The organism is Kitasatospora sp. NPDC001119 (genome assembly GCF_053598475.1).
The window spans coordinates 1-114,499 of record NZ_JBSFKI010000028.1 but is presented as its reverse complement, the minus strand read 5'-3'; the positions used below and the strand labels follow the sequence as shown (position 1 = coordinate 114,499).

Annotated in this window: 93 protein-coding genes and 4 tRNA genes (1 of these 97 cut by a window edge); 63 read left to right on the top strand and 34 right to left on the bottom strand. The window is 73.8% G+C overall.

The genetic code is table 11. The features are described 5' to 3' along the window. A protein-coding gene (locus ACWDD9_RS30455) for a tetratricopeptide repeat protein (protein ID WP_449813323.1) crosses the window boundary here: on the bottom strand, positions 1-865 show its 5' portion. It extends 482 nt beyond the left edge of the window; the window shows 865 of its 1,347 coding nt (coding positions 1-865); its start codon is at positions 863-865; its stop codon lies off the left edge, out of view. A 50-nt stretch (positions 866-915) separates the two neighbouring features. Between ACWDD9_RS30455 and ACWDD9_RS30450 the strand changes: the two genes are divergently transcribed. Next, complete coding sequence (locus ACWDD9_RS30450; RefSeq protein ID WP_449813322.1) at positions 916-1,788, top strand: hypothetical protein; 873 nt, start codon at positions 916-918, stop codon at positions 1,786-1,788. Positions 1,789-1,810: 22 nt separating this feature from the next. On the opposite strand, the gene ACWDD9_RS30445 is transcribed toward ACWDD9_RS30450, so the two are convergent. Continuing rightward, complete coding sequence (locus ACWDD9_RS30445; protein ID WP_449813321.1) at positions 1,811-2,569, bottom strand: DUF6215 domain-containing protein; 759 nt, start codon at positions 2,567-2,569, stop codon at positions 1,811-1,813. Positions 2,570-2,661: 92 nt separating this feature from the next. Beyond that, entirely contained in the window at positions 2,662-3,084 is a 423-nt protein-coding gene (locus ACWDD9_RS30440; RefSeq protein WP_117489226.1) for a MerR family transcriptional regulator, read from the bottom strand. A gap of 73 nt (positions 3,085-3,157) precedes the next feature. Between ACWDD9_RS30440 and ACWDD9_RS30435 the strand changes: the two genes are divergently transcribed. Further along, entirely contained in the window at positions 3,158-4,141 is a 984-nt protein-coding gene (locus ACWDD9_RS30435) for an oxidoreductase (RefSeq protein WP_449813320.1), read from the top strand. 64 nt (positions 4,142-4,205) lie between these two features. Here ACWDD9_RS30435 and ACWDD9_RS30430 read toward each other — a convergent pair whose 3' ends face one another. Together ACWDD9_RS30430 and ACWDD9_RS30425 are read right to left on the bottom strand one after the other, a co-directional pair. After that, positions 4,206-4,607 (bottom strand): hypothetical protein, encoded by a 402-nt coding sequence (locus ACWDD9_RS30430; RefSeq protein ID WP_049658920.1) that lies wholly within the window; start codon positions 4,605-4,607, stop codon positions 4,206-4,208. 152 nt (positions 4,608-4,759) lie between these two features. Continuing rightward, positions 4,760-5,476, bottom strand: coding sequence for a chitinase (locus ACWDD9_RS30425; protein WP_049658918.1), 717 nt, complete (start codon positions 5,474-5,476; stop codon positions 4,760-4,762). 358 nt (positions 5,477-5,834) lie between these two features. Between ACWDD9_RS30425 and ACWDD9_RS30420 the strand changes: the two genes are divergently transcribed. Next, positions 5,835-7,787 carry a hypothetical protein gene (locus ACWDD9_RS30420; RefSeq protein WP_449813319.1) on the top strand — a complete coding sequence of 651 codons (1,953 nt, stop codon included), beginning with the start codon at positions 5,835-5,837 and terminating at the stop codon, positions 7,785-7,787. A gap of 17 nt (positions 7,788-7,804) precedes the next feature. Here ACWDD9_RS30420 and ACWDD9_RS30415 read toward each other — a convergent pair whose 3' ends face one another. After that, complete coding sequence (locus ACWDD9_RS30415; RefSeq protein WP_049659733.1) at positions 7,805-8,044, bottom strand: DUF6011 domain-containing protein; 240 nt, start codon at positions 8,042-8,044, stop codon at positions 7,805-7,807. 61 nt (positions 8,045-8,105) lie between these two features. On the opposite strand from ACWDD9_RS30415, the gene ACWDD9_RS30410 reads away from it, so the two are divergent. After that, positions 8,106-8,873, top strand: coding sequence for a TetR/AcrR family transcriptional regulator (locus ACWDD9_RS30410; RefSeq protein WP_049659734.1), 768 nt, complete (start codon positions 8,106-8,108; stop codon positions 8,871-8,873). 41 nt (positions 8,874-8,914) lie between these two features. Here the strand turns inward: ACWDD9_RS30410 and ACWDD9_RS30405 are convergent, their stop codons facing one another. Further along, on the bottom strand, positions 8,915-9,316 hold the full coding sequence (locus ACWDD9_RS30405) for a winged helix-turn-helix transcriptional regulator (protein WP_074001251.1): 402 nt from the start codon (positions 9,314-9,316) through the stop codon (positions 8,915-8,917). Between the two features lie 103 nt (positions 9,317-9,419). On the opposite strand from ACWDD9_RS30405, the gene ACWDD9_RS30400 reads away from it, so the two are divergent. Both ACWDD9_RS30400 and rarD read left to right on the top strand, forming a co-directional pair. Beyond that, positions 9,420-10,268, top strand: a complete 849-nt coding sequence (locus ACWDD9_RS30400) for an SDR family oxidoreductase (protein WP_049659738.1) — start codon at positions 9,420-9,422, stop codon at positions 10,266-10,268. A gap of 166 nt (positions 10,269-10,434) precedes the next feature. Beyond that, complete coding sequence (rarD, locus tag ACWDD9_RS30395; protein ID WP_449813318.1) at positions 10,435-11,442, top strand: EamA family transporter RarD; 1,008 nt, start codon at positions 10,435-10,437, stop codon at positions 11,440-11,442. On the opposite strand, the gene ACWDD9_RS30390 is transcribed toward rarD, so the two are convergent. The 3 genes from ACWDD9_RS30390 to ACWDD9_RS30380 are packed head-to-tail and all read right to left on the bottom strand — an operon-like array spanning position 11,432 to position 14,666. Next, the gene (locus ACWDD9_RS30390) at positions 11,432-12,325 is read right to left on the bottom strand and encodes an ABC transporter permease (protein ID WP_449813317.1); all 894 of its coding nucleotides are present in this window, start codon (positions 12,323-12,325) and stop codon (positions 11,432-11,434) included. The two genes, rarD and ACWDD9_RS30390, sit on opposite strands and share 11 nt — an antisense overlap. After that, complete coding sequence (locus ACWDD9_RS30385; RefSeq protein WP_387829818.1) at positions 12,312-13,403, bottom strand: ABC transporter ATP-binding protein; 1,092 nt, start codon at positions 13,401-13,403, stop codon at positions 12,312-12,314. Before ACWDD9_RS30385 ends, ACWDD9_RS30390 begins: the two co-directional genes overlap by 14 nt. A 3-nt stretch (positions 13,404-13,406) precedes the next feature. Beyond that, positions 13,407-14,666, bottom strand: a complete 1,260-nt coding sequence (locus ACWDD9_RS30380) for a LolA family protein (RefSeq protein WP_380740068.1) — start codon at positions 14,664-14,666, stop codon at positions 13,407-13,409. A 182-nt stretch (positions 14,667-14,848) separates the two neighbouring features. Here ACWDD9_RS30380 and ACWDD9_RS30375 point away from each other — a divergent pair, with 182 nt between their 5' ends. Both ACWDD9_RS30375 and ACWDD9_RS30370 read left to right on the top strand, forming a co-directional pair. Next, a complete protein-coding gene (locus ACWDD9_RS30375; RefSeq protein ID WP_449813316.1) occupies positions 14,849-17,437 on the top strand; it encodes a bifunctional FO biosynthesis protein CofGH in 2,589 nt (862 codons plus the stop codon). 211 nt (positions 17,438-17,648) lie between these two features. Then, positions 17,649-18,764: an ADP-ribosylglycohydrolase family protein gene (locus ACWDD9_RS30370; protein WP_049656224.1), complete on the top strand. Its 1,116-nt coding sequence runs from the start codon at positions 17,649-17,651 to the stop codon at positions 18,762-18,764. A gap of 188 nt (positions 18,765-18,952) precedes the next feature. On the opposite strand, the gene ACWDD9_RS30365 is transcribed toward ACWDD9_RS30370, so the two are convergent. The 3 genes from ACWDD9_RS30365 to ACWDD9_RS30355 form a co-directional block, all read right to left on the bottom strand. Further along, on the bottom strand, positions 18,953-19,168 hold the full coding sequence (locus ACWDD9_RS30365) for a DUF397 domain-containing protein (RefSeq protein WP_049656225.1): 216 nt from the start codon (positions 19,166-19,168) through the stop codon (positions 18,953-18,955). Next, the gene (locus ACWDD9_RS30360; RefSeq protein ID WP_049656226.1) at positions 19,165-20,028 is read right to left on the bottom strand and encodes a helix-turn-helix domain-containing protein; all 864 of its coding nucleotides are present in this window, start codon (positions 20,026-20,028) and stop codon (positions 19,165-19,167) included. The genes ACWDD9_RS30365 and ACWDD9_RS30360 overlap by 4 nt, the downstream gene beginning before the upstream one ends. A 634-nt stretch (positions 20,029-20,662) precedes the next feature. Further along, the gene (locus ACWDD9_RS30355) at positions 20,663-21,403 is read right to left on the bottom strand and encodes a GOLPH3/VPS74 family protein (RefSeq protein ID WP_049656970.1); all 741 of its coding nucleotides are present in this window, start codon (positions 21,401-21,403) and stop codon (positions 20,663-20,665) included. A 298-nt stretch (positions 21,404-21,701) separates the two neighbouring features. On the opposite strand from ACWDD9_RS30355, the gene ACWDD9_RS30350 reads away from it, so the two are divergent. Beyond that, positions 21,702-24,176, top strand: coding sequence for a hypothetical protein (locus tag ACWDD9_RS30350; RefSeq protein ID WP_449813315.1), 2,475 nt, complete (start codon positions 21,702-21,704; stop codon positions 24,174-24,176). Between the two features lie 95 nt (positions 24,177-24,271). Here ACWDD9_RS30350 and ACWDD9_RS30345 read toward each other — a convergent pair whose 3' ends face one another. Further along, positions 24,272-25,810, bottom strand: a complete 1,539-nt coding sequence (locus ACWDD9_RS30345; protein ID WP_449813314.1) for a glycosyltransferase family 39 protein — start codon at positions 25,808-25,810, stop codon at positions 24,272-24,274. Between the two features lie 240 nt (positions 25,811-26,050). On the opposite strand from ACWDD9_RS30345, the gene ACWDD9_RS30340 reads away from it, so the two are divergent. From ACWDD9_RS30340 to ACWDD9_RS30325, 4 genes are all read left to right on the top strand, one after another. Beyond that, positions 26,051-26,123 (top strand) — tRNA-Arg (locus ACWDD9_RS30340). A 264-nt stretch (positions 26,124-26,387) separates the two neighbouring features. Beyond that, positions 26,388-28,070: a PKD domain-containing protein gene (locus ACWDD9_RS30335; protein ID WP_449813313.1), complete on the top strand. Its 1,683-nt coding sequence runs from the start codon at positions 26,388-26,390 to the stop codon at positions 28,068-28,070. A gap of 151 nt (positions 28,071-28,221) precedes the next feature. Further along, a complete protein-coding gene (locus ACWDD9_RS30330) occupies positions 28,222-29,880 on the top strand; it encodes a PKD domain-containing protein (protein ID WP_449813312.1) in 1,659 nt (552 codons plus the stop codon). 317 nt (positions 29,881-30,197) lie between these two features. Beyond that, complete coding sequence (locus ACWDD9_RS30325; RefSeq protein WP_449813311.1) at positions 30,198-32,666, top strand: FtsX-like permease family protein; 2,469 nt, start codon at positions 30,198-30,200, stop codon at positions 32,664-32,666. Between the two features lie 59 nt (positions 32,667-32,725). On the opposite strand, the gene ACWDD9_RS30320 is transcribed toward ACWDD9_RS30325, so the two are convergent. Together ACWDD9_RS30320 and ACWDD9_RS30315 are read right to left on the bottom strand one after the other, a co-directional pair. Next, positions 32,726-33,625, bottom strand: coding sequence for a carbon-nitrogen hydrolase family protein (locus tag ACWDD9_RS30320; RefSeq protein ID WP_449813310.1), 900 nt, complete (start codon positions 33,623-33,625; stop codon positions 32,726-32,728). 81 nt (positions 33,626-33,706) lie between these two features. Beyond that, on the bottom strand, positions 33,707-34,582 hold the full coding sequence (locus ACWDD9_RS30315; RefSeq protein ID WP_449813309.1) for a phosphatase PAP2 family protein: 876 nt from the start codon (positions 34,580-34,582) through the stop codon (positions 33,707-33,709). Positions 34,583-35,007: 425 nt separating this feature from the next. On the opposite strand from ACWDD9_RS30315, the gene ACWDD9_RS30310 reads away from it, so the two are divergent. After that, positions 35,008-35,979, top strand: a complete 972-nt coding sequence (locus tag ACWDD9_RS30310) for a sigma-70 family RNA polymerase sigma factor (RefSeq protein ID WP_049654530.1) — start codon at positions 35,008-35,010, stop codon at positions 35,977-35,979. 179 nt (positions 35,980-36,158) lie between these two features. Continuing rightward, complete coding sequence (locus tag ACWDD9_RS30305) at positions 36,159-36,386, top strand: hypothetical protein (RefSeq protein ID WP_049654534.1); 228 nt, start codon at positions 36,159-36,161, stop codon at positions 36,384-36,386. Positions 36,387-36,434: 48 nt separating this feature from the next. Here ACWDD9_RS30305 and mscL read toward each other — a convergent pair whose 3' ends face one another. The 5 genes from mscL to ACWDD9_RS30280 all read right to left on the bottom strand — a co-directional run bounded on the left by mscL (position 36,435) and on the right by ACWDD9_RS30280 (position 41,130). After that, positions 36,435-36,854 carry a large conductance mechanosensitive channel protein MscL gene (mscL, locus tag ACWDD9_RS30300; RefSeq protein ID WP_049654529.1) on the bottom strand — a complete coding sequence of 140 codons (420 nt, stop codon included), beginning with the start codon at positions 36,852-36,854 and terminating at the stop codon, positions 36,435-36,437. Between the two features lie 30 nt (positions 36,855-36,884). Continuing rightward, the gene (locus ACWDD9_RS30295) at positions 36,885-37,169 is read right to left on the bottom strand and encodes a hypothetical protein (RefSeq protein WP_147409151.1); all 285 of its coding nucleotides are present in this window, start codon (positions 37,167-37,169) and stop codon (positions 36,885-36,887) included. Positions 37,170-37,451: 282 nt separating this feature from the next. Beyond that, positions 37,452-37,763, bottom strand: a complete 312-nt coding sequence (locus tag ACWDD9_RS30290) for an FmdB family zinc ribbon protein (protein WP_049654525.1) — start codon at positions 37,761-37,763, stop codon at positions 37,452-37,454. Positions 37,764-37,978: 215 nt separating this feature from the next. Beyond that, positions 37,979-39,325 carry an MFS transporter gene (locus tag ACWDD9_RS30285; RefSeq protein ID WP_380718803.1) on the bottom strand — a complete coding sequence of 449 codons (1,347 nt, stop codon included), beginning with the start codon at positions 39,323-39,325 and terminating at the stop codon, positions 37,979-37,981. A 320-nt stretch (positions 39,326-39,645) separates the two neighbouring features. After that, complete coding sequence (locus ACWDD9_RS30280; protein WP_049654523.1) at positions 39,646-41,130, bottom strand: potassium/proton antiporter; 1,485 nt, start codon at positions 41,128-41,130, stop codon at positions 39,646-39,648. Between the two features lie 239 nt (positions 41,131-41,369). On the opposite strand from ACWDD9_RS30280, the gene ACWDD9_RS30275 reads away from it, so the two are divergent. Continuing rightward, on the top strand, positions 41,370-44,090 hold the full coding sequence (locus ACWDD9_RS30275; RefSeq protein ID WP_049654521.1) for a penicillin acylase family protein: 2,721 nt from the start codon (positions 41,370-41,372) through the stop codon (positions 44,088-44,090). Positions 44,091-44,152: 62 nt separating this feature from the next. On the opposite strand, the gene ACWDD9_RS30270 is transcribed toward ACWDD9_RS30275, so the two are convergent. Beyond that, the gene (locus ACWDD9_RS30270; protein WP_449813308.1) at positions 44,153-44,743 is read right to left on the bottom strand and encodes a 5-formyltetrahydrofolate cyclo-ligase; all 591 of its coding nucleotides are present in this window, start codon (positions 44,741-44,743) and stop codon (positions 44,153-44,155) included. A gap of 63 nt (positions 44,744-44,806) precedes the next feature. On the opposite strand from ACWDD9_RS30270, the gene ACWDD9_RS30265 reads away from it, so the two are divergent. The 10 genes from ACWDD9_RS30265 (at position 44,807) to ACWDD9_RS30220 (ending at position 54,398) form a co-directional block, all read left to right on the top strand. Continuing rightward, the gene (locus ACWDD9_RS30265) at positions 44,807-45,727 is read left to right on the top strand and encodes a GGDEF domain-containing protein (RefSeq protein WP_074001263.1); all 921 of its coding nucleotides are present in this window, start codon (positions 44,807-44,809) and stop codon (positions 45,725-45,727) included. Positions 45,728-45,778: 51 nt separating this feature from the next. Next, positions 45,779-46,699 (top strand): UTP--glucose-1-phosphate uridylyltransferase GalU, encoded by a 921-nt coding sequence (galU, locus tag ACWDD9_RS30260; RefSeq protein ID WP_049660927.1) that lies wholly within the window; start codon positions 45,779-45,781, stop codon positions 46,697-46,699. A gap of 59 nt (positions 46,700-46,758) precedes the next feature. After that, the gene (gene glp, locus ACWDD9_RS30255; RefSeq protein WP_449813334.1) at positions 46,759-48,069 is read left to right on the top strand and encodes a molybdotransferase-like divisome protein Glp; all 1,311 of its coding nucleotides are present in this window, start codon (positions 46,759-46,761) and stop codon (positions 48,067-48,069) included. A gap of 127 nt (positions 48,070-48,196) precedes the next feature. Beyond that, on the top strand, positions 48,197-48,637 hold the full coding sequence (gene moaC / locus ACWDD9_RS30250) for a cyclic pyranopterin monophosphate synthase MoaC (RefSeq protein WP_380745086.1): 441 nt from the start codon (positions 48,197-48,199) through the stop codon (positions 48,635-48,637). Next, a complete protein-coding gene (locus ACWDD9_RS30245; protein WP_049660037.1) occupies positions 48,634-49,152 on the top strand; it encodes a MogA/MoaB family molybdenum cofactor biosynthesis protein in 519 nt (172 codons plus the stop codon). The genes moaC and ACWDD9_RS30245 overlap by 4 nt, the downstream gene beginning before the upstream one ends. A 38-nt stretch (positions 49,153-49,190) precedes the next feature. Continuing rightward, the gene (locus ACWDD9_RS30240; protein ID WP_369808369.1) at positions 49,191-49,775 is read left to right on the top strand and encodes a GNAT family N-acetyltransferase; all 585 of its coding nucleotides are present in this window, start codon (positions 49,191-49,193) and stop codon (positions 49,773-49,775) included. Positions 49,776-49,925: 150 nt separating this feature from the next. Next, a complete protein-coding gene (gene sepX / locus ACWDD9_RS30235; RefSeq protein WP_449813307.1) occupies positions 49,926-50,921 on the top strand; it encodes a divisome protein SepX/GlpR in 996 nt (331 codons plus the stop codon). 185 nt (positions 50,922-51,106) lie between these two features. Further along, positions 51,107-51,180: transfer RNA gene (locus ACWDD9_RS30230), tRNA-Ala, on the top strand. Between the two features lie 351 nt (positions 51,181-51,531). Then, positions 51,532-52,734: a glycosyltransferase 87 family protein gene (locus ACWDD9_RS30225; RefSeq protein ID WP_259316713.1), complete on the top strand. Its 1,203-nt coding sequence runs from the start codon at positions 51,532-51,534 to the stop codon at positions 52,732-52,734. Between the two features lie 44 nt (positions 52,735-52,778). Then, positions 52,779-54,398, top strand: a complete 1,620-nt coding sequence (locus tag ACWDD9_RS30220) for a DUF2079 domain-containing protein (RefSeq protein WP_449813306.1) — start codon at positions 52,779-52,781, stop codon at positions 54,396-54,398. A 64-nt stretch (positions 54,399-54,462) separates the two neighbouring features. Here the strand turns inward: ACWDD9_RS30220 and ACWDD9_RS30215 are convergent, their stop codons facing one another. Both ACWDD9_RS30215 and ACWDD9_RS30210 read right to left on the bottom strand, forming a co-directional pair. Then, a complete protein-coding gene (locus tag ACWDD9_RS30215; protein WP_375876010.1) occupies positions 54,463-55,344 on the bottom strand; it encodes a peptidase in 882 nt (293 codons plus the stop codon). A gap of 2 nt (positions 55,345-55,346) precedes the next feature. Next, positions 55,347-56,675, bottom strand: a complete 1,329-nt coding sequence (locus ACWDD9_RS30210; RefSeq protein WP_449813305.1) for a VWA domain-containing protein — start codon at positions 56,673-56,675, stop codon at positions 55,347-55,349. Positions 56,676-56,843: 168 nt separating this feature from the next. Between ACWDD9_RS30210 and ACWDD9_RS30205 the strand changes: the two genes are divergently transcribed. The 6 genes from ACWDD9_RS30205 to ACWDD9_RS30180 all read left to right on the top strand — a co-directional run bounded on the left by ACWDD9_RS30205 (position 56,844) and on the right by ACWDD9_RS30180 (position 64,707). Continuing rightward, on the top strand, positions 56,844-57,695 hold the full coding sequence (locus ACWDD9_RS30205) for an ATP-binding cassette domain-containing protein (protein WP_117489266.1): 852 nt from the start codon (positions 56,844-56,846) through the stop codon (positions 57,693-57,695). Next, the gene (locus tag ACWDD9_RS30200) at positions 57,692-58,378 is read left to right on the top strand and encodes an ABC transporter (protein ID WP_375876012.1); all 687 of its coding nucleotides are present in this window, start codon (positions 57,692-57,694) and stop codon (positions 58,376-58,378) included. The genes ACWDD9_RS30205 and ACWDD9_RS30200 overlap by 4 nt, the downstream gene beginning before the upstream one ends. Positions 58,379-58,564: 186 nt before the next feature. Further along, positions 58,565-59,896: an FtsW/RodA/SpoVE family cell cycle protein gene (locus ACWDD9_RS30195; protein WP_380775264.1), complete on the top strand. Its 1,332-nt coding sequence runs from the start codon at positions 58,565-58,567 to the stop codon at positions 59,894-59,896. Beyond that, positions 59,896-61,404 (top strand): penicillin-binding transpeptidase domain-containing protein, encoded by a 1,509-nt coding sequence (locus tag ACWDD9_RS30190; RefSeq protein ID WP_449813304.1) that lies wholly within the window; start codon positions 59,896-59,898, stop codon positions 61,402-61,404. The genes ACWDD9_RS30195 and ACWDD9_RS30190 overlap by 1 nt, the downstream gene beginning before the upstream one ends. 178 nt (positions 61,405-61,582) lie before the next feature. Continuing rightward, entirely contained in the window at positions 61,583-63,142 is a 1,560-nt protein-coding gene (locus tag ACWDD9_RS30185) for an amino acid permease (protein WP_449813303.1), read from the top strand. A gap of 128 nt (positions 63,143-63,270) precedes the next feature. Further along, positions 63,271-64,707 (top strand): glycosyltransferase 87 family protein, encoded by a 1,437-nt coding sequence (locus ACWDD9_RS30180; protein WP_449813302.1) that lies wholly within the window; start codon positions 63,271-63,273, stop codon positions 64,705-64,707. Between the two features lie 52 nt (positions 64,708-64,759). Here the strand turns inward: ACWDD9_RS30180 and ACWDD9_RS30175 are convergent, their stop codons facing one another. Continuing rightward, positions 64,760-66,529, bottom strand: coding sequence for a penicillin-binding transpeptidase domain-containing protein (locus ACWDD9_RS30175; protein WP_074001273.1), 1,770 nt, complete (start codon positions 66,527-66,529; stop codon positions 64,760-64,762). 186 nt (positions 66,530-66,715) lie between these two features. Next, on the bottom strand, positions 66,716-68,497 hold the full coding sequence (locus ACWDD9_RS30170; protein WP_375876015.1) for a dolichyl-phosphate-mannose--protein mannosyltransferase: 1,782 nt from the start codon (positions 68,495-68,497) through the stop codon (positions 66,716-66,718). Positions 68,498-68,603: 106 nt separating this feature from the next. On the opposite strand from ACWDD9_RS30170, the gene rsmI reads away from it, so the two are divergent. From rsmI to ACWDD9_RS30135, 7 genes are all read left to right on the top strand, one after another. Further along, positions 68,604-69,473 carry a 16S rRNA (cytidine(1402)-2'-O)-methyltransferase gene (gene rsmI, locus ACWDD9_RS30165; RefSeq protein WP_117489273.1) on the top strand — a complete coding sequence of 290 codons (870 nt, stop codon included), beginning with the start codon at positions 68,604-68,606 and terminating at the stop codon, positions 69,471-69,473. 235 nt (positions 69,474-69,708) lie between these two features. After that, positions 69,709-70,134, top strand: coding sequence for a hypothetical protein (locus ACWDD9_RS30160; RefSeq protein WP_181970659.1), 426 nt, complete (start codon positions 69,709-69,711; stop codon positions 70,132-70,134). Between the two features lie 85 nt (positions 70,135-70,219). Then, on the top strand, positions 70,220-71,842 hold the full coding sequence (gene metG / locus ACWDD9_RS30155) for a methionine--tRNA ligase (RefSeq protein ID WP_049655605.1): 1,623 nt from the start codon (positions 70,220-70,222) through the stop codon (positions 71,840-71,842). A 1-nt stretch (position 71,843) separates the two neighbouring features. Further along, positions 71,844-72,722 (top strand): TatD family hydrolase, encoded by an 879-nt coding sequence (locus tag ACWDD9_RS30150; RefSeq protein WP_416875252.1) that lies wholly within the window; start codon positions 71,844-71,846, stop codon positions 72,720-72,722. A gap of 117 nt (positions 72,723-72,839) precedes the next feature. Then, entirely contained in the window at positions 72,840-73,922 is a 1,083-nt protein-coding gene (gene rsmA, locus ACWDD9_RS30145; RefSeq protein ID WP_449813301.1) for a 16S rRNA (adenine(1518)-N(6)/adenine(1519)-N(6))-dimethyltransferase RsmA, read from the top strand. Next, entirely contained in the window at positions 73,919-74,836 is a 918-nt protein-coding gene (locus tag ACWDD9_RS30140; protein ID WP_449813300.1) for a 4-(cytidine 5'-diphospho)-2-C-methyl-D-erythritol kinase, read from the top strand. The genes rsmA and ACWDD9_RS30140 overlap by 4 nt, the downstream gene beginning before the upstream one ends. Positions 74,837-74,956: 120 nt before the next feature. Next, complete coding sequence (locus tag ACWDD9_RS30135) at positions 74,957-76,795, top strand: ABC-F family ATP-binding cassette domain-containing protein (protein WP_449813299.1); 1,839 nt, start codon at positions 74,957-74,959, stop codon at positions 76,793-76,795. A 1-nt stretch (position 76,796) separates the two neighbouring features. Here the strand turns inward: ACWDD9_RS30135 and ACWDD9_RS30130 are convergent, their stop codons facing one another. Then, positions 76,797-78,824, bottom strand: a complete 2,028-nt coding sequence (locus tag ACWDD9_RS30130; RefSeq protein WP_449813298.1) for an FUSC family protein — start codon at positions 78,822-78,824, stop codon at positions 76,797-76,799. Positions 78,825-79,366: 542 nt separating this feature from the next. Here ACWDD9_RS30130 and ACWDD9_RS30125 point away from each other — a divergent pair. The 6 genes from ACWDD9_RS30125 to ACWDD9_RS30100 all read left to right on the top strand — a co-directional run bounded on the left by ACWDD9_RS30125 (position 79,367) and on the right by ACWDD9_RS30100 (position 87,317). After that, the gene (locus ACWDD9_RS30125; protein WP_449813297.1) at positions 79,367-79,849 is read left to right on the top strand and encodes a hypothetical protein; all 483 of its coding nucleotides are present in this window, start codon (positions 79,367-79,369) and stop codon (positions 79,847-79,849) included. 70 nt (positions 79,850-79,919) lie between these two features. Further along, positions 79,920-81,551: a WXG100 family type VII secretion target gene (locus ACWDD9_RS30120; protein WP_449813296.1), complete on the top strand. Its 1,632-nt coding sequence runs from the start codon at positions 79,920-79,922 to the stop codon at positions 81,549-81,551. Positions 81,552-81,650: 99 nt separating this feature from the next. Next, on the top strand, positions 81,651-83,045 hold the full coding sequence (locus tag ACWDD9_RS30115) for a S8 family serine peptidase (RefSeq protein ID WP_053112150.1): 1,395 nt from the start codon (positions 81,651-81,653) through the stop codon (positions 83,043-83,045). Positions 83,046-83,102: 57 nt separating this feature from the next. After that, positions 83,103-84,374 (top strand): S8 family serine peptidase, encoded by a 1,272-nt coding sequence (locus ACWDD9_RS30110; protein ID WP_449813295.1) that lies wholly within the window; start codon positions 83,103-83,105, stop codon positions 84,372-84,374. An 84-nt stretch (positions 84,375-84,458) separates the two neighbouring features. Beyond that, the gene (locus tag ACWDD9_RS30105) at positions 84,459-85,739 is read left to right on the top strand and encodes a S8 family serine peptidase (RefSeq protein WP_449813294.1); all 1,281 of its coding nucleotides are present in this window, start codon (positions 84,459-84,461) and stop codon (positions 85,737-85,739) included. Between the two features lie 171 nt (positions 85,740-85,910). Beyond that, positions 85,911-87,317, top strand: coding sequence for an MFS transporter (locus ACWDD9_RS30100; RefSeq protein WP_449813293.1), 1,407 nt, complete (start codon positions 85,911-85,913; stop codon positions 87,315-87,317). A gap of 12 nt (positions 87,318-87,329) precedes the next feature. Here ACWDD9_RS30100 and ACWDD9_RS30095 read toward each other — a convergent pair whose 3' ends face one another. After that, complete coding sequence (locus ACWDD9_RS30095) at positions 87,330-87,926, bottom strand: flavodoxin family protein (RefSeq protein WP_049653702.1); 597 nt, start codon at positions 87,924-87,926, stop codon at positions 87,330-87,332. A 177-nt stretch (positions 87,927-88,103) separates the two neighbouring features. On the opposite strand from ACWDD9_RS30095, the gene ACWDD9_RS30090 reads away from it, so the two are divergent. The 5 genes from ACWDD9_RS30090 (at position 88,104) to ACWDD9_RS30070 (ending at position 92,042) form a co-directional block, all read left to right on the top strand. Then, entirely contained in the window at positions 88,104-88,610 is a 507-nt protein-coding gene (locus tag ACWDD9_RS30090; protein WP_449813292.1) for a winged helix-turn-helix transcriptional regulator, read from the top strand. Positions 88,611-88,753: 143 nt separating this feature from the next. Beyond that, a tRNA-Thr gene (locus ACWDD9_RS30085) sits at positions 88,754-88,829 on the top strand. 169 nt (positions 88,830-88,998) lie between these two features. Then, positions 88,999-89,667, top strand: coding sequence for a response regulator transcription factor (locus ACWDD9_RS30080; RefSeq protein ID WP_049653699.1), 669 nt, complete (start codon positions 88,999-89,001; stop codon positions 89,665-89,667). A gap of 141 nt (positions 89,668-89,808) precedes the next feature. After that, positions 89,809-90,771: a UDP-glucose 4-epimerase GalE gene (gene galE, locus ACWDD9_RS30075; RefSeq protein WP_449813291.1), complete on the top strand. Its 963-nt coding sequence runs from the start codon at positions 89,809-89,811 to the stop codon at positions 90,769-90,771. A 269-nt stretch (positions 90,772-91,040) separates the two neighbouring features. Next, complete coding sequence (locus ACWDD9_RS30070; RefSeq protein WP_449813290.1) at positions 91,041-92,042, top strand: LuxR C-terminal-related transcriptional regulator; 1,002 nt, start codon at positions 91,041-91,043, stop codon at positions 92,040-92,042. 24 nt (positions 92,043-92,066) lie between these two features. Here ACWDD9_RS30070 and ACWDD9_RS30065 read toward each other — a convergent pair whose 3' ends face one another. Further along, complete coding sequence (locus ACWDD9_RS30065; protein WP_049660288.1) at positions 92,067-92,564, bottom strand: MarR family winged helix-turn-helix transcriptional regulator; 498 nt, start codon at positions 92,562-92,564, stop codon at positions 92,067-92,069. Between the two features lie 111 nt (positions 92,565-92,675). Here ACWDD9_RS30065 and ACWDD9_RS30060 point away from each other — a divergent pair, with 111 nt between their 5' ends. Further along, on the top strand, positions 92,676-93,476 hold the full coding sequence (locus tag ACWDD9_RS30060; RefSeq protein ID WP_449813289.1) for a methyltransferase domain-containing protein: 801 nt from the start codon (positions 92,676-92,678) through the stop codon (positions 93,474-93,476). Between the two features lie 60 nt (positions 93,477-93,536). Here ACWDD9_RS30060 and ACWDD9_RS30055 read toward each other — a convergent pair whose 3' ends face one another. Together ACWDD9_RS30055 and ACWDD9_RS30050 are read right to left on the bottom strand one after the other, a co-directional pair. Further along, positions 93,537-94,139, bottom strand: a complete 603-nt coding sequence (locus tag ACWDD9_RS30055) for a TetR/AcrR family transcriptional regulator (RefSeq protein ID WP_063780418.1) — start codon at positions 94,137-94,139, stop codon at positions 93,537-93,539. Positions 94,140-94,351: 212 nt separating this feature from the next. Beyond that, complete coding sequence (locus tag ACWDD9_RS30050) at positions 94,352-95,431, bottom strand: fatty acid desaturase (RefSeq protein WP_079271852.1); 1,080 nt, start codon at positions 95,429-95,431, stop codon at positions 94,352-94,354. A 248-nt stretch (positions 95,432-95,679) separates the two neighbouring features. Between ACWDD9_RS30050 and ACWDD9_RS30045 the strand changes: the two genes are divergently transcribed. From ACWDD9_RS30045 to ACWDD9_RS30020, 6 genes are all read left to right on the top strand, one after another. Further along, positions 95,680-95,750: transfer RNA gene (locus tag ACWDD9_RS30045), tRNA-Gln, on the top strand. 143 nt (positions 95,751-95,893) lie between these two features. Beyond that, on the top strand, positions 95,894-97,348 hold the full coding sequence (glmU, locus tag ACWDD9_RS30040) for a bifunctional UDP-N-acetylglucosamine diphosphorylase/glucosamine-1-phosphate N-acetyltransferase GlmU (RefSeq protein ID WP_375876031.1): 1,455 nt from the start codon (positions 95,894-95,896) through the stop codon (positions 97,346-97,348). 201 nt (positions 97,349-97,549) lie between these two features. Then, positions 97,550-98,527 carry a ribose-phosphate diphosphokinase gene (locus ACWDD9_RS30035; RefSeq protein ID WP_049653615.1) on the top strand — a complete coding sequence of 326 codons (978 nt, stop codon included), beginning with the start codon at positions 97,550-97,552 and terminating at the stop codon, positions 98,525-98,527. Positions 98,528-98,805: 278 nt separating this feature from the next. After that, positions 98,806-99,393 (top strand): 50S ribosomal protein L25/general stress protein Ctc, encoded by a 588-nt coding sequence (locus ACWDD9_RS30030; protein WP_049653621.1) that lies wholly within the window; start codon positions 98,806-98,808, stop codon positions 99,391-99,393. 108 nt (positions 99,394-99,501) lie between these two features. Next, positions 99,502-100,080 (top strand): aminoacyl-tRNA hydrolase, encoded by a 579-nt coding sequence (gene pth, locus ACWDD9_RS30025; protein WP_074001289.1) that lies wholly within the window; start codon positions 99,502-99,504, stop codon positions 100,078-100,080. Between the two features lie 145 nt (positions 100,081-100,225). Continuing rightward, on the top strand, positions 100,226-100,549 hold the full coding sequence (locus tag ACWDD9_RS30020) for a hypothetical protein (protein ID WP_143204483.1): 324 nt from the start codon (positions 100,226-100,228) through the stop codon (positions 100,547-100,549). A gap of 67 nt (positions 100,550-100,616) precedes the next feature. Here ACWDD9_RS30020 and ppc read toward each other — a convergent pair whose 3' ends face one another. Further along, on the bottom strand, positions 100,617-103,421 hold the full coding sequence (gene ppc, locus ACWDD9_RS30015) for a phosphoenolpyruvate carboxylase (protein ID WP_049653627.1): 2,805 nt from the start codon (positions 103,419-103,421) through the stop codon (positions 100,617-100,619). Between the two features lie 259 nt (positions 103,422-103,680). Here ppc and ACWDD9_RS30010 point away from each other — a divergent pair, with 259 nt between their 5' ends. Further along, positions 103,681-104,949 carry a sensor histidine kinase gene (locus ACWDD9_RS30010; protein WP_049653628.1) on the top strand — a complete coding sequence of 423 codons (1,269 nt, stop codon included), beginning with the start codon at positions 103,681-103,683 and terminating at the stop codon, positions 104,947-104,949. A 67-nt stretch (positions 104,950-105,016) separates the two neighbouring features. On the opposite strand, the gene ACWDD9_RS30005 is transcribed toward ACWDD9_RS30010, so the two are convergent. Together ACWDD9_RS30005 and ACWDD9_RS30000 are read right to left on the bottom strand one after the other, a co-directional pair. Then, positions 105,017-105,544, bottom strand: a complete 528-nt coding sequence (locus ACWDD9_RS30005; protein ID WP_049653631.1) for an SUKH-3 domain-containing protein — start codon at positions 105,542-105,544, stop codon at positions 105,017-105,019. A 76-nt stretch (positions 105,545-105,620) separates the two neighbouring features. Then, positions 105,621-106,082, bottom strand: a complete 462-nt coding sequence (locus ACWDD9_RS30000) for a YwqJ-related putative deaminase (RefSeq protein WP_380780396.1) — start codon at positions 106,080-106,082, stop codon at positions 105,621-105,623. A 387-nt stretch (positions 106,083-106,469) separates the two neighbouring features. Here ACWDD9_RS30000 and ACWDD9_RS29995 point away from each other — a divergent pair, with 387 nt between their 5' ends. The 5 genes from ACWDD9_RS29995 to ACWDD9_RS29975 all read left to right on the top strand — a co-directional run bounded on the left by ACWDD9_RS29995 (position 106,470) and on the right by ACWDD9_RS29975 (position 114,360). Next, the gene (locus ACWDD9_RS29995; RefSeq protein ID WP_079271916.1) at positions 106,470-107,630 is read left to right on the top strand and encodes a Gfo/Idh/MocA family protein; all 1,161 of its coding nucleotides are present in this window, start codon (positions 106,470-106,472) and stop codon (positions 107,628-107,630) included. Then, the gene (locus tag ACWDD9_RS29990) at positions 107,627-108,787 is read left to right on the top strand and encodes a DegT/DnrJ/EryC1/StrS family aminotransferase (RefSeq protein ID WP_449813288.1); all 1,161 of its coding nucleotides are present in this window, start codon (positions 107,627-107,629) and stop codon (positions 108,785-108,787) included. The genes ACWDD9_RS29995 and ACWDD9_RS29990 overlap by 4 nt, the downstream gene beginning before the upstream one ends. Before the next feature lie 138 nt (positions 108,788-108,925). Then, complete coding sequence (locus tag ACWDD9_RS29985) at positions 108,926-109,927, top strand: SMI1/KNR4 family protein (protein ID WP_049660184.1); 1,002 nt, start codon at positions 108,926-108,928, stop codon at positions 109,925-109,927. Between the two features lie 112 nt (positions 109,928-110,039). Next, complete coding sequence (locus tag ACWDD9_RS29980) at positions 110,040-112,730, top strand: SUKH-4 family immunity protein (RefSeq protein ID WP_449813287.1); 2,691 nt, start codon at positions 110,040-110,042, stop codon at positions 112,728-112,730. Between the two features lie 265 nt (positions 112,731-112,995). Next, a complete protein-coding gene (locus tag ACWDD9_RS29975) occupies positions 112,996-114,360 on the top strand; it encodes a coiled-coil domain-containing protein (RefSeq protein WP_380741124.1) in 1,365 nt (454 codons plus the stop codon). Positions 114,361-114,499: the final 139 nt, after the last annotated feature.

Genomic DNA, 114,499 nt, shown 5'->3' with positions numbered 1-114,499 from the left:
GGCGTCGGCGAGTGTACTCGGCGTCTGTTGCCAGGGCCTCGTGCAGGACGGCTTCGGCCTCCCGGAGCTCGCCCTGCTCCTCCAGCGCCTTCGCGTACTGGTTCAGGGCGAGCCCCACGTGCTCGCCGGTGGCCAGCTCGCGCAGCTGCTCGAACCGGCCCTGGTCGGCGAGGAGTTCCGCGTACCGCCAGGCGACGCCCGGGACGGCGGGCAGGACCGGGCCCAGCCGCCGGATCGCCTCGTCCGCCCGGCCCATGCGCTCCAGGACGCGGCTGTACTTCACCAGCACCTCCGACGGCTGGTGCCGGCACTCGCGCCGACCCCCGGCCGCGGAGCACCGGCAGTCCGCCGTGCCGCCCAGGGCCCGTTCGGCGCACGGGGCGAGCAGTTCCAGGACGCGGGCGTCACGGTTCTCCCCCCTGGTCAGATCGACCAGGGACTCCAGGATCCAGGGCTCCCCGAGGTGGGGCGTGAGCACCTCGATGGCCTCGTCCACCCGCCCGGCCTCCACCAGCGCCCCGGCGAACCAGCGGCAGTCGAACGCCGACTCCAGGCCGGCCGCGTCCGGACGCACCAGCGCCAGCCCCTCCTCGATCCGGCCCTGCCGGACCAGGATCGTGGCGGACTCCCGTACGGCGAACGGCCAGCCGACCGCGACGAACGGCTCCAGGACCGTCAGGGCCCGTTCGAACTCCCCCACCGCGCACAGCTCACCGACCGCCACCTCGGCGCAGAACCACTCACCGCGGTCCCGTGCGGTCTCGATCAGCAGCTCCAACTGCCCCTGTCGGGCCAGGTATTCCGCCATGGCGGGCTCTATCCCGCCGTCGAACTGCCGCTGCCACGCGAGATCGTCAAGATTCACCGGGCCAGGCTAGGCGACGGGGCGACGTCCTGCCCGGAGATAATCGACGGATGCCCGAAACCTTCGTTGACCTGGGATTCGTCACCGCGCCCTCCGGGGTGGTGGTGCTCGGCATGGCCACCTGGATCGACTACTGGCGGGAGCTGGGGGATCCGTTGCCGGTGCGGGCCGCGGCGGCGGCGAAGACGGGAGGCGGTCACCTGCGGGACGAGGAGTGCGAGGCGGTCGCCGTCCCGGCCGCCGCCGACCGGCCGCTGGCGGTGCGGGCCACCACCGAGCCCTCGGCCTTCGACGAGGAGCCGACGATCGCGACGCTGGAGATCGCCCTCGGCCTGCCCTGGCCGGAGGGTGCGGAGGGCCCGGTACTGCTCGGGGACCTGCCGGTCGACCGGAGCGGCATGGTGGTCGGCGACGCCGTCGGGCTGGACGCGTGGACGAGCCTGGACGACGAACCGGCCGACGGGCTCGCCGACCTCTCCTACTGGGGCCGGTACGAGCAGGAGGCGCACGAGCGGTTCGGCGGCGAGCGGATGCCCTCGTACGAGGGTGACGGGGGCCCGTACGGGTGGCTCGACCTCCCGGTGGCGGAGGCGGTCGCGCTGGAGGCCGAGATCGGCGCTTGGCGGGGCGGCCTGCCCGGCAGGGGAGTGGCCACCTCGGTGGAGAAGCACGTCGACTACTTCACCTTCCGGCGGGCCGGCCTGCACCACCCGCTGCGCGTGGGCGCGATCGAGGTCGGCGGCTGCCAGGTGCTCGGGATCGACTGGTGCCAGGGCGACCACGCGGTCCGGCACCACGGCGGGCGGGACTGGGGCCAGGCCTTCCCGGTCACCCTCGAAGCCGACGGGGCGGGCGGGACGGTCCTGCGCTGGACCATCCCGCCCTACGGCGAGGACGAGGACGAGGACGAGGGAGACGCCTGAGGGGGAGGCCCGCCGTGTCCGGCTACGGGGCCGGGACCCAGCCCGGGACGGTGGGCAGCACCGTCTCGGCGAGCCGGGTCAGGGTCGCCTCGTTGGGCGTCAGGCCGTCGTCGCGGAAGACGACGACCTCGAAGGCCCGTCCGCCGGGCGCCGCCGGGTCCTGGGCGACGACGATGTTCCGCGTGGCGGGGCCGAGCTTCCCGCCGGGGATGACCGATGTCGCGTTGGACCAGTAGGTCGCGGCGGGGTGGCCGAGGACGGTGGCCGGCCAGGTGTAGACCCGCCGCATGTCGCGCGTGTCCTCGAGCGAGGTGCTGCTGTCCAGCAGGCTCACGACGGTGTGGGTGAGCCGCACCTCCGCCATGACGTCCGTGCCGAAGGTGATCGGCGCCGGCTGTGCGACGGTGACGCGGTCCTCGGGCGTGCCCAGCAGGGCCGGGAGGTCGGGGCGGTTGAGCGCCGCGCAGAGCGCCGGGTAGCCCGGCTTGTCGGTGGGGCGGGGCGCGGCGCACTCGGCCGGCTTTCCGGGGCCGCCCGGCTCGTGCCCCGGCTTCGGGAGGTGGAGGAACCCCAGCCCCCACAGGCCGCCCAGGAGGGCGACGGCCAGGGCCGCCGCGGCCGCCGTCCGGAGGCCCGGTCGGCCGCCGCGCTTCCGGGCGCCGGCGCCGGTGCCGGTGCCGTCGGCGGTGCCGGTCGTCGCGTCGCCGTCGGTCGTTCCGGCGATGTCGGCGATGTCGGCTGTGGTTGCGGCGTCGGTGGTGTCGGCCGCGTCGGACGCCATTCCTGGATCCCCCCGTTCGAGTGGCCCGCCCCGGGCACCCGAGGGCCCCATGAGCCGGGCCGATGGTAGCGCCGGCCGTGGTGCCGGGCGGATCAGGCCCGGGCCGACCGGTTCTCCGCCGTCGGGTCCCAGAGCCCGGCGGCCTCGCCGCGCTCCAGGTGGTCGGCGTAGACGGCGGTCTTCCAGGCGATCAGCGAGCGGCACTCCTCCAGCTCCCGGATCCGCTCGTCGACCCGCTGCCGGTGGGCGTCGAGCAGCCGCAGCCGTTCGGCCTCGTTGCCCGGGCCCTGCCGGACCAGTTCGGCGAAGCGGCGCAGGTCGGCGAGCGGCATGCCGGACTCGCGGAGCCTGACGCAGATCTCCAGCCACCGCACGTCCAGCACGGCGTACCGCCGCCGCCCGCCCGCCGTGCGCCGCACCGGGCCGACCAGCAGCCCCTCGCGCTCGTAGAAGCGCAGGGCGTGCACGCTGAGCCCGGTGCGTTCGGCCACCTCGCCGATGCTGAGTTCCGTCATGGCGTCAGAGCATAGGAAGAACGCGGGAGTCGGGCTTGATCTAGACCGCGCTCCACTTCCTACGGTCATCGCCATGACCACCACTCAGCTCCAGTACCAGCAGCAGCCGATCGGCTCGCCCTTCTCCGCCGCCACCACCGCCGAGGAGGTCCTGGCGGGCCTCGACCTCTCCGGCCGCACCGCCGTCGTCACCGGCGGCTACTCCGGCCTCGGCCTGGAGACCACCCGGGCACTGGCCGCCGCCGGGGCCGAGGTGATCGTCCCGGCCCGCCGCCCGGACACCGCCCGCGCCGCGCTCGCCGGAACCGGGAGCCGGATCGTCCCGATGGACCTCGCCGACCCCGCGAGCGTCCGCGCCGCCGCCGGGCTGGTCCGCGAGACCACGGACCGCCTCGACCTGCTGTTCGCCGTGGCCGGCGTCATGGCCACCCCCGAGCGGCGCGTCGGGCCGGGCTGGGAGGGGCAGTTCGCCGTCAACCACCTCGGGCACTTCCTGCTCGCCTGCGAGCTGTACCCGCTGCTGGCCGCCGCCCCGGACGGCGCCCGCGTCGTCGTCAACAGCTCGGCCGGGCACTTCCTGACGGACATCCGGCGGCACGACCCGCACTTCCGCACCGGCTACGACAAGTGGCTGGCGTACGGCCAGTCCAAGACCGCCAACGCCCTGTTCGCGGTGCACCTCGACGCGCTCGGACGGGCGGACGGCGTCCGGGCGTTCGCGCTCCACCCCGGGAAGATCATCACCGGGCTCCAGCGGGAGATGACCCGGCAGGAGCAGGTCGAGCGCGGCTGGGTGGACGAGCGGGGCACCGTGATCGGCGCGGACTTCAAGTCCCCTTCCCAGGGCGCCGCCACCGGCCTGTGGGCGGCCACCTCGCCGCTGCTCGACGGCCTGGGCGGGCTCTACCTGGAGGACTGCGAGGTCGCGCGCCCCGCCGGCCCGGACACCCCGATGGACGACGGCGGCGTCCGCCCGTACGCCGTCGACCCGGACGGGGCGGCCCGCCTCTGGGAGCTCTCGCTGGCCGCGACCGGCGCCACCCCGGTGCCCCGCTGAGCCGCCGAACACGGAGCGGGAAGTCGGCCCGGCCGACTTCCCGCTCCGCGACGGCCCGGAGGCGTCAGGCGGTCAGCTCGGGGCTCCACGTGACGCCCACGTTCCCGGCGCCCCAGTTGACGATGAGCTGGGTCTGGTAGACGTGGCCCGGGGTGGGGTTGGGGACCTGCGTGCCGACGTAGTGGGACCAGCCGAGCCCGCAGCCCGCCATCGTGTCCCACCGGTAGCCGGTGCTCCGGTCGTACAGGACCAGATCGACCGTGCAGTTGGAGTTCGCGAAGTTGGTGTACGCGTCGGCGACCAGGGTGCTCCCGTTGACGCTGACGCACGCCTGCTGGGTGCTGCCGTTGCAGCCGCCGCCCGACGCCGCGAACGCGTTGCCCGCGCCGCCGACGGTGAACGTGCCGGCCAGTGCGGCGGTTGCCAGGGCCAGTGTCGACGCCCGTGCGATCCGCTTCGTGATCATTTTCAGCTCCTCGGAGGGGGCCGGCCCCGGTGGCCGGCAGGTGATCACGGTCGGGGTGGGGCGTGGACAAGCGGTCGACGGGCGGTCGACGTTCGATGAACGGGCTGATCGGCCGCACCGGGACCCCGGGCACCGGGCGGCCGAGGCGCCCGTCAGCAGGAGAGGTTGCCGCCGCCCACGTCGGTGCCCAGGACGCCGACGAACTGCTTGAAGAGGTTGATCCGGTCGTTGCGCTGGTCCGGGTTCTTGCCGTCGCACTCCAGCGCGCCGTTGATGGTGCGGATGGTCTCGCCGAAGCCCTTGTTGTTGACGATGGCGTCGTGCGCCGTCATCCGGCCGGCGCCGTTCTGGGTGTTCCAGAACCAGAGCGCGGTCTTCCAGGACGTCGCCGGGTTCTTCTCGACCTGGTACGGGTCGTGCAGCAGGTCGATGCCCAGGGCGTCGCCGGCCGCCTTGTAGTTGAAGTTCCAGCTCAGCTGGAGCGGCCCGCGCCCGTAGTACGCGGACTGCCCGGCCGGACAGCCGTACGGCTGCGAAGTGTCGCAGTAGTGCGGGTAGTTGGCGGTGTTCTGCTCGACGATGTACTTCAGCCCGCCGGTCTCGTGGCTGACGTTGGCCAGGATGGCCGCCGCCTCGCGCTTGCGGGTCGCGGTGTCGCCGGTGGTGGTGAACTTCGGGTAGGCGCCCAGGGCGTCGGTCAGGCCCTTGTACGTGTAGAAGGCGTTCCGGTTCGGGAACATCTTGTTGAACTGGGCCTCGCTCACCACGAAGGAGCCGGCGGCGGAGGCCGGGGCGGTCTGGCCGGCGACGGCGAGGGTGCTGAGCACGGCGGCGGAGGCCGCCAGCGACAGGGTGCGGGAAAGCTTCATCGGTTTCCTCGTTCCTCGGGTTTCCTTGGCGGGGGCGGCACTTCGCTCGCGAGGGCTCGCGACGGCTCGGGACGGCTCGGGACGGTTTGCAGGGACGCGCAGATTCGCGCAAAAGGTCACAAAGATCCGCGAAGAGTCGCGAAGGGTCTCGACAGCTCGCGAAGGTTCGCGAAGGGCCTCCGCCATCCTGGCGGGCGGAAAGCGTCAAATATGTCCAACGGAGGTCTAAACCACTCGTACGGGTCGTATCCGATCCGGTCGTTGGACGCCGGCCGCCCTCGGGGTGATCGCCGGGCTGTCGGTCGTACCGGATAGCCTCCTTCCGAGTGGGACGGCACAACCGGGGGAGCAGGGGCGCATGAGCGGTCACACCGACGACGAGGGCGCCGAGCGCCTGGCCGCCGAGGGGGAGGTCGCGGTCGCCCGGCTGGCGATCGACTCCGGGGACCTGACGCACGCCGCCGAGCACCTCGGCGACGCGATCCTCGCCGCCCCCCAACTGCCCGAACTGCACGAGGCGCTGGCCGAGTTGTGCGCCGCGGCGGGCGGACCGGCGGCGGCCCGCGAGCTGTTCCCGCTGGACGGCCGGGTGTACCTCGGCACGGCGGTCTGCCGGGCCCACGTGGAGGCCGCGGCGGGGGACTGGAACGCCGCCGTCGGACTGCTCGCCTCCGCCATCCAGGCCGAGCCGGCCCGCCCCTGGGCGCACGCCGCCTGGCTCGCCCGCGAGGACCTGCCCGGCCTGGTCGACCCGGACGCCGTCGCCCAGGCGGTGGCCCGCGCGACCGGCGCGCTGCCCGACCCGCTCCCGGCCGAACCGGCCGAAGCCGTACGGCCGTTCCACGACTTCGTGCAGGCCGTGCTGGACCGCCACGGTGACCACGTCCTGCTGCTGGCGATGGCCTCCGGCCTGACCCGCCGGCTCGGCGACACCGCCCGCGCCGTCGAACTCGCCGACCGGGCGCACCGGTCGGCCCCCGGCTACCTGCCCGCCGTGATGCTCGGCAACGCCCTGCGCTCGGCCGGCCGCCCGGAGCAGGCGCTCGCCGTCTGGGAGGCCGAACTGGAGCGGGTCGCCCCGGACCTCGACGACTCCAACAGCTACCTCGCCGTCGACGTCGCCGAGTTGTACGGCGCGCTCGGCCGCCCCGCCGAGGGCCTGCCCTGGCTGGACCGGGTGCTCGCCGCCGTGCCCGACCACCCCAAGGCCGGCCCGGCCCGGTACGGGCTGCGCCACGCCCTCGACGGCGACCCGGCGCACCTGCTCGCCCTGGCCGACCACCACCGCGCCCACCCCGAACACGGGTACGCCCAGGAGCTGTTGGAGCGGCTGAGCCACCGGGAGCCCTGGCTCGGCCTGGTCTCCGGCGCCACCGAGGCCACCGTCAACGTGCTGCACCAGGTGCTCGCCGCCGCCGACACCAGCCGCGACACCGAGATCGAGTGCACGGCCTCCACCGTGGAGCCGCCCAGCTCGGTGCTGGCCGTCCGGCTCGCGCTGCCGCGCTCCACCGTCCGCTACCAGGCCGTCGGCGAGCCCGACCCCCGGCTGCCGCTGACCGAGCCCACCACCCGGATCTGGGCCTGGGACGGCACCGACCCGCGCCCGGCCGTCGACCCGCCCGCGCCGCAGAGCGCCGAACTCGTCCGGGCCACCGCCGAGATCTTCTGGCCGACCGTCCCCGCCGCCTACGACCACGCCGTCCGGCTGGCCGGACTGCCGCTGGACGACCTGCTCGGCGTCCTGGTCCACCCGCCGGTGCCGCGCGAGGACGACCTCGGCCGCGCCCTGCTCGCCCACCAGCCCGAACTCTGGGTGCGGGCCGTCCAGGTCTTCGCCTGCCTCGGCATCGCCCACCACCGGGCCGACCAGCCCTGGGAGGGCTCCGAGCGCCGCCGGGTGCTGCGCGACCTGCTGCTCGGGCCGGAGGACTGGGTGGTCGAGGCGGCCGGCTTCGCGCTGGTCGCGATCGGCTGGACGCAGCCGCGGACCAGGGCCGACATCGCCGAGCTGCTCCGGCAGCGGCTGCACCACGGCGCCCGGGCCCGCCGCACCCGGGCGGTGACGATCCTGCGCTCGCTGTCCGCGCTGGTGCTCGCCGCGCCCTGGACGTCCGCCGAGGACCGCGCGCTCGCCCGCCACCTGACGGCCCGGGAGGACGCCGCCGACGCGGGGGCGGAGCCGGAGCCGCAGGAGTCGGAGCCACAGGCCGCGGAGCCACAGGCCGCGGAGCCGCAGGCCCCGGCAGCGGCGGCCGCGGAGGAGGAGCCCCGGCGCGGCCGGTTGCGCCGCCTCTTCGGCCGGGGCTGAGGCTCAGTGGGGCGCGGCTAACCCACCCCGGGCAGCGGCTCCTGGTCGACGTCGTACCGGGCGACCCGCTCCGCCGGGTCCCGGCACTCCGGGCCCAGCCGCAGCATCCGCGACTCCGGGTCGTGCAGCGGCCGGTGGCAGCGGCGGCAGGTCACCCGCGGGCGGAGGGTCTGCGCGGTGTCCGTCCCGGGGAGCGTCTCGGGCTCGGCCGGTCCGGAAGGGCCGGGACGGCCGGGAGGGGTGGTCGGGCTGGTCATGGTGAGACGGTAGCCGTCCGCGCCGTCAGGGCCCCCGGCCGGTGCGTGAAACGATGGCCCCATGGCCACCGACCGCAGCAGCGCAGGAGACCCGGCCCGCACCCTGGCCCTGCTCTGGGGGCTCACCGCCGAGGAGAAGCCCGGCCGGCGCGGGCCCCGGCAGGCGCGCTCGACCGGCGAGATCGCCGCCGTCGCGATCGCCCTCGCCGACGCCGAGGGCGTGGACGCCGTCACCATGCGCCGGGTCGCGCAGGAGCTGGGCCTCTCCCCGATGGCGCTCTACACCTACGTGCCGGGCAAGGCCGAGCTGCTCGACCTGATGCTGGACACCGTCTACGCCACGATGCCCCGCAGCACCCCGGCCGGGGAGGGCTGGCGCGCCCGGGTCACCGCCGTCGCGGACGACAACCGGGAGCTGCACCGCGCCCACCCGTGGGTCGCCGCCGTCTCCACCAGCCGCCCGCCGCTCGGGCCCGGCCTGATGGCCAAGTACGAGTACGAGCTGCGCGCCTTCGAGGGCACCGGTCTGCCCGACGTCGACCTGGACGCCGCGCTGACCCACCTGCTCGGCTTCGTCCAGACCTGTGCCCGGATGGCCGCCGACGAGCGCGCCGCCCGGCAGGACAGCGCGATGACCGACGAGCAGTGGTGGGCCGCCAACGCCGACCTGCTCGCCCGGGTCTTCGACGCCGAGCGCTACCCGGTCGCCGCCCGGGTCGGGGCCGCGGCCGGCGAGGCGCACGGCGGCGCGTACAGCCCGGACCACGCCTACGCCTTCGGCCTGGCCCGGGTCCTGGACGGGCTCGCCGCCCTTGTCGCGGAGCGGTAGCCGAGGCCGGCGGCCCGCCCGATCACCGCGGGGAGGCGGCCTCACCGCAGGGCGGCGGCCCGTCCGTCGTACCCCTGGCGCGCCGCCTCGACCTCCGGCACCCGCCGCTCCGACCAGTGCGCCAGCGCCGCGACCAGCTCCGCCGCCTCGCGCCCCAGCGGGGTGAGGCTGTAGTCGACCCGCGGCGGGATCACCGGGTGCGCCTCGCGCAGCACGAAGCCGTCCCGCTCCAGCGTCTGGAGGGTCTGGGCGAGCATCTTCTCGCTGACCCCGGTGACCTTGCGGCGCAGCTCGCTGAACCGGTAGCCGCGCTCGTTCAGCGCGCCCAGGACCAGCACGCCCCAGCGGCTGGTGACGTGCTCCAGCACGCCCCGGGACGGACACATCCGGTCGAAGACGTCGGCGGGTGGCAGCCCGCCGGCCTTCATCTCGCTTACCTTCATGTCAGTACCCTACTTTGAAGTGCGTACTTTCGAAAGGTTAGTGCCACCCCTAGGGTGAGTTCCGAGGCCAGAACCGCAAAACGTAACCCCGAGGAGCTTCACCATGTACGTCGTCACCGGTGCCACCGGCCAGCTCGGTCGTCTCGTCGTCGAGGGCCTGCTGGCCCAGGTCCCCGCGAGCGAGGTGGCCGTCGCCGTCCGCTCCGCCGAGAAGGCCGCCGACCTGGCCGCGCGCGGCGTCGCCGTCCGCGTGGTCGACTACGACAAGCCGGAGACCCTGGCCGGCGCCTTCGCCGAGGGCGACCGGGTGCTGCTGATCTCGGGCAGCGAGGTCGGCCGCCGGATCCCGCAGCACCGGGCCGTCGTGGAGGCCGCCAAGGCCGCCGGGGTCGCGCTGCTCGCCTACACCAGCATTCCCGGCGCGGCCACCTTCCGGCTGGCCGACGAGCACAAGGCGACCGAGGAGCTGATCCTGGCCTCCGGGCTGCCGCACGCGTTCCTGCGCAACGGCTGGTACACCGAGAACTACCTGGGCGACGCGGCCGGCACGGTGGCGCGCGGCGTGGTGCTCGGCAGCGCCGGGGACGGGCGGGTCGCCACCGCCCCGCGCCGGGACTACGCGGACGCGGCGGTCGCCGTCCTGGTCGGCGAGGGCCACGAGGGCCGGGTGTACGAGCTGAGCGGCGACGCCGCGTGGAGCCTGCCCGAGCTGGCCGCCGAGCTGGCGAAGGCCTCCGGCAAGCCGGTCGGGCACCGGGACGTCACCCCGGCCGAGCACCTGGACGCGCTGGTCGGCGCGGGCCTGCCGCAGGGCTTCGCCGAGGCCCTGGTGGACGTGGACGCGGGCATCGCGCGCGGCGAGCTGGCCGGCACCCCGGGCGACCTGGCCCGGCTGATCGGCCGCCCGACCGTCCCGCTGGCCGAGTCCGTCCGCACGGCCCTCGACGCCTGAGACGACGGCTCCCGGCCCCCGGGGCACCCGCCCTGAGCTCCCGGAACTCCGGACGGGTCCAGCATGCAGGCAATGTCATGACCAAAATCCGGAAACGGAGATGACAGTCGCCCCTCCCGCCCGCTACCGTCGCCATCGACACACGCGCGCGGGAGGGCACTCGGCCATGGCGGGAACAGACCAGCAGGACAACGGCCGGGGCCTCTGGTACGGCGTCGCCGCGTACGGCATCTGGGGCCTCTTCCCCCTGTTCTGGCCGCTGCTGGAGCCGGGAGCCGCGGACGACATCCTGGCCAACCGGATGGTCTGGTCCCTGGTCGCGGTCGTCCTGCTGCTGGTCGCCCAGCGGCACTGGGGCTGGATACGCCCGCTGCTGCGCCAGCCCCGCCGGCTCGCCATGCTGGCCGGCGCGGCCACCGTGATCTCGGTCAACTGGGGCGTCTACATCTGGGCCGTCAACGCCGGCCACGTGGTCGAGACCAGCCTCGGCTACTTCATCAACCCCCTGGTCACCATCGGCTTCGGCGTCCTGGTGCTCAAGGAGCGGCTGCGCGGCGCCCAGTGGACGGCGGTGGGCATCGGCGCCGCCGCCGTCGCGGTGCTGTCCGTCGCGTACGGGCAGCTGCCCTGGATCGCGCTCACCCTGGCGCTCTCCTTCGCCACCTACGGCCTGCTGAAGAAGCAGGTCGGGCTGAGCGGCCTGGAGAGCCTGGCGGCCGAGAGCGCCTTCATGTTCCCGTTCGCCCTCGGCTACCTGGTCTACCTGGAGGTCAGCGGGCGCGGCACCTTCGGGCACACGGTGGCCGGCTCGTACGGCTGGGGGCACTCCGGGCTGCTGATGCTCAGCGGGGTGATCACCGCGATCCCGCTGCTGTTCTTCGGCGCGGCCGCCGTCCGGGTGCCGCTGACGGTGCTCGGCCTGCTGCAGTACCTGGCGCCGGTGTTCCAGTTCCTGATCGGCGTCGCGGTGTTCCACGAGTCCATGCCGCCCGCCCGCTGGGCCGGCTTCGGCCTGGTCTGGGTCGCGCTCGCGCTGCTCACCTGGGACGCGCTGCGCCAGGTGCGGGCCGACCGCGCGGTGCGGGCCGCCGCGGCGGTGCCGCAGCCCGCCCCCGTGGCGGCGGCCACCCCCGCGGCCACCCCCGCGGCCGCCCCGGAGGCCGTCACGCGCTGATGTCCCGGCTGGTGAAGCGGGACCAGGCCGCCGAGCCGAACACGGCGACGTAGGCGGCCTGGAGGCCGAGGTCCTTCAGCACCCCGTCCCAGTACATCGGCGCCCGCAGCAGGTCCGCGAAGCTCAGCCAGTAGTGGGAGAACAGGAACGGGCTGACGGCGTGCAGCTGCGGGAAGACGTCCAGGATCTGGACGGTGACCACCAGCCCGACGGTCGCGGCCATCGCCGCGATGCCGCTGCCGGTGAGCGTGGAGACGAACAGCCCGATCGCCACCAGCCCGGCCAGTGAGGCCGCGACCACCAGCGCCACCAGCAGCGCGCGCAGCAGCGCGTCGCCGAGGCCGATGGTGTCCCCGGAGATCAGCGTGACCCGGCCGAGCGGGAAGAGCAGGGCGCCCGCGGCCAGTGCCGTCACCGCGACCGCCGCCGTGGCCGCCAGGCAGAACACCAGCCCGGCGGTGAACTTGGCGGCCAGCAGCCTGGTCCGCCCGGCCGGGGCGACCAGCAGGTAGCGCAGCGTCCCGGCGGCCGCCTCGCCCGCCACCGAGTCCCCGGCGACCACGCCGACCGTCATCGGCAGGAAGACCGGCAGCGCGACCGCGAGCGCCGTGAAGACCAGGAACAGCCCGTTCTGCGTGGTCTGCGCGATGAAGCTCGGACCGCCGCCGCCCTGGTGCGGACTGTCCGTGTTGAGCTTGACCACCACCCCGATCAGGATCGGCAGCGCCGCCAGGATTCCCAGCAGCACCTTGGTGCGCATCCGGCGGAAGGTCAGGTGCAGCTCGCTGCGGAACAGCGCCAGGAACCCGGCCGCCGTCTGCGGCCGCCGGCCGGTCGTCAACGGCAGCGTCCCGCCCACGGCCGGTGCCTCAGCCCGCGACATCGAAGCCCTCCCCGGTCAGCGCCACGAAGGCGTCCTCCAACGTGCCCCGCTCCAGCCCGAAGCCGTGCACCCGCACCCCGGCCCCGACCAGCGCCGCGCACAGCCTGGGCAGCGCCTCCTCGTCCAGGACGCCCGGCTCGCCGTCCACCCGGTCCTCGCCGGGCACCAGGGCGGTGACCCGGTGGGCCGCCAGCACCTCCGCGGCCCGCGCCACGTCCGGGGTGCGGACCACCAGCCGGCCCTGCGCCCGGGCGGCCAGCTCGGCGACGGTGCCCTGCACCACCAGCCGGCCCCGGGACATCACCGCGGCATGGGTGCAGACCTGTTCGATCTCGTCCAGCAGGTGCGAGGAGAGGAACACCGTGGTGCCCTCCGCCGCGACCTCCCGGACCAGCGTCCGGATCTCCCGCATGCCCTGCGGGTCCAGCCCGTTGGTCGGCTCGTCCAGCACCAGCAGCTCGCGCGGCTGGAGCAGCGCGGAGGCCAGGCCCAGGCGCTGCTTCATGCCCAGCGAGTACGCGCGGGCCTTCTTGCCCGCCGCGGCGCTCAGACCGACCCGGTCCAGGGCCGTGTCGACGCGCCGGCGGCGGGTGCGCGGGTCGGCGGTCGGGTCGGCGGCGTCGAAGCGCACCAGGTTGTCCCGTCCGGTGAGGAAGCCGTACAGGGCCGGGCCCTCGATCAGCGCGCCCACCCGGGGCAGCACGGTGGCGACGGACTGCGGCATCGACTCGCCGAGGACGGTGGCCGCGCCCGAGGTGGGGGCGATCAGGCCCATCAGCATCCGGATGGTGGTGGTCTTGCCGGAGCCGTTGGGGCCCAGGAAGCCGAAGACGGAGCCGCGCGGCACGGCGAGGTCCAGGCCGTCCACGGCGAGCTGGCCGCCGCGGAAGCGCTTGGTCAGGCCGCGGGTCCGGATGACGTCGTCGGAAGCCGGAGCAGAAGCGGAAGCCGAAGGAGTGGGAGTCGAAAGAGCGGTAGGAGCGGTAGGAGCGGGCACGGGCGCGGGGGCCGGGCGCGACGCGGCGCCCGGACCCCCGGCCGGCTCCGTAACGTCCCCCGTTACGGGAGCCTGGGTCATCCGTCAGTTCACCCCGGCGGCGTGCTGGAGGACCGGCAGGGTCACCGCGCCGGCCAGGACCCGGCCGTCGTCGGTGAGCAGGACGTTGAGCACCTTGGTGCTCACCAGGGTGCCGCCGGCGACCGGCTTGCCGAGCGACTTCACCATCGACTGCGGGTTCAGCGACTGACCGGCCCCCGCCCCGTGGCCGCCGTGCTTGCCGCCCTTGGCGTCGCCCTTCGGCGCGCCGTCCGCGGCCCCGTCCACCGCGGCGGGCAGCCGGGTGGCGAGGACCGTCGTCCAGCCCTCGCCGATCACGTCGAGGCCCTCGGGCGCCCCGGTGCCCACGTGCTCCCGGGCGTCGCCCGGCGCGCCCTTGGCCGCGTCCTGCGCCTTCTGCTCCGTCACCTTGGCGCCCTTGGGGGCGGTGAAGTCGAAGGTCTTGGCGTCCGGCCGGGCGAAGGACACCTGGGTGAAGCGGACGTTCAGCACGGTGCTGCCGTCGATGGACTTCACCGCCACCGACAGCGGCACCCCGTTGTCGGCGGCCACCGCGATCCGCACCTCGGCGAGGGTCGAACCGGACTGGGTGGGCTTCACGCTCAGCTGGTAGGCGTTCTGCCCGGCCACCTTGGCCGTCCCGGCGACGGTCACCGAGGTGGTGCCGGCGCTCGCGGCCAGGAACTGCTTGGCGGCCTCCTGCGGGGTGGTCGGCAGCTCGGACAGCGGCGTCTTGGCGTGCTCCTGGCCGGCGGCCCGACCGGTCATGTGCACCGCGGAGTTGGACGAGCTGTCCCAGGCCCAGGCCTGGTCGCCGTTGCGGACCATGGAGTAGCCGGCCATCTTCTCCAGCACGTCCACCCGCTGGCGGTCCGGGCCGTCCACCGCGATCCGCAGCGTCTGGTCCCCGCCGAGCAGGCCGAGCAGCTTGGACTGCGGGTCCGCGGTGGAGCCCCCGCCGTCACCGCCGTGCCCGCCGACCGCCCCACCGAGGCCGGCGGCGCCGCTCAGCAGCTGGCCGGGCACGCCGAGGTCGGTCGAGATGGCGACCGACCCGGACAGCGCCTGGGTCTCGGAGCCGAGCACCTTGGCGACCAGCTGCTCCGCGCTCACCGCCGGCAGGTCGGGCGCGCTGTCGGCGGCCAGTGCCGGGACCAGTCCCACCCCCGCGGCGATCGCGGCGACCACCGCCACCGGCACCCCGGCGCGCATCAGTACGCGCCGTCGGGAGCGGTACGGCGTACCGGCGTCCAGATCGTCCCCCGCCGCCTTCTCATTGGTCATGGCGTCCTCAACTCCTCCGCGAACACGTGTGGTTGGCCTTGCCCTTCCATTAGAGGCCGCCGCGCCGCCGCCGTCATCGCCCTGTGGGGCCAGATCGGGTTGACCTTCGTGGGTACGCCGACCCTGATGCCGCCTCAGGGTTGCATCCACCCGCGGTACCACCCCTGGCGTAGGGTCGCGCCATGGACGGAACCGCCACGGACTCCAGCACCCCGCCGACCGCGAACGCGATGCGCCGCGCCCTGCGCCGCGCCCGGGACGGCGTCGCCCTCGACGTGACCGAGGCCGCCGTGCTGTTGCAGGCCAGAGGCGAGGACCTGCTGGACCTCTGCGCGAGCGCCGCGAGGGTCCGCGACGCCGGACTCGAAGCGGCCGGCCGCCCCGGCGTCATCACCTACTCCAAGAGCGTCTTCATCCCGCTCACCCGGCTCTGCCGCGACAAGTGCCACTACTGCACCTTCGCCACCGTCCCCGGGAAGCTGCGCCGGGACGGGCACGGGATGTTCATGTCCCCGGACGAGGTGCTGGAGGTGGCCCGCCGCGGCGCCGAACTCGGCTGCAAGGAAGCCCTGATCACGCTCGGCGACAAGCCCGAGGACCGCTGGCCCGAGGCCCGCGAGTGGCTGGACGCGCACGGCTACGACGACACCATCGCCTACGTGCGCGCCATGTCGATCCGCATCCTGGAGGAGACCGGCCTGCTGCCGCACCTCAACCCCGGGGTGCTGGGCTGGACGGACTTCCAGCGGCTCAAGCCGGTCTCCGCCTCGATGGGCATGATGCTGGAGACCACCGCCACCCGGCTGTGGAGCGAGCCCGGCGGCCCGCACTTCGGCTCCCCGGACAAGGAACCGGCCGTCCGGCTGCGGGTGCTGGAGGACGCCGGGCGCAGCTCCGTCCCGTTCACCAGCGGCCTGCTGATCGGCATCGGCGAGACGCACCAGGAGCGCGCCGAGTCGCTGTTCGCGCTGCGCAGGGTCTCCCGCGCCTACCACGGCGTCCAGGAGCTGATCCTGCAGAACTTCCGGGCCAAGCCGGACACCGCGATGCGCGGCATGCCGGACGCCGAACTGGACGAGCTGGTGGCCACGGTGGCCGTCGCCCGGCACCTGATGGGCCCGGCCGCCTGCCTCCAGGCCCCGCCGAACCTGGTGGACGGCGAGTACGAGCGGCTGATCGCGGCCGGCGTCGACGACTGGGGCGGGGTCTCCCCGCTCACCCCCGACCACGTCAACCCCGAGCGCCCCTGGCCGCAGATCGAGCGCCTCGCCGAGCGCTCGGCGGCGGCCGGCTTCGACCTGCGCGAGCGCCTCGCCGTCTACCCCGAGTACGTGCTGCGCGGCGAGCCCTGGCTGGACCCGCGGGTGCTGCCGCACGTGCGCGCCCTGGCCGACCCGGCCACCGGCCTGGCGAACCCGGACGCCGTCGTCCGCGGCCTGCCCTGGCAGGAGCCCGAGGACCTGCCGGAGTCGTACGGGCGCACCGACCTGCACACCGCCGTCGACACCGAGGGCCGTACCGGCGACCGCCGGGCCGACTTCGAGGACGTGTACGGCGACTGGGAGGTGCTGCGCGAGCAGGTGCTCGCCAAGGGCGCGCCCGAGCGCCTCGCCGGGGACCTCCGGGAGGCCCTGGCGGTGGCCGCGGACGACCCGGCGCGGCTGACCGACGACCAGGCGCTGGCCCTGTTCCACGCGGACGGCCCGGCCCTGGACGCGCTCTGCCGGATCGCCGACGACGTCCGCCGGGACGCCGTCGGGGACGACGTCACCTACTGCGTCACCAGGAACATCAACTTCACCAACGTCTGCTACACCGGCTGCCGCTTCTGCGCCTTCGCCCAGCGGCGCACCGACGCGGACGCCTACACCCTCTCCCTGGAGCAGGTCGCCGACCGGGCCGCGCAGGCCTGGGAGGTGGGCGCCACCGAGGTCTGCATGCAGGGCGGCATCCACCCGGACCTGCCCGGCACCGCCTACTTCGACATCGCCCGCGCGGTGAAGGAGCGGGTGCCCGGCATCCACGTGCACGCCTTCTCGCCGATGGAGGTGGTCAACGGCGCGACCCGCACCGGGCTGTCGATCCGGGACTGGCTGCAGCGCGCCAAGGAGTCGGGCCTGGACACCATCCCGGGCACCGCCGCCGAGATCCTCGACGACGAGGTCCGCTGGGTGCTCACCAAGGGCAAGCTGCCGGCCGCCACCTGGGTCGAGGTGGTCACCACCGCGCACGAGCTGGGCATCCGCTCCTCGTCCACGATGATGTACGGGCACGTGGACACCCCGGAGCACTGGCTCGGCCACCTGCGGCTGCTCGCGGAGATCCAGCAACGGACGGGCGGCTTCACCGAGTTCGTGACCCTGCCGTTCATCCACACCAACGCCCCGGTCTACCTGGCCGGCATCGCCCGGCCCGGCCCGAGCGCCCGGGACAACCGCGCGGTGGTCGCGATGGCCCGGCTGCTGCTGCACCCGCACATCCCCAACATCCAGACCAGCTGGGTCAAGCTGGGCGCCGAGGGCGCGGCCGAGATGCTCCGCTCGGGCGCCAACGACCTCGGCGGCACGCTGATGGAGGAGACCATCTCGCGGATGGCCGGCTCGGCGTACGGGAGCTACAAGTCGGTGCGCGACCTCCAGGCGATCGCCGAGGCGGTGGGCCGCCCGCACCGCCAGCGCACCACCACCTACGGCGAGGTGCCGGCCGAACGGCGGGCCGCGGCGCTGGCCTCGGACGGGCACCTGCCGGAGCTGCTGCCGGTGCTGGACTGAGGCCCGCGACGGTCCCGGCCGCCGCCCCGGCCGCCGTACGGGCGGCGGCCGGGCGGCGGCCGGGACGGGGCGGTGAACTCCCGGGGACGGGTGCGCCGAAGTCCGGGGGACGGGGCCGGTCCGACCGGCTCTTCGAATACAGTGCGAGGGCGCGCGCCCGGCCGAGCGTCGCGCGGACCCCCACACGCCCGAGGAAAGGCGCCCCGTCGTGATGCCACTGTGGTCACGCGCCCAGCAGCAGGACTACCGCAGCCGGGTGCGGGGCTGTCTGCTCGGCGGTGCCATCGGCGACGCGCTCGGAGCCGGCGTCGAGTTCGAGTCGCTGGAGAAGATCCGGGCCCAGCACGGCCCGCAGGGCGTCACCGGCTACGTCCCCGCGTACGGGCGCACCGGCGCCGTCACCGACGACACCCAGCTCAGCCTCTTCACCGTCGACGGACTGATACGCGCCCACATCCGACGGGACACCGGCAGCTGGCACCCGCCCACCGACCTGCACCTGGCCTACCTGCGCTGGGCCGCCACCCAGCGCGACTGGGGCCCGGACGAGCGCCGCCCCGACCTCGGCTGGCTCGGCCGCGAGGAGTGGCTGTACGCCCAGCGCGCCCCCGGCCAGGGCTGCCTGTCCGGCCTCAGCGGGGCCCACGCCGAGCGGCTCGGCACCCTGGAGGCCCCCAAGAACCCGCACTCCAAGGGCTGCGGCACGGTGGTGCGGGCGGCGCCCTTCGGACTGCTCACCACCTGGGAGCCGGGCCTGGTGTTCCAGCTCGCGGTGGAGTGCTCGGTGCTCACCCACGGCCACCCCACCGGCTACCTCGCGGCGGGCGCGCTCGCGGTGATCGTCCAGTCCGTCGCCCGCGGCGGCACCCTGGAGGAGGGCGTCCACCTCGCGCTCGCCCTGCTCTCCGAGCGGTCGGCGCACGAGGAGACCACCGCGGCGCTGCGGGCCGCCCTGGACGCGGTGCGGGCCGGCGAGCCGTCCGCCGAGCGGGTCGAGGCGCTGGGGGAGGGCTGGGTCGCCGAGGAGGCGCTGGCGATCGGGGTCTACTGCGCCCTCGTCGCGCACGACGTCCGCTCGGGCCTGCTGCTCGCCGTCAACCACTCCGGGGACAGCGACTCCACCGGCGCGATCTGCGGCAACCTGCTCGGGGCGCTGCACGGGGACACCGCGCTGCCGCCGGGCCTGCTGGCCGGGCTCGAAGGGCGCGGGGCGATCCTCGAACTCGCCGACGACTTCGTGATGGAGCTGGTGCACGGCACCGAACTGCACGACCGGCGGACCCCGGAGGGCGCCAACTGGACCACCCGCTACCCGGTGGCGGGCTGAACCGGGGCCTTGTGAGCCGGAGTTGCACCGGGACCGGCTCTCAGGACCGGCCCTCAGGACCGGCCCTCGGGACCGGAGCCGGGCCGGGCCGGGGCGGCCCCCGGAACGGGAGTTGCCCGTAGCGCCGGCCGCCGACGGGCGACGGACACCGCTACGGGCAACTGGTCCGAGTGCGGAACCGGAGGGGGTCAGCCCGGGAGCTCGCCGAAGGCGCCGCCCGCCGCCGCCGAGGCGAAGGTGTTCCACGCCTCGGTCGAGAAGCGCAGTTGGGGGCCCCGGGGGTCCTTGGAGTCCCGGACGGCCACCTCCCCCGCGCCGGGGACGGCGATCTCCACACAGGCGCCTTGGCCCCCGCTGTGACTGCTCTTGTGCCAAGGGGTTCCGTACTCGGACGGGGTGATCATTCGTGGAATTCCTTCTCGATGTCGGCTATCAGCGACCGGCTCTCCGAGACACCGAGTGCGGCCGCTCTCAGGTAGTCGTACAGACCGGTATAGCGGCGCACGTCCGCCTCCTTCTCCAGGTAGAGATCGCTCGTCACACCTTCGAAGTAGACAACTGTGGAATCGGCTGACTCGGGGAACTCCAGCAGCGAGAATGTCCCGGTCATTCCGGGATGGGCGCCGTGCGAGAACGGGATCACCTGGATGGTGATGTTCGGGCGCTGGCTGAGTTCCAGCATCTGCCGCAGCTGCTGGGCCATCACCGCCTTGCTGCCGACCTCGCGGCGCAGCACCGCCTCGTCTATGACGGTCCACAGGCTGCCCAGCTGGTTCTCGCCGTGGACGCGCTCCTGGCGCTTCATCCGGACCTGCACCCGGCGCTGCACGGCGACCGCGTCGGTGTCCGGCTGGGTGCCCTCGACCACGGCCTGGGCGTAGTGCTCGGTCTGCAGCAGGCCGGGGACGAAGGAGGACTCGTACGCGCGGATCGAGGAGGCCTCGGCCTCCAGCCCGATGTAGACGCTGTACGGGGTCGGCATGTCGTTGAAGTCGTGCCACCAGCCGCGCTGGCGGGACTCCTTGGCCATCTCCATCAGGCTGGCGCGCAACTGGTCGTCGGGCACCTTGTAGACGTCGCAGAGGTCGCGCACGTCGCGCTGGCTGATGCTGCGCCGGCCGTTCTCCAACCGGCTGATCTTCGACTGGGAGACCATCAGCCGGCCGGCGACCTCCTCCGCCGTCATGCCGAGGCCCTCACGGAGTTTGCGCAGCTCCGAACCGAGGCGCCGACGGCGCACGGTGGGATTGACGTTGGCGGACACTTCGACCTCCGGCCGGACCTCTGGTGCTCGTTGGAACGGCAGTCCTCGGAACACTTCGGACATTGGGACCAACCCCCCTGACTTGGAGCAGCATGTCACCTTGGGCCAGGTCGGCGCCGGGGAATCACAGCAGCGCGGTAGAACAGATCATCGGAAAAGCACTTCCGCGAGACAGCGAAAGCCCCCAGGTGGTAATGCGGCTCGGACGACTCGGACAGGTACTGCGGAGGCCGTCCCCGGACCGGCCCGCACCTGCCCCGGTGCGTGCGGGGGCGGGCGGTTGCCGGGCGTCCGGGGACGGCGAAGGGGCGGTCGCCGGGCGACTCGCGTCGCGGGGCGACCGCCCCTCGGTGCTGGTGGTGCTGGTGGTGCGTCCGGTGCGGCCGGTGCGCGTCGTGCTCCTGGCGCCGGTGGTACCGGTCGTGCGTCGGGTCGCTCAGCGCCCTCGGGCGGTGCGAGCGGGGCGGCGTGCGCCGCCGGGTGCGCGGCCGTTGGCGTCGGACGCGCGACCGGTGCCGGCGGGCGTGCGGCGGGCGTGCGGCCGGTGGTGTCGGGCGCCGTGATGGCTGCCCGCCGGGCCGCGCGGACCGCCGCGGTCAGTGCGCTCCGCCGAGATCAGTGCACGCCGCTGTGATCAGCGCACGCCGACCCGGGAGGCGGGGACCCGCCCGCCCGAACCCCGGCCCGCCGTACGGGCGCCAGGACGGCCGGAAGCGGCCCCGGAACCCTGGGAAGAACGGTTCTGCTGAGCCGGTAGGCCGTTCTGCACGTCCATCACGGCGTGCGCGACCATCCCGCCCAGCGGGTCGTACCGGATCAGGTCGCGCAGCCGCGACCGCGAGGACCGGCCCTCGTTGCCCGGGTACAGGTGCTTGCCCAGGCCGACCGAGTGGGCCAGCGCCGCGAGCGCCGCCGTCCGCGGATCCGGCGGGACGCCGGTGCGGATCGCGGTGTCCAGCCGCTGCTTGATCGCGGCGTTGGTGCAGTCGTCGGACGCCTGGTACCGGGTCGTCGGCAGCACACCGCACACCTGGCCCGGTACGGCCGTGACCATGCCGCAGCGCTCCAGGTGCGCCAGATACGTCTGCCGCAGCCCCAGCCGGGGCCCGCCGATCCAGTGCGCCGCGCGGACCGGACTGCCGCGTCGGCGCAGCAGTTCCAGTGCATGGTCGAGGGTCGGGTCGCCGGTCGGCCGTGCGAGCACGACGGCGATCCGGTCTCCCTCCGGTACGATCCGTCCGGCCAGGGACAGCTCGACGAGCTGGGCCCCGGCAAGTCCGAGGTCGAGGGTCTGCGGCTGCGCCGTGGTACCCGTGGTCGGGTCCAAAGCGAGCAGCAAGAGTTCCTCGGGAACAGTTCTGCGGCTCTTGCCCATCCAAGCCTCCCCGCGTGGATGAGAGACAGGGTGACGCCTCTCACACGGGCTTGTCGAGTACGCCTCCGAATCGTGACCTTGCGGTGAAGGCGCGGAACCGGCGGCGGCGGGCCCTGCGTCTGAGCGGTGAACAGACCGCGGCGCGGCCGGGCGACGACAATAAGCGCCGGTCGGGCGGGGTGTGCGCGGCCGGAACGGCCGCCGGTGGCGGAGACTGTACAGGTACACGGGGCGGGGCGTCGGCTTCCCGAAATCGGGTTCGCTGGTGCCCCGCCGGGCGTTGAGGAGGCTGGGATACGTGGGCGAGTCCCCCGACAGGGTGCTGAGGGACGGCGACGAGCGGCAGCGGGACCGCGAACCCGAACGGACCGGTGCGGCGGCCTGCGCCGCCGGGCCGGCCGGGGGCGGCTCCGATGCGGCGGCCGACCGGGCGTCAGCCGCGGCTGAGACCGGGGCGACCGCGGAGACCTCCTCCGACGCCTCCTCCGACGCCTCCTCGGCCGCCGACTCCGGCACCGCCTCGGAGAGCCCCGCGGAGACCTCCGCCGAGGCCGCCCCGGAGGCGTCCGACGACGCCCCGGCGACGGCGCCCAAGGGCGGCTCGACCGTGCAGCTCCGCGTCCGGGATGTGGACAGCCGGACGACGATGCTGCGACTGCCGGTGGACAACCGGACCACCGCGCTGCGGCTGCCCGAGGAGCTGGTGAAGGCTGCCGGCAAGGGGAGTTCCGAAGGTGGGGGCGAGGAGAAGGAGTCCTCGTCGGAGACCGCGGAGGTGACGGAGCCCGCCGGGCGTCCGGTCGCCGCCGACCCGCGTCTCGCCATGCGGACAGGTGCCGCGGTGGCGGGGAAGGCCGGGGAGAAGGCGGCCGAGCCGTCGGGGGAGACCGGCTCCGAGGGCGGCTCCGAGCCTGCCGCCGCACCGGTGGAGAAGGTGGCGGAGAAGCTCGACGAGCCGGCCGACGAAGCGGCCGATAAGGCCGACGAGACCGACGAAGCCGCCACGGCGGAGCCGGTCGAGAAGGCTGCGAAGGCTGCGAAGGCCGCGAAGACGGAGAAGGCGGAGAAGAGCGAGAAGGCAGGGAAGGCCGAGGAGACCCCGGAGGAGACCGGCGACACCGGCGACGACGACGGCGCTCCCGCCATCGGCTCCGTGACCCTCGCGCTGACCAAGCCCGCTCAGCCCGGCCAGTCGGGTCAGCGGCCGGGGCAGGCCGAGAAGTTGGAGAAGCCCGCGCCGCTGCGCGCCTCCGCCGCCGTCCCCGGGACCGGCACCGTGCCGGAGCCGAAGCCCGAGCCCAAGCCCGAGCCCAAGCCGCTTCCCGAGCCCGAGCCGACCCCCGGTCCGGCGCCGCTGCCGAAGCCGACCCCCGAGCCCGCCCCCGTACCGGCCCCGAAGCCGCTGCCGGAGCCCGACCCGCGGCCGGTGCCGCCGGTCCCGCCGCTGCCCAAGCCCGAGCCGCTGCCCGCCCCGGAGCCGCTGCCGTCGCCGGAGAACACCGCCGAGGCGATGGAGGTCCTGGCCTCCCTCAACGCCCGCCCGGTCTCGCCGCTGCGGCGCGCCCTCAAGCGGGTGACCATCTGGACCGTCTTCCTCGCCGTGGTGCTCGGCGCGCTCGCGGTGGCCCAGCTGCTGCGTCCGCTGCCGGACCCCAAGCTGAAGATGACCGCCGCGGGCAGCTACAGCTTCTCCGGCGACGTGCTCGACCTCGCCTGGCCGGCCAAGGGCCAGTCCGCCGCCGAGGTGGTCGGCGTCGGCAGCCTCGGCAGCTCGGGCCAGGAGACGCCGTCCTCGATCGCCAGCGTCACCAAGGTGATGAACGCCTACCTGATCCTCCAGAAGTTCCCCCTGAAGAAGGGGGAGAGCGGTCCGAAGATCACCGTCGACAAGCAGGCCGCGCAGGAGTCCGGCAACGTCGACGAGTCCCGGGTGACCCTCACCGAGGGCCAGGTCATCACCGAGTACCAGGCGCTGGAACTGCTGATGCTGCCCTCGGCCAACAACGTGGCCCGGCTGCTCGCCCGCTTCCACTCCGGTTCCGAGGACGCGTTCGTCAAGCTGATGAACGACACCGCGACCAAGTTCGGCATGACCAACACCATCTACGCCGACCCGGCGGGTTTCAGCGCGGACACCAAGTCCACCGCCAAGGACCAGCTGAAGCTGGCCAAGCAGGTCATGCAGGACGAGATCTTCCGGCAGATCGTCTCCACCCCGGAGACCAACTTCAACAACGTGAAGATCTCCAACACCAACAACCTGATCAACCCGAAGACCGGCGTCATCGGCGTCAAGACCGGTTCCAGCACCCCGGCCGGCGGCTGCCTGATGTGGGCCGCCTACAAGGAGATCGGCGGCGTGCAGCGGCTGATCCTCGGCGTCACGCTGGGCCAGCAGGCCACCTCGCCCAACCCGGGCGACGGCATCCTGCCGACCGTGCTGAAGGTCAGCGGCAAGCAGATCCAGGCCGCGCAGAACGGCGTGACCGGCCAGACCGTGGTGAAGAAGGGCGACGTCGTCGGCTCGGTGGACGACGGGATCGGCGGCAAGGTCGCGGTCGTCGCGACCAAGGACCTGGTGGTGGCGGGCTTCCCCGGCATCTCCGGCACGGTCACCCTGGACACCTCGAAGATCGGCCACCGCGCGCTGGCCGGCACGGAGGTCGGCACGCTGCGGGTGGGCGCGGGCGAGGACAAGGCGGAGGTCCCGGTGGCCCTCCAGGCCGACCTGAACCCGCCGTCCATCCAGTCCCGCCTGCTGCGCACGCTGTGAGGCGCTGAGCGGCTGAGGCGCTGAGGCGCCGACCGCGGGACGGAAGAAGGGGAGCCGGTCCACACCGGCTCCCCTTCTTCCGTTCCTTCCGCCCCCTACACGTCCCGGTCGAGCAGCGCGAGCGTGAGGCCGCCGAGCGGCGTCACCCGGTCCGGGTCGCCGTACCGGGTGCGGAGCACCTGCGCCTGGTCGGTCGGCATCGCGCCCAGCGGGTCCTCGGTGTCGCCGAGGACCAGCAGCCATATCCGGGACACCCCGCCCAGGCAGTCCGCCGGCTGCGGGCAGGGCGTCGGGGAGAGGTCCTCGGCGTCGTCGGCGCTCTGCGCGACGAAGACCGGGAAGGGGACGACGTCCCGGGGCAGGTAGTAGCTGACGCCCGGCCAGGCCATCGCCCAGGCCTGGTCGCCCAGCGGGGCCGCCATCCCGTCCCCGGTGCGGTAGCCGGCCGCTATCTCCCGGGCCGCCGCCTTGAACGGCTCCTCCGAGCCGTTGTGCGAGTCCGCGTACCGGATCTCGGGCTGCTTCGGCAGCGCGACCACGGCCGGCGCCGCGAGCAGCCCGACCGTCAGCAGCCCGGCCACCGCGACGGCCCCCCGGGGCGCCCGGCCGCGCCGTCGGGCCAGGGCCGCCACCGCGCCGTACACCGCCCCGGCGCCGCCGCCGGCCAGCACCGCCCAGGCGGGCACCGTGAACAGCAGGTACCGCCCGAGGAAGTACGAGGTGTCGGTCAGCCGGGACACCAGCCAGACGCCCACCACCGGCAGCTCCGCGAGCAGGAGCGCCTGCCAGGCCTGGATCCGCCGGCCGGGCAGTGCCAGTGCCAGCAGCGCCAGCGGGACGAAGGCGTAGAAGACGAGGTCCGAGCCGAAGAGGCGCTCGCCGAAGTAGGCGAGGCCGCGCAGGGAGGGGGTCGGTATCCAGCCCAGCTGCCGGTCCGACTGCCGGCTGCCCAGGAGCACCACCGGCAGCACCGGCAGCGCCGCCACGGCGACCGCCAGCGGGTACTGCCACAGCAGCCGCCGGTCGACCGCCGGACGGGTGCGCCACAGGTGCAGCGCCAGGAGCCCCAGCTGCCCGGCGACGGTGCTGAAGGAGACGAGGTGCCCGGCGCCGGCCAGCGCCATGGCCACGCAGTACGGTGCCCAGCGCCGCCAGGTCGGCCGCTCCAGGGCCCGCAGCAGGAAGTACGAGGCCGCCGCGATCGCGCAGGTCACCAGCGCGTAGGAGCGCGCCTCCTGGGCGTACCGGGAGATCTCCGGGGGCACCGCGAGCAGCAGCCCGGCGCCGACCGCCGCCACCTTGCTGCCGAACAGCCGTCGGGCGGTGAGCGCCACCAGCGCCGCCGCCCCGGCCATCGCCAGCACGGAGGGTATTCGCAGGGAGAGCGTCGAGTCGCCGAACACCGCCGTCCAGCCGTGCATCAGCAGGTAGTACGCGCCGTTGCTGGCGTCCACGTGCTGGAGCAGTCGCAGCAGGTCGCCCAGCGAGCGGGTGGAGACCGTCCAGGTCGCCATCTCGTCCCGCCACAGGTCCGGCGTTCCCAGCCGGTACCCGCCCACCGCCAGCATGACCAGCGCGGGCCACACCCACACCTGCCCCAACAGCCGGCCCACCGGGCGCACAGCAGGTCTCATCGAGTCCTTCGTCTCCTTCACGCGACGCGCCGGGGCGGATCCCGCCCTGCCCGGCAGGCTACTTGACCCGCCCTGACACGCCGTCGGCCACCCGCACCCCCTCCGCCGCCGTGCGGCGCCTCCCGCGGATCCCGCCCGGTCCGCGCCGCCGAGGCCCGATCCGACAAGATCCACAGGACGCACCCCGAGCCCCAGCCCCGATCCGGTACGCTGTGAACGGCCCGGCAGCACGCGGGCCCCGCCTCAGTAGCTCAGGGGATAGAGCACGGCTCTCCTAAAGCCGGTGTCGCAGGTTCGAATCCTGCCTGGGGCACAACGAACACGCAGGTCACAGGCCCTCCGCCCATGTCGGGCGGGGGGCCTGTGCCGCTTTCCGGGCCGGCCGGGCCGGTCGGTTCCGCCGGTTCGCCGCACGGTCCGGTGCGGTCGTCCCGTCCGTTCTCCGTGCCGTTCACCGGCCGATGCCGGGAGGTGGCCGGATATTCCGCCGGGTCCGAACCTTTGTTCAGGTAGGCTCCGGTCCAGGCTTTTTTGAACTCGTTCAAGCGCTGGGGGGCCGGTGTACCGTCACCGTTTCATGATCTCCACCGCCGTCGTCGCGGCAGTCGTGGGCTTCGTGCCCGCCGTGGCGCAGGCGGCGAGCCCGTCCGCGGCTCCCGGCGGGGCCGCGACCGCCACCGCTCCGGCCGCCGGGGTCGGGGCCGGGGCCGCGAAGGAGGCGGCCGCGCAGCAGGAGGCCGCCGTCGAGGCCGCCGCCGAGCGCTCCGCGAAGGACGCCGCCGCCAAGGCCGAGGTCAAGGCCGAGGCCGAGACCGCGCCGAAGGCCGCGGCCGCCGAGCCGTACTTCAAGGTGTTCACGGGTGCGTCCACCTCCAACGCGCACGGCATGGGCATGGCCGCCGGAGTCTCCACCGACCTGAAGTACATCGTCGTCAACTACACGGTCGACTGGGGCGACGGCACCCCCGCGACCTCGGCGCACGGCCTGGGCACGGAGGACGTGTTCCTCAAGCACAAGTACGCCAAGGCCGGCGCCCACCGGATCACGGTCACGGCGACCGAGCCGGGCAGCAAGCTGACCGACACCACCACCTTCGAAGTGGTGCTGGACGGCTCCGAGTTCACCCCGTACGCGCCGACCCGGCTGCTGGACACCCGGGACGGCACCGGGGCCCCGGCCGCCGGCGCGGTCGCCGCGTTCGGCACCACCAAGGTGAAGGTCGCCGGCAACGGCGGCATCCCGGCCGGGGTGACGGCCGTCGCGCTGAACATCACCGCGACCAACGCGGTGGCGGACGGGCACGTGATCGCCTACGCCTCCGGCGCGAAGCAGCCGACCACCTCGAACGTGAACTTCACGGCGGGGAGGACGGTGCCGACGCTGGCGATCGTGCCGGTCGGCGCGGACGGGTACGTCGAGCTGGCCAACCGCAGCGGCGGCACGGTGGACCTGATCGCCGACGTGACGGGCTACTTCGCCAAGACCGCGGCCAACGGGTACACCTCGATGAACCCGGCGCGGATCGCCGACACCCGCGAGGGCAAGGGCACCGCGCAGGGGCAGGCCGCCGGCCAGAGCACCTTCGCGGTGCAGGTCGCGGGTCAGGGCGGGCTGCCGGCCCAGGGAGTGGCGGCCGTGGCGCTCAACGTCACGGTGACGAACCCGCAGGGCTCCGGCCACCTCACCGTTTCCCCGAGCGGTGGACAGCCGTCGGCCACGTCGAACCTGAACTTCGAGCCGGGGCAGACGGTCGCCAACGCGGTGATCGTGCCGGTCGGTCCGGACGGCAAGATCACCGTCCGCAACGGCTCCTGGTCCGGAACCGACGTGATCGTGGACGTCACCGGCTACTACAGCGCCGACGGCAAGGCCGCCTACATGCCGGAGGAGCCCACGCGGGCGCACGACGACCGGACCTGGGGCTTGGGGCTCGCCGGCCAGGACTACTACCGGCACTACGTGCCGCAGCTCTTCGGCTCGTTCGACTCCGTCGTCATGAACGTGACGGTGACCAACACCCAGGGCGGCGGGCACCTCTCGGTCGCGCCGGACCCGAACACGTCCGACGCCTACGGGACCGGCAAGGCCGTCCGGCCGACGCCGCCGGACTCCTCGGTCCTGAACTGGGAGAAGGGCGCCACCGTGTCGAACCTCGTGCAGGCGAGCCTCAAGAACACCGACACGATCGACGTCTGGAACCGGAGCTGGTCGCCGACCAACCTGATCATCGACGTGTTCGGCCGGTACGAGACCAGCTGACGCGACGTCATGCGCGGTGCGCCGGCCGTCCGCTCCCCGGGAGCGGACGGCCGACTTCCCGTTCGGCTCGAACTGCTGTTCAGGTAGGCTCCGGTCCAGGCTTTTTTGAACTCGTTCAAGCACTGGGGGGCCGGTGTACCGTCACCGTTTCATGATCTCCACCGCCGTCGTCGCGGCAGTCGTGGGCTTCGTGCCCGCCGTGGCGCAGGCGGCGAGCCCGTCCGCCACTCCGAGCGGGGCCGCGACCGCCGCCGCTCCGACCGCCGGGGCCACCGCGGAGCAGGCCGGACAGGCCGCCGCGGAGCAGGACCTCGCGGCCAAGGGGGTCGGGGCCGCACAGCAGAAGACCGCGGCCGCCGCGCCGTCCTCGGCACCGTCGGCCGCGCCGAAGTTCACCGTGGGAGTGGGCTCCTACAGCACCGACTCGCTCAGCGTGGGGGTCGCCACCGGCGTCACCACCGACCTGCCCAACGGCTCCATCAGCTACCAGCTCGACTGGGGCGACGGCAGCCCGGTCGAAACGGACGCGGCCAACGCCAGTGCGTACGGGCACTTCAAGCACACGTTCAGGAAGGCCGGCACCCACACGATCACGGTCACGGCGACCGACCAGACCAGCAAGCTGACCGCCACCACCACCGCGGAGGTGGTGCTGAACGGCTCCGAGTTCACCCCGTACGCGCCGACCCGGCTGCTGGACACCCGGGACGGCACCGGGGCGCCGTACGTCGGGGCCGTCGGCCCGAACGCCGCGACCAGGGTGAAGGTGGCCGGCCGCGGCGGCATCCCGGCGGGGGTGTCGGCGGTGGCGCTGAACATCACCGCGACCAACGCCGTGGCGGACGGGCACGTGATCGCGTTCGCCTCCGGCACGTCGCAGCCGACCACCTCGAACGTGAACTTCGCGGCGGGGAGGACGGTGCCGACGCTGGCGATCGTGCCGGTCGGTGCGGACGGGTACGTCGAGCTGGTGAACCGCAGCGGCGGCACGGTGGACCTGATCGCCGACGTGACGGGCTACTTCACCAAGGCGGCGGCGAACGGGTACACCTCGGTGAAGCCGGCGCGGATCGCCGACACCCGCGAGGGCAAGGGCACCGCGCAGGGGCAGGCCGCCGGCCAGAGCACCTTCGACCTGCAGGTCGCGGGCCAGGGCGGGCTGCCGGTCCAGGGGGTGGCGGCCGTGGCGCTCAACGTCACGGTGACGAACCCGCAGGGCTCGGGCCACCTGACGGTCTCGCCGGGTGGCGGGCAGCCGTCGGCCACGTCGAACCTGAACTTCGAGCCGGGGCAGACGGTGGCCAACGCGGTGATCGTGCCGGTCGGCGCGGACGGCAAGGTCACCGTCCGCAACGGCTCCTGGTCCGGGGCCGACGTGATCGTGGACGTCACCGGCTACTACAGCGCCGACGGCAAGTCCGCCTACCGGCCGGTGGAGCCCCGGCGCGTGTGGGACAGCCGGTCGCTGTCCCTGCCGCTCAAGGGGCAGGACTACTACCAGCAGTACGCCGGGGGGATCGTCGGGCGGTCGGCCGAGGCCCTCGTCCTGAACACGACGGTGACCAACACCCAGGGCAGCGGACACCTCTCGGTCGCGCCGGACCCGAACGCAGCCGACGCCTACGGGAACGGCAAGGCCGTCCGGCCGACGCCGCCGGACTCCTCGGTCCTGAACTGGGAGAAGGGCGCCACCGTGTCGAACCTGGTCCAGGCGGACGTCAGCGGTGCCGACACCGTCGACGTCTGGAACCGGGGCTGGGAGTCGACCGACCTGATCATCGACGTGTTCGGTGTGTACGACAAGATCTGACGCCCGAGCGGCACCGCGCACCGGCCGTCCGCCCCTCCGGGGGCGGGCGGCCGTCGGCGTTCCCCGGACCGTCGGCGTTCCATGGGCCCTCGGTGTTCCATGGGCCCTCGGTGTTCCATGGGCCCTCGGCGTTCCCGGGGCTGACGGTGTCAGGGGCGGCGTACCTCTCCGGGAGGAGGAGGGGGCGGGAGACCGTCCGCCCACGGATTGATCATGAAGCAGACCTCGTGCCGATGGCCCGCGGCCGCTCCGCTCCTAGGCTCGTCGAGACCCCTGCCGGAGCACCGTACCGGCCAGGGTGGACGAGCCGGGGAACCATGACGACGTACCGATACACCGTGGCCGAACTGCGCGGCCAACTGCGCCAACTGCTCCTGAGCGGCGCCGCGATCGCGCTCGGGGTGGCCTTCCTGATCGCCTCCGTCAGCGGCAGCGGGGCACTGGTCGACTCCTTCAGCCAGACTGCGGCCGCCGAGGTCGGGCCCGGAGACATCCAGGTGACCGGGAAGGCCGCGGCCGGCGGGCTGGACGCGGCGGCGACGGAGCGGGTGCGGCAGACCGCCGGGGTGGCCGCGGTGGCGTCGCGGCTGACCGGCAAGGGCGGCGTGCTGGCCGCCGACGGGCGGCCGCTCGACCGCACCGCCGCGGTCAGCGCCGTCGCCGAGGACCCGGCGCTGCGCTGGCAGCTGCTCAAGGACGGCCGCTGGCCCGCCGGACCCGGCGAGGTGCTGCTCGACACCGGGACGGCGCACCGGCTGGACGCCGCCGTGGGCGCCGAGGTGCACCTGGCCCGGGCCGACGGCACCACCGCCACCGCCCGGCTGGTGGGCACCCTGGACGAGCGGGGCGCCCCGAGCCTCGCCGGGGTCCCGATCATCGGCGTCCCGGCGGACGCGGTCGCCGGCTACGCGGCCGGCGCCGTCACCGACCGGCTCGACGTCCGGGTCGCCCCCGGCGCCTCCCGGGCAGGGACCGTCGAAGCCCTGCGCGCCGCCCTCGGTGCCGACGTCCAGGTGCACACCCGCGAGACCTCGGTCAACGAGGCGACCCGGCAGAGCAGCACCCTGTACGGCATGGTGCTGATCGCCTCGCTCTCCTTCGTCCTGATCGCCCTCGCGGTGGCGCGGATGGTGGTCGGCAACACCTTCACCGTGGTGCTCGCCCAGCGGACCCGCCAGCTCGCCCTGCTGCGCTGCGTGGGCGCCGACCGGCAGCAGCTGCGCCGGCTGATCCGCCGCCAGGGGCTGCTGCTCGGGGTGGGCGCCTCGGCGACGGGCGTGCTGCTGGGCGTCGCCCTCGGCGCGGCCGGCACCGCCGTGGTCGGCGGGCTCGACCTCGGCCCGGTGCACCTGTCACTGCTGCCCTCCCCGCTGACCTGCCTGCTGGCTGGGCTGTTCGGCGTGCTGCTGACCCTGCTGGCCGTTCGCGGCCCGGCGAAGGCCGCCGCGGCCGTGCCGCCGATCGCCGCGCTCGGCGGCACCCCCGCGCCGGCCGACGGGGCCGCCCGGGTGCGGGCCGCGGTGTGGACCACCGGACTGCTGGTCGCGGGCACCGCGCTGCTGGTGGCCGGGGCGGTGGCCCCGCCACCGCTGTCGCTGCTCGCCGTCACCGTCGGCGCCATCGCCAACTTCTTCGGGGTGCTGCGGCTCTCCCACCGGGTGCTGCCCGCCGTCGTCGCCGTGCTCGGCCGGCCCGCCCGGCGGCTCGGCGGTACGGCCGGGCGGCTCGCCACCCAGCAGCTGCGGCTCAACCCGGGCCGCACCGGGGCCACCGGCTCGGCGCTGCTGCTCGGCGTCACCGTGATGGTCGGCGCGGTCACCGCGCTGGACATCACCTCGCAGTCGCTGGTGCCCGTGGTGTCCGCGCGCCAGCCGGGGGTCTTCTCGGCGGCCGCCACCGGCGGCGGCGCCCTGCCCGCCGGGGCGCTCGGCGCGCTCGGCGCCGAGCACGGACTGACCGTGACCCCGGTCCGGTCCGCCACCGTCGACCTCGACGGCCGGCCCACCGTGGTCGCCGCTGTCGACGCCACCCGGCTCAACTCCTCGACGGACGACGTGGACCGGGCCCGCGCGCTCACCGAGGGCGGCGCGCTGAGCGGGCTCGGCGACACCGGGGTGCGCCGGGTCGGCGGCGTCGAGCTGCGGCTCCAACCCGGCCGCAGCAGCCTGCCGTTCACCCTGCAGAGCGGCGCCACCCTGCTGGTGGCGCCCGCGACCCTGGACCGCCTCGCCCCCGGCGCGCCCGTCACCACGGCCTGGATCAGCCCGGCCGCCGGCGAGGACCGGCCGACCGCCCGCCGCGCCCTGGACCGCGCCCTCGCCGACCACCCGCAGGTGACCGTCGCCGACACGGCCGCCCAGGCGGACACCCTGCGCTCCCTGCTGGACCGGCTGAAGACCATCAGCATGGCCCTGCTGTCCTTCTCCGTCGCCATCGCCGGCCTCGGCGTCGCCGCCACCCTGATGCTCAGCATCAGCGAACGCTCCCGCGAGATCGGCATGCTGCGCGCGATCGGGATGTCCCGCGAACAGCTCCGCCGGATGCTCACCCTGGAGGCGCTGCTCCTCTCCCTGGCCGGCGCCCTGGTCGGGACGGGCCTGGGGGCCGCCTACGGCTGGGCGGCCGCCCGCTCGATCACCTCGACGGTGGGGACGGTCGGCACCCCGCCGGTCCTGCCGGTGCTGGCCGCCCTGGGCCTGACCGTCCTGGTCGGCCTGGCCGCCGCGGTGCTCCCGGCCCGCCGGGTCGGGCGGATGAGCGCGGTGGCGGCGATGCGGGCCTCCTGACCGGGCCGGCAGCCGGGTGCCCGGCTCCCGGCTGCCGGGGGGCCGGCCCGGCGGGGTGCTCAGGCCAGGGTGAAGCGGGTCCGGGGCGCGGGCGGCCGGCCCGTGGTGAGGGCGAGGTCGGCGAGGAGGGTCTCGGTCTCGCGGGTGGTGCGCAGGACGTCCGGGTCGAGGTCGACGACGACGAGTTCGCGCCGGTCCTCGCCCGCCTCGGCGATCAGCCGGCCGTCCGGGCCCCAGACCGCGCTGCCGCCGCAGGTGTGCCAGCCGCCGGTGCGGCCGACGTGGTTGGCGAGCACTGTGTAGAGGGTGTTGTCGAGCGCGCGGGCCGGGAACCAGGTGCGGGACTCGTGGTGGCCGTGGCCCATGCTGAACAGCGCGCCGACCAGGTAGGCGTGGCAGCCGTCGAGCGCTGCGGCGCGGGCGTGCTCGGGGAAGCCGGAGTCGTAGCAGACGCCGAGGCCGAGCCGCCAGCCGTCCAGTTCCACGGTGCAGCCGGCCGTTCCGGGGCGGTAGTGCTCGCGTTCGCTCTTGAACAGGTGCTGCTTGTCGTAGCGGGTGACGAAGCCGCCGTCCGGGCCGAAGACGAGGGCGGAGACGCGCAGGTCGTCGCCGTCTCGTACGGCGGCGCCGACGATCGCGGCGGTGCCGGTCTCGCGGCAGGCCTCGGCGATCGGCGCGAGCCGCGGATCGCCGGGCTGGACCGCGTACCTGACGGGGTCGGCGCTGATCAGCTCGGGCTCGTAGCCGGAGAGGAACTTTTCCGCGAACAGCACCAGCCGGGCGCCGGCCCGGGCGGCCTCGCGGATCAGTCCGGCGGCCTGGGCGGCGTTGGCCGGTATGTCACCGGCCACGGCCTGGGCCTGGACGGTGGCGATCCGCAGCGGGCGCCCGGGGTAACCGGCCGGTGCGGTGGGGGCGTTGGGAGCCGTGGGAGCGGTGGGGGCAGGGGTGTCGGACATGGCCGCCAACCTAGCGCGACGGCTCTCGGCCGGGGTCGGAGTACCGGGGCGGCGAGGGCGGGTCAGCGGGGTGACGGTGCCTCAGCGCACGGCCTCGTCCGGCCGGTCGACGGGGTCGACGGGGTCGGACGGGTCCACCGGTTCGCCCAGGGCCCCTTCCCGCGCGCCGTGCGGTCCGTCCTCGTCCAGCGGGGCGGCGGTGCCCGAGGGGTGCCCGGCCGACACGAGGACCCGTTGCACTCGGGGCCTGGTACGCCAGTTGACCCGCCGTACGTCCTGGGCCAGCGCGCCGGGGCGCCACACCTGGATCACGGCGGTCACGGTGCCCAGCACGATCCCGGCGGCCAGCCAGCCGGCCAGCACGTCGCTGGGCCAGTGCACGCCGAGCGCGACCCGGGTCCAGCCGATGGTCAGCACCGTCGCCGCGGCCACCAGGCAGGCGGCGGTCCGGCCGCGCCGGCGGACCCGGTACCAGAGCAGGCCGACCAGGACGGCGCAGGTGATCGCCGAGGCCATGGCGTGCCCGGAGGGGAAGGACGGCCCGCCGGCGTGCGAGACCGGATCGGTGAAGGAGGGGCGGGCGCGGTCGAAGGACAGCTTCAGCGCCCACAGGACGCCCCAGCCGACGAGGGCCTGGGCGGCCACCCAGCCGGCCAGCACCCGGGCGCCGATCAACCAGAGCCACCCGGCGGCGATTCCGAGAAGCGTACGCATCGTGACGGTGCCGCCGATGTCCGAGAGCGTCTGCACCGAGGCGGTCCAGATCCGGTGCTCCCGGGCGTAGGTGTGCAGTTCGCCGATCCACTCCTGGTCGAAGCGGGCGAGCGGGCGCCATTGGCCGGTGACCAGGGCCGCCAGCAGGCCGAACAGCGCGGCACAGCCCAGCGCGAGCGCGGCGTCCCGAAGGAGACTGCGATTACGCGCAGTGAGGATGGTCGTGCTGTTGGTCAGGTGCATGGCTGACACCTTCCCAGTGTCCCGTGCCGAGCAAGGGCCGGAGTGATAGCGATTCGGCATCGTTTGTGCGGAGGACCTGCGTGCGCCGGGGTGTGGGCTGGGACGGACGGCGGGGTGCGCGGGGAACGTCGGCGGCCGTTCGCGGGTTCAACGGGTGGGCGGTGGCCGCGTGAGGGTCGAGTGAAGAAATCACTCCCGGAGCGGTCACCCGATGACACGGGAAGTGCCCGACCGGTCACCCAGTGTCCAGAAGCGGGGTGAAAACCGGCAGGATACTGCATCGCCGGGAAGAATCTGAGTGACTTGGGAATGTTGTCCGGAATCTGTTCGTTGGATCGTTACGTGTGAGGCCCCGAGGGGCCCGCATTTCTTGCCCTCACGAGGCAGGCAGGCAGACCTCGGCAACACCAGCAAAGGGAGCAAGCATGGCCACCCGTGCCGTCGTTCGCGACAGGGCCGACCGGAGTCGCGCGGCCCGCCCGACCAACCTCGAGGCCGACCGCGATCTGGTCGGCATGTACCTCGACGAGATCGCCAGGACGCCCCTGCTCGATGCCGCCGAGGAGGTCGAGCTCTCGCTGCGGATCGAGGCCGGCGTGTACGCCCAGCACATGCTGGACGAGGGCGAACTCCCCGACGGCGTCACGCGCGAGGAGCTGGAGGCGATAGCCGCCGACGCCGAGCGCGCCAAGGACGTCTTCATCCGCTCCAACCTCCGGCTCGTGGTCGCCGTCGCCCGTCGCTACCCGCGCAGCGGCCTGCCGCTGCTGGACCTCATCCAGGAGGGCAACGCGGGCCTGGTGCGCGCCGTCGAGAAGTTCGACTACGCCAAGGGCTTCAAGTTCTCCACGTACGCGACGTGGTGGATCCGGCAGGCGATCACCCGGTCCATCGCCGACCAGTCCCGCACCATCCGGCTGCCCGTGCACCTGGTGGAGGAGCTCGGGCGGATCCGGCGGGTGCAGCGGGAGAAGTCCAAGGAGCTGGGCCGCGAGGCGGAGCCGGCCGAGATCGCGGCCGAGCTGGACACCACCGAGGCCCGGATCAAGGACGTGCTGGACTGGGCGCGCGACCCGGTCAGCCTCAACATGTCGGTCGACGACGAGGGCGAGACCCAGTTCGGCGACCTCGTCGAGGACACCGGGGCCACGTCCCCCGAGGACGCCGTGATGGTCATGCTCCGCCGCGAGGAACTGGACGGCCTGATCGGGCGGTTGGACGACCGCACCGCTTCGATCATCCGCTCCCGCTACGGGATGGAGGACGGCCGTGAGCGCACCCTCACCGAGGTGGGCAAGCAGCACGGCCTCACCCGCGAGCGGATCCGCCAGATCGAGAAGCACGCGCTGGCCGAGCTGAAGAAGATCGCGGACCACGCGGGCTTCGAAGCCGCCTGAGAGGCCGCCGGGAAAGCAGCCTGAGGAAGCCGCTTGAAAGGCCGCCGGGGAAGCCTCCCGGCAGGCTGCCTGGACCCGCCCTCATCGGGCCCTGGTGCGGAGCGCCCCGCACCGGGGCCCGAGGCGTGCCACGGGGCTCTTAGGCTGGAGGAAAGGGACGAGCGGACGGAGTGGACGGCGTGAGCGAGCAAGGGCAGGAAAAGGACCGGGAGCAGGGCGGGGAACAGGAGCAGGAGCTCCGGAAGGCCGCGGCCGTGAAGGCCCGGCTGGTCTTCCGGGACCCGTTGGACCAGCAGTCCGGGGACGACACCGACGCAGGCTGGGGCGGCCGCCCCGGGGCGGGGGAGAGCGGTGGACGGGGGCTGGACTGGTACCTGAGCCAGCGCCCGCCGCACCACGGGGACTGAGGAACGGGGACGGGGGAGCGGGGACCGGGGCCGAACGGCGCCCGCCGGTCAGCGCAGCGGCGCGACCAGCGCGTCGCGGATCTCGGTTAGCAGTTGGACCTCCTTGGCCTCGGCCTCCGCTGCCTCCTCGGCGAGGCTCTTGCGGTGGGCCGCCAGCCTGTTCATGGGCACGATCAGGGCGAAGTAGACGACCGCCGCGGTGATCAGGAACTGGAGCACGGCGCTGAGCACCGATCCCCACAGGATGAGGATCCCGGACGTGACCTCACCGGTCGGGCTCACCTCGCAGGGCCCCTTGAGGCAGGAACTGTAGGACGCGAGGTCCTTGGTCCCGAAGACGCCGACGATCGGATTGATCACGCCTTTGACGAAGGCGTTGACGATGTTGGTGAAAGCCGCGCCGATGACCACGGCGACGGCGAGTTCGACGACGTTTCCACGCAGCAGGAATTCCTTGAAGCCTTTCATGCCGCCTCGAACGACGAAGTCGCCTCCCGGTTACGGGTGATCTTCCGCAGCCCCGGACTGACAACCCGTCCGGCCCAGTGCGCCTCCCTGGGGCGGTGGCAGCCCGGCCCGCGCGGGCCCCAGTGCCAGCGCCGACGCCACCGCGAGCAGCACCAGGACGGGCACTGCGGCCCGCCGCCGCACCGCACTGCGCCAGCGGTGCCACCCGCCGCACCCGCGCCGGATCGGCGGGAAGCTCGGCAGCTCCTGCCGGGGCGGCACGGCGGGTGCGGGCAGTGGCAGCGGCAGGGGGAGGGAGAAGCTCGCGGTCGTCATCGACGCACCTCCGAGGTGTCGGCGGGCCGGCCCCTCGCGGACCGACCGGATGCCCACACGATGGGCGTTTCCGGCGAACTCGGAAAGCCCTTTCCCCAGGCCTGTGGACAACTCGCCCCTGTGGACAACTTCGTTCACTCGCCGGAGTGAGGTCGACCCCTCCGGGGTGACAGGGCGCCCGGGCGGGCATGCGAAAAGGCCCGCCGCCCCGCGTGGAAGCGGGGTCGACGGGCCTTTCCCTGGTCTACGGGCCGTCCGGGCCGATGGTGCCCGGCGCCGGGATCAGCTCGCGGCCGGAGCCGGGCTGGACGAGGTCGAGGAGCCGGAGCCCGACGACGTCGACGAGGAGGACGTGGACGCGGTGGACGACGTCGAGGGGGTCGACGACGACCCGGCGCCCACCGAGCTGCTGGAGGACGAACGGCTGTCGGTCCGGTAGAAGCCGGAGCCCTTGAACACGACGCCCACGGCCGAGAAGACCTTGCGGAGCCGTCCCTGGCAGTCGGGGCACGTGGTCAGCGCCTCGTCGGTGAACTTCTGCACCGCCTCCAGGCCGTTGCCGCACTCGGTGCACTGGTACTGGTACGTGGGCACTTGTCTTCCTCCTGGCACTCTCGCCTGATGAGTGCTAACGATGGTCAATGATGCGGCATTCCGCGGGATCAGTCCAGCGACCCCGGTGTGAGATCGGCCCCGGAGCACCCGTCGGCCGCCGTCGGCCCGGTTCCCGGACAACGCCCGCGCAGCCTCCGGCCGCCGTCGGCTCGGCCCCGGGCGGCCGGAGGCCCGGCCCCCGGCCGCCGCCCCGCTCAGCCCTCGGCGACACCCGCCAGCTGCATCGGACGCCCGCCTTCCGCGGTCCCCGCGGCGGCGGTCTCCTCGCCCCGCGGCGCCACCAGCAGGTGCCGCAGCGAGGCCAGCACGACCAGTCCGAGCCCGGCCCCGACCACCGGCACCAGGAACCCGGTGGAGGGCCCGTGCCCGTCGATCAGCCGGCCGGCCGCCATCGAGCCGACCGCCAGTCCCAGCCCGATGGCGCCGGTCAGCCAGGTGAAGGCCTCGGTCTTGGCCCCGTCCGCGACCAGCGTCTCGACCAGGGTGTAGCCGCTGATCAGGGTCGGCGCGATGGCCAGTCCGCAGACCAGCCCGGCGACGGTCAGCGCGACCAGGTTGGGCATCGCCCACAGCACCGAGCAGCCCAGTACCAGCAGCGCGTAGCTGAACAGCATCCGCTGCTGCACCGGCCGCCGCCAGGCGATCACGCCGTACAGCACGCCGGCCAGCATGGAGCCGCCGGCGAAGATCCCGTACACGGTGCCGCCGGCGTCGTGCTGCCCGACCGAGTCGGCGAAGGCGTTCACCGAGACCTGCATGCCGCCGAACACCGCGCCGACCCCGAGGAAGGTCCCGGCCAGCAGCCGGACGCCGGGGGAGGCGAGCGCCGAGGCGCGCCTGGTGCCGGGCTGCGGCACGATCCGGGCCGGGGCGGTGCCCCGCTGGGCGGCGAAGGCCAGGCCGCCGACGAGGGTCAGCGCGGCCTCGGCGACCAGGGCGGTGGCCGGGTTGGCGAGGGCGGCGATGCCGGAGGCCAGGATCGGGCCGATCACGAAGGTGAACTCGTCCGTCACGGACTCGAAGGCGAAGGCGGTGCTCACCCGGGCCGCGGAGGCGTCGGAGGCGCCGTCGGCGGTGAACCTGGCGACCCAGCGGGCCCGGACCATCGCGCCGACCTGCGGCACGCTCGCACCGGCCGGCACGGCGGCCAGGAACAGGCTCCAGGCGGGCGCGTGGCCGAGCGCGAGGGCGATCAGCACGCCGACCGAGACGGCGTGCACCAGCACGGTCGGGACGAGCACCGAGGCCTGGCCGTAGCGGTCGGCGAGCCGCCCGGTCTGCGGCCCGATCAGGGCCTGGGCGACGGCGGCGACCGCGGTGACCGTACCGGCGGTGCCGTACGAGCCGTGGGTCTGCGTGACGAGCAGCAGGATGCCCATGCTGAGCATCGCGTACGGCAGTCGCGCGACGAGGGCGGGGGACAGGAACGTCCAGGCCCCGGGTGTGCGCAGCAGCTCGCCGTACCCGACGCGGGCGGGGGCGGGAGCTGCGGGGGTGGCCGCGGGGTGCGCGGCGGTGTCGACCGTTCGGCGCGCCGTCACGGTCGGTCCTTCCTGCTGCCTGGTAGCGCGGCAGGGCATGGTGTGGCCCCGACGGCGCCGAGAGTCGTCCTCTCGCGCGTCGACCGGGGTAGATACCGGGTCGGTCCGGCGTGGTGGCCGGGGGCCGGACCGCGGCCGCCGAGCGGTCGCGCCAACTCTGCGTCAGGCAGATGCTGGGGTGGTCTAGCGGTGGTTATACGGCGTGGTCGAACCAGCATACAGTTACGCGCGTAGACACCGCCAGCCCACCCCGGCCCGCAGGCCCGCCAGGGCCCCGGACCAAGGCGGACCGAGGAGAGCCGGGGCGGGCCCGGCGCCCCTCACCGCCCGTTCAGCCACCCCGCGAGCTTGCCGCCCTTGTCCACGGCCCGCAGCCGCCGCTCGGCGGCCTCGCCGACCTCGTCCGTGGTGACCACCAGCAGCTCGTCGCCGGCCCGCAGCACCGTCGCCTTGTCCGGCACGAAGGAGTTCCCCTCGCGCACGACCAGGGTGACCGCGGCCCCCTTGGGCAGCCGCAGTTCGCTGATCTCCACGCCGGACATCTTCGAGGTGGGGGAGAGCGCGACCGACAGCAGGTGTCCGTGCAGCTTCTCCAGCGGGGCGGACTCGATGCCCAGGTCCTGGCCCATGTCGCCCTCGTCGATCCGCAGCCGCTTGGCCACCCAGGGCAGGGTCGGCCCCTGGAGCAGGGTGAAGACGACGACCAGGATGAAGACGATGTTGAAGACGTCCTCGGCCCGGTGCGCGCCGGACACCACCGGGATGGTGGCCAGCACGATGGGCACCGCCCCGCGCAGCCCGGCCCAGCTCAGCAGCGCCTGCTCGCGGGCCGGCACCTTGAAGGGGGTCAGCGAGACCATCACCGACAGCGGCCGGGCCAGGAACACCAGCACCCCGCCGATCACCAGCGCGGGCACCACCGCGTCGCCCATGGTCTCGGGCGTGACGAGCAGCCCGAGCAGCACGAACATGCCGATCTGCCCGATCCACGCGAGCCCGTCGGCGAAGCCGCGGACGGCCGGGCCGTGCGGCAGCTTGGAGTTCCCGAGGATCACCGCGCTGATGTAGACGGCGAGGAAGCCGGAGCCGTGCAGCAGCGCGCCGCCGGCGTACGCGAGCACGGTGAGCGCCATCACGGCGATCGGGTAGAGGCCCGAGGAGGGCAGGGCGACGTGCTTGAGCCCGTAGGCCCCTATCTTGCCGACGGCCAGGCCTATGACGGCGCCGATGGCCAGCTCGGCGACGATCGTGCCGATCAGGACGTACCAGGAGTCCAGTTCCCCGGTGGTGGCGAAGGCGACGACCAGGATGACCACGGGCGCGTCGTTGAAGCCGGACTCGGCCTCCAGCAGGCCGGTGAGCCGGTGCGGCAGCGGGACCATCCGCAGCACGGAGAAGACGGCGGCCGCGTCGGTCGAGGAGACGATGGCGCCGAGCAGCAGCGAGGTGCGCCAGTCCAGGCCGACCAGCCAGTGGGCGCCGGCCGCGGTGGCGAACACGCTGACGCCGACGCCGAGGGTGGCGAGCACGGTCGCGGCGGGCATCACGGGCTTGATCTCGCGCCAGCTGGTCTTGAGGCCGCCCTCGGCCAGGATCACCACGAGCGCCGCGTAGCCGAGCACCTGGGTGAGCTCCGCGTTGTTGAACGTGACACCGATCCCGTTCTGGCCCAGCGCCACGCCGATCCCCAGATAGATCAGCAGGCTGGGCAGCCCTGATCGGGTGGAGAGACGTACGGCGCCCACCGCGAACAGCAGGATCACGGAGGACTCGAGCAGGAGCTGGTTCAGATGGGAGATGTTCACGCAGGGGCACCTCGGGCAGGCAGGGGCGGACGGGGTGTCTGGTGGTGCTGTGGGGTGACCCGTTAAGAAGTCGTCAATGCTCCCCTTGCGGATCGTTACGCAGTCTAACATTTTGCCATATCTTTAGCTTGGTCCCCCGTTCACGGTGCCCGGCCGACTCGGCCTAATGTGGTGCCCTGTCACGGCCGCAGGCCCTGGACACGCCCGCCCGCCCCGAAGTCAGGACCGCAAGGACCCAGATGCCCCGCTCGAAGAAGTTCCGGCGCGCCCGTCTGATCGTGATCGTGCTGGTCGTGCTGTTGGTGGCCGGTGCCGGCTACGGCGGCTACCGCGGGGTCTCCGCGGTTCGCGCCTCCTTCCCGGAGGTCGACGGCAGCGTGAAGGTCGCGGGCCTGAGCGCGCCCGTCGACGTCAAGCGGGACGCGAACGGCATCCCGCAGCTGTACGCCGACACCGACGAGGACCTGTTCCGCGCCCAGGGCTACGTCCAGGCGCAGGACCGCTTCTGGGAGATGGACGTCCGCCGGCACATCACCGCCGGCCGGCTCTCCGAGATGTTCGGCGACAGCCAGGTCGACACCGACACCTTCATCCGCACCATGGGCTGGCGGCAGGTGGCGCAGAAGGAGTTCGACACCAAGCTCTCGCCGGAGACCAAGAAGTACCTCCAGGCCTACTCGGACGGTGTGAACGCCTGGCTCTCCGAGCACCCCGGCGGCGCGAAGGCCTCGCTGGAGTACGGCCTGCTCGGCGTCGTCAACGGCGGCTACCGGCCCGAGCAGTGGTCCCCGGTCGACTCGGTGGCCTGGCTCAAGGCGATGGCCTGGAACCTCTCCGGGAACCTCCAGGAGGAGATCGACCGCTCGCTGCTGGCCCAGGACTTCGGCCCGGACAAGATCGCCGAGCTGTACCCGGACTACCCGTACGCCCGCAACGGCACCATCGTGAAGACCGGCGCGGTGACCGGCGACAACTACCGCCCCGCGGACGGCTCCCCGCAGTCCGGCACGCCCGCCGGAACGGCCGCCACCGCCCAGGGCGCGGCCACCACCAAGGCGATGCTGCAGAGCCTGACGGACCGGGTCGACGCGATGCCGCAGCTGCTCGGCCGCCCCGGCCAGGGCATCGGTTCCAACTCCTGGGTGGTCGCGGGCTCGCACACCACCACCGGCAAGCCGCTGCTGGCCAACGACCCGCACCTGGGCCCCGGCCTGCCCTCGGTCTGGTACCAGATGGGCCTGCACTGCCGGACCAGCTCCCCGGCCTGCCAGTTCGACGTCTCCGGCTTCACCTTCGCGGGCATGCCAGGCGTGGTCATCGGCCACAACAAGGACATCGCCTGGGGCTTCACCAACCTCGGCGCCGACGTCACCGACCTCTTCCTGGAGAAGGTCACCGGCCCGGAGACCTACCAGGTGGACGGCAAGGACGTGAAGTTCGACCTCCGCAAGGAGACCATCAAGGTCGCCGGCGGGGAGGACCGCACCATCACCGTCCGCACCACCCAGACCGGCGCCCCGCTCATCTCCGACCAGAGCACCGAGCAGCAGAACGTCGGCAAGTACGCCCCCAACGGCCCCTCCGCCCCGGACCGCGGCACCAGCGGCTACGGCGTCGCCCTGCAGTGGACGGCGCTCAGCCCCGGCAAGACCATGGACGCCGTCTTCGAGCTGGACAAGGCGAAGAACTGGGACGAGTTCCGCGCCGCCGCCAAGGACTTCACCGTCCCCGCGCAGAACCTGATCTACGCCGACGCCAAGAACATCGGCTACCAGGCCCCGGGCACCATCCCGGTCCGCGGCAAGGGCGACGGCACCCTCCCGGCGCTGGGCTGGGACTCCGCGTACCAGTGGAAGGACCCGATCCCCTTCAACGCGCTGCCGTGGAGCCTCAACCCCTCGGCCGGCTACATCGTCACCGCCAACCAGGCCGTGGTGGACCCGAGCTACAAGTACAACCTCACCAAGGACTGGGAGTACGGCACCCGCGCCAAGGAGATCACCGACCAGATCGAGGGCCTGCTCAAGAACAACGGCAAGATCTCGCCGGACGACATGCAGACCCTCCAGCTGGACAACACCAGCGTGATGGCCAAGACGCTGGTCCCGCTGCTGCTCAAGCAGCCGGTCAGCGACCCGTACGTGCGCGAGGCCCAGGACCTGCTGAAGGACTGGAACTTCCACCAGGACGCCGACTCGGCCGCCGCCGCCTACTACAACGGCGTCTGGCGCCAGCTGCTGATCCTCGCCTTCGGCCAGAAGTTCCCGGCCGACCTGCGGGCCAAGGACAACTGCCTGCTGGTCCGCCAGCAGGACGACCCCACCAAGCCGGACAGCGCCACCAAGATCGTCACCGAGTGCGGCACCCGGGAACCGGGCAAGGCCCAGCCGGACGGCGGCGACCGCTGGACCGAGGTCGTGCGCCAGCAGCTGGAGAAGCCCGACAGCTCGTGGTGGACGTACATCGACGACCAGCACAAGGAGCAGAAGGGCCTGGACAACCTGCTCCAGGAGGCGATGAAGAACGCCCGCCAGGAGCTGACCTCGCTGCTCAGCAAGGACGTCTCCACCTGGAGCTGGGGCCGCCTGCACAAGCTGGAGCTGCGCGAGCAGACCCTCGGCACCGACGACTCCTCGATCGCCTCCGGCGCGGTGCACAAGCTGCTCAACCGCGGCCCGTACCGGCTCTCCGGCGGCTCGGCGGCGGTCGACGCGGCCGGCTGGAACGCGGCGGCCGGCTACCAGGTGGACTGGATCCCGTCGATGCGCATGGTGGTCGACCTGAACGACCTCGACTCCTCGCGCTGGGTCAACGTCGGCGGCGCCTCCGGCCACGCCTTCCACGACAACTACAACGACCAGACCGACCTCTGGCTCAAGGGCAAGCTGCTGACCTGGGCCTACACGCCGGACGCGGTCGAGAAGGCCACCAAGCACAAGCTGGTGCTCACCACCGGCTGACGCCCGTACGGCCCGGACACCGGCGGCCCCGTTCCCCCCGAGGGAGCGGGGCCGCCGCCGTCTCACCCGAGCCGGCGCACCCCCGAGGGCAGCACCGCCAGGTCCACCGGCCGGTCGTGCGGTTCGGCCGGCACCCGCTCCAGCAGCTCGTGCTCGTACAGCAGCACCGCCAGCACCGGCCGCGCCCCCGCCCGCGCCAGCCGGGCCAGCACCCGGTCGTAGCTGCCGCCGCCCCGGCCCAGCCGCAGCCCGGAGCGGTCCACCGCCAGGCCCGGCAGCAGCACCACCGCCGCCTGCACGACCGCCTCCGGGCCGAGCCGCGGACCGACCGGCTCCAGCAGCCCGCGCCCGGCCGGGGCCAGCGCGTCCGGCCCCGCGTACGCGGCCCAGTCCAGGTCGTTGTCCGGCAGCAGCACCGGCAGCAGCACCCGCACCCCGCGCGCCCGCAGCGCGTCCAGCAGCGGCCGGGTCCCGGGCTCGGCGCCCACCGAGACGTACGCGGCCACCGTGGCGCCGGGGGCGGCCAGCTCCCCGGCGTGCCCGGCCAGCGCGTCGGCCGCCGCCGCCCGCTCCTCGGCGGCCAGTTCGCGCCGCCGCGACAACAGCCGTGTCCTCAGGCCGCTCTTCTCGTTGGGCATCCGATCCTCGTTCATCCGATCCTCCTGGCCTCCGCACCGCCGACGCGCAGAGCCTGACACGCGAAGGGGCACCCCCCATTGACCACCCCGCTGCTGGTCCAGGCCCTGGCCGCACTCGGCGTCCCCGCACTGGCCGGCGCCACCGCCCTCGGACTGCGCGGCCGCCGGGAGCGGGCCCGGGCCGCCGCCGGGGCGCAGCGGCTGCGCGGGCGGATCGCCGAACTCGAGGAGCGCTGCGCCGACCTGGAGCGCACCGCCTCCTGCGACCCGCTCACCGGCGTGTGGAACTACCGCCACCTCCAGCTCACCCTGGACCGGGAGATCGAACGGGCCCGCCGCGCCGAGCACACCGGACAGGCCGACGGCCCGCGCCCGCTCGCCGTGCTGATGCTCGCCATCAGCGGCTTCGACGCGGTCGTCGCCGAGCACGGCCGGGGCCGGGCGGGCGCGGTGCTGCGCGACCTCGCCCAGCGGCTCGCGATGGAGATCCGCCGGGCCGACACCCTCGGCCGCTACGGCGGCGAGGAGTTCCTGGTGGTGCTGCCGGACACCGGAGCCGAGGGCGCCGCACAGGTCGCCGAGCGGCTGGTCTGGTCGGTCCGCCGGCACCTGCTGCTGGACTGGTCCTCCGGCCCGCGCGAGTCCCGCCCCGCCGCCGGCAACGGCCTGACCGCCGCCGCCGGCATCGCCGTGCTGCCCGAGAACGGCACCCACGCCGCCGTCCTGCTGCGCGCCGCCGACACGGCGCTCGCCGCGGCCCGGGCGGCCGGCGGCGACTGCTGGCGGCTCTCGGCCCGGCCGCCCGGGGAGTCCGGGGAGCCCCGCGCCGACCGCTCCGAACAGGCCGCTCGCACGCCCGATCACGGAACGGATGCCGAACGTGACCGTACGGAAAAGGCGGGTAGTGTGTCGGCCTGTGTCGGCCGGGACCCGTTCGCCCAGCCGGTCGCGACCCATACGACTGCCACCGCGGCCGGGCCCAGCGACGTGCTGTCCTAGCCGTCCGCCCGTACTCGGCCGGGCGAAAACGTGCCTGAGTAAGGTGAACGCATGACGACGACCAACCCCCGAGTTCCGGTGACCAAGGCCGTGGTGCCCGCGGCCGGACTGGGCACCCGCTTCCTTCCGGCGACCAAGGCCACCCCGAAGGAGATGCTCCCGGTCGTCGACAAGCCGGCGATCCAGTACGTCGTCGAGGAGGCCTCCGCCGCGGGCCTGTCCGACATACTGATGGTCACCGGGCGCAACAAGCGGGCCCTGGAGGACCACTTCGACCGCGCCTACGAGCTGGAGGAGCTGCTGGTCCGCAAGGGCGACGAGCAGCGCCTGGCCCGGGTCCGCGAGTCCGTCGAGCTGGCCAACATGCACTACGTCCGCCAGGGCGACCCGAAGGGCCTCGGCCACGCCGTCTCGGTCGCCGAGCAGCACGTCGCCGGCCAGCCCTTCGCCGTCCTGCTCGGCGACGACCTGATCGACCCGCGCGACCCGCTGCTCTCCCGGATGATCGAGGTGCAGCAGCAGCTCGGCGGCTCGGTCGTCGCCCTGATGGAGGTCGACCCCTCCCAGATCCACCTCTACGGCTGCGCCGCCGTCAAGGCGAACGGCTTCGGCGAGGACGTCTTCCAGGTGACCGACCTGGTCGAGAAGCCCGAGCCCGGCGAGGCCCCGTCGAGCTACGCCGTGATCGGCCGCTACGTCCTCGACCCGCTGGTCTTCGACGTGCTGCGGGAGACCCCGCCCGGCCGCGGCGGCGAGATCCAACTGACCGACGCCCTGCGCGAGCTGACCAACCGCGAGGCGGCGGACGGCGGGCAGGTGCACGGCGTGCTCTTCAAGGGCCGCCGCTACGACACCGGCGACCGCGCCGACTACCTGCGCGCTATCGTCCGTCTGGCCGCCGAACGCGAGGACCTGGGCCCGGAGTTCCGCTCCTGGCTGCGGGAGTTCGTCGGCTCCGAGATGCAGGACTGACGCAGGACCACGACCGAGAGAGCGAGCCGCCGATGACCGGGTCCACCGAGCACAGCACCATGCCCAGCGCCTGCTGCGACGCCGGAGCGGACCCGGCCCCGGCGGCCCCCCGCCTCTGGACGGTGGACGAGCACCTCGCCGACGTGCTGGCCGCGGTCGGCCCGCTGCCCGCGATCGAGCTCCAGCTGCTGGAGGCCCGCGGCTGCCGGCTCGAGGAGGACGTGGTCGCCGACGGCGACCTGCCGCCCTTCGACAACAGCTCGATGGACGGCTACGCGGTCCGCACCGCCGACACCGAGGGCGCCACCGACACCTACCCGTCGGTGCTCTCGGTGGTCGGCGACATCGCGGCCGGTGCCGACGCGCTGCCCAGGGTCGGCCCCGGCCAGGCCGCCCGGATCATGACCGGCGCCCCGATGCCGCCCGGCGCCCAGGCCGTCGCCCCGGTCGAGTGGACCGACGGCGGCACCGGCACCGGGGTGGCCGCCGCCGCGATGACCGCGCCGGTCCCGGACGAGGAGGTCCGGGTGCTGCGCCCGGTCGCCGCGGGCGCGCACATCCGCCGCCGCGGCAGCGACGTCGCGTCCGGCGTCCGGGTGCTGGAGGCCGGCACCCGGCTCGGCCCCGCCCAGCTCGGCCTGCTCGCCGCGATCGGCCGGCCCACCGTGAAGGTCCGCCCCCGCCCCCGGGTCGTGGTGCTGTCCACCGGCAGCGAGCTGGTCCAGCCCGGCGAGCCGGTCGGCCCCGGGCAGATCGCCGACTCCAACAGCTTCGCCCTCACCGCGGCCGCCCAGGACGCCGGCGCCATCGCCTTCCGGGTCGGCGCCGTCCCGGACGACGCCGACCGGCTGCGCGCCGTCCTGGAGGACCAGCTCGGCCGGGCCGACCTGATCGTCACCAGCGGCGGGGTCAGCGTCGGCGCGTACGACGTGGTCAAGGAGGTCTTCGAGTCCTACGGCGGGGTCGACTTCCGGCGGCTGCGGATGCAGCCCGGCAAGCCGCAGGGCTTCGGCCGGATCGGCGGCGCGACCGGGGTGCCGCTGCTCGCCCTGCCCGGCAACCCGGTGAGCGCCTACATCTCCTTCGAGCTCTTCGTCCGCCCGGTCATCCGCACCATGCTCGGCGCCGCCGACGTGCACCGCCCGGTCGTCCGCGCGCTCTGCCCGTCCCCGCTGCGCTCCCCGGCCGGCCGCCGGCAGTTCCTGCGCGGCCGCTACTCGGCGGCCGACGGCACGGTCGAGCCGGTCGGCGGCGCCGGGTCGCACCTGGTGGGCGCGCTGGCCCGGGCCGACTGCCTGATCACCGTCCCCGAGGAGACCACCGAACTGCCGGCCGGCAGCGAGGTGGACGTGGTGTTGCTGGACGCCTGATCGGCCCCCGGGACCGGGGAACGGTACGGTAGCGCGGTATTCGACCTGCGCGCCCCTGGAGTTACCCGTGACGACACCTCCCCCCGGCGACCGCCTCACCCACGTCGACGACCAGGGCGCGGCCCGGATGGTCGACGTGACCGAGAAGGCCGCCACCGCGCGCACCGCCGTGGCGGCCGGCCGGGTGCGGGTCTCCCCGCAGGTGGTCCACCTGCTGCGCGGCGAGGGCGTGCCCAAGGGCGACGCCCTCGCGGTGGCCCGGATCGCCGGGATCATGGGCGCCAAGAAGACCCCGGAGCTGATCCCGCTCTGCCACCCGATCGCGGTCTCCGGCGTCAAGGTCGACCTCGCCGTCGCGGACGACGCGGTCGAGATCACCGCCACCGTGAAGACCGCCGACCGCACCGGCGTCGAGATGGAGGCGCTGACCGCCGTCGCGGTGGCCGGGCTGACCGTCGTCGACATGGTCAAGGCGGTGGACAAGGGCGCCACGATCGAGTCCGTCCGGGTGCTGAGCAAGACCGGCGGCAAGAGCGGCGACTGGTTCGCCCCGGAGGTGGCGCAGTGAGGGCCCTGGCGGTCACCGTCTCCAACCGGGCCTCGGCCGGGGTCTACGAGGACCGGGGCGGCCCGCTGCTGGTGGCCGGCCTGACCGCGATGGGCTTCACCGCCGACGGCCCCCGGGTCGTCCCGGACGGCGAGCCGGTGGAGGCCGTGCTGCGCGAGGCCGTCGCGGCCGGCTACGACGTGGTGCTGACCACCGGCGGCACCGGCATCTCGCCGATGGACCTCACCCCCGAGATGACCGCCCGGGTGATCGACCGCCAGGTCCCCGGCATCGCCGAGGCCGTCCGCGCGTACGGCCGGGAGAAGGTGCCGACCTCGGCGCTCTCCCGCGGGCTCGCCGGGCTCGCCGGACGTACCCTGATCGTCAACCTGCCGGGCTCGACCGGCGGCGTCAGGGACGGCCTCGCCGTCCTGGAGCCGCTGCTCGCCCACGCCGTCGACCAGCTCGGCGGCGGGGACCACCCCCGGACCGACGCCCCGGCACCCGGGGCTCCAGCATCCAGGAGAGGGCACTGAACGCCGGCTGGCCGGTAGAACTCCACGAGGGTGAGGTCGTGCTGCGCCCCATCCGGGCCCGCGACCAGCGCGAGTGGCAGGAGGTGAGCCGCCGCAACCGGGACTGGCTGCGCCGCTGGGAGGCCACCGTGCCGCCCGGCCCGGCGGGTCAGGCGGCCGGCGCCCGGCCGACCTACCGGCAGATGGTCCGCTTCCTGCGCGGCGAGGCCTCGGCCGGCCGGATGCTGCCCTTCGTCGTGGTCCACAAGGGCCAGCTGGTCGGCCAGTTGACCGTCGGCGGGATCACCTGGGGATCGATGTGCTCGGCGAACATCGGGTACTGGGTGGACGAGGAGGTGGCCGGCCGGGGCATCATCCCGACCGCCGTGGCCCTTTCGGTGAACTACTGCTTCCGCACGCTCGGACTGCACCGGATCGAGGTCTGCATCCGCCCGGAGAACGGCCCGAGCCGACGGGTGGTGGAAAAGCTCGGCTTCCGCTCGGAGGGAATCCGTCCGCGCTATCTCCACATCGACGGCGACTGGCGCGACCACCTCGTCTACGCGCTGACCGACGAGGAGGTCCCGGAGGGGATGCTGGAGCGCTGGCGCGCGCTCAGTTCCGGGCGCGGGACACGTAATTGAATGTATGTTCGAAAGAAATATCGATATGGCATCGTCGGGGCACCGGACCCGCACAAATAGCGGCAAAATAGTCGGAGAATCAGCTTGATCACACGACACGCCGCACCAAATTGCTGCCAGGCCTTCCCCAGCGCCCGTACGGTGTGAATCGTGAGCAGTAGCGGCCTTATCTACGCCGTCATCGTAGGGGCCTGGGCCGCCTATCTGGTGCCGATGTGGCTCCGCAGGCAGGACGAACTCAACGAGGCGCGCCCGACGGAACGCTTCAGCACCGCCATCCGCCTGCTGGCCGGGCGTTCGGGGCTGGAGCGGCGGGCAGCCCGGGCCCTGGGTGACGAACCGCGTGACGAGCAGAGCGACGACGGTCCTCCCGAACGGGACGAGACCGCCTCCGGCGACCCCGCACGGGAGCCCGAACCCCCGGTGCAGCGCCCGGCCGAGCGGCCGGGCCCCGAACCGCGGGTCGGCACCGAGCGCCGGGCGCGGCTGCTGGCCCGCCGGCGCCGGATGGTCACCGCCCTCTTCCTCTCCTTCGCGCTCGGCGCGGTGGTCGCCGCGGTGGCCGGACTCGCCTTCCTCTGGGTCCCGGCGGTCCCGGCGGTCCTCCTCACCCTGTACATCGGCCACCTGCGCCGGCTGGAGCGCCAGCGGTACGAGGTGAAGCTCGACCGGGTCCGGGCCGCCCAGGCCGCCGAGCGGCTGCGCAAGCGCGAGCAGCAGCGCGCCGAGGCCCGGCCGCCGGCCGGCGCCCCGGCCGAGGCCCCCGCCGCGGAGCCGGCCCCGGCCGCGCCCGCCGGGGAGCGGCCCGCGCGCCGTTCCCACCTGCGGCTGGCCGCCGACCCCGAGCAGGCCACCGTCTCGGTGCCCTCCGCCTCCGCGGTGGCCGAGGCGACCGAGCACGAGGAGTGGGTCGACGGCATGCGCGAGCGCGGCGCGGCCGGGCCGGACTCCTGGGAGCCGGTGCCCGTCCCGCTGCCGACCTACGTGACCGCCCCGGTCGCCCCCCGGGTCTCCCGCGGCCTCGACCTGTCGGCCCCCGGCACCTGGACCGCCGGGCGCCCCGCCGAGTCCCGCAAGACCCCGCTCTTCGACCAGTACGCCGAGTCCCAGGCTCCCGAGTCGCGCCCGCGCGCGGCCAACGAGTGACGGGGTCCGGGGGCCGGCCCCCGGACCGCCCGTACGCCGCGACGCACCCGCCTGATGCCGCCCCGCCCGCCACCGCGTTCGGGGCGGTCCGCGTTCGGGGCGAGCCCCCTGGCCGCCCCGCCTGGCACCGTGATCCGGGGGTGGTCACGGACCCCCTCCGAAAGGTGCTAGAGTTTCTTCTCGTTGGGGCTGTGGCGCAGTCCGGTAGCGCACCTCGTTCGCATCGAGGGGGTCAGGGGTTCGAATCCCCTCAGCTCCACCCAACAGACCGGCTCCGGCCGGTCGACGAAATCCCGCCGGGAGGCAACTCCCGGCGGGATTTCGCGTTTTGGGGTCCGGGCCCGGTGCCGACCCCGACCCGGGGCCCGTTGTGGGGGAGGTCACATCGCCCCTCCGGGCCCGTTTCTGACGCGGTTTGGGGCTCAGGGGGGTCGGTTATGGTGGGTGGGCCCAGACGGCGACGAGGGAACGATCTGGTCTATCTCGACGGGGTGCCATCGCGGTGCGCGAGTTCGGTCTGAAACGGTGGGTGCGGCGGTCCGGTCCGGAAGGGTCCGGCGACGCGGCGGAAACCGGAAGGCCGAATTCCTGGACCCTTCCGGCGGCCTGTGTGGCGGCGGTTTCACTGGCGGTGTTCGCCTGGTTCCGGCACGTCCACGGGGCCACCATGGTCGACATGCTGGTCTACCGGGCCGAGGGCCAGGCGGTGGTCCGCGGCGAGGACCTGTACGCGATGCGGCTGCCCGGCTGGGACCTGCCGGCCACCTACCCGCCGTTCGCGGCGATGCTCTTCGTGCCGAGCACCTGGTTCGACGTGAGCACCCTGCGCGTCCTGGTGATGCTCCTCAACTACGCGCTGCTCGCCGCGGCCGTGCACCTGTCGCTCAAGCTGGCCGGCTGGCCGAAGCAGCACCGCGCGGCCGTGGTGGTCCTGGCCACCGGCCTCGGCGTCTGGCTGGAGCCGGTCTTCACCACCTTCCAGTACGGCCAGGTCAACCTCGGCATACTCTGCCTGGTCCTGTGGGACCTGACCCGGCCGGACAGCCACCGCCTCAAGGGCGTGGGCATCGGCCTGGCCACCGCCATCAAGATCACCCCGGGCCTGTTCGCCGTCTACCTGTTCCTGACCGGCCGGGTCCGGGCCGCCTTCGTCTCGGCCGGCACCTTCCTGGCGGCGGGCCTGATCGGCTGGGCCCTCCTGCCCGACGCCTCGTACGGGTTCTGGACCACCTACCTCTGGGACCCGAGCCGGGTCGGCGTGACCGTCCTGGTGGACAACCAGTCGCTGCGCGGCGCCGTCTGCCGGCTGCTCGACGTCAACGACCCGGGCCTGGTCGGGGTCGTCGCCTCGGCGCTGGTCGCGGTGCTCGGGCTCGGGGTGGCGGTACTGGCCGGCCGCTCGGCGCGGGTGCTGCGGCGGGCCGACGCCTGGGGCGCGGTCTGCGCCGCGCTCACCGCGCTGCTGGTCTCGCCGATCAGCTGGACCCACCACTGGGTCTGGTGTATCCCGCTGCTCGCCCTGCTGGCGGTGGAGGCCAGGACCACGGCCCGGCGGGTGCTGTTCGGCGTGACCGCGGCGGTCTTCCTCTCCCACGTGATGTGGGCGGTGCCGCACCGCTGGGGCCGCGGGGTCGCCTGGTACTGGCAGCTGCCCGGCGCCATCTACCCGCCGATCGCGATCGCCGTCCTGGTCGTCCTGGGCGTGCGGCTGTACCGCGCCCGGCGGCAGGCCGTGGACGCCGCCGGCGGCGGGGCCCTGACCCTGCTGACCGCCAGGCTGGACCGCGACCCCGCGCTGACGAACCGGACCTGACGGACCGGACCCACGGACCCCAGACCGGACGGACCAGACCAGACGTGACCACCCAGACCGCACCCCCGCCGCCGGCCGCCGCCGGGCCCGCCGTCCGCCGGATGGCCGCGGCCGTCCTGCTCGGCCCCGCCCGGCGCACCGCGCTGCTCACCGCGCTCTGCTTCGCGGTGACCTGCGCCATCGGCCTGCAGGGCTGGACGTCCGTCTCGCTCGGCGGCTTCGACCTCGGCATCTTCGACCAGGGCGTGCGCGGCTACGCCCACTTCGGGCTGCCCGTCTCGACGCTGAAGAGCTTCCACCACGAGTTCCCGCCCGGCTTCTCGCTGCTGGGCGACCACTTCTCGCCGGTGCTGGCGCTGCTCGCGCCGCTGTACTGGATCTGGGACGACCCGCGCTCGCTGATCATCGGGCAGTCGCTGCTGTTCGCGGCCGGCGTGCCGCTGATCCGGCGGATCGCCGGGTACGCCTTCGCCGGCGCCGAGCCGCGCACCGCCCGCCGGGCCGCCGACCTGGCCGGCCTGGTCTACGGGCTCGGCTGGCCGCTGCTGGTCGCCGCCCGGGTGGGCTTCCACGAGGTCGCCTTCGCGGTGCCGCTGACCCTGCTGATGCTGGAGCGCGGGCTGGCCCGCCGGTACGGCACGGTGCTGCTCGCCGCCCTGCTGCTGTGCTGCACCAAGGAGGACCTCGGCCTGCTGGTCGGGGCGTACGGGCTGGTGCTGCTGCTGCGCACCCGCCGCACCGACGACCGGGCGGGCCGCCGCACCGGGCTGGGACTGCTGCTGGGCGGGCCGGTCGCCTCGGCCGCCGCCATCACCTGGCTGATCCCGGCGATGGGCGGGGAGCCGGGCTACTACTGGAACTACGGCTCGCTCGGCGCGGACGGCGGCGACGCGCTGCGCAACCTGCTGCACGACCCGTTCCTGCTGGTGCAGGCCGCCTTCGACCAGCCGCTCAAGCCGCTGCTGCTGCTGTGGCTCTTCGGCACCATGCTGCTGCTGCCGCTGCGCTCGGCCACCGTGCTGTGCGCGGTGCCGCTGCTGGCCGAACGGATCCTGTCCAGCAACCCCAACCACTGGTCGATCGCCCGGCACTACGACTCGCTGCTGTGGCCGGTCCTGCTCACCGCCGCGATCGAGGTGCTGGGCCGGCTGAGCGCCGCCGGGCGGCCGGAGCGGAGCCTGCGGCGGGCCCGCCGGCTGGGCCTCGGCGCGGCCGGCATCGCGCTGGTGGCCGCGGTGCCGATCGGGCTGGTGCCGCTGGTCCTGCCGTCCTCCTGGGCGCCCAAGCCGAGCGAGGCGGCGCTGGTGCGGGCGGCCGCGCTGATCCCGGACGGGGCGTCCGTCGAGGCGGACAACCAGATCGCGCCGCGGCTGACCGCCCGGACGGACGTGGTGCTGGTGGACGGTACACCGCGCGGGCGCGAGTACGTGCTCACCCGGGGCGACAAGCGGTCCTTCCCGTTCAAGACGGACAAGGAGCAGGCCGAGCGGATCCAGCTGCTGCTGGCGCACGGCTACCGGCAGCTGTGGGCCGAGGGCGGGGTCGTGCTGCTGCACCGGGAGGGCGACGAGCCGATCCCCGGCGAGCACGTGCCGGGGCCGGGCAGCAAGCCGGTCCAGGACGAGGTCCCGACCGACGTCGGACACAACCTGTTCCGCGGCTGAGCGCGGGGCCCGGACACGCCGGAGGGCCGGCCGGAACGACGTCCGGCCGGCCCTCCGGGGCGGGTCAGGGGCGGTCCGAGCCGGTGTAGTGGCCGCTCTGGTGGGAGCCCTGGGACGGGACGGCGCCGTAGTGGCCGGGCCGGTGACCGCGCGGGTGCCGGGTCAGCCGGTAGCCGAGGATGCCGGCCAGCGCGGCCAGGAAGCCGCCGCCGATCGTCCAGTACCAGCGGCTGTTCCAGCCGGAGAACCAGCCGGTGTACCAGTGCTCCTCCTGGGCCACCGGGGCGGCCGCCTTGGCCGTGCTCGCGCCGCCGCCGGCCGGCGGGACCAGCGGGGCCTTCAGCTCGCCGCCCTCCGGCTGGGCGTTGTCCGCGTCGCCCTTGGCGGCGACGTGCAACTGCACCGAGGAGGCCAGGCCGAGGTCCGGCTGCGGGACGTCGCTGACCGACAGCCGCACGTAGTAGGTGCCGGGCAGCGGGTCGCCGGACCACGGCTCGGCCCAGGTGCGGACCTCGCGCAGGGTGCAGTTCAGCGCCAGCGAGCCGGCGCTCTGCTCGGCGGTGGCGTTCTGGGTGCCGGCGGTGCACGCCTGGCGGCGGCGCAGCCCGTCGAAGACCTCGACGGACCAGGTCTGCGGGCCGTGCCGGTCGGCCGAGGGGGCCAGGCCGACGGTCAGGTTGACCGTCGGGGTCTGGCCCTCGGCGGCGCCGAACGCCCAGTACAGGTAGTCACCGGTGGAGACGGAGACGTTGGCGTCCTGGTTGGGCGAGAGGTTGACCGCGGTCAGGAAGGAGGTGCCGGCCTTGGTGGCCGGGGCCGGGGTGCCGCTCGCACTGGCCGAGGGGGACGGCGAGGCGGCCGAGGCGGCCGGGGCGCCCAGGGCGCTCAGGGCCAGGGCGGGCAGCAGGGCGAGGGCGGCGAGGGCGCCGCGGATCGTCGTACGCATGGTCAGTTCTCCCGCCAGACGGCGATCCGCCAGCGCGCGATCCAGCCGAAGACCAGACCGAAGGCCAGGCCGGCCAGGGTGAGGGTGAGCAGCAGGATCCAGCCGCGGCCGAGGCCCATCGCGGCGCCCTCCGGGGCGGGCGAGGCGGAGGCCAGGTCGACGGTCAGCTCCAGCGGCAGGCCGGGGTCGGCCAGGACGCCGGCCTGCGGGGCCAGCGAGTTGCTGACGACCAGGCAGACCGTGGTCTCCGGCTTCTCCTTGGAGTCCTTGGTGGCCGTGGGGCTCGCGGTGACGTAGCCCTTGGAGTCGTCGGTGGACCAGCGCAGGCCGGTGGAGACCACGTCGGTGCGGCTGCTGCCGGCGTCGGTGCCGCGGACCAGTTCCTGGCCGGTCGCGCTGGTGGCCTGGAGCAGCACCCCGTAGTCCCGGGCCACCGGGCGGTCGAGGGCGACGCTGACCGAGGCGCGCAGCTCCTGGCCGGACTTGACCGGGACCTTGTAGACGCGGTGCTCGGAGAACTTCTCGCGGTCGGTGTAGACGCCCGGGGCGAGCACCGGGGCGCTCTCGCACTTGTCGGTGCCGGTGGTCTTGACCGGGGTCACCGTGTAGGTGTCGTTGGAGCGGTCGACCAGCTGCTTCACCTTGTCGGTGAGCTGCTCCTGGCTGCGGACGTCGGTGTAGGTGCCGCCGGTCGCGTTGGCGATGCAGAGCAGCTGCTGGCGGGTCTTGTCGTCGTGGGCCAGGCCCAGGGTGTCGACCACCAGGTGGATGCCCTGGGAGGCGAGTTCGCGGGCGACGTCACAGGGGTCGGGCGGGGTGCAGGTGTCCTCGCCGTCGGTGATCAGCACCACCCGGCGGGTGGTCTCGCCCTTGCCGAGGTCCTGGGCGGCGCCGCGCAGCGCCAGGCCGATCGGGGTCCAGCCGGTGGGGCGCAGGGTGGCGACGGCGGTCTTGGCCTCGACCTTGTTGGTCTTGCCGACCGGGTACAGCTGCTTGGTGTCCTGGCAGCCCTGGGCCTTGTCGTTGCCGGGGTAGTTCGCCCCCAGGGTGCGGATGCCGAACTCGGTCTCCGCGGGCAGCGCGTCGATCACCTCGTTCAGCGACTGCTGGGCCACCGCGATGCGGCTCTTGCCCTGGATGTCCGCCTCGCGCATGGAGCCGCTGACGTCCAGGACGAGGTCGACCCGGGGCGCCTCCTTGGTTGCGGGAGCGGCGCCGGCTGATGGTTCGTCGGCGTGGGCGGGCAGGCCGAGGAGCAGCGAGGCGCCCGTTATCGCCACTGCTGCCAGCAGGCTGCCGAGCCTGGTCTGTGGTCGTCGTCCGGTAGTCACCCGGCCGATCCTAGGGATCATCAGTTCGCGATGGCGAAACGGGCCCGGATCGTGCCTCAACCAGCCCCGGCGCGAACTCCGGTGCACAGCTGGGGAATCCGTACGTTCACGGCGGTCTTACGCGGCGTGGATAGCCTTCCTTTCACGACGGACTGGAGCGGGGGAGCGATGGAGCTGACGGCGGTCGGCAAGCGGTACGGGCGGCGGGAGCGGTGGATCCTGCGCGGGGTCGATCTGGCGGTCGGGCCGGGCGAGCTGGTGCGGATCGCCGGGCGGAACGGGAGCGGCAAGTCGACGCTGCTGCGGCTGGTCGCCGGGATCGAGCGGCCGAGCACGGGGCGGGTGGCGCGGCCCGGCCCGGCGGCGTACGTGCCCGAGCGCTTCCCGCCGGCGCTGCCCTTCGACGCCGCCTCCTACCTGCTGCGGGTGGGGCGGGTGCACGGGCTGTCGGCGGAGCGGGCGCGGCGGCGGGCGGGGGAGCTGCTGGACCGGTTCGGTGTCGCGGACCGGGCGGGCACGCCGTTGAGCCGGCTGTCGAAGGGCACCTGCCAGAAGGTCGCGGTCGCCCAGGCGCTGCTCCCCGAGGCGCGGGTGCTGCTGCTGGACGAGGCGTGGACCGGGCTGGACCCGGAGGCCCGGGCGGTGCTGGACGAGGCCGCCGCCGAGCGGGCGGCGGCGGGCGGCACGGTGCTGTTCGTCGACCACGACCCGGCCCGGCTGGCCGGGTTGACCAGCGCCGCGTACCGGGTCGGTACGGACGGCGTGCTGCGGCCGGTCGAGGACGGGGTGCCGGAGCCGGCGGCGGGCGGCCCGGTGATGGAGGTCGAGGTGGACGTCCCGGACGGCGCCCCGCTGCCCACGGCGCTGCCGGGGGCGCCGGAGGTCACCGCGCTGGCCGGGACGGCGGTGCGGCTGGCGGTGCCGGCCGCGCACTCGGACGCGCTGCTGCGCCGGCTGCTGCTGGGACGCCCGGCCGTCCGGGTGCTGGCGGTGCGTCGGCGCGAGGAGGGGGAGCGGTGACGGCGCGGATCGGTGCGCTGACCCGGTACCACCTGGAGCTGCTGCTGCGCTCGCACGCCTGGCTGCCGCCGTTCCTGGCGTACGCGGTGCTGCTGGTGGTCGGGGTGGCGGCGGGGGACCCGCTGCTGGGCGGCCTCGGCTTCGGCGCGGGGGTGCTGCTGCCGGTGAGCGCCTGGTACGTGCGCAGTGCGCTGAGCGCGGAGCCGCCGGCCTCGCGGGCCTGTCTGGTGGCGGCGGCGGGCCCGGTCCGGGTCCACCTGGGGGCGCTGCTGGCGGCGCTGACGGTGTCGCTGGTGCTGGCGGTCGGTCAGGTGGCGGCGGTCTGGTGGACCAGCGGGCCGGTGGTCGGTCAGGGGGCGCGGCAGGAACCGGGGACCGGGCCGGCGGTGCTGGCCGGGCTGGTGGCCTCCGTGGTCTGCGCGCTGCTGGGGGTGCTGGCCGGGGCGGTGGCGAACCGTCCGGTGCTGGTCCACGCGCAGTACGGCATCCCGGCGGCGCTGGGGCTGGCCACGCTGCTGCTGGTGGTGCCGGCCTCGCCGGCCAACGCGGCGGTGCGCGGGCTGGTGTCGGCGGCCCGGACCGGCCGGGTCGCGGTGCCGTGGCCGAGCCTGCTGGCCGCCGCCGTCCTGCTGGCGGCGGTCGGCGCGGGGGTGGCGGCGCTGGCCGGACGGCGGCCGGAGTGAGGGCCGGGGGCGGATCGGCGGGCCCGGGTGATTCGGGCATCGGCGGACACACCGTGGCGGAGTGTCAAAAATACGGATAGCACTCGTTAGGGTGACGAACCGGGACACGGGCGCCGCCGCACCGGCGCCCGGACCCTCCCCGCTAGACCGCGACCCCCAGGACGGTCCGTGGCGACACCCTCCGCCGTGCCGAGATCCGCCGCCGGGCCGAGCCGGCCGGTGCCGACCAGGCGCACCACCGAGCTCGTGCTGGTGGTCGGCGCCGTCCTGATCGCCGTGTTCGGCTACGTCGAAGTCGGCGTCAACCTGGACGGCCACGTCCCGGCCGACGCGGCCGAGTACGGCGCCGCGCTGGGCGTGCTCGCCCTGGCGGCGCACGCCGTGGTCCGGTGGCGGGCCCGGTACGCGGACCCGCTGCTGCTGCCGATCGCGGTGCTGCTGAACGGGATCGGGCTGGTGGTGATCTACCGGCTCGACCGGGCCACCCCGGGGCGCGGCGCCGCCTCCACCCAACTGCTCTGGTCGGCGCTGGGGGTGGCGCTGTTCATCGCGGTGGTGCTGCTGGTGCGCGACCACCGGCGGCTGCGGCGCTACGCGTACGTCGGGGCGCTGGTGGCGCTGGTCCTGCTGGTGCTGCCGATCTTCTTCCCGCCGGTGTACGGCTCCCGGATCTGGGTCGTGATCGGGCCGCTCTCCTTCCAGCCGGGGGAGTTCGCCAAGATCCTGCTGGCGGTCTTCTTCGCCGCGTACCTGGCGGTGCACCGGGACGCGCTGGCGCTGACCGGCCGCCGGGTCTGGCGCTGGCAGCTGCCGCGCGGGCGGGTGCTCGGACCGGTGCTGCTGATCTGGGCGGCGTTCGTCGGCGTCCTGGTGCTGGAGACCGACCTCGGCACCTCGCTGCTGTTCTTCGGCCTGTTCGTGGTGATGCTCTACGTGGCGACCGCGCGCACCGGCTGGATCGCGATCGGCCTGGGCCTGGCCGCCGTCGGGGCGGTGACGGTGGGCTGGCTCTCGCCGCACGTGCACAGCCGGGTCGCGGACTGGCTGGACCCGCTGGGCTCGATCGAGGCGGGCCGGGGCGCCAACCAGATCGCCCAGTCGCTGTTCGCCTTCGCCTGGGGCGGCGAGCTGGGCACCGGGCTCGGCAACGGGCACTCGGTGCTGATCGGCTTCGCCGCCAAGTCGGACTTCATCCTCGCCACGATCGGCGAGGAGCTCGGGCTGACCGGGCTGACCGCGGTGTTCCTGCTGTACGCGGCGCTGGTCTCGCGGGGCTTCCGGACCGGCATCGCGCTGCGCGACCCGTTCGGGCGGCTGCTGGCGATCGGGCTGGCCGCGATCGTCGGCCTCCAGGTGTTCGTGGTGGCGGGCGGGGTGCTCGCACTGATCCCGCTGACCGGGATGACCATGCCGTTCATCGCCCAGGGCGGTTCCTCGGTGGTCACCAACTGGATCATCGTCGCGCTGCTCGTGCGGATGAGCGACGACGCCCGCCGGCCCGTGACCGGGGAGGTCTGATGGCGCGCGTCCCGTCCAGGGGGAACGGCCCGCAGGGGCTGCCCGGCATCTCGGTCACCGGGCGCCGGGCGGGCACCTTCTGCCTGCTGCTGGTCGCGGCGCTGTGCGTGCAGGCCACCCGGGTGCAGGTGTTCCAGGCGCAGGACCTCGACCGCAACAGCGCCAACCAGCGGCTCACCGTCGAGCGGTACGCCCAGCCGCGCGGCGACATCCTGGTCGGCCCGGACCCGGTGACCGGCTCCGAGCCGACCGGCGGCCGGTACGCGTACAAGCGCAGCTACACCGACGGCCCGACCTACGCGGCGGTCACCGGCTTCGCCTCGCAGGCGTACGGCACCACCCAGCTGGAGGGGACCGAGGACGAGCTGCTGACCGGCACCGACGGCCGGCTGGCGGGCTGGTCGGTCTGGGACGCCGTCTCCCGCCGGCAGAACCCCGGCGGGGACGTCCACACCACGCTGAACCGGGCCGCCCAGCAGGCCGCGATGCGCGGGCTCGGCGACCAGAAGGGCGCGGTCGCCGCGATCGAGCCGGCCACCGGGCGGATCCTGGCGCTGGCCAGCACGCCCTCGTACGACCCGGGCTCCTTCGCCGGGTACGGCGCCGACGACCAGGAGGCCTGGAACCGGCTGCAGGCCGACGCCGACCAGCCGATGCTCAACCGGGCGCTGCGCCAGACCTACCCGCCGGGTTCGACCTTCAAGGTGGTCACCGCCGCGGCCGCGCTGGCGGCCGGGGTGGTCACCGACCCGGCCGCGCCGACCGGGGCGCCCTTCCCGTACGTGCTGCCCGGCACGACCACGCCGCTGGTCAACGACACCCCGGCCTGCGACCGGGCCGACCTGTCGCTGGCCGCCGCGATGACCGCCAGCTGCAACAGCGTGCTCGGCTACCTGGGGGTGCGGACCGGGCTGGACCGGATGGCCGAGATGGCCGGGAACCTCGGCTTCAACGACGCGAGGCTGGACGTCCCGGTGCGGGCTGCCCGGTCGAACTTCGACACCCGGATGGACGAGTCGCAGCTGGCGCTCTCCTCGATCGGGCAGTTCGACACGGCGGCCACCCCGCTGACGATGGCGATGGTCGCGGCCGGGGTGGCCAACGACGGGACGGTGATGCGGCCACAGCTCGTGGACCGGCTGACCAGGAGCGACGGCACCACGGTGCAGCTGATGAAGCCGGCCGTGTACCGGCGGGCGATGACCCCGGCGGTGGCCGGGCAGGTGCGCGGGCTGATGACCGGCGTGGTGGAGAACGGCACCGGCGGCAACGCCCGGATCGCCGGGGCGGTGGTCGGCGGCAAGACCGGGACGGCCCAGCACGGGGTGGGCAACAGCGGGACGCCGTACGCCTGGTTCATCGCCTGGGCGGCGCCGGCCGGTTCGGACGCGGTGCCGCCGGTGGCGGTCGCCGTGGTGGTCGAGGACAGCGGGGCCACGGACGTCACGGGTGGCGCGCTGGCGGCGCCGATCGCCCGGTCGGTGATGCGGGCGGTGCTCGGCGGATGATCTCCGCAGGTGCGCTGAGCTGCTGCTTTAGCGACCGGGCGGAGGATGCGCCGTTTACGAAGTGTCCGGTTTGTACATCGATATGCGCCGATTCGTACAATGCGCTGGTTGGGACTGTTCGTTTGCGACACTGGTGCTTTCGCGGGGTACTGTCCCATGTTTGTTCGGTTGGTCCCCGATGACACCCCCTGGCACGTCGGGTGACCGACTGCAAGGACACCCTCCCCCGCCCAGAAGGACCGTGGTTTTGGCCAGCAACACCATCGGTGCGCGTCTGCTGCGACGCAAGCCCGTCTCGACACTGATCGCCGAGACCGAAGGCGAGGACGTCCTCCCGGCCGGCGCACCCGAGGAGGGCGGGCGCTCCGGCATCCACCTGCGCCGCTCGATCGGCCTGTGGCAGCTGTCCTCGATCGGCATCGGCGCGACCATCGGCACCGGCATCTTCTTCGTGCTGAACACCGCGGTGCCCTCGGCCGGCCCGGCCGTCATCCTGTCCTTCGTGATCGCCGCGGTCACCGCCGGACTCACCGCGCTCTGCTACGCCGAGATGGCCTCCGCGATCCCGGTCTCCGGCTCCTCGTACTCCTACGCCTACGCCACCCTCGGCGAGGGCGTCGCCTTCGCCGTCGGCATCTGCCTGCTGATGGAGTACGGCGTCTCCGCCTCCGCGATCGCGGTGACCTGGGCCGAGTACCTGAACAAGTTCCTCGACCTGACCTTCGGGGTCACGATCCCCGAGCAGCTCTCCGGGGCGCCGGACAGCGGCCACTGGTTCAACCTGCCGGCGCTGCTGCTGGTCTTCATGGTCTGCTTCCTGCTGATCCGCGGCGTCAGCGAGTCGGTCAAGGTCAACGCGGTGATGGTCGCGATCAAGATCGCGATCCTGCTGATGTTCATCGGCATCGCGCTCACCGGCTTCCACTCCGGCAACCTGACCCCGTTCATGCCGCTCGGCATCAGCGGCGTGCAGATCGCCGCGTCCAGCATCTTCTTCTCCTTCATCGGCCTGGACGCCGTGTCCACCGCCGGTGAGGAGGTCAAGAACCCGCGCCGCACCCTGCCGCTGGCGATCATCATCTCGCTGGTCGTGGTGACCCTGCTCTACATCCTGGTCGCGCTGGCCGGCATCGGCGCCCAGCCGTGGACCAAGTTCGACGGCCAGGAGGCCGGCCTCGCCCAGATCCTCCAGGACATCACCGGCCAGAGCTGGCCCGCGATCGTCTTCGCGATCGGCGCGATCGTCTCGATCTTCAGCATCACCCTCGTGGTGATCTACGGCCAGACCCGCATCCTGTACTCGATGGGCCGCGACGGCATGCTGCCCAAGCGCTTCGCCAGGCTCTCCCCGCGCAGCGGCACCCCGGTCTGGAACACCGTCGTGGTGGGCCTCGGCGTCGGCGCGCTGGCCGCGTTCATCCCGCTGCGGGTCCTGGCCGACATCACCAGCCTCGGAACGCTCATCGCCTTCTCGGTGGTCTCGATCGGCGTGATCGTGCTGCGCCGCACCCAGCCCGACCTGCCGCGCGGCTTCAAGGTGCCCGGCTACCCCGTCGTCCCGCTGATCAGCGTCGGCTTCTGCGTCTACCTGATCACCGGCCTGCACGCCGACACCTTCCGGGCCGGGGCGATCGCCCTCGTCGTCGCCGTGGTCGTCTACTTCGGCTACAGCATCAAGCACTCCCGACTGGAGCAGGCCGAGCCGCAGTCCGCGCCCTCGGACGGCGCCGCCGGCTGACCCGGAGGCAAACCCCGCGTGAAGGGCCGCCGACCGCCACCGCGTCCGGCGGCCCTTTTCACGCCAACGCCCGTCCGGTGTCCGACACCATGGCGACAGGGCCCGGCTCCCACCCATAACCTTCCACCATGGTGAGCACCCGCACGCCCGGCTACCCCCGCCCGCGCGGCCGCTTCACCGGCCGCGGCGGAACGCCGGCCCAGACCTCCACGACCGAGGCGCCGTCCAGGCCACGACGGCCGCAGCGCGGCCTCTCCGTCCGGCCCTTCCCCCGCCAGCGCGGCGAGAGCACGTTTCCGCCCACGCCCGCCCGGCTGAACACCGCCCGGCTGGCCGGGCTCGCCTCGACACGGACCGTCCACCTGCTCGGCTGCCTCGTCGCGGCCGGCTGGGCCGCCGCCTTCCCGCTCGTCTCCGACCTGCCCAACCAGCGGCAGTGGGGCCTGATCGCGGCCCCCGGCTACGTGCTGGCCGGAGTGCTCTGCCTGACCCTGCCGCGCCGCTTCGCGGCCAAGGCGGCCGCCTCGGTCGCCCTGGTCGGGGCCGTCCTGGTGCCGCTCGGGCTGCTCGCCCTGCAGGGCCGCCACCAGTCCGAGGTCATGGTGGTCGAACGCTCGGCCCACCTGCTGCTCACCACCGGCACCGCGTACCTGCCGCACCCGGCGGTGGTCACCGACTACAACCCGTACCTGCCGGCGATGTCCCTGTTCGGGATGCCGCGCCAGCTGTTCGGCGACTCCACCGCCGTCGCGCGGGTCGCCGGGGACGCCCGGATCTGGTTCGCGCTGACCTTCTTCGCCTGCATGCTGGCCGCCTGGCGGCTGCTGCGGCCCGCCCGCCCCGGCGGCGGCGACGGGCGAGCGCCGCTGCTGCCGCTGGCCGTCCTCACCGCCTCGCCGCTGATCGCGCTCGCCCTGGTGGTCGGCGGGGTGGACCTGCCGCTGATCGGCGTCTGCTGCCTGGCCATGGCGCTCGCCGAGCGGGACCGCACGGTCGCCGCCGGGCTGGTGCTCGCCCTCGCCTGCACCCTGAAGTGGACGGCCTGGCCCGCGCTGCCGGTGGCCGTCCTGCTGCTCTGGCGGCTGTACGGCCGGCGCCCGGCGGCCCGGACCGCGCTGATCGGGGTCGGGGTGAGCGCGCTGGTGATCCTGCCCTCCGCGCTGACCCAGGCCGACGCGCTGCGCGAACAGGTGGTGCGCTTCCCGCTCGGGATGACGGCGATCCGCACCCCGGCGGGCAGCCCGCTGCCCGGCAAGGTGCTGGCCGGCTTCGGGCCGACCGGGCACGCGATCTCGCTGGCGCTGATGACCGTGGCCCTGGTCGCGGTGGCGATCTGGCTGCTGGCCCGGCCGCCGGTCTCCGCGATCGCCGCGGCCGACCTGCTGGCCGCCGGGCTCGCGATCGCCTTCATGCTGGCCCCGGCCGGGCGGTTCGGGTACCTGGCGCTGCCGGCGGTGCTGGTGATCTGGCCCCGGCTGGCGGCCCGGCGCTGGAGCAGCCGGCGCCCGGTCCCGCCGGGCCGGGTGCGGCGGGGAAGGCCGCAGCCCGCCCTGCCGCGAGGCTGAGCGGGCTGTCGGCGGCCCGCCCGGCTCCGGGCGGGCGGGGGTTTGCGGGGGCTCAGCGGCCGCCGGCGGCCTTCAGGATGGAGGCGACGGCCGGGCCGGCCGCGTCCACGCCGTGGCCGCCGCCCTGCACCTCGGCGGCCACCGCGACGTTGCCGCGGTAGGCGGTGAACCAGCTGTTGGTGACGTCGACCCCGGCGACCTCGGCGGAGCCGGTCTTGGCGCCCGCGTTGTCGGTGATGCCGGCCATCACGTCCCTGGCGGTGCCGCCGGTGGCGGTGGCCGCCATCATCGCCTTCAGCTTGGCGTCGACGTCCGGGGAGAGCGGGCGGGCGGCCTTCTGCTGCGGCAGCTCGGCGACCAGGATCGGCTGCTTGAACTCGCCGCTCTGCACGGTGGCGGTGACCGAGGCGATGGCCAGCGGGTTCATCTGGACCTTGCCCTGGCCGATGTAGTTCATGGCCTGCTCGTCCTTGCTGCCCGGCGCCGCCGGAACCTTGCCGTCGGTGTTCGGCAGGCCGGTCTTCCACTCCAGGCCGATGCCGAACACGTCCTTGGCCGTGCCGTTCAGCGTCTCGGGCTTGAGGCTGGTCAGGCCCTGGTTGATGAAGGCGGTGTTGCAGGACATCATGAAGTCCTGCTGGAGCGTGTTGTTCGGGAAGGCGCCCGGGAACGAGTTCGGGATCGCGTGCGGGTTGCTGCTCTTCTCCGGGCAGGCCACCACGGTGTCCGGGTTGACGCCGTTCTCCAGCAGCGCCGCCGAGGTGACGATCTTCATCGTCGAGCCCGGGGCGAGCAGCCCGGCGAAGGCCCGGTTCTGGCCGGTGGCCGGCGAGTTGGCGAAGGCCAGCACCTGACCGGTGCTCGGCTCGATCGCGACGATGGAGCCGGGCTTGCCCGCCAGGTCGGTCATCGCCTTCTCGGCGGCGGCCTGGAGGGTGTTGTCGATGGTGAGCTTGAACGGCTTGCCGGGCTTCGGCTCGACGATCGTGAACAGCTTGTCCTGGGGGCCCTTGCCGGCCGGGTCGGAGATCACCACCGCGCTGCCCGCGTCCTGGTCCTTGGCCGGGTCCGGCGGCAGCAGCTTGTTGGCGTTGTCCTGGAGGGTGGTCAGCAGCGACTGGGTGAGCGAGGCGCCCTGGACCGGCTTGCCGTTGCGGTCGACCACGGTGGACGGCGGGGCGAAGACCGGCTGGACGGCGATGGTCTCGTTGCCGGACAGGTGAGGGTGGATCACCGACGGCGCCCAGTGCACGGCCGGGGTGTTGTCGCTCATCTTCACGACGCCCAGGAAGCCCTGGTAGTCCCAGGCCCGGTTGGTGCCCGCGAACTCGGCGCGCGCCTTGTAGGACATCAGCGTGCCGGTGGGCGCGGGCGTGGCGGCGGCGGACGGCGAGTCGCCGGCGCCCGGCGTGCCGGTGGCGCCCGGGGTCGCGGAGGCCCCGGCGGTCGGCTTGGCGGCCGGGGCGGGGGTGCCGGTGGCGGCGGAGAAGACCTGCTGGGTGGTCGGGCCGAAGGGGGTGAGGGTCAGCGCGCTCGGCTTGACCTGGTCCCGGAAGGCGGTCAGACCGGCGGTGGCCGCGGCCGGGTCGTCGGTCAGCGAGGCCGCCTTGGCGATGTCGCCGGCCGCCCAGGCCGTCAGGAAGTCCTTCAGTCCGGCCGTCGCCTGGTCGGCGGTCGGCGGCTCGGCGACCACGGTGCGCGGCTTCTTGCCACCGGATACGCCGTCCGACTCGCTCACCAGGCTGTACACGCCGTAGCCGCCGCCCGCGAGGACGGCGATGGACACGCCGGTGATGATGCCGATCTTCGCGCCACTGCGCATGGTGCAGGTCCCCCAGGGGTCTCGCGGCCGGGCGCAACCGGCGGGGCCGGAAACGCGGTACCCCTCCACCCTAGGCAGCGCGGATCGGTGCGCCGGCGAATCGCCCGGCACTTGTGACGGATCTGGTACGTGTTGTGCACCGCATACGGACGGTTCGCGGGAACGCGGTGTGTCCGGGGCGGTGGATCAGATCCAGGTGTTGAACCACATCCGGCGGCGCCAGTCCTCCAGCGGGATGGTCTGCCCGGTGAAGAGCGGGTAGAAGAAGAGGAAGTTCCAGACGATCAGCAGGACCAGCAGTCCGGCCGCGGCGGAGCCGATGATCCGGCGGTCCCGGGAGGCGCCGGCCGGCCCGATCAGGGCGCCGATCAGCATCGTCACCGCGAGCACCAGGAACGGGACGAAGACCACCGCGTAGAAGAGGAAGATCGTCCGCTGCTGGTAGGCGAACCAGGGCAGGTAGCCGGCGGCCAGGCCGCAGAGCAGCGCGCCGGCCCGCCAGTCCCGCCGGGCCGCCCAGCGCCACAGGCAGTAGGCCAGCGCCGCGATGCCCGTCCACCACAGCAGCGGGGTGCCGATGCCCAGCACCTCGCGGGCGCAGTCGGCGGCGGTGCAGCCGGCCTGGCCGTACTTGGGGGACTCGTAGAAGAAGGACACCGGCCGGCCCAGCACCAGCCAGGACCACGGGTTGGACTGATAGGTGTGCGGGTCGCTCAGGCCGACGTGGAACTCGTAGACCGTGGTGTGGTAGTGCCACAGCGAGCGCAGGGCCTCGGGTATCCACGGGAAGTCGGTGGAGCGGCCGACCGCCCAGTCCCGGCCCCAGCCGCCCTGGCCGGGAGCGGTGCTGCTGGCGAACCAGCCCCACCAGGACGCGATGTAGACCGCGACCGCGACCACGACCACCGAGACGAAGGCCGGCAGCACGTCCCGGGCGAGCACCGCCACGAACGGGCGCGGGGCGCCGGCCAGGCGGCGGGCGCCGACGTCCCAGAGCACCGTGAGCAGCCCGAAGGCCGCCGCGACGTACAGACCGCTCCACTTGGTGGCGCAGGTCAGGCCGACGCAGGCGCCGGCCGCGATCCGGTACGGGCGCCAGCCCAGGCCCAGCCGCTGGGCGAGCCGGGCGTCCTCGACCCCGCCCAGCCGCCGGGCCAGCAGGGCCCGGGTGCGGTCGCGGTCCAGCAGCAGGAAGCCGAAGGCGGCGAGGGTCCAGAACATCACCACCAGGTCGAGCAGCGCGGCCCGGCTGAGCACCAGGTGCAGGCCGTCCACCGCGAGCAGCAGGCCCGCCACGCAGCCCAGCAGGGTGGAGCGGAACATCCGGCGGGCGATCCGGGCCACCATCAGCACCGACAGGGTGCCGAGCAGGGCCACCGCGAACCGCCAGCCGAAGGGGTTCATGCCGAACAGCTGCTCGCCCAGGCCGATGATCCACTTGCCGACCGGCGGGTGCACCACGTACGAGGGCGTCGCCCGGTACGGGACGGCCGCGCCCGGCGTCATGATCGTGGTGTTGGCGTCCTCCGGCCAGTTGATCTCGTAGCCGCCGTGCCAGAGCGCGTAGGCGTCCTTGGCGTAGTACGTCTCGTCGAAGATGATCGCGTGCGGCTGCCCCAGGTTCGTGAACCGCAGGAGGCCGGCGAAGACCGCCACCGCGACCGGACCCAGCCATCCGGCCCAGCGGCAGAGGAAGAACCACAGGCCCTGCGGCAGCGAGACGCCCAGCCGCAGCAGCAGCGGCGACTGCGGCACGTCCCGGGGCGTCACCCGGGGGCCGTCCGGCATCGGCGGGGCCAGGCGCTCGGTGAGCGTCCCGGTGGGGCGGGCCGTGTAGCCGAACCGGGCCAGGCGCTCGCGCCAGCCGGCCGGCCCGTCCTGCGGTGGGCGGGGGGACGGCAGGCCGACGCCGCCGTACGCGGAGTGGTCCGTACCAGTGGGCGCCTGGGCCGCCGTGTCGCCGTTCATCCGCCACATCGTAGGGGCGCTCTTCGCACGCGTGTCCGCTCCCTCGGAAGCTGACCGAATCGTCACCAAAAACCCCGGGCGCCCGACAGCTGCGAGGATGGGGACCGTGACAGGAGTACTCGTTCTCGCAGGCACCCCCATCGGCGACGTCTCGGACGCCCCGCCCCGGCTCGTCGACGAACTGGCCACGGCGGACGTGATCGCGGCCGAGGACACCCGGCGGCTGCGCCGGCTCACCCAGGCACTCGGGGTGACCCCGGCGGGCCGGGTGGTCTCCTACTTCGAGGGGAACGAGGTCGGCCGCACCCCCGAACTGGTCGAGGCGCTGCTCGGCGGCGCCCGGGTGCTGCTGGTCACCGACGCCGGCATGCCCTCGGTCTCCGACCCCGGCTACCGGCTGGTCGCCGCCGCCGTGGCCGCCGACGTCAAGGTCACCGCGGTGCCCGGGCCCTCGGCGGTGCTCACCGCCCTCGCGCTGTCCGGCCTGCCGGTGGACCGCTTCACCTTCGAGGGCTTCCTGCCGCGCAAGAGCGGCGACCGGGCCCGGCAGCTCGCCTCGATCGCCGCCGAACCGCGCACCATGGTCTTCTTCGAGGCGCCGCACCGGATCGCCGAGGCGCTGACCGCGATGGCCGGGGCGTTCGGGCCGGAGCGGCCGGCCGCCGTCTGCCGCGAGCTCACCAAGACCTACGAGGAGGTCAAGCGCGGGCCGATCGGCGAGCTGGCCGCCTGGGCGGCCGAGGGCGTCAGGGGCGAGATCACCGTCGTGGTCGCCGGCGCCCCGCCGGCCGCGCCCCAGGAGCTCACCCCGGCCGAGCTGGCCCGGCTGGTGGCCGTCCGGGAGGAGGCCGGGGAGCGCCGCAAGGAGGCCATCGCGGCCGTCGCGGTGGAGCTCTCGCTGCCCAAGCGGGAGGTCTTCGACGCGGTCGTGGCGGCGAAGCGGGAAGGCCTGGAAAGCGGCCTGGGAAAGGGGTGAATTCCGGGGGTTGCGTTGCTCACGGGGAGTCGTACCGTGGAGAGAAGGCCCCGGTAAACACCAGCTGAGCTGAAGTTTCGGCCGCGCTTCCCGGACCCTGCGAGGATTTTCGTATAGGTCTGACCAACGCGCATCCAAGTCTTCACAAGCCGGGCATCGGCCGGGGCGGTCCGGGCATTTCCTGGAAGGGAAAGACCCAGCCGGACGAGCGTCCGGCGGGCGCTGGGAGACGGCCATGAGCGATGTAGTCGGTACCCCCCGCAGTGGCAGCGCACTGAGCACCGCCGGTCTGGCCGGCCGGCCGCACACTCCCGTCGAGACCGTACGGGAGGCCTACTCCTTCGCGTGCCTGCGCTGCGGGTACGGCTGGGAGCAGGCGTACGACATCGAACACCACGTGGCCAACGACGGGCACGTCGTGTTCGAGTACCACGCCAACGGCGTCCGGGTGCCGTCCCCGCTGCTCAAGCCGACCTGCCCGGGCTGCGGCGGCCACACCGTGCGGATCATGCGCGAGGGCCGGGTCGCCTCCGCCGACCAGGCCTGGCAGCACGCCCCCGGCTACCCGGCGCACGCCGAGCCGGCCGGGGCGCCCGCGGCGGCCGAGCCCACCCGGCCGCGCGGACGCTGGGCCCGGTTCTGGTCGCGGCTGCTGGGCTGACACCGGGGCGACGGAACGGGGACCGCCCCCGGCCGGGAACAACTCGGTCGAGGGCGGTCCGCGTGCCCGACTAAGCTTTCCGACCATGGCGGCCACTGCAGACCACAGCACCACCGGGGCGAGCACCCCGGCGTACTACGTTTCCACCCCGATCTACTACGTCAACGATCGCCCGCACCTCGGCCACGCGTACACCACCGTGGCGGGCGACGTCCTCACCCGCTGGCACCGCCAGCGCGGCGAGAAGGTGTGGTACCTGACCGGCACCGACGAGCACGGTCAGAAGATCATGCGGACCGCCGAGGCGAACGGCGTCAGCCCGCAGGAGTGGTGCGACAAGCTGGTCGAGGAGGCCTGGAAGCCGCTCTGGCAGCACCTGGAGATCGCCAACGACGACTTCATCCGCACCACCGAGGAGCGGCACACCGCCCGGGTGCAGGAGTTCGTCCAGGACCTGTACGACAAGGGCGAGATCTACAAGGGCGGCTACTCCGGCCCGTACTGCGTCGGCTGCGAGGAGTTCAAGCTCCCCTCCGAGCTGCTCGACGGCGCCACCGGGGACGAGAAGCTCTGCTCCGTGCACAAGCGGCCCGTCGAGTGGCTGGAGGAGGAGAACTACTTCTTCCGCCTCTCCGCCTACGGCCCGCAGCTGCTGGAGTTCTACGCGGCGAACCCGGACTTCATCCAGCCCGCCTCGGCCCGCAACGAGGTGCTGCGCTTCGTCGAGCAGGACCTCAAGGACCTCTCGATCTCCCGCTCCACCTTCGACTGGGGCGTGCCGCTGCCCTGGGACGAGAAGCACGTCCTCTACGTGTGGGTCGACGCGCTGCAGAACTACATCACCGCGGCCGGCTACGGCAGCGACCCGGAGCGCTTCGCCGAGCTGTGGCCCGCCTCGGTCCACCTCGTCGGCAAGGACATCCTGCGGTTCCACGCCGTCATCTGGCCCGCCATGCTGATGGCCGCCGGGCTGCCGCTGCCCAAGCGGGTCGTCGCCAACGGCTGGCTGATGGTCGGCGGCGAGAAGATGTCCAAGTCCAACCTGACCGGCATCGCGCCCACCGACCTCACCTCGCACTTCGGCGTGGACGCGTACCGCTACTACTTCCTGCGGGCGATCCCGTTCGGCACCGACGGCTCGTTCTCCTGGGAGGACTTCACCGCCCGGTACACCTCCGAGCTGGCCAACGACTTCGGCAACCTGGCCTCCCGGGTCGCCGCGATGGTCGGCAAGTACTTCGACGGGGTGCTGCCCGCCGCCACCGCCGCGGGCGACGCCGAGCAGGCCGTCGCCGACGGGCTGACCAGGGCCGTCGAGACGGCCGACCGGAAGATCGGCGAGGAGCTGGACTTCGCCGGCGGCCTCGCGGCGATCTTCGAGTTCGTCAAGCAGGTCAACGGCTACCTCACCGAGCAGGAGCCCTGGAAGGTCGCCAAGGACGACTCGGCCGAGGGCCGGGCCCGCCTGGCCACCATCCTCTACACCGCCGCCGAGGCGCTGCGCGCCACCGCCGTGCTGCTCAACCCGGTGATGCCGACCACCGCCGAGAAGCTGTGGGTCTCGCTGGGCGCCGAGGCCGCCGGGCTGGGCGCGCTCTCCGCGCAGACCGTCGCCACCGTCGCCGACTGGGGCCGGCTGCCCGCCGGTGCCACCGTCACCAAGGGCGAGATCCTCTTCCCGCGCCTCGAAGAGAAGCCGACCGCCTGACATGGCCGCCAAGGACGACGCCCGGTCGACCCCGCCGCCGCTGCCGGAACCCCTGGCAGTGGCGGTGGCCGACTCGCACACCCACCTCGACATGCAGTCCGGCACCCCCGCCGAGGGCCTGGCGAAGGCCGCCTCGGTCGGGGTCACCACGGTGGTCCAGGTGGGCTGCGACGTGCCCGGCTCGCGCTGGGCCGCCGAACTGGCGGCGCGGTACGAGCAGGTGCACGCGGCCGTCGCCCTGCACCCGAACGAGGCGCCGCGGATCTTCCTCGGCGACGCGGACGGCTGGTCCGGCCAGCAGCGGAAGGCCGGCGGCGCCGCCGCGCTCGACGAGGCGCTCGCCGAGATCGACCGGCTCGCCGCACTGCCGCAGGTGGTGGCGGTCGGCGAGACCGGCCTGGACTACTTCCGCACCGGGCCGGAGGGCGTGGACATCCAGAAGGAGTCGTTCCGCCGCCACATCGAGATGGCCAAGCGGCACGGCAAGGCCCTGGTCATCCACGACCGGGACGCCCACGAGGACGTCATCGCCGTCCTGCTGGCGGAGGGCGCCCCGGAGCGGACCGTCTTCCACTGCTACTCCGGCGACGCGCAGATGGCGAAGACCTGCGCCGAGCACGGCTGGTACCTCTCCTTCGCCGGCCCGGTCACCTTCAAGGCCAACCAGCCGCTGCGCGACGCCCTGCTCGCCACCCCGCTGGACCGGGTCCTGGTCGAGACCGACGCCCCCTTCCTCACCCCGCACCCGTACCGCGGCCGCCCGAACGCCCCGTACCTGATCCCGGTCACGGTGCGCTCGATGGCCGCGACCCTGGGCCTGGCCGAGGACGAGCTGTCCACGGCCATCGCGGCGAACACCGCCCGGGCCTTCGGGTACTGACGCCGGGGCCCCGGGGCCCGAGCGTGCGGTCGGGGCCCCGTCCGGATCGGCGCGTGGTCGGGCCCCGTCCGGATCGGCGCGTCCGGACGGCGGCCCCGGCGCCCGTATCCTTGGCGCGTGAGCACCACCGACCCCACCTCTGACAGCCGCCCCCAGCCTCCGGCCGGGGGGACCCCCTTGCTGGGCAGTGCCGACATCCGGGAGCTGGCGGCCGCGTTCGGCGTGAAGCCGACCAAGCAGCGCGGGCAGAACTTCGTCATCGACGGCAACACCGTGCGGCGGATCGTCCGGGCCGCCGAGGTGACGGAGCAGGACGCGGTGGTGGAGGTCGGGCCCGGGCTCGGCTCGCTCACGCTGGCGCTGCTGGAGGTCGCGCGGCACGTGACCGCGGTCGAGATCGACCCGGTGCTGGCGCGGCACCTGCCGGACACCGTCGCCGCCCGGATGCCCGGCAAGGCGGACGCCTTCGACCTGGTGTTCAGCGACGCCATGGAGGTCACCGAGCTGCCCGGCCCGGCGCCCACCGCGCTCGTCGCCAACCTCCCGTACAACGTCGCGGTGCCCGTCCTGCTGCACATGCTGGCGACCTTCCCCAGCATCGAGCGGACCCTGGTGATGGTGCAGAGCGAGGTCGCCGACCGGCTCGCCGCCAAGCCGGGCAACAAGGTGTACGGCGTTCCGTCGGTCAAGGCCAACTGGTACGCCGAGGTGAAGCGGGCCGGCGCCATCGGGCGGAACGTGTTCTGGCCCGCCCCCAACGTCGACTCCGGGCTGGTCTCGCTGATCCGCCGCGAGCCGCCGAAGACCAGCGCCAGCCGCGAGGAGGTGTTCGCGGTGGTCGACGCCGCGTTCGCCCAGCGGCGCAAGACCCTGCGCGCCGCGCTGGCCGGCTGGGCGGGCTCCGCCGCCGGGGCCGAGCAGGCGCTCGCGGCGGCCGGCATCGACCACAGGCTGCGCGGCGAGATGCTGACGGTGGAGCAGTTCGCCGCGATCGCCGAGCACAAGCCCGCCCAGGCCGAGGGGGCCGAGGGGGCCGAGGGGGCCGGTCAGCGGACCGGCCGGGCCGGGGCCGCCGAGCGCAAGCCGGTCCGGTCCGCGGCTGCCGAGCCCGGGGCTGCCGAGCCCGCGGCCGCCGAGCCCGCCGAGTCCGCTGAGCAGGCGCCCGCGTCCGCCGAGCAGACGACCGAGGACAGCGAGTGATCACCGTACGGGTACCGGCCAAGGTCAACGTCCAGCTGGGGGTCGGCGGGCTGCGCGCCGACGGCTTCCACGACCTGGCCAACGTCTTCTTCGCCGTCGCCCTCGGGGACGAGGTCACCGCCACCGCGGCGCAGGGCGTGACGCTGAGCTGTTCCGGGCCGGACGCCGCCGTCGTCCCGCTGGACGACAGCAACCTCGCCGCCCGCGCCGCCCGGCTGCTCGCCGCCCACCACGGCATCGCCGACCCGGGCGTGCACCTGCACATCGCCAAGGCCATCCCGGTGGCCGGCGGCATGGCCGGGGGCAGCGCCGACGGCGCTGCCGCGCTGGTCGCCTGCGACGTGCTCTGGCAGCTGGGCACCCCGCTCCCGGTGCTGCTGGAGCTGGCCGCCGAACTCGGCTCCGACGTGCCGTTCGCCCTGGTCGGCGGCGTCGCCCTCGGCCGCGGCCGCGGCGAGATCCTGGAGCCGCTGGCCGTCGAGGGCACCTTCCACTGGGTCTTCGCGGTCGCCGAGGGCGGCCTGTCCACCCCCGCCGTGTTCCGCGAGTGCGACCGGCTGCGCGAGGAGGCCGGCACCGGCTCCAGCGACACCGACGTCCCCACCCCGGACGCCGACCCGGCGCTGCTCGCCGCCCTCGCCGAGGGCGACCCCGTCGCCCTGGCCGCCGCCCTCGCCAACGACCTCCAGCCCGCCGCGCTCTCGCTGCGCCCCGCACTCGCCGCCACCCTGCGGGCCGGCACCGAGGCGGGCGCGCTCGGGGCACTGGTCTCCGGCTCCGGGCCGACCTGCGCCTTCCTGGTCAAGGACGCCGAGGCCGCCGCCGCGGTCGCCGGGGCGCTGCGGGCCTCCGGCACCTGCCGGACCGCGCACGCCACCCACGGGCCGGTGCCGGGGGCGTCCGTCGCGGGCTGACGCGGTGAGGCCGCTGCGGCGGGCCCATTAGGCTGGGGAGATCGGGGTGTCCCGAGAGGGGCATCCGGCCGTCGAGCGGCGGGCCGCCCCGCGACCGCCGAACCCTGGAGCGCAGCACACGTGGCCGTCAACCTCGCCACCATCGAGTCCGTCACGAAGGTCTACGGCACCCGCGCCCTGCTGGACGCGGTCAGCCTGGGCGTCAGCGAGGGCGACCGGATCGGCGTCGTCGGCCGCAACGGCGACGGCAAGACCACCCTGATCCGGATGCTCGCCAAGCTGGAGGAGCCCGACGGCGGCCGGATCACCTGGAACGGCGGCCTCGAACCGGCCGTCCTCACCCAGCACGACTCGCTCGACCCGAAGGCCACCATCCGGCACGAGGTGATCGCCGGCCGGGCCGACCACGAGTGGCTGGGCGACGCCCGCATCCGCGACATCATCGAAGGCCTCTTCGGCGGCCTCGACCTGCCCGGCTTCGCCGACGGCCTGGACACCGTCATCGGCCCGCTCTCCGGCGGCGAGCGCCGCCGGATCGCCCTCGCCAAGCTGCTGCTCGGCTCGCCCGAACTGATCATCCTGGACGAGCCCACCAACCACCTCGACGTCGAGGGCATCAACTGGCTCGCCCAGCACCTGCAGAAGCGCCGCTCCGCGCTCGTCTGCGTCACCCACGACCGCTGGTTCCTCGACCAGGTCTGCACCCGGATGTGGGACGTCCAGAACGGCGAGGTGCACGAGTACGAGGGCGGCTACTCCGACTACGTCTTCGCCCGCGCCGAGCGCTCCCGGATCGAGGCCGTCGAGGAGCAGAAGCGCCAGAACATGGCCCGCAAGGAGCTGGCCTGGCTGCGCCGCGGCGCCCCCGCCCGCACCTCCAAGCCGCGCTACCGGATCGAGGCCGCCAACGCCCTGATCGCGGACGTGCCGGACCCGCGCGACAAGTCCGAGCTGATGAAATTCGCCAACGCGCGGCTCGGGAAGACGGTCTTCGAGCTGGAGGGCGTGACCGTCACGGCCGGCCCGAAGCTGCTGCTGGAGAACCTCACCTGGCAGCTCGGCCCCGGCGACCGGATCGGCCTGCTCGGCGTCAACGGCGCCGGCAAGACCTCGCTGCTGCGCGCGATGCGCGACGCGTACGCCTCCGAGGGCGACGTCCAGCCGGCGTCGGGCGTCATCAAGGTCGGCAAGACCGTGCGGCTGGCCTACCTGTCGCAGGAGGTCGCCGAGCTGGACCCGGCGACCCGGGTGCTCCAGGCCGTCGAGCAGGTCCGCTCGCGGGTCGACCTCGGCAAGGGCCGGGAGATGAGCGCCGGCCAGCTCTGCGAGCAGTTCGGCTTCGGCAAGGACAAGCAGTGGACGCCGGTCGGCGACCTGTCCGGTGGCGAGCGCCGCCGCCTCCAGCTGCTGCGGCTGCTGATGGACGAGCCCAACGTGCTCTTCCTGGACGAGCCCACCAACGACCTGGACATCGAGACGCTCAACCAGCTGGAGGACCTCCTCGACGGCTGGCCCGGCTCGATGGTCGTCATCAGCCACGACCGCTTCTTCATCGAGCGCACCACGGACACCGTCCACGCGCTGCTCGGCGACAAGAATATGCGGATGCTGCCGAACGGCGTCGACGAGTACCTGGAGCGCCGGGCCAGGATGGCCGCCGCAGCCACCGCCGCCGCTCAGGCCGGCGCCGCCGCCCCGACCGCCACGGCCGTCGCGGAGGACGGGGGCGCGGCCCCCGCGCTGTCCGGCGGGGACCTGCGGGCGGCGAAGAAGGAGATGCAGAAGCTGGAGCGGCAGATCGCCAAGCTGGACGAGAAGGAGTCCAAGCTGCACGCCCAACTCGCCGAGCACGCCGCCGACTTCTCCAAGGTCGCGGAGCTGGACGCGCAGCTGCGCGCGGTCCGGGACGAGAAGGAGGAGCTGGAGATGGGCTGGCTGGAGCTGGCCGAGCAGGTCTGAGTCAGTCGTCCGGTCGGGTACGGAGGAGCGCTTCGAGCTCCTCCGCCGCACGGCCCAGCGCGCTGCGCGTCGGGTCGTGCGGGGCGGGTGTTGCGACTGTCGGGGTCGCCGCCGTTGCCGGGGACGTCGGGGGTGTCGGCGCGCTTGGGGCCGTCGGCGGGCGGTGCGCGCGGGCGCTGGCGGTCAGTTCGTCCAACGCGCGCCGCACCCGGTCGACCTCGGCCGGGTCCGGCACCCGGCCGCCGTACCGGATCTGCGCCGCGAAGGCCGCCACCGCGCCGCCCAGCCGCTCCAGCGCCGCCGTCGCCGGCAGCCACCGCTCGGCCAGCCGGCCGGTGGGCGGCGGCTCGGCCAGCCCCTGCTGCACCTCCCGGCGGGCGTCCGCCAGGGCCCGGTAGGCCGTACGGCGCAGCCACACCTGGGCGGTGCCGGTCCGGCCGCTGTTCGGGCCGCTGTCCGGGCCGTCGTCCTGGCCGTCGTCCTGGCCGGCGCCGCGGACGACGGCGTCCAGGTAGGCCCGCAGCGCCGTCGTCGCGTCGACCAGCCTGGGCTCGATCCGGTGGCGCGGGCGCTCCGGCCACAGCAGGTAGCCGAAGAGCAGCACGATCGCGCTGGCCAGCACGGTGTCCAGGACCCGGGGCCAGAACTCGGCGGCGCTGCTCTGCCCGCCGAGCTGGAGCAGGACCAGCGCCATCGGCGTCATCACCACGGTGTTCAGCCCGTAGTGCGCCGCCGTGGCGTACGGGAGCAGGGCCACGCAGCCGGCGGCCATCGCGGTCAGCGCCCACTCGTCGGTGGTGGCCATGAGCAGCGCCGCGGTCACCGCCACCCCGAGCACCGTGCCGACCGAGCGGCTCACCGCGCGCAGGAACACCGAGCCGAGGTCCGGCTTCAGCACGAAGGCGATCGTCATCGGCACCCAGTAGCTCTTGCTGAGCGGGTAGTTGGCGGTGACCGCCGAACCGACCGCGATGCACAGCGCGACCCGCAGCCCGTACCGGACCGACCCCCGGGACAGCAGCCGCACCCGCAGCCGCCAGGGGTCCGGCGGCGGCGCGGGGGCGGTGCCGAGCCGGGTGTCGCGGCCGGCCACGGTGTCGGCGGCGGCGCGCAGGGCCACGTCCAGGGCCTGCCGCGAGGGGGTGTCGGGCCGCCAGTCGGGGACGGCGACCTCGCCGCCGCCCCGCCGCACGGCGGCCGCCAGCCGGTTCGGCACCTCGGCCACCTCGGGCGGGACCGGGCGGCGCGCCCACAGCAGGCCGGTCGCCGCCTCGGTGGCGGCGAGGGCCGCCTCGTACATCCGGGCCCGGCGGTTCTGCCTGCTTCGGCGGTCCTGCCGTTCCCGGCGGTCCCTCCGATGCGTGCCGAGGAGGTCCTGGAGCTGGTTCAGGCGGGCCGTCAACACCTGGCGGGAGGCGCCCGCCCGCGGGCCGCCCAGGTCGGCGAGGGTGCGGCCGAGCGCGTCGTACGCGGCGGCCAGCGCCCGGTTGCGCGGATCCGCGGCAGGCCGGTTCGGTGCACCCGCCGGCAGCCCGAGCAGCACCACGAACGCGGCCCCGACCGGCAGCATCGGCGCCGCCGCCCACCACGGCTGCGGCAACGGCATCCCACTGCCCAACGCCGCCGACACCAGCAGCAGCATCCCCGCCGCCGAACCGCGCGGACCGGTCGCACTCAGCGCACCCGAGGCGAAAGCGGTCAGCGTCAGCACGACACCCAGGACGAGGCCGTCCGCGTCCGCGTGCTGGAGCGCGGTGCCGATCAGCATGCCGAGCGCCGAGGCGAGGACCGCCGTCCCGATCCGGGCGGCCCGCAACCTGCCCGGCTCGGCCCGGTCGTTCATCGTCGCGTGCATCGCCCCGAGCCCCGCGAACACCCCCAGATCCAGCCGGTGCACCAGCAGCCCCACCGCCAACGGCACCGCCATGCCCACCGCCGCCCGCACCATCAACGCCACCGGCACCGGCGGCCGCGCGGGCCGCGCCGCACGGGCCCACCAGGGGGAAGGGGAGACGTCGGGAGAGCTCACGCGGTCACGTCCGTTCTGCGGCCTGGGGTCGCTGCTGTGCGACATTGCGCGGCAGATGGGGCGTACCGGGTCAGTCTACCCAGGCCGTCCGCGGCGGCTCCTACATGTCAAGTTCGTACCGATCGCGTACGGGCGGGCCAAGGTCCCTGCCGGTCCGACAGAGGCGATGGCTACGATGACGGAGGCGGAAACCGTCCACAGGGCGGACGGTGTACCGACCAGGACGGTACGACCCAGAAGTTGACGGTGTGTTGCGGAACGCGGCCGCCCGGGACGCCCCGGGCGCGGCGGGCCGTACGGGGGAGAGGTGAACTGCCGTGGCAGGCAATGGTGCAACTAGTTCGGGGACGCCGACTCCGTCAGCGAGTCCGTCGCCCAGTCCTACGCCGACACCCTCGGCGAGTCCTACGCCCAGCCCGTCGCCGAGCCCGGCCCCGAGCCCTACGACGACTGCCGCGCCCAGCCCTTCGGCCAACCCGGCACCCAGCGCGTCGGGGACGGACCCGGGCAGCCAGGCGCCTGCGAACGACTCGGCACCGTTCATGCTGGACCAGAAGCTCCCGTGGCCGCTGGGCGGGATCAACATCGCCCCCGTCGTCAGCACGGTGCAGACCAACGTCAGCGCCAGTGACCTGGTGGCGGCCTTCGGGAAGCAGAACGTCCAGGTCGAGCTCGACACGCTCACGACGTTCGTGGGCAAGATCGAGGCCCTGCTCGCCGCGATGGAGGGCTCGCCGGCCGCGCCGTACAAGCTCCAGGAGCAGAAGCTGACGGGCAAGAGCTTCGCGAGCGCGGACTTCGCCGAGGCGACGGCGCTGACCACCGCCTACGGGAAGGTGCACGCCCAGCTCGTCCAGCTGCACAAGGACTTCGTGTCGCAGATCCAGGCGATGCAGACGGCGGTTACGCGGACGGCCAGCATCTACGCGACCAACGAGGACCACACGACGGCCGCGCAGAACGCCGTCGCGAAGAACGCGGGTGTCACCACGTCGGCACCGGGGTCGACCGGCAGCCAGTACTGATGCCGGCTCGGGGAGAGTCCTACGGGGAAACGGGGAGCAAGTAGTGTCAGCCAGCACGAACTTCGAAAGCATGGAACACGCCCACCTGCGGAAGATGGTGGACAGCACGGACCCGACGACGGTCCTCAGTCGCGGCACCCAGCTGCAGTCGGCCGGGCGGGTGCTGAAGGAACTGAGCACGGCGCTCAAGTCGCATGTCGGCAACGTCACCTGGGAAGGCCCGGCTGCCGAGAGCTTCAAGACCTGGGTGAACAACCTCCAGCAGTCGGCGCAGATCATCGGTGACCACGCCACGACCGCCGGTGACGCGATGCACCAGGCCGGGGAGGCGCTCAGCACCGCCAAGGTCGCCGTGCCGGAGCCTCCGAAGACGGAGATCCAGGCGGTCAACAAGTACAACAGCCAGTCGGACCTGGTGAAGATCCCCCAACTCGCCGTCGGTCAGTCCGCCGACTCCTACATGAAGACGGTCGACCCCAAGTGGGTGACGTCGACGGAGTTCATCCAGGCCAAGGCGAAGGTCGAGAAGGAGCACCAGGAAGCCGTTCTCCAGATGGAGAAACTGGCGCAGGCGTACAGCGCGGCGACGACGACGCTGAACGGGATCCCTTCGGATGTGGTGCTGCCGGGGACGCCTGGTTCTGGCGCCGACAAAGCCGGCTCGTCGAGCGTTTCGGGCGGCAGTAGTGGCTCGGCGGGCTCTGGTGGCTCGGTTCGCAACCCCCGCTTGAGCGGCGGAAGCGTCGGCGGTGGGTCCGACCCGTCCGGTGGCGGCGGCTACGGCGGCGGAAAGGTCCTGCCCCGTGACCCGGGCTCGGACGGCCCCGGCCCGTCCAACCCGGGCAACACCCCGCCCCCGCCGCACGGTGGCGGCGGCCAGCTGCCGCCCGCGCCGCAGGACCCGGGGACCTCGACCCCGCCGTCGTACCCGTCGGACCCGGTCAACCGTCCGGGCACCGACCTCAACAGCCTGCCCACCCTGCCGACCCTGCCCACGCAGACCGGCCCGTACGGCCCCGGCGGCGGCCAGCTGCCGACGGACGGACCGACCACCCTTCCCGGCTACCCGAACGGGCCGAGTGGCCCGGGCGGCGGGCCCGGCATTCCCGGTGGCGGCCCGGTCACGGGCATCCCGGGTGGACCGGGCGGCGGCACCGTCCCGACCAAGGGCGGTGGCAGCGGGTACGTCCCGGGCAAGGGCGGCGGCCAGATCCCGGTGCGCACGACCCCGTTCGGTGGTGGCCCCGGGCAGGGGAGGAACGGGACTCCCGGCCTGCCCAGCGGGACGGTCTTCGGCGCCCGTGAGGCGGGGCCGGGCGGCGGCGGCCGGGTCGGTGGGCCCGGTGGCATGGGCGGCGGCATGCACCCCGGCATGGGCGGTGCCCACGGCGGTGCGGTCGGCGCCGGCGGAGGCTCGCGCGGCCGGGGCCTGTCCTCGACCACGGGTGGCACGGTCGGTGGCCGCAAGGGCCCGACGGCCGGTGGGGAGTTCACGCCGGGCGGTACCGGTCTGCGCAACCGTGCGGCGGGTGCCGGCGAGGGCGGCCCCCAGGCCAGGCAGAACGGCATGATGGCCCCCGGAGCGGCGGGCCACGGCGGCCGGAAGGAGCGCGACCGCCGCCAGCGGGCCGACTACCTGCACGAGGACGAGGAGACCTGGACCAGCGGTACGCCGCACAGCAATCCGGACGTGATTGAGTAGGACGGCAACGACTGCCCGGCCACTGGGCACCCCCAGTGGCCGGGCAGACTTGTTCGGGGCACGCTTCCCGGTCGACGGAGAGATTGACGAGGAGTTGTGATGGGGCGGACGAACGCGCGGGCGCGTTGGCGGGCTGCTGCTGCGGCGCTTCTGGCGGCGGGAATCGTGGTCGGCCCGGTCGCAGCACCCGCGGTTGCCGAGGACACGATCCGGCAGCAGCAGTGGCATCTGGAAGCGATGCACGCTCCGGAGATGTGGAAGGTCACCAAGGGACAGGGCATCACGGTTGCGGTGATCGACAGCGGGTTCAAGCTGGACCATCCGGACCTGGAGGGGCAGTTCCTGCCGGGCAAGGACTTCAGTGGGAGCCCCGGTGGTGTGGGGTCCTTCGCAGACGGCCATGGCACGAGCATCTCCAGCCTTATCGCTGGGACCGGTAAGGGCAATGCCGGGACCGGCGCGCTGGGAGTCTCTCCTGGCGTCAAGATCCTCCCGTTGAAGATCAATAGCGGAAAGGTTGGGTCGCTCGTTTCGACTGACTTCCTGGATCAGATCGGGCAAGGCATCGATTATGCGGTTGACCAAGGGGCGAAGGTCATCAACATCTCGCAAGGGATTGATGCGGTAACCGCTTACCCGGCAGATGTGGCGAAACTGAACGGAATCATCGCGACAGCCAGAGGTAAGGGCGTTTTGGTGTTCGCCAGCGCTGGTAATGAAGCCGAGAAGGGTAATCCGGTCGAGTACCCTGGTGCGCTCCCTGGGGTAGTCGGCATCGGAGCCTCGGATCGAAACGGCACTGTTACGGCCGAGTCTGAACGGGGTCCGCAAGTCGTATTCGTGGCGCCCGGAATGGACATGATCGCGGCTTGCACATCGTCCACGGGCTATTGCAAGAGCCATGGCACGTCGGACTCGTCCGCCGTGGTATCGGCCTCGGCGGCATTGGTGTGGGCGGCGCACCCGGACTGGACGGGGAACCAGGTACTGCGGGTCCTCATCAATACCGCGGGGAAGCCGAACGACGGGTCCAGCCGCAACGACATTGTTGGCTATGGTGCGGTGCGGCCGCGTATTGCTTTGACGGATCCGGGAGATCCTGGTCCCGCGAACGTGTCACCGCTCCCGGTTGGCACGCCTGCACCGTCGGGGGCCCCGTCGCCTTCGGCGACCGCGCCTGCTGCTGGGTCTGCGGTGCCGATCCCGGTCGAGACTCCGACCGATGTGGCCGCCGGTGCGCCGTCGGTGCAGCCGAAGGCTGAGGCGTCCTCGGGCTCCGGCAGTGCGTTGCCGATCGTGGCGGGTGTGGTGGCCGGGTTGGTGTTGGTGGCGGGAGTGGTGTTCGCGGTAGTGCGGCGTCGGAAGTCGGCCGCGCAGCCGGACGTGGCCCAGGTGCCGCCGCTGCCGTCGCAGCAGCCGATGGGGGAGATGCCGCCGGCTCCGCCGTCGTACCAGCCGCCGGTGCCGCCGGAGGACAACCCGTACGCGAGGTAGTTCACGTTGTTGGGGGAACGAGGGATGTGGGGTCGTCGGCTTGTGGCCCTGGGGGTTGTGAGCCTGGGCGTGGTGGGGAGCGCGGTGACACCGGCTGCCGCCGATGGCTCGATTCGTGCTGATCAGTGGCACCTGGACGCGATGCACGCACCTGAGGTGTGGAAGGTTTCCAGGGGCCAGGGCATCACTGTCGCGGTGATCGATGGCGGGTTCAAGCTGGACCATCCGGACCTCGTGGGACAGCTCCTCCCTGGTAAGGACTTCAGTGAGAGCCCGGGCGGCGTCGGCTCGTACGCTGACGGTCACGGTACGGCGATGGCCGGCCTCGTCGCAGGATCCGGAAAGGCCAGTGGCGGCACGGGGGCGTACGGCCTTGCTCCTGCTGCCAAGGTCCTTCCACTGAAAATCAATAACGGGTCCGTAGGGGCCGTGGTTTCGGCGGATTTTCTGGGGCAGATCGGGCAGGCTGTCACGTATGCGGTCGAGCAGGGTGCCAAGGTCGTCAATATCTCGCAGGGAATCTCTGCCGTCACCGCATCTCCTGCTGACGCGGAGAAGCTGAGCAAGACCCTGGCCTGGGCGCGGGCGAAGGGTGTGCTGGTGTTCTCCAGTGTGGGTAACTCCTACCAGTCAGGAAATCTTCTCGAGTATCCGAGCGGCCTGCCGAACGTGGTCGGGGTGGGCGCGATCGACCGCAACGCCACCGTGACTTCGGAGTCCCAGCAGGGGGCGCAGGTCATTCTCTCCGCGCCTGGTGTTGACATCGTCGAGGCATGCACCGGGAATACCGGGTATTGCAAGGGCCATGGCACATCGGACTCTTCTGCTCTGGCTTCGGCCTCGGCCGCATTGGTCTGGTCCGTGCATAAGGACTGGACCGCGAATCAGGTCCTGCGGGTCCTCATCAATACCGCGGGGAAGCCGAACGACGGTTCCGATCGCAACAACATCATTGGTTATGGCGTTGTCCGGCCGCGTATCGCGTTGACGGATCCGGGGGACCCGGGTCCGGCGGATGTTTCGCCGGTTCCGGGTGATGCGGCGACACCGTCGTCGGTTCCGTCGCCTTCGGCAACCGCCTCGGCTGCCGCATCCGCTGTTCCAGGCCAGGCCGGAAGCCCGACCGATGTGGCTGCCGGTGCGCCATCGGCGCGGCCGAAGGCTGAGGCATCGTCGGGTTCGGGCAGTGCGTTGCCGATCGTGGGGGGTGTGGCGGCCGGGTTGGTGTTGGTGGCCGGTGTGGTGTTCGCAGTGGTGCGGCGCCGGAAGCCGGCCGTACAGCCCGAGGCGGTTCGGGTGCAGTCGGAGGGCAACCCGTACGCGAGGTAGGTCACGTTGTTGGGGGAGTACGGGATGTGGGTTCGTCGGCTTGTGGCTCTGGGGGCTGTGAGCCTGTGCGTGGTGGGGACCGCGGTGACGCCGGCTGTCGCCGATGGCTCGATTCGGCAGCAGCAGTGGCACCTGGATGCGATGCATGCCCCTGAGATGTGGAAGGTCTCCACGGGGCAGGGAGTCACTGTTGCGGTGATCGACGGAGGCTTCAAGCTTGATCATCCGGACCTGGTGGGACAGTTCTTGCCGGGTAAGGATTTCAGTGGCAGCCCTGGTGGCGTCGGGCTCGACGTTGGAGGTCATGGGACACAGATGGCCAGTCTCATCGCGGGGACCGGGAAGGGCCAAGGGGGAACCGGGGCGTACGGACTGGCGCCTGGGGTTAAAATCCTGCCGCTGAAGATTGCCAACGGCTCCGAGGGGTCATCGATCTCGTCGGATTTCCTCGGCCAAATCGGTCAGGCGGTTGACTATGCGGTGGGCCAAGGCGCCAAGGTCATCAATATTTCCCAGGGCATGGCCGCGGTGCAGACTTCTTCTACAGATGTCGCCAAGCTGAACCGGATCCTTGCGAATGCGAGGGCAAAGGGGGTGCTGGTGGTCTCCAGTGTGGGAAATTCTGCGCAAGATGGAAATCTTGCGGAATATCCGGGTGCTTTGCCGAACGTTGTCGGCGTCGGAGCCATCAACCGAAGCGGCACCGTGACTGCGGAGTCCCAGACGGGGCCGCAGGTCGCACTCGTGGGGCCTGGTGAGGAAATGGTAGAGGCCTGTACGTCCGAAACCGGGTACTGCAAGAGCCACGGGACGTCGGACGCGGCAGCTCTGGTTTCCGCCTCCGCGGCACTGGTTTGGGCGGCCTACAGGGACTGGACGGCGAACCAGGTCCTGCGGGTCCTCATCAATACGGCGAGCAGGCCGAACGGGGGGACGGTTCGCACGGACGATGCCGGCTGGGGTGCGGTGCGGCCGCGTATCGCGTTGACGGATCCGGGGGATCCCGGCCCCGCCGACGTGTCGCCTCTTCCGGCTGACGCGGCTGTGCCGTCGGTGGCTCCGGTGCCGTCGGCGAGTGGGTCTGCTGCCGCCTCGGCGGTGCCGGTTCCCGTTGAGAGCCCGGCTGGTGTGCCATCGGTGCGGCCGAAGGCTGAGGTGGCGTCGGGTTCGGGCAGTGGTGCGGTGCCGGTCGTCGCGGGAGTGGTGGCCGGGTTGGTGTTGGTGGCGGGGGTGGTGTTCGCGGTGGTGCGGCGGCGGAAGTCGGCTGTGCGGCCTCGGGTGGCTCAGGTATCGCTGGTGCCGCCGCCGGACCTGCCGTCGTACCGGCCGCAGGTGCCGCCGGAAGACAACCCGTACGCGAGGTAGCCGGGTTGCCGCGGTGCCGGGCAACCGCGCAGGCGGGTCGGCAGAGGTGTGAGGGCGTCAGGTGCATCCTGGCGCCCTCGCGCACGTCGGGGGCGTGGGGCGGCGGGTGTGCGCCGGGGTCACTCGGGTGGAGGCTGGTGGGGGCGGGGTGGGGGTGGCGAGGGTGGTGGTATGGATGCGGAGGGTGCTTGGCGGGTCGGGCAGGTGCGGCGGGCGGCGGCTGCGGCGCTGATCGGGACGGCGATCGAGTTCTACGACTTCTTCATTTACGGGACGGCGGCCGCGTTGGTGTTCGGGCCGGTGTTCTTTCCCGGGTTGGGCACGGTGGGGGCGCTGTTGGCGGCGTTCTCGGTGTACGCGGTGGCGTTCCTGGCCCGGCCGGTGGGGGCGGTGGTGTTCGGGCACTTCGGGGACCGGGTGGGGCGGAAGGCGACGCTGGTGGTGTCGCTGCTGCTGATGGGGTTGGCGACGGCGGCGGTGGGGCTGTTGCCGGGGTTCGGGGCGTGGGGGTGGTGGGCGCCGGCGGTGCTGGTGGTGCTGCGGGTGTGCCAGGGCGTCGGGTTGGGCGGGGAGTGGGGCGGGGCGGCGCTGCTGATCGCGGAGAACGCGCCGGCCGGGCGGCGGGGGCGGTACGGGGGGTTCCTGCAGCTGGGGCCGACGATCGGGTTCGTGCTGGCGAACGGGGTGTTCCTGGCGCTGCAACTCGGCCTGGACGAGGGGGCGTTCCGCGCGTGGGGTTGGCGGGTGCCGTTCCTGGCCTCGTTCGTCCTGGTCGCGGTGGGGCTGTTCGTGCGGCTGCGGGTCGAGGAGTCGCCGCTGTTCCGGACGGAGGGGCGCCGGGAGCGGCTGCCGGTGCTGGAGGTGCTGCGCGGGCACTGGCGTCCGGTGCTGGCGGGCGGCGGGGCGATCACCGTGGGGTACGCGCTGTTCTACCTGACCACGACGTACACGCTGGCGTACGCGACGACCGGGCTCGGGGTGGCGAGCACGGTGGTGCTGTCGATGCTGCTGGTCGGGGCGGTGGGCATGGCCGCGACGGTGTGGTTGAGCGCCTCGCGCAGTGACCGTTGGGGGCGGCGGCGGACCTTGCGGTGGGCGACGGCTCTGGCCGCGGTCTGGTCGCCGGTGCTGTTCCCGCTGTTGGAGACGGTGAGCCGGCCGCTGATGTTCGTCGGGCTGGCGGGGGCGATGGTGGTGCTGGGCTGCATGTTCGGGCCGTTGGCGGCGTTCCTGCCGGAGCTGTTCCCGACCCGGGTGCGCTACACGGGCGCGGCGCTGACGTACAACCTGGGCGGTGTGGTCGGCGGTGCGACGACGCCGCTGGTGGCCACCCGGCTGACCGGGGCGTACGGGACGGCGCAGCCGGTGGGCTGGTACCTGGCGGTGCTGGGTGTGCTGGCCCTGGGGTGCCTGCGGATGCTGCCGGAGAACACCGGCGCGGAGCTCGGCTCGCTGGACGGTGTGGCGGGCGGGGTGACGGGCGGTGCGGCGGACGGTGCCGAACTCGGTGCGGCGGACGGCCCGGTGGACGGCGGAGGCCGCCGGGCGCCCCGGTTGGGGACGGATCCGGCGGCCTGACGAGGGGTGGGCTCAGCCGGCCAGGGCGGCGCGGCCGGCCAGCACGACGGCGGTGTGCCGGGCGACGCGGTCGCCGAGGTGCTCGGCGGTGGCGATGTCGGACTTGTGGACGGCCTCCGGGCCGGCGTCGGCCGGGGAGGACGCGGCGGCGCCGTTGGAGAAGCCGAGCCGGTTGAGGTCGTCCTCGGAGGCGGTGGTGGCGTTCCAGCCGGGCTTGAGGCCGAGGTTGACCCAGCTCATGCCGTGCTGGGCGGCGAGGGTCTGGAAGAAGAAGAGGGTGCCCGCCTTGTCGCCGCTCTTGGAGGCGGAGTTGGTGAAGCCGGCCGCGACCTTGTCTTTCCAGGAGTCGGAGAACCAGCGCTTGCTGGTGGCCTCGGCGAAGACGTGGAAGGCGCCGGAGGCGGTGCCCATGTAGGTGGGGGAGCCGAAGACGATCGCGTCGGCGGCGTCCAGCTGGGCCCACTGCTCCTCGGTGATGGTGTCGACGGCGATCGTGACGACCTCGGCACCCGCGGCGGCGGCGCCACGGGCGACGGCCTCGGCGATCACGGCGGTGTGGCCGTAGCCGGAGTGGTAGGCGAGGGCGACGGTCGGACGGACGGCGGTCATGCGGCGCTCCAGGGGACGGGTGCGGGCCGGCGCGGTGGCCGGCGGGCAGGCGTGGGGACGGGACGGGGCGGGCGCACCGCGGTGGCGGCGGGCCCCGGCTCCGTTGGTCTCCAATATAGACTAGGTCTCCATTGGTTACCAAGGGTGGATTGGAGACCGCGGGGCTACCCTGGACGCATGACGACGGAGCAAGCGGCCCGGACCCGGACCGGACAACCCGCGGAGCAGGACGCGAAGGACGTGCGGACCGCGCAGGAAGCACGGGACGCGAAGGAAGCGCGGGACGCGCGGGGGGAGTCGGACGGACCGGACGAGCCGGAGTACGACGTGTTCGCCCAGCTCTGTCCCAGCCGCGCGGTCTTCGCCGAGCTGGCCGACAAGTGGTCGATGCTGATCCTGATGAGCCTCCTCGGCTGCGGGCCGCAGCGCTTCTCCGAACTCCAGCGCGGGGTCGGCGGGGTCAGCCGCAAGATGCTCACCCAGTCGCTGCGCAACCTGGAGCGCAGCGGGCTGGTGCTCCGTACGGTCTTCCCGGAGACGCCGCCGCGGGTGGTCTACGACCTGCTGCCGCTCGGTCGCGAACTGGCCGAGCTGCTCGCGCCGGTCGGCCGGTGGACGGAGCACCGCGCCAGGCGGATGGTGGCGGCCCGCGAGGAGTTCGACGCGGTGCACGGCGAGGACTGAGCCGGCGCGTGGCGACGGCTGGGAGGGCCGGTGCGGCGAGGTTCGGGCCGGCCGGCGGCGGGGGCCGGAGGCCGATTTCCCTTCCGGGCCCGGAGCCGTGTAATGTCTTCCTTGTTCGACCGGCCCGGTGAAAAGCCCGGCAAGCCCCTATAGCTCAGTCGGTAGAGCGTCTCCATGGTAAGGAGAAGGTCTGCGGTTCGATTCCGCATGGGGGCTCCACTGAAAGACCCTCGCCTCACGGCGGGGGTCTTTCGCGTTTCCCGACCGGTTCCGCGGCCCGACACGCCACGGCCTAGCGGGTCGGGTACGGAATGCGCTGTGATGGTGCGTCATCGGCCGCCCGCCCGAGGGGTGCGGGCGCGAGCCGAACCCCGACCGGGAGGGTGTCATGGGTGTTCGACTCGTCGTGGTGGACGACCACCGGCTGCTGGCCGAAGCGCTGGCCACCGCACTTCAGCTGCGCGGCCACCGGGTGCTGGCGGTCGGCTCCCCGGCCGGTGTCGCCGCCGACCTGGTGGTCGGGCGGCGGCCCGAGGTGTGTCTGCTGGGGGTGGCCGCGCCGGGGGAGTCGGGTGCCTTCGACGGGCTGCGCCGGATCCGTCGGGAGCGCCCCGAGGTGGCCGTGATCGTGCTCGGTCCGGTGGGCGAACTGCGCGGAGTGGCAGGGGCGTTCGCGGCCGGCGCGGCCGGGTACGTGCCCAGCGACGAGCGGATCGAGGTGGTCGAGCGGGCCATCGGGCGGGCGCGCGCGGGCGAGGCCGCGGTCGCGGTGGACATCCTGCGCGGTGCCTTCGACCAACTGCTGCGCCCGGCGGCCGAACCGGACGACGAGGCCGTCCGGCTGCTGCGGCTGCTGACCCGCCGTGAGGTGCAGGTGCTGGCCCGGATCGCGGACGGCGAGGACACCGCGGCGATCGCCGCCGGGATGCGGATCGCCGCCAGCACCGCCCGGACGCACGTCCAGCGGGTGCTGATGAAGCTCGGCGCGCGGACCCGGCTGGAGGCGGCCGCGGTGGCGGCGCGCACCGGTCTGCTGGAGCGGATGGCCGGCGGCTGAGGAGTTGGTGAGAAGGCTGGAAGCAGTCGTCCGGGTGGCGCGGAGCACCCCGGTGGGATTGGGAGAATGACCCCAGTCGTACGGATTCCGTCGACGGCTTCCGCCCGACCGGGCGGACCGTCGTTCGCTGGAGGTCGCAACATGAGTAAGTACCTGGTCACGGGTGGCGCCGGCTACGTCGGCAGTGTGGTCGCCGCCCACCTGCTGGAGGCGGGGCACCGGGTGACCGTCCTGGACGACCTCTCCACCGGTTTCCGCGAGGGCGTCCCGGCCGGTGCCGAGTTCGTCGAGGGCCGGATCCAGGAGGCCGACAAGGTGCTGGACGGCTCCTTCGACGGCGTGCTGCACTTCGCCGCCTCCTCGCAGGTCGGCGAGTCGGTCGCGGACCCGGAGAAGTACTGGCGCAACAACGTGGCCGGCTCGCTGGAGCTGATCAGCGCGATGCGCGCGGCGGGCGTGCGCAAGCTGGTGTTCTCCTCCACCGCCGCGACCTACGGCGAGCCGGAGGCCGTGCCGATCGCCGAGACCGCCCGCACCGCGCCGACCAACACCTACGGCGCCACCAAGCTCGCGGTGGACCACCTGATCACCAGTGAGGCCGTCGCGCACGGCCTGGCCGCCGTCTCGCTGCGCTACTTCAACGTGGCCGGTGCGTACGGGTCCTACGGTGAGCGGCACGACCCCGAGTCGCACCTGATCCCGCTGGTCTTCCAGGCCGCGCTGGGGCAGCGTCCGCACATCGCGGTGTACGGCGACGACTACCCGACCCCGGACGGCACCTGCGTCCGCGACTACATCCACGTCGCGGACCTGGCCGAGGCGCACCTGCTGGCGCTGGACGCGGCGAAGCCGGGCGAGCACCTGATCTGCAACCTGGGCAACGGCAGCGGCTTCTCGGTGCGCGAGGTGATCGAGTCGGTCAAGCGCGTCACCGGCCGGGAGATCCCGGTGCAGGTCGCGGGCCGCCGGGCCGGCGACCCGGCGGTGCTGGTGGCCTCGGCCGCCCGCGCCCACGAGACGCTGGGCTGGACCCCGCGCCGCCCGAACCTGGACGAGATCGTCGCCGACGCCTGGACGTTCGCCCTGGCGAAGAACGGCCGGTGAGAAAAGGCCGGTGAGCAACGGCCGGTGAGCAGTGGTGGAGTGGGGGTCGGACGGTCCAAGTCCGGCCACTCACGCACCTTCTGACGAAACTTCACCGAATCGCCACGAGCGCGTATCCCGCCCCGTACGCTGAGTGCGGTACCGGTGGGGGCCGGCGCCCATTCGGCCTCACCGGCCACCGGTGGGCGGGCGGAACGGCGGGTCCGGAACGCGGATGCCGGGCCGGTCCCCGCCCCCGGGCTCGGGCGGTGCGAGCAGGGGGAGGGACGATGGGGCGGATTCGCGTCCTGGTGGTCGACGACCACCGGATCTTCGCCGAGGCACTGGCCGCGGCGCTGGCCGCCGAGCCGGACGTGGAGGTGGGGGCGGCCGGCAGTGCCGCCGCCGCCGAGCGGGCCTTGGAGCGGGCGGCCGGCGAGGGCCGGTCCTACGACGTGGCGTTGATCGACGCCGACCTGGGCGTCGAGCCGGTCGGGACGGTCGGTGCGGCCGGGACGATCGGGACTGGCGGCCAGGTAGGCGTGCCGGGAGCGCAGGCGGTCGGCGGAGTGCCGGCCCGCCGTCGGCCCGGCGCGGAGTACGGCGACGAGGCCCGGCGCGGCCGCGGTGCCCCGCCCGTGCCGCAGCCGCGCCGGCCGGCCGTACCGGTGGGGGTGCCGGTTCCGCTGTCGGGCGGGCTGCCGACCGGGGTGCGGGCCGCGGTGGACCCGCTGCGGGGCGATCAGTTCAGACCCGCCGCCCCACCACCGGACGGCATCACCCTGCTCGCCCGGCTCCGCCGCGCCCACCCCGGGCTGCGCGCCGTCGTCCTGGCCACCGCCGACGACCCGCACCGCGCCGCCCGCGCCCTGCACGCGGGCGCCACCGGCTGGGTGGCCAAGGAGAGTTCACTGGCCCGGCTGCTGGCGGTGGTCCGGGGGGTGCTGCGGGACGAGACGCACCTGCCGCCCGCGCTGCTCACCGGGGTGATCCGCGAGCTCACCACCGCCCGGCGGGACCGCACCGAGAGCGAGCGGCTGGTGGACACCCTGACGCCGCGGGAGAAGCAGATCCTGCGCTGTATGGTCGCGGGCCTCGGCCGGCAGGCCGTCGCGGAGCGGCTCTACCTGTCGCCGCACACCGTCCGGACGCACATGCAGAACGTGCTGGGAAAGCTCGGGGTGCACTCCACGCTGGCGGCCGTCGCGGTCGCCCGCCGGGCCGGGGTCAGCCCGGCCGAGCCGGCCGCGCCGCCGCCGTCCCCGGTGGTCGGCACCGTCGAACGGCCCTGACCCGCAAGCCCGGGCCCGGAGCCGTCAGCCGGGGATGTTGTCGAACGGGGCGACCAGCACGCGCAGCAGCGCGGCGAGTTCGGTCTGCTGGCCGGAGGTGAGCTGGGCGAGCAGTTCGCGTTCGTGCGCGAGCAGTCCGGCGAGCGCCTGGTCGGCGCGGTCGCGGCCGTCGTCGGTGAGCCTGACCAGCACGCCGCGACGGTCGTCCGGGTCGGGCAGGCGCTTGACCAGGCCCTTGCCGGTGAGGCGGTCGATCCGGTTGGTCATGGTGCCGGAGGTGACCAGGGTCTGGGTGAGCAGCTGGCCTGGGGAGAGCTGGTACGGGGAGCCGGCCCGCCGCAGGGCGGTCAGGACGTCGAACTCCCAGGGCTCCAGCCCGTGCTCGGCGAAGGCGGTGCGGCGGGCGCGGTCCAGGTGCCGGGCGAGCCGGCTGACCCGGCTGAGCACCTCCAGCGGCTCCACGTCGAGGTCGGGGCGCTCCCGGCGCCACGCTGCGACCAGCCTGTCGACCTCGTCCTCCATGACGATCAGTGTATCGGTGGATGTGTCGATGTGAAGTCTCTTGACATCGAGAAATGTGCCAGCAAGGCTAACGCTAGATATCTTGATATCGAGATACCTGCGAGGTGAACCATGACCACCCCCGTCTGGGACCCGGAGCAGTACCTGCGCTTCGCCGACGAACGCAACCGTCCGCTGCGCGAACTGCTCGCCCGCGTCCCCGCCCTCCCACACCCCGGTGCCGAGGTGATCCTGGACATCGGCTGCGGCCCCGGCAACTCCACCGCCGCGCTGCGCGAGCGCTGGCCGACCGCCCGCCTCACCGGCGTCGACAACTCCGCCCCGATGCTGGCCACCGCCCGTACCGGGGGCGAGCCCACGGCCGAGTACCTGCTCGCCGACGCCCGCGAGTACGACCCGGCCCCGGCCGGGCCCGACCTGATCGTCTCCAACGCCACCCTCCAGTGGGTGGACGGGCACCTGGCGCTGCTGCCGCGCTGGGCGGCGGCCCTCGAACCTGGTGGGGTGCTCGCCTTCCAGGTGCCCGGCAACTTCGACGCCCCCAGCCACACCCTGCTCGCCGACCTGCGCCGCAGCGCCCGCTGGCGGGGCCTGCTCGGCGAGGAGGCCGTCCGGGCCGGCGTCCACCCGCCCGAGCGCTACCTCGACGCCCTGGTCGCCGCCGACTGCCTGCCGGACGTCTGGGAGACCACCTACCGCACCCTGCTGCCGGGGCCGGACCCGGTGCTGGAGTGGGTCAAGGGCACCGCGCTGCGCCCGGTCCTCACCCGGCTCGCCGACCCGGCCGACCGGGCCGCCTTCCTGGCCGAGTACGGGCGGCTGCTGCGCGAGGCCTACCCGGCCGGGCCGCACGGGACGGTCTTCCCGTTCCGGCGGATCTTCGCCGTGGGGACCAGGCGGCCGCGGGGGTGAGACGGCCGTACGGGTGAGGCGGCCGCGGAGGTGAGAAGGCCGCGGGGGCGGCCCGGCCGGTCAGCCCTTGCGCTCGCCGACCAGCCGCGGGTGCCGCTCCAGGCCCTCCAGCCCGTGCCAGGCGAGGTTCACCAGGTGCGCCGCCACCGTCGCCTTGTCCGGCTTGCGGACCTCCAGCCACCACTGCCCGGTCAGCGCGACCATCCCGACCAGCATCTGCGAGTACATCGGGGCCAGCCGGGCGTCGAAGCCGCGGGACTTGAACTCCAGGCCCAGGATGTCCTCGACCTGCGTGGCGATGTCGCTGATCAGCGAGGCGAAGGTGCCGGTCGACTGGGCCACCGGGGAGTCCCGGACCAGGATCCGGAAGCCGTCCGTCGAGGTGTCGATGTAGTCCATCAGCGCGAAGGCGGCCTGTTCCAGCAGTTCGCGCGAGTGCCCGCCGGTCAGGGCCCCGGTGACCATGTCCAGCAGCAGCTGCATCTCGCGGTCGACGACCACCGCGTACAGCCCCTCCTTGCCGCCGAAGTGCTCGTACACCACGGGCTTCGACACCCCGGCGCGCTCGGCGATCTCCTCCACCGAGGTGCCGTCGTAGCCGCGCTCGGCGAAGACCGTCCGGCCGATCTCCAGCAGCTGCTCGCGCCGCTGCTTGCCGGTCATCCGGACCCGGCCGCCCCGGCGGCGGGCCGTCGGGGCCGGGCCGCCGCCGGCGCCCCGGTCCGGACCTCCGTCGTCGGTGCCGGCCGCCGGTGCGGCGGCCCGCGGACGGGCCTGCGCCGTGGCGGGCGCCGCGTCCGTCCGCGTGCCGTGGTGACCGCCCCTGCTGTCTGCGCTGCTCCCGTTCACCCCTACATCATGCTGGAAGCGCCGCCTCATGCGGCGCGGCGGGCGGCGATCCGCTGCGCGTCCGGCCAGCGGACGTCCCGGACCCAGCCGGCCAGCTCGAACCAGCGGATCAGCCGGGCCGAGGAGTCGATCTGCCCGCGGAGCACCCCGTGCCGGGCCGAGGTCGGGTCGGCGTGGTGCAGGTTGTGCCAGGACTCCCCGCAGGAGAGCACGGCCAGCCACCAGACGTTGCCGGAGCGGTCCCGGGAGCGGAACGGGCGCCGGCCGACGGCGTGGCAGATCGAGTTGATCGACCAGGTGACGTGGTGCAGCAGGGCCACCCGGACCAGCGAACCCCAGAAGAAGGCGGACAGCGCGCCCTCCCAGGACAGGCTCACCAGGCCGCCGATCAGCGCGGGCAGCAGCAGCGAGATGGTGGTCCAGAGCCAGAACAGCCGGGAGATCCGCCGCAGGGCCGGGTCGCGCACCAGGTCCGGGGCGTACGTGAGCTGCGGGGTCTGCTCCTCGTCGAACATCCAGCCCATGTGGGCCCACCAGAGGCCCTTCATCAGCGCCGGGACGCTCTCCCCGTAGCGCCACGGCGAGTGCGGGTCGCCGTCCTTGTCGCTGAACCGGTGGTGCTTGCGGTGGTCGGCCACCCAGCGCACCAGCGGGCCCTCGACGGCGAGGCTCCCGGCGATCGCCAGCGCCAGGCGCATCGGGCGGCCGGCCTTGAAGGCGCCGTGGGTGAAGTAGCGGTGGTAGCCGATGGTGATGCCGTGGCAGGTGAGGTAGTACATGCCGACGGTGATGGCGAGGTCCGTCCAGCCCAGCCCCCGGCCCCAGGCCACCGGGACGGCGGCGACCAGGGCGGCGAACGGCACGAGGATGAACAGGGAGAGCGCGATCCGCTCGGCCGGGCCCTGCTTCTCGCCGCCGCGGGTGGCGGACAGCCGGGTGGCGGCGGTGTCGGAGTCGCCGGTCCCGGCGGTCTGGTCGGCGGTCTCCACGGCGTCGTCGGTCTCCACGGGTGCGGCGGGGTCGGTGGGTTCGGCGGGTTCGGGGTCGGGAGACGGAGTGCGGGACGCGGCGTTCCCCGCGCGCGCCTCGCCTGCCTGGATGGTCATGGGCGTCCCTTGTGCGGCGTCCCGGAACGGGAGCGAAGCGGAGCTACGTTGGCGTAACCTACGGCATCGTAGGTTGCGCTCCGTGTCCAGGGGAACACACCGCCGCGCGGCGCTTGAGTGAATTCACCCGACTGGATGGATGAACCGGGGGGCCGGCGGGTTCGGCCGCCGGGGCTGGAATCCGGGCCGTGGATCGGTCAAGTCGATACCCACGGCAGGGCCCTCTCGGGTAGGGTCTGACACGACTGTCCGCCGTGGTGTAATGGCAGCACAGGGCCCTTTGGAGGCCTTTGTCTGGGTTCGAATCCTAGCGGCGGAGCCTCTGCACGCCTCGGGTTCGGGCGTTATCCGTGGCGCCGGTATTGTCGGTGCTGCTCGGCGGACTGTGCGAATGGCGACCGGCCTGGGTCCGGGCCGGGCCTGCTCTGCCCTCTCTGTGAACCTACCGAGGAGCCTCCCCGCATGGGTGCCAATTCGCTTGCCGCCGTTGTCGTGCTCGCCGCCGGTGGCGGGACCCGGATGAAGTCGAACAAGCTGCCCAAGGTGCTGCACGAGGTGTGCGGCCGCTCGTTGGTGGGTCACGCGGTCTCGGCGGCCCGGGAACTGACGCCCGGCCAGCTGGTCGTCGTGGTCGGCCACCAGCGCGAGCTGGTCGTGGCGCACCTGACGGAGCACTACCCGGCCACCCGCACCGCGGTGCAGGCGGAGCAGAACGGCACCGGGCACGCGGTGCGCACCGCGCTGGAGTCGCTGGCCGCCGACGGCGCCGTGCTGGACGGCACCGTGATCGTCACCGCCGGCGACTCGCCGCTGCTGACCGGGGAGACCCTGCGCCGGCTGGCCGACGCGCACACCGCCCAGCAGAACGGCGTCACCGTGCTGACCGCCGTCGTCCCGGAGCCCTTCGGCTACGGCCGCATCCTGCGGGACGAGGACGGCACCGTCGCCGCGATCGTCGAGGAGCGCGACGCCAGCGCCACCCAGCGCGCGATCACCGAGATCAACTCCGGCGTCTTCGCCTTCGACGCCAAGCTGCTCACCGCGGCGCTGGGCGAGCTCACCACGGACAACTCGCAGGGCGAGGAGTACCTGACCGACACCCTGGAGATCCTGCGCACGGCGGGCCACCGGGTCGGCGCCGTGGTGGCCGAGGACCACCGGGACATCCTGGGCATCAACGACCGGGTCCAGCTGGCGCAGGCCCGCCGGCTGCTGAACGACCGCCTGCTGGAGCGGGCGATGCGCGAGGGTGTCACCGTGGTGGACCCGGCGACCACCTGGTTCGACGTGCAGGTCACGTACGAGCCGGACGCCGTGGTGCTGCCGAACACCCAGCTCCAGGGCGCCACGCACCTGGGCGAGGGCTGCGAGGTCGGCCCGAACTCGACCCTCAAGGACACCCTGGTCGGTGTCGGCGCCCGGGTGAGCAACACCACGGCCGACCGCGCCGAGATCGGCGAGCTGGCCACCGCCGGCCCGTACGCCTACCTGCGGCCGGGCGCCCGGCTGGGCCGCAAGGCGAAGGTCGGCACCTACGTCGAGGTGAAGAACTCCGAGCTGGGCGAGGGCGCCAAGGTGCCGCACCTGTCCTACATCGGCGACGCCACGATCGGCGAGGGCACCAACATCGGCGCGGCCTCCGTCACCGTGAACTACGACGGCGTGAACAAGCACCGCACGGTCATCGGCGCGCACTGCCGCACCGGCTCGGACAACATGTTCATCGCCCCGGTCACCGTCGGTGACGGCGCCTACACCGGCGCCGGCTCGGTGATCACCAACGACGTCCCGGCCGGGGCGCTCGGTGTGAACCGGGCCACGCAGCGCAACATCGAGGGCTGGGTCGAGCGCAAGCGCCCCGGGACGGTGTCCGCGCAGGCCGCGAAGGCGGCGGCGGACGGGGCCGAGCAGGCCTGAGCGGGCGGGCCGGGGCCGGGGGACGGTCCCGAGGCGGACGGTTTCTGCGCGGGCGCGTAACCTTGGGGACATACGTGCGCCACAGGGCTTACCGCCCGTGTCCAGGCGTACCGACAATTCCCCAACCCGTACCGCGAGCGGGCCCTGCCTGCCCGCCACCGGGTCGAGGGTTCAGCGTTCGCAACGCGAGGAGACGGTGCAGTGAGCGGGATCACGACGTCGGGTGAGAAGAAGCTGAAGCTCTTCTCCGGCCGTGCCCACCCGGAGCTGGCGAAGGAGGTGGCCGAGGCGCTCGGGACCGAGCTGGTCCCCACCAAGGCCCTGGACTTCGCCAACGGCGAGATCTACGTCCGCTTCCTGGACTCCGCGCGCGGCGCGGACTGCTTCGTGATGCAGAGCCACACGGCTCCCATCAACCAGTGGATCATGGAACAGCTGATCATGATCGATGCTCTGAAGCGGGCCTCCGCCAAGAGCATCACCGCGATCCTGCCGTTCTACGGGTACGCCCGCCAGGACAAGAAGCACCTCGGCCGCGAGCCCATCTCGGCCCGCCTGGTCGCCGACCTGCTGCGCCAGGCCGGCGCCGACCGCCTGATGGCCGTGGACCTGCACACCGCGCAGATCCAGGGCTTCTTCGACGGCCCGGTGGACCACCTGTTCGCGCTGCCGCTGCTGGCCGACTACATCGGCGGGAAGGTCGACCGCGACAAGCTGACGGTCGTCTCCCCGGACGCCGGCCGCGTGAAGGTCGCCGACCAGTGGTGCGACCGGCTGGACGCCCCGCTGGCGATCATCCACAAGCGCCGCGACATCACCCAGGCCAACACCATCCTGTCGGCCGACGTCGTCGGTGACGTCAAGGGCCGGGTCTGCGTGCTGGTCGACGACATGATCGACACCGCCGGCACCATCTGCGCCGCGGCCGACGCGCTGTTCGACAACGGCGCCGCGGACGTCGTGGTGGCCGCCACCCACGGTGTGCTCTCCGGCCCGGCCGCGGACCGGCTGAAGAACTCGCGGGTGAGCGAGTTCGTGTTCACCAACACGCTGCCCACCCCGGCCTCGATCCAGCTGGACAAGATCACCACGCTGTCCATCGCCCCGTCGATCGCCGCCGCGATCCGCGAGGTCTTCGAGGAGGGCTCCGTGACCAGCCTCTTCGAGGGCGTGCACTGACGAAGGCCCGTGCAGGCGGCCCCGGTCCGGTCGGACCGGGGCCGCCGCCGATTTCGCGGGAGGCCGCTCGTGCGGTTAGACTCGTGAAACTGCTCGGCGAGGGATGCCGTGCGCCTGCTTGCCGGGTGCCCGCTCCGTGATCGACGCGCTGCCGGTGCCGGACTCCCGTCCACCGGCAGGCCGTTGCCGCCGAGTGACCCCCGAACGTACTGAGGGTGTGGTCCCGGCGGTTTTCGCATTGCCTGCACCCCCGCGCCATTTCCACGAGGAGTGCAGTCGTGTCCGAGATCCGTATTGCCGCTGAGACCCGTTCCGAGTTCGGCAAGGGTGCCGCCCGTCGCGCCCGCCGCGCCGGCTTCGTCCCCGGTGTCGTCTACGGCCACGGCCACGCCCCGGTTCACCTGAACCTGCCCGGCCACGACCTGATGATGGCCCTGAAGACCCCGAACGCCCTGCTGGTCGTCCCGATCGAGGGCAAGGACGAGTACGTCCTGCCGAAGGCCGTCCAGCGCGAGGCCATCAAGCGCACCATCGAGCACGTCGACCTGCTGCTGGTCAAGCGCGGCGAGAAGGTCACCGTCGAGATCCCGGTCCACACCGAGGGCGAGCTGGCCGCCGGCGGCAACCTGCTGGAGCACGTCCTGAACGCGCTCCCGATCGAGGCCGAGGCCACCCACCTGCCCGAGTCGGTCACCGTCTCGGTCGAGGGCCTGGAGGCCGGCGCGGCCATCCACGCCAAGGACATCGTCCTGCCGGCCGGCGTCACCCTGGCCGTCGACGCCGACGCCGTCGTGCTGCAGGTCATCGGCGCCCAGGCCGCCCCGGCCGAGGACGAGGCCGCCGAGGCCGAGGGCACCGAGGCCTGAGCCTCGCCCCGTTAGTCGGACCGCTGCCCCGGTCGCTCCCGTCGGAGCGCCCGGGGCAGCGGCGTGTCCGGGATGATGACGACGAGCGCGAAGGAGAGGAAGGACGGCATGGCGGACGAGTACGAGGGCCCGTGGCTGGTGGTCGGGCTGGGCAACCCCGGGGAGCAGTACGCCCGGAACCGGCACAACATCGGCTTCATGGTGGTGGACCTGCTGGCGCAGCGGATGGGTGCCAGGTTCAAGGCGCACAAGAGCCGGGCGCAGGTGGCCGAGGGACGGCTGGCGGGCAGGCGGGTGGTGCTGGCCAAGCCGATGTCCTTCATGAACCTCTCCGGCGGGCCGGTGACGGCGCTGCGCGACTTCTACAAGGCGCCGGCCTCGGCGCTGGTCGCCGTCCACGACGAGCTGGACATCGACTACGCGACGCTGCGGCTGAAGCTGGGCGGCGGCGACAACGGCCACAACGGGCTGAAGTCGATCACCAAGTCGCTGGGCCCGGACTACCACCGGGTGCGCTGCGGGATCGGCCGTCCGCCGGGCCGGATGGAGGTCGCGGACTTCGTGCTGAAGGACTTCTCCGCGACCGAGCGCAAGGAGCTGGAGTGGTTCGTGGACCGCTCGGCGGACGCGGTGGAGGCGCTGCTGTCCGAGGGGCTGGAGCGGGCCCAGGGGACGTACAACTCCTGAGCCTCCTGACCGTCCGTCAGGACCCTGTGCGGGGTACGCAACGGTCGTACAACGCTTGACCCGTCAAACCTGAATCGGTGTGAGAAACCTGTGCGGGATCGGATAGCGTCGGCCTGGTACGCGAACGAGTCCTGGGGAGTTCTCGATGCGGGAATTGCGTCCGGACCGCCGAGTGCGGTGGAGCCGGGGGGTCGAGCTGAGGCGGCTCGGCCGGCGGGTCGGTACGGCCGGTGCACTGGGGGTGGCCGGCGTCCTGCTGTCGGGCGGTGCGGTGGCGCACGCGGAGCCGGTCGCCGAGTCGGACCCGGCGGTCTCCCCGGAGCCGGCGGCGGCGCAGTTCGGCCCGGTGCTCGGTGACTCGATGGGCCCCGACGCGGGGCTGCTGGCGGTCGGCGGCGGCCTGGTGGTGGCGGCCGGCGGCGCGGCGCTGTGGCTGAAGCGCAAGCGCGCGGGCGAGACCGCGGAGTAGGAACCTCACGGCCGAGGGCCGGTGTCCCCGACGGGACACCGGCCCTCGGCCGTTCTCGGGCCGGCCGTCAGCCGGTGTTGCGCAGGCCGGCGGCGATGCCGTTGACGGTCAGCAGCAGCGCGCGGGCGCGCAGCGGGTCGTCCTGGCGCCCGGCCGAGAGCTCCTCGCGCTGGCGGCGCAGCAGCGCGACCTGGAGGTAGGAGATCGGGTCGAGGTAGGCGTCGCGGACGGCGAAGGTCTGCTTCAACACCGGGTTGTGCTCCAGCAGTTCGCTCTCGCCGGTGAGCCGGAGCACCTCGCGCAGGGTGAGCGCGTGCTCGGCCTTGATCTCGTCGAAGACGTGGTGCAGCTCGCCGGGCACCAGCTGCTCGACGTAGTGGCGGGCGATCCGCAGGTCGGTCTTGGCCAGCGTCATGGCGACGTTGGACAGGAAGTTGCGGAAGAAGTGCCACTCGCCGTACATCTCGTCCAGCACGTCGCCGAGGCCGGCCGCGCGGGCGGCGGCGAGGCCGGAGCCGACGCCGTACCAGCCGGGGACGATCTGCCGGGACTGGGTCCAGCCGAACACCCACGGGATGGCCCGCAGGCCGTCCAGGCCGGCGCCGGAGTCGGGGCGGCGGGACGGGCGGGAGCCCAGGTGCAGCGAGGCGAGCTGGTCGACCGGGGTGGAGGCGAAGAAGTACTTCGGCAGGTCCTCCTGCTCGACCAGGCCGCGGTAGGCGGTGTGGGCGGCCTCGGAGACCTGGTCCATCGCGGCGTCCCAGCGGGCCAGCGACTCGGGGGCCTGGCGCGGGGCGGTGTGCAGCGCGGAGGCGGAGAGCGTGGCGGAGAGGGTCAGCTCCAGGTTCTCCCGGGCCAGCGAGGGGAGCAGGTACTTGTCGGAGATGACCTCGCCCTGCTCGGTGACCTTGATCTCGCCCTCCAGGGTGCCCCAGGGCTGGGCCAGGATGGCCTCGTGCGAGGGGCCGCCGCCGCGGCCGACGGTGCCGCCGCGGCCGTGGAACAGGCGCAGCCGGATGCCGTAGCGGTGGGCGACGTCGCGCAGCCGGCGCTGGGCGCGGTGGATCTCCCACTGGGAGGTGGTGATGCCGCCGAACTTGGAGGAGTCGGAGTAGCCGAGCATGACCTCCTGGACGTCGCCGCGCAGCGAGACGAGCAGGCGGTAGGACGGGTCGGAGAGCATCTCGTCGAGGATGCGGTCGGCCTGCTGGAGCTCGTCGGTGGTCTCCAGCAGCGGCACGATGCCGATCTTGGCGATGCCGGCGTGCAGGTCGATCAGGCCGGCCTCGCGGGCCAGCACGGTGGCGGCGAAGACGTCGTCGGCGCCCTGGCACATCGAGATGATGTAGCTCTCGACGATCTCGTCGCCGAAGCGCTCGAAGCCCTGGCGGACGGTGTTGAAGACGCCGAGGGTCTTGGTGCCGGCCTCGTCCAGCGGGGCCGGGGTGGGGGCGAGCGGGCGGCGCGAGCGGAGCTCCTTGGCGAGCAGCTTCTGCCGGTACTCGCGGGGCATGTCGGCGTAGCGCCAGGCCTCCTCGCCGAGCCGGTCGAAGAGCTGGCCGAGGGCGTGGTGGTGGGCCTCGGCGTGCTCGCGCACGTCCATGGTGGCGAGCTGGAGGCCGAAGGCCTCGACGGTGCGGATGGCGCGGGCGAGGCGGCCGTCGGCGATGAGCTCGCCGCGGTGGGAGCGCAGCGAGTCCTGGATCAGCCGCAGGTCGGCGATCAGCTCGCGGGTGCCGAGGTAGTCGCGGCCCTCGACGTGCGGGGTGCCGCCGGCCAGCCGCTCGCGGGTGTTCTCCAGCTTGAGCCGGATGCAGGTGGCCTTGAGGCGGTAGGGCTCCTCGGCGTTCATCCGCTTGTAGCGCGGGCTGAGTTCGGGGAGCAGGTGCAGGTCGGTGTTGAGCGAGGCGAGCAGCTCGACCGAGGCGCCGGCCAGTCGCTCGGAGGTGGAGAGCGTGTTGCGCAGGTCGTCGATCGCGGCGAGCGCGTCCTTGATGCCGTACTCGTGCTGGAGGTTGAGGACGTCCCAGGTGACCTGCGGGGTGACGTTGGGGTTGCCGTCGCGGTCGCCGCCGATCCAGGTGCCGAAGGTGAGCGGGCGCACGCCGTCGGGCAGGCTCAGGCCGACCCGGGCGAGCTCCTCGTGCAGCTCCTCCAGGACCTCGGGGACGGCCTCGCGGTAGAGCTCGTCCAGGTAGTAGACGGCGTTGCGGGCCTCGTCGGTGGGCTCGGGGCGGGCGATGCGCAGCTCGTCGGTCTGCCAGAGCAGGTCGATGACCTCGGCCAGGCGGCGGTCGGCGGAGCGCTTGGCGCTGCTGGTGCGGGCCTGGTCGGCGGCGGCCAGGCCGGAGGTGACCTCGTCGCGGTGGATGCGGTCGAGGAGTTCGCCGATCCGGCGCAGCTTGTTGAGGACGCTGCGGCGGGCGGCCTCGGTGGGGTGCGCGGTGAAGACCGGGCGCACCGCGAGGTGGGCCAGGGTGTCCTGGAGGTGCTTGGCGTCGGCCTCGGCGAGCAGGTCGGCGGTCTGCGCGAGCAGCGAGCCCTCGCGGGCGCGGCGGGTGGCGAACTCGCGGCCGCGGTGCACCTGCTCGGTGACGTTGGCGAGGTGGAAGTAGGTGGAGAACGCCCGGACCAGCTTCGCGGCGGTGTCCAGGTCGATGTCGGAGAGGAGTTCGGCGGTGGCCTCGCCGTCGGTGCGGCTCAGCAGGCGGACCTGTTCGACCAGGCCCAGCAGCTGGGGGCCCTCCTGGCGGACCAGCGTCTCGCCGAGCAGGTCGCCGAGGCGGCGGATGTCCGCACGCAGGGCGGCGTTGTCGGGATCGGCGACGACGGGCGTGGGGCTGTCCGCCGGGGTGGGGACCGGAGCGGTCACGGCTGTCTCCCTGTGGTGGTGGGGTTCGGCAACGGCTCATCGTCACAGGTCCACACGCGTGTGGCGGGTGTGACGCGTGCGGACCGCGCTGTCCGACGCGACCAGCATAGGTGTCGGGGAGGGTGCTGTCCGCGACGTGGCCGGATGGCGGACAGGGCTGCCGAAAACCACCTGTGGTCTGGACCACTTGACGGCCTAGGGGGGTGTACGGGGAGATCCCGGTGGGGAGGGGAGGGGGTTGCCGCTTACGCTGTGGGGCATGAGCAACTCGCCTGGGGAGCGCGTGCCGGTCCGGTCGTTCTTGTGGTGGAAGCGGCCGCGCAGCGCTTTCCTGGACATCGGGCTGGCGTTGCTCGCCGCCGTCGAGTGCGCGGCCAGCACGATCGCCTTCCTCTCCGCCCGGATCCACGTCAGCACCGCGGGAGCGGTCGGGATAGCCGTGCTCGGCACGCTGGCCGGCGGCTCCCTGGTGGTGCGCCGGCGCTGGCCGGCCGTCCCGGTGCTGGTGACGCTGCTGGTGATGCCCGGAATGCTGGGCGTGGTGCTGCTGGTGGTGGCGCTGTACACGCTGGCGTCGACCTGGGAGTGGCCCTCGCGGCGCCGCCGGGTGGTCGCGCTGTCCGCGCTGGCCTTCGCCGAGGCGGCCGCCGTGATGGCGGTGTCGCTGATGACGCCCGGGGACGGGCCGGTGGACCCGCCGCCGCTGTGGGGTCAGATCCTGCTGTCGCTGCTGGTGGCGGTCGGGCTGACGGTCGCCCCGGTGCTGACCGGACTGTACGTCGGCGCGCGGCGGCGGCTGATCGAGTCGCTCAAGGACCGCGCGCACGGCCTGGAGACCGAACTGGACCTGCTGGCCGAGCAGGCGCAGGAGCGCGCCCGCCGGGCCCGGCTGGAGGAGCGCACCCGGATCGCCCGGGAGATGCACGACGTGGTGGCGCACCGGGTGTCGCTGATGGTGGTGCACGCCGGGGCGCTGGAGCGGATCGTCGGCAAGGACCCGGAGAAGGCGGCGCAGAGCGCCAAGCTGATGGGCGAGGTCGGCCGGCAGGCGCTGAACGAACTGCGCGAGATCCTCGGGGTGCTGCGGATGGACGACGAGCGGCAGCCGGAGCCGGACTCGCTGGCCGGGCTGCCGCGGCTGGTGGACCAGTCCCGGGTGGCCGGGATGGCGGTGACCCTGACGGTCAGCGGCAGCCGGCAGGAGTTCACCGGCGAGGCCGAGCAGACCGCCTACCGGGTCGTCCAGGAGGGCCTGACCAACGCGCACAAGCACGCGGGCGGCGCCCAGGTGTCCGTCCTGCTCTCGTACGCGCCGAACGGGGTGCGGGTGGCCGTGGTGAACGCCTGCCCGGGCGGGGAGCGGGGCGCGGCGAAGCTGCCCAGCGGGGGCAACGGGCTGGTCGGGATGCGGGAACGGGTGATCGCGCTGGGCGGCACCTTCTCCTCCGGGCCGGAGGCGGACGGCGGGTTCCGGATCGAGGCGGTGCTGCCGTCCCGGCTGGCGGTGCGGGCCGAGCGGCTGCGCTGAGCCGGGCCCGGTGCTCCGGCGCTCCCGGTGCTCCTCCTCCGTACGCCTCGGTGCCCGTCAGTACTCGTCAGTACTCGTCCGGGGTCCGCAGCCGCTCCGGGGCCGTGCCCAGGACCAGGGCGGAGACCGCCTGGTCGATGCCGTGCCCGAGGAACCACTCGCCGGTGTGGTCCAGGCTGTAGACCCGGCCCTCCTCGTCGACGGCCAGCAGCGCCTGCCCGTACGCCTCCTCGCCGAGCGGGGCCAGCCGGGTGCCCAGCGCCCGGCCGAGGTCGAGCAGGGTGCGCGGCTGGTGCAGGCCGCACAGCGGGTCGATCAGGAACGGCGTGCGGGCCAGCTGGCGGCCCGGGCCGGACAGGTCGAAGGCGAGGCCGCCGAACTCGGCCCAGGCCTCCACCGCCGCCGGGAACACCGCGTGCGTCACACCGGTGGGCGCGCCGTACCCGACCAGGGCGTCGGCCCACTCCTCGGCCTGCCGGATCTGCCAGCGGCCGGGGTGCCAGCCGGCCGCCTTGAGCTCGGCGGCGACGTCGGCGGGGAAGCGCGGGCGGGTCCGGGCGCCGGCGGGGGAGAGGGTGGCCGGTGCGGGCGGGATGGGCGGGTTCAGGGCGGGCTCCAGGGCTGGGGGACGGGGGACGTGCCGGCGGCTCGGCCGGTCAGTGCGCGGGCGGTCAGTGCGCGGGCGGCCCGACGGCGACGCTGCGCACGGTGAAGTGCTCCAGCATCGGAGCGCAGGAGCGGCAGGGCGGGGCGTGGCTGCCGTGCGCCGGATCCCCCTCCTCGCGGATGCGGACGGTCGTCATCCGGGAGCCCTTGAGCGCCTTGCGGGCCTCGTGCAGCGTCATCGGCTTGCGGGCGGCGCGCTTGGAGCGCCGGCCGTCGACGGCGGCCAGGTGCTGGGAGAGCAGGACGGCCTCCGGGCAGCGGCCGGTGAACCGTTCGCGGGCCTCCGTCGGCAGGGTGTCCAGGAAATCGGCGACCAGGTGGTGCAGCACCGGGCGGCGCGGGTCCTTGTCGCCCGCCAGGGTGTGCACCTCGCCGCCCTTGAGCGACAGCGCGGCGGCGACGGCGGGCAGCAGGCTGTCGCGGTGGTGGCGCAGCACGGGCGGGCCCGCCGGCTCACCGGTGGTCATCCGTCGTCCTCCTCCTGGTAACCCGGTGTCGGCCGGAGTGACCGGGCCCGTCCGGGGCAAGCCTGTTCAGGGGCAAGCCTGTCAAACGGCACTGACAACCGCGCAACCGGGGTGCGGCGGCGGCCGGTGGCGCCACGGACCGGCCCGGCGGTCACCCGATGCTGGCCGAACGCGCACGCGTCCGTCACGACTTGTCCGCCGATTTACCGAAACGGCCCCGGAGGCCGGTACGCGGCCGGTACCGTTCCGGCAGCGAGCCGAAGGGGGACGCGGCCGACCGCGCGGAGCAACCGCCGGGCGGGCCCGACTCCCGTGCCCGCGCCGGACGTTGAGGCCACCGGGGAGGGCCTGCCGCCCACCCCGGCGCTGAGCGAAGGGGCCCGTGCGATGACGTCGGAACCGCAGGACGACCACTGGCAGGCCGCCAACCAGGCACCCGGCGGCCACGTACCCGCACCGGACGAGCCGCCCCGGCCGGTGCCCGAGCGCCCCGTCGGACTGGCCGTGGTCGGGGCCGGCTACTGGGGCCCGAAGCTGGTCCGCAACGCGCAGCAGACCCGGGCGCTGCGGCTGCACTGGCTGTGCGACCTGGACGAGGCCAAGGCCCGCGCGGTGCTGGGGGAGTACAGCACCGTCGGGGCGACCGCCAGCTACCGGCGGGTGCTGGCGGACGAACGGGTCGGCGCGGTCGCGGTGGCCACACCGGCGGGCGCCCACTACGCGCTGGTGCGGGCGGCGCTGGAGGCCGGCAAGCACGTCCTGGTGGAGAAGCCGATCACCACCTCCGCCGCCGAGGCCGAGGAACTGGTCGACCTGGCCGAGCGGCGCGGGCTGGTGCTGATGTGCGACCACACCTTCTGCTACACCCCGGCGGTGCGGCGGATCCGGGAGCTGGTGCACGGCGGGGAGATCGGGGACGTCCAGTTCTTCGACTCGGTGCGGATCAACCTCGGCCTGGTGCAGCCGGACGTCGACGTGCTGTGGGACCTCGCCCCGCACGACCTGTCGATCCTGGACTTCGTGCTGCCGCCCGGGGTCGAACCGGTCGGGGTGTCCGCCCAGGGCGCCGACCCGATCGGGGCCGGCCGCGCCTGCGTCGCGTACCTGACGGTCCGGCTCAGCAACGGCGCGCTCGCGCACTGCCACGTCAACTGGCTCTCCCCGACCAAGGTCCGCACCACCCTGATCGGCGGCTCGCGGCGCACCCTGGTCTGGGACGACCTCAACCCGCAGGCCCGGCTGGCGGTGCACGACCGGGGCGTCGACCTCACCCCGCCCGACCAGCTCACCGACGAGATCCGGCACCGGGCGCTGATCTCCTACCGGGTCGGCGAGATGGTCGCGCCGGCGCTGGTCGAGCAGGAGGCGCTGCGCAACGTGATGGCCGAGTTCGCCGCCGCCATCACCGAGGGCCGGGCCCCGCTCACCGACGGCCGGGCCGGGGTGCGGGTGCTGCAGCTGCTGGAGGCGGCCTCGCTCAGCCTCGAACTCGGCGGGGTCACCGTGCCGGTGGGTGCGGCGGTCCGGGCCGGGGCGGAGGCGCGGTGAGCGGGGTGGTGCACGGTTCGGGGAGCGGCCCGGGGAGCGGTGCGGCGGGGGACGGCGTTCCGCTGGTCGATCTGGCGGCGGCGCACGCCGAGGTGGCGCAGGAGGTGCGGGCCGGCTTCGACCGGGTACTCGCCTCCGGAGCCTTCGTCAAGGGCCCCGAAGTGGCCGCCTTCGAGCGGGAGTACGCGGCCTTCGTCGGCGTCCGGCACTGCGTGGGCGCCGCCAACGGCACCGACGCGCTCGAACTGGCCCTGCGCGCCCTGGACCTGCCGCCCGGCGGCGGGGTGGTGCTGCCCGCCAACACCTTCGTCGCCACCGCCGAGGCGGTGCTGCGGGCCGGGCTGCGTCCGGTGCTCGTCGACGCCGACCCGGAGTACCTGCTGATGGATCCGGAGCGGGCCGCCGCCGCGCTGCCCGGCGCGGTCGCGCTGCTGCCCGTCCACCTCTTCGGCCAACTCGCCCCGATGGGCCCGCTGCTGGCGGCGGCCGACGGCCGTCCGGTGGTGGAGGACGCGGCGCAGTCCCAGGGCGCCCGGCAGCACGGGCGCACCTGGTACGGGCGGATCGCGGCCACCAGCTTCTACCCGGGCAAGAACCTCGGCGCCTACGGCGACGCCGGGGCGGTGCTCACCGACGACGACGCCCTGGCCGACGCCGTCCGGCTGACCGGCGACCACGGCGCCCGCGACCGGTACCGGCACGAACGGTTCGGCTGCAACTCCCGGCTGGACGCGCTGCAGGCCGTCGTGCTGCGCGCCAAACTGCGCCGGCTGCCCGTCTGGAACGCCGCCCGCCGGGCCGCCGCCGCCCGCTACGACGCGCTGCTGGGCGGGCTGGACGGACTCGCCCTGCCCCGTACCGCGCCCGGCAACGAGCACGTCCGGCACCTGTACCCGGTGCGGATCGGCCCCGGCCGGGACCGCGACACGGTGCTGGCCGCGCTGCACGCCGCCGGGATCGGCGCCGGGGTGCACTACCCGGTGCCGGTCCACCTGCAACCCGCGTTCCGTCACCTCGGCCACCGCGAGGGGACGTTCCCGGTCGCCGAGCGGGCCGCCCGCGAACTGCTCAGCCTGCCGCTGCACCCGCACCTCACCGAGGCCCGGCAGCTGCGGGTGGCCGAGGCGCTGGCGCGGGCGCTGGGCGGGCGGCTGTGACGGCGGGGGCACTGCCTGCGCTCCGGGCTCTCCGGGGCAGGGGCCCGTCGTCCGCCTGGCTGACCGGGGGTTGAGGGCAGGCCCTAGGCTGGTGCCCAGCAAGCACCGTATTTTGCAGCAGCCAGTGGGGGCTCCCAGATGACGACAGGTCGGCCCGGCGTCGCCGCCGCACCGAACGCGGCGTACGCAGGTCAGGTGGTGCAGTTCCCGGACCCGGTCCGCGCGGAGCGGCACCCCGCCGGGGTCAGGGTGGACGAGTACGGCTTCCCGGACTTCGGTCCGTACGCCGCCGCCGCGGCCGAGGTGGCCGACCCGCCGGCGGGCTTCGGCGTGGACGAACTGCGGCTGACCGACTACGTCTCGGCCAACGCCGCGCTCTACACCCAGGGCCACCCGCTCTGGGCCGACCTCCCGACCGCCGTCGCCACCCCGCCCGGCTGGACCTGGCACCACGCGGTCGGCCGGGCCGCCCCCGGCTGGCGGCGGATGGAGCTCGTCCCGGTCGAGGTCAAGGCGCTGCTGCGGCACCACGGCGGCCTGGCCACCTCCGCCGCCGACCACACCCGCCGCGGCACCCGCCCGCTGCAGGAGCGCCGGCCGGTGCACTTCTCGCTGGCCGGGGACGGCGGCGACCCGATCGGCGTCCCCGAGGACCTGGTGCAGCGCGCCGAGGAGCGCCTCGGCTACCGGCTGCCCGACGCCTACCGCACCTTCCTCAAGCTGGGCGGCGGCCGCGCCCCGGTCGGCGTGGCGCTGGACACCGAGCTCGGACTGCTGCTCGACCAGCCGTTCCTGACGCTCACCGAGGAGTACGGCACCGACGACGTCGTGTACGCCAACAAGTGCCTGCGCGACCACCTCACCAAGGACTACCTGGGCATCGCCTACGCGCAGGGCGGCCTGGTCGCGCTCAAGGTGCGCGGCGAGCGGACCGGCTCGGTCTGGTTCCACCTGTACGACGACGCCCGCGACGCCGGCGGCCCGGAGGCGCCGGAGGACCGCTGCGCCCGGCTGCTGCTGCCCTGCGGCGAGGACTTCGACGCCTTCCTGCTGCGGCTGGCCGGCAGCCCGCCGGAGCTGGAGACGGTCGCGGAGCTGATGGTGGACGGCGGGTTCGCCCGGGCCGTCCCGGTCGGCTGAGGCGCGTGGGCGCGGTGCTCGTGGTGCTCGCGGTGGTGTCGGTGGTCGCGGTGGCCGAGGTGGTCGCGGTGGAACGGGGGACGAAGAGGATGCGGACAGGGGTGAACCGGGCGTGGTGACGTACGCGCAGGCGCAGGAGCTCGCCGAGGAGTGGATCAACGGCGGGGTGCCGCGCTCGCAGCAGCGCGAGGTGCGGGTCCGGGAGTTCGACCTGGGCTTCGTCTGCTGGGCGGTGGCGCCCACGGGCCCGGCCGACGGCTCGGGCGGTGCGGGCGGCGGCTCGGGGGAGGCGCGGCTGGTGATCGCCCGGGACTCCGGCGCCAGCACGCTCTGGCCCGCGCTGCCCGTCAACGAGGTGGTCCGGCAGTACGAGGAGGTCTACGGGCGGCCGGTGGCGGCCAACCCGGCGGGGGCGGCGAAGCCCGCGCCCGGGCCGGTGGAGGCGACCTCCTTCCTGCTCAGCCCGCCGCAGTGGCTCCAGGAGGCGGGGGCCGCGGCGATCGCGGCGGAGGCGGAGCGGCTCGGGACGGCTCCGGCCGCTGTTGCCGCCGCTGCCGCGCCCGCGTCCGTTCCGGCTGTCGCGCCCGTCGAGGAGCCGCCCGCCGCGGCGCCGCGGCCCGGGCCGGCCGTGCTGACCGAGCCGCCGGTCTCCGACCGGCCCGCCGGGGACGCGCCGACCATGCTCGCGCCGCCGGCCGGGCACGACGAGCCGGCCGTCGTGCCGGTGCCGCCGGTCGCGGCTCCCGTCGCGCCCGTCGCGCCTGGGGTGCCCGGCCGGCCGCCGGTCGAGGGCGAGGCCGCGACCGTCCTGATGTCCGAAGGGCTGCGGACCACCGGCTCGGACCTGCCCGAGCCCGCCGCGCCGGCGGGTGCCGAGGCCGCGACCATGCTGATGCCGCCGACGGGTGGCGGCTACGGCATGCCCCCGGTCCCGCCGCCCGCCGCCCAGCCGCCCGCCGCGCAGCCCCCGGCGCCGCCCGTCGCGCCGCCGGCCCCGGGACCGGCGCCAGTGCCGGCGCCCGCCCCGGCCGCCGAGCCGGCGCCCACGCTGCTCGCCTCGCCGGACGCCATGCCCGGGCTGATGGGCCTGCCGGGTGCCCCGGTGGCCCCGCCCGCCGGTGGTCCGCCCGCCGGTGGTCCGCAGGTGGAGCACGCGCCGACGATGCTGGCCCCGCCCGGCGGCCTGCCCGGCCTCGCCGGCCTGCCCGGCGCTCCGGCCCCGGGCGCCCAGGCCCCCGGTGTCCCGGCTCCCGGCGCCCCGGTCCCCGGTGCCCCGGAGGCCGCCGCGCCGCAGGGCGGGCTGGGCCGGAGCGCGGGTTCGGGTCCGCCGCCGCCCCCGCCGGCCGCGCTGCGCGGTGGCCCCGCCGGTTCCCCCGGCCCCGCCGCCGGGCTGGGTCGCGGTGCGGGTTCGGGTCCGCCGCCGCCTCCGCCCGCCGGGCTGAAGCACACCCCGGGCTCCGGCACGCCCGCCGCCCACCCCGGTGGTCGTGGCGCCGCCTCCGCCCCGCCGCCCCCGCCCCCGGCGGGCCTGCGGGGCGGCGAGGCCCAGGCGGCCCCGCAGGCCGCGCCGGCCGCCGGCCCGGCCGCGTCCGGTCCGTCGTACGAGGCGACCCAGCTGGCGGGCGCGATCGACCCGGCGCTGCTGGGCGCCCCGGCGGACCCGGGCACCCCGCCGTCCGGCGGCCCCGCCGTCCCGCCGCCGCCCGGTGGTCCGGCGGCCCCCGCCGCGCCCGCGGCCGGCTACGGCTACCCGAACGCGCCCGGCGCCGCCGGGGTCGTCCCGCCGGCGGTGGTGCCGGGTTCGCCGCCGCCCGCGCCGGTGCCGCCGGGCGTGCCCGCGGTCGGCCCGGGGTACTTCGCCGCGCTCAGCTACCGGGGCCCGGACGGCTCGGAGCAGAAGCTGCTGCACCGCAGCGAGCCCGGCACCCCGCACCCGGAGTGGAAGATCCTCCAGGACCTGCGCCGGCTCAACGTGCCGCCGGAGCAGGTGCTGGAGCTCTACACCGAGCTGGAGTCCTGCGACCTGCCGGGCGGCTACTGCAACCGCATGATCGCCGCGTCCTGGCCGAACGTCCGGCTCACCCACACCGCCCCGTACGGCCGCGACCACGCGTCCCGGCAGGCCGGGATGGCCGAGCTGCTCGACCACCTGGACGAGCTGCACCAGCTGGCGTCCGGCGCCCAGCGGGTCCGCCCGTTCCGGGTGCCGCCGCCCGCGCCGGGGACGGTCCAGGCGCTGCCGCCGCTCCCGCCGCAGCAGCTCGCCCAGGAGACCGGGGCCGCCTTCGGGCAGAACCTGTTCCGCTACGAGCAGCGCGCCGTCTCCCGCCAGGGCGTGCCCGAGCCGGTGTCCCAGAGCCTGATGTGGGCCGGGCTGCCGCGCGACTTCGGGCCGTTCTTCTGGGCGCAGGCGCAGGAGGGCCGTCCGATCCCGACGCTTGCCGAGCTGGCCGCCGAGCGCGGCCTCGCCGCGGGCCCGGACTTCGGCGGCTACCTGGTGCTGGGCAACGACTACGGCCGCCAGCTGTGCGTCCAGTACGGCACCGCGCACGTGGTGGCCGTGGACATCGATGGAACCGGCCAGCCGCCCCGGTTCGTCAACAGCGGTGTACCGGAGTTCGTCCGCGCGCTGGCCCTGCTGGGCCGGATGTGGCGGCTCCGGTACGGGCTGACGCCGGACCAGGCCGGTCGATGGACGACCGACTTCCAGGCCCAGCTCGCCGCGATCGACCCGGCGGCCCTGCAGAACGCGGACACGTGGTGGGCCGTGCTGCTGGAGCAGTTCTGGGACGGCCTGCTGTAGCGGGTCGTCGCTGATCCTCGCAGGTGGGAGGGGTCGTTCCGGTGTCCGGAACGACCCCTTCGGCATGCCGACGCAGCCGTGCCTCGTTGGGGTTTCGCCCGGATCTGCGCAAAATAGGTCAAGAGGATGGGTCTATTCGTCCGGTCCTCGACACATTCCGGTCCGTACGACGGCGGAATCCGGCCCCGGCCTTCGAACCGGTTCCGGATCCGTCCGTTCCGTCCGATCATGGGCTCCGCAGCCCGCGAAACGAGGGGAAGAGCCCATGAGCGACGCCGTCCCCCAGTACGGCTTCACCCAGGCCCGCCGTGGCTACGTGCCCGAGCAGGTCGACCGAGCCCTGGCCGCCCTCACCGCGCAGCGTGACGAGGCGTGGGAGCGGCTGAGCGTCCTGGGCGCAGGCATCCGGCAGATGGAGGCTCGACTGGCCGACATCCGCCGGACCGCCGAGGACGCCCCGGAGCCCGACTACCAGGTGCTCAGCGAGCAGGCCGCCGGACTGGCCGCGATGGCCGAGAACGAGGCGCGCGCCGTCCGGGAGAAGGCCGAGCGCTTCGCCGAGGACCTGCGGGACGAGGTCTACGAGGCCGGCCAGGCCGCCGACCGCGCCGCCAAGGAGTACGGCACCACGACCCGTACCGACGCCGACGCGGCCGCCCGCCGCACCGAGGAGCGGACCCGGGCCGAGGCCGAGGGCATCCGGTCCGACGCCGACCGGGAGAGCCGTTCCGCCCGGGACGCCGCCACCGCCTACGCCGCCAAGGTGCGGGTGGCCGCCGCCGAGGCCAGCGAGCAGGCCGAGGCCGAGCTGGCCACCCGGCGCCGCAAGGCCGACGAGACCTTCGCCGCCGCCCAGGCCAAGGCCGACGCCGAGGACACCGAGGTCTCGGCGACCGCCGAGCGCCGGGTCAAGGAGGCGGAGCAGCAGCGGGAGACCGTGCTGAACCGGATCAAGCAGCTGGAGACGGACGCCCAGGCCAAGGCCGACCAGCTGATCGAGCAGGCCCGCCGGGAGGCCGAGAAGATCAACGCGGAGAGCGAGCGCGAGCAGCGCGAGTTCGACACCCGGCTGGACACGGTGCAGCAGCACCTGGACCACATCAAGGCCACGCTGGCCTCGCTCACCGGGGCGGCGGTCGGCCAGATCGAGCCCGAGGTGGCGGCCGCGGCCGCCGCGGCCGTCCAGGCATCCGGCGCGGCCGCCACGACCCCCGCGCCGCGGGACGCCGTCGCGGACGCCGTCGTCGACGCCGCGCCGGTGGACTCGGAGGCGGACACCGGGGAGATCCCGGTGGCGAACCTGCGCAAGGCCCTGGCCCCCGCGGCTCCGGCCGGGGCCAAGGCCCCCGCCGCCCGGGAGGGGGCGGCGACCGTGCTGCGGACGCCGGTGGTCGGCAGCAGTGCCACCAGGGCCATCGGCGGGCCCGTGGCGACCGGCCCGGTGCCGCCGAAGCCGGCCGCGCCGCCCGCCGAGGAGACGGTCGACGGGACCGCCGACGGGACGGCCGCGGTGGAGAAGGGTGCCGGGAAGCCGTCGGAGGACGAGACCCGGATCGTCCCGAAGATCATCATCGTGGACGACGGCAGCGACTACGCGACCCCGCACACGGTGAGCTACAACCGCCGCTGACCGGGCGCCCGACCGCGCGCCGCGAAGGCCCCGACCGCCCCCACCGGCGGTTTCCAGGGGTCGTTGCAACATGTGGTCGGTTTGATCAGGCCGCGACGAGTTTATGCAGGCGCTCGGCTGGGGTTTCCCAGCCGAGCGT

Coding starts and splice junctions, on each gene's coding strand:
- ACWDD9_RS30450 (WP_449813322.1), top strand. CDS start 916: ATGCCCGAAACCTTCGTTGACCTGGGATTCGTCACCGCGCCCTCCGGG.
- ACWDD9_RS30445 (WP_449813321.1), bottom strand. CDS start 2,569: ATGGCGTCCGACGCGGCCGACACCACCGACGCCGCAACCACAGCCGAC.
- ACWDD9_RS30440 (WP_117489226.1), bottom strand. CDS start 3,084: ATGACGGAACTCAGCATCGGCGAGGTGGCCGAACGCACCGGGCTCAGC.
- ACWDD9_RS30435 (WP_449813320.1), top strand. CDS start 3,158: ATGACCACCACTCAGCTCCAGTACCAGCAGCAGCCGATCGGCTCGCCC.
- ACWDD9_RS30430 (WP_049658920.1), bottom strand. CDS start 4,607: ATGATCACGAAGCGGATCGCACGGGCGTCGACACTGGCCCTGGCAACC.
- ACWDD9_RS30425 (WP_049658918.1), bottom strand. CDS start 5,476: ATGAAGCTTTCCCGCACCCTGTCGCTGGCGGCCTCCGCCGCCGTGCTC.
- ACWDD9_RS30420 (WP_449813319.1), top strand. CDS start 5,835: ATGAGCGGTCACACCGACGACGAGGGCGCCGAGCGCCTGGCCGCCGAG.
- ACWDD9_RS30415 (WP_049659733.1), bottom strand. CDS start 8,044: ATGACCAGCCCGACCACCCCTCCCGGCCGTCCCGGCCCTTCCGGACCG.
- ACWDD9_RS30410 (WP_049659734.1), top strand. CDS start 8,106: ATGGCCACCGACCGCAGCAGCGCAGGAGACCCGGCCCGCACCCTGGCC.
- ACWDD9_RS30405 (WP_074001251.1), bottom strand. CDS start 9,316: ATGAAGGTAAGCGAGATGAAGGCCGGCGGGCTGCCACCCGCCGACGTC.
- ACWDD9_RS30400 (WP_049659738.1), top strand. CDS start 9,420: ATGTACGTCGTCACCGGTGCCACCGGCCAGCTCGGTCGTCTCGTCGTC.
- rarD (WP_449813318.1), top strand. CDS start 10,435: ATGGCGGGAACAGACCAGCAGGACAACGGCCGGGGCCTCTGGTACGGC.
- ACWDD9_RS30390 (WP_449813317.1), bottom strand. CDS start 12,325: ATGTCGCGGGCTGAGGCACCGGCCGTGGGCGGGACGCTGCCGTTGACG.
- ACWDD9_RS30385 (WP_387829818.1), bottom strand. CDS start 13,403: ATGACCCAGGCTCCCGTAACGGGGGACGTTACGGAGCCGGCCGGGGGT.
- ACWDD9_RS30380 (WP_380740068.1), bottom strand. CDS start 14,666: ATGACCAATGAGAAGGCGGCGGGGGACGATCTGGACGCCGGTACGCCG.
- ACWDD9_RS30375 (WP_449813316.1), top strand. CDS start 14,849: ATGGACGGAACCGCCACGGACTCCAGCACCCCGCCGACCGCGAACGCG.
- ACWDD9_RS30370 (WP_049656224.1), top strand. CDS start 17,649: ATGCCACTGTGGTCACGCGCCCAGCAGCAGGACTACCGCAGCCGGGTG.
- ACWDD9_RS30365 (WP_049656225.1), bottom strand. CDS start 19,168: ATGATCACCCCGTCCGAGTACGGAACCCCTTGGCACAAGAGCAGTCAC.
- ACWDD9_RS30355 (WP_049656970.1), bottom strand. CDS start 21,403: ATGGGCAAGAGCCGCAGAACTGTTCCCGAGGAACTCTTGCTGCTCGCT.
- ACWDD9_RS30345 (WP_449813314.1), bottom strand. CDS start 25,810: ATGAGACCTGCTGTGCGCCCGGTGGGCCGGCTGTTGGGGCAGGTGTGG.
- ACWDD9_RS30335 (WP_449813313.1), top strand. CDS start 26,388: ATGATCTCCACCGCCGTCGTCGCGGCAGTCGTGGGCTTCGTGCCCGCC.
- ACWDD9_RS30330 (WP_449813312.1), top strand. CDS start 28,222: ATGATCTCCACCGCCGTCGTCGCGGCAGTCGTGGGCTTCGTGCCCGCC.
- ACWDD9_RS30325 (WP_449813311.1), top strand. CDS start 30,198: ATGACGACGTACCGATACACCGTGGCCGAACTGCGCGGCCAACTGCGC.
- ACWDD9_RS30320 (WP_449813310.1), bottom strand. CDS start 33,625: ATGTCCGACACCCCTGCCCCCACCGCTCCCACGGCTCCCAACGCCCCC.
- ACWDD9_RS30315 (WP_449813309.1), bottom strand. CDS start 34,582: ATGCACCTGACCAACAGCACGACCATCCTCACTGCGCGTAATCGCAGT.
- ACWDD9_RS30310 (WP_049654530.1), top strand. CDS start 35,008: ATGGCCACCCGTGCCGTCGTTCGCGACAGGGCCGACCGGAGTCGCGCG.
- mscL (WP_049654529.1), bottom strand. CDS start 36,854: ATGAAAGGCTTCAAGGAATTCCTGCTGCGTGGAAACGTCGTCGAACTC.
- ACWDD9_RS30295 (WP_147409151.1), bottom strand. CDS start 37,169: ATGACGACCGCGAGCTTCTCCCTCCCCCTGCCGCTGCCACTGCCCGCA.
- ACWDD9_RS30275 (WP_049654521.1), top strand. CDS start 41,370: ATGCCCCGCTCGAAGAAGTTCCGGCGCGCCCGTCTGATCGTGATCGTG.
- ACWDD9_RS30270 (WP_449813308.1), bottom strand. CDS start 44,743: ATGAACGAGGATCGGATGCCCAACGAGAAGAGCGGCCTGAGGACACGG.
- galU (WP_049660927.1), top strand. CDS start 45,779: ATGACGACGACCAACCCCCGAGTTCCGGTGACCAAGGCCGTGGTGCCC.
- glp (WP_449813334.1), top strand. CDS start 46,759: ATGCCCAGCGCCTGCTGCGACGCCGGAGCGGACCCGGCCCCGGCGGCC.
- moaC (WP_380745086.1), top strand. CDS start 48,197: ATGGTCGACGTGACCGAGAAGGCCGCCACCGCGCGCACCGCCGTGGCG.
- ACWDD9_RS30215 (WP_375876010.1), bottom strand. CDS start 55,344: ATGCGTACGACGATCCGCGGCGCCCTCGCCGCCCTCGCCCTGCTGCCC.
- ACWDD9_RS30205 (WP_117489266.1), top strand. CDS start 56,844: ATGGAGCTGACGGCGGTCGGCAAGCGGTACGGGCGGCGGGAGCGGTGG.
- ACWDD9_RS30190 (WP_449813304.1), top strand. CDS start 59,896: ATGGCGCGCGTCCCGTCCAGGGGGAACGGCCCGCAGGGGCTGCCCGGC.
- ACWDD9_RS30185 (WP_449813303.1), top strand. CDS start 61,583: ATGACACCCCCTGGCACGTCGGGTGACCGACTGCAAGGACACCCTCCC.
- ACWDD9_RS30180 (WP_449813302.1), top strand. CDS start 63,271: ATGGTGAGCACCCGCACGCCCGGCTACCCCCGCCCGCGCGGCCGCTTC.
- ACWDD9_RS30175 (WP_074001273.1), bottom strand. CDS start 66,529: ATGCGCAGTGGCGCGAAGATCGGCATCATCACCGGCGTGTCCATCGCC.
- ACWDD9_RS30170 (WP_375876015.1), bottom strand. CDS start 68,497: ATGAACGGCGACACGGCGGCCCAGGCGCCCACTGGTACGGACCACTCC.
- ACWDD9_RS30160 (WP_181970659.1), top strand. CDS start 69,709: ATGAGCGATGTAGTCGGTACCCCCCGCAGTGGCAGCGCACTGAGCACC.
- metG (WP_049655605.1), top strand. CDS start 70,220: ATGGCGGCCACTGCAGACCACAGCACCACCGGGGCGAGCACCCCGGCG.
- ACWDD9_RS30150 (WP_416875252.1), top strand. CDS start 71,844: ATGGCCGCCAAGGACGACGCCCGGTCGACCCCGCCGCCGCTGCCGGAA.
- ACWDD9_RS30125 (WP_449813297.1), top strand. CDS start 79,367: ATGCTGGACCAGAAGCTCCCGTGGCCGCTGGGCGGGATCAACATCGCC.
- ACWDD9_RS30120 (WP_449813296.1), top strand. CDS start 79,920: ATGGAACACGCCCACCTGCGGAAGATGGTGGACAGCACGGACCCGACG.
- ACWDD9_RS30115 (WP_053112150.1), top strand. CDS start 81,651: ATGGGGCGGACGAACGCGCGGGCGCGTTGGCGGGCTGCTGCTGCGGCG.
- ACWDD9_RS30100 (WP_449813293.1), top strand. CDS start 85,911: ATGGATGCGGAGGGTGCTTGGCGGGTCGGGCAGGTGCGGCGGGCGGCG.
- ACWDD9_RS30095 (WP_049653702.1), bottom strand. CDS start 87,926: ATGACCGCCGTCCGTCCGACCGTCGCCCTCGCCTACCACTCCGGCTAC.
- ACWDD9_RS30090 (WP_449813292.1), top strand. CDS start 88,104: ATGACGACGGAGCAAGCGGCCCGGACCCGGACCGGACAACCCGCGGAG.
- ACWDD9_RS30080 (WP_049653699.1), top strand. CDS start 88,999: ATGGGTGTTCGACTCGTCGTGGTGGACGACCACCGGCTGCTGGCCGAA.
- galE (WP_449813291.1), top strand. CDS start 89,809: ATGAGTAAGTACCTGGTCACGGGTGGCGCCGGCTACGTCGGCAGTGTG.
- ACWDD9_RS30070 (WP_449813290.1), top strand. CDS start 91,041: ATGGGGCGGATTCGCGTCCTGGTGGTCGACGACCACCGGATCTTCGCC.
- ACWDD9_RS30065 (WP_049660288.1), bottom strand. CDS start 92,564: ATGGAGGACGAGGTCGACAGGCTGGTCGCAGCGTGGCGCCGGGAGCGC.
- ACWDD9_RS30060 (WP_449813289.1), top strand. CDS start 92,676: ATGACCACCCCCGTCTGGGACCCGGAGCAGTACCTGCGCTTCGCCGAC.
- ACWDD9_RS30055 (WP_063780418.1), bottom strand. CDS start 94,139: ATGACCGGCAAGCAGCGGCGCGAGCAGCTGCTGGAGATCGGCCGGACG.
- ACWDD9_RS30050 (WP_079271852.1), bottom strand. CDS start 95,431: ATGACCATCCAGGCAGGCGAGGCGCGCGCGGGGAACGCCGCGTCCCGC.
- glmU (WP_375876031.1), top strand. CDS start 95,894: ATGGGTGCCAATTCGCTTGCCGCCGTTGTCGTGCTCGCCGCCGGTGGC.
- pth (WP_074001289.1), top strand. CDS start 99,502: ATGGCGGACGAGTACGAGGGCCCGTGGCTGGTGGTCGGGCTGGGCAAC.
- ACWDD9_RS30020 (WP_143204483.1), top strand. CDS start 100,226: ATGCGGGAATTGCGTCCGGACCGCCGAGTGCGGTGGAGCCGGGGGGTC.
- ACWDD9_RS30010 (WP_049653628.1), top strand. CDS start 103,681: ATGAGCAACTCGCCTGGGGAGCGCGTGCCGGTCCGGTCGTTCTTGTGG.
- ACWDD9_RS30000 (WP_380780396.1), bottom strand. CDS start 106,082: ATGACCACCGGTGAGCCGGCGGGCCCGCCCGTGCTGCGCCACCACCGC.
- ACWDD9_RS29995 (WP_079271916.1), top strand. CDS start 106,470: ATGACGTCGGAACCGCAGGACGACCACTGGCAGGCCGCCAACCAGGCA.
- ACWDD9_RS29985 (WP_049660184.1), top strand. CDS start 108,926: ATGACGACAGGTCGGCCCGGCGTCGCCGCCGCACCGAACGCGGCGTAC.
- ACWDD9_RS29975 (WP_380741124.1), top strand. CDS start 112,996: ATGAGCGACGCCGTCCCCCAGTACGGCTTCACCCAGGCCCGCCGTGGC.